We start from the raw sequence: 115343 nt of genomic DNA on the forward strand, positions 1-115343 counted from the left end.
GCAGTAGCGGCATGCCCTGCGCCAATATTCCCCACTTCCTTGAGAACGTCCATCTGGAAATCAGCTAAATCATTAAACAGTTCCACGTTATTCCTCAATTCTTTCTAACTGTTGAATTTCTTGACGGTCGAGTACTTGCTCCAAGTTAAGCAGTACAAGCAGTCTTTGTTCACCAACACGCGCGATACCATCCAAATATTTGGCTTTAATTCCACCTACAATTTCAGGAGGATTATCGATGTTATCTGTATCAATATCAATAACATCATTCGCGGAATCAACAATCAACCCCACTTCAAATTCTCCGGCAGATACGATGATGATCCGAGTAGCATCCGAATAATCTTGTTGTTCCAGCCCGAATCTGGAACGAAGATCAATGATCGGAATCACTACGCCGCGAAGATTAATAACGCCTTTGATGAATGCAGGTGCTTTGGGCACGCGAGTCATAGGCTGCATTCTTTCTATCGTTCTTACTTTTTCAACTTCTACACCGTACTCTTCCGTTCCAAGTGCGAATACGATTACCTTTTTTTCTTCTCCCATTGTGAAACCCTCCTTAGAGTTTTGCTTGCAAAACTTGCTTCGCAAGCGTTGCTGCTGTTTATTTGATCAATGCGTTAGGATCAATAATTAGAGCTACTTGTCCGTCGCCCAGAATTGTCGCTCCTGAGATTGCAAATAGGCCGGATAAATACTTGCCTAATGTTTTCAATACAATTTCTTGCTGGCCTATGAATTCGTCAACCATGAGTGCAACCTGTTTGTCCCCTTTGCGGACGACGACGATTTCGGTTTCGTCTTCTTGATCTTCATCGAATTCAGAAACATCAAACAAATGGCTGAGCGAGACGAGCGGAATAACAGAATTCCGGTAATCAACCATTTTATTGCCATGAATATTGCGAATCTGTGATTTCTGAATAGCTGAAGTTTCCACAATAGAAGATAGAGGGATTGCATATTTCTCGCTGCCAAGTCGGACAAGCATTGCAGAAATGATCGATAATGTCAGTGGAAGCTGTACCGAGAATTTACTGCCAAGGCCAGGTCTGGAATCAACCTGCACATGCCCGCCAAGCATTTGAATTTTCGTTTTTACAACATCCAAACCTACACCGCGTCCGGAAATGTCCGAAATTTTATCAGCAGTACTAAAGCCGGATTCAAAAAGGAGATTATAAACTTCCTTATCGCTGAGCTTAGCTGCTTGCTCTTGTGTTACGAGACCATTCTTGAGAGCGGTTTTGAGCACCTTTTCCCGATGGATGCCTCTCCCGTCTTCTTCAATCTCGATAAATACATGGTTGCCGCTATGGAAAGCGCGAAGCTGGATCGTACCGTGCTCGCTCTTGCCAGCTGCCAGACGGTCGCTGATCGATTCAATACCGTGGTCTACCGCATTGCGCAGCAAGTGAACAAGCGGATCGCCGATTTCATCGATGACAGTGCGATCTAGCTCTGTTTCAGCGCCTGTAATAACCAAATCTACTTTCTTATCAAGTGATTTAGCTAAGTCGCGAATCATCCGCGGGAAACGGTTAAAGACAGAGTCCACTGGAACCATGCGCAATTTAAGAACAATATTTTGCAAATCGCTGCTAACTCTAGACATATGCTCTACGGTCTCGGTAAGATCGTTACGCTTCACTTCGCTGGCCAATTGTTCCAAACGAACGCGATCAATCAGCAGTTCGCTGAACAAATTCATCAAAGCATCCAGACGCTCGATATCTACACGAATCGTGCGATTGGCGACCGGTGCTCCGCCTGTTCCGGCAGCCGCCGGTTTTGCAGCCGCTGGTTCAGCTTTAGGAATTGCAACTTCAGGAGCAGTTGTCGCCGTTGCTGCAGCAACCGCAGCTGCGATTTCTTGTGCAGCCGCTTCAACTTCCGTTCTCGGACGAGACATCTCTGCAAGCGATTCGGTATCAACCGTAATGATAACAGCTGATTCTATTTCTGAAACATTCAGGATCTCCTTTTCAAGAGTAGCCTGATCAACTTTCGAAATAAAATAAAGTGAGAACGTTCGATCAAACTTCTCTTGTTCGATTTCTTGAACAGACGGGGTCGATTTAACGATCTCACCCATTCTTTCGAGGGCATCGAATACCATGTATGCACGAGCTGCTTTCAGTACGCAATTCTCTTGAATGCCTACTTCTACATAAAATACTAGGAAGCCAGAATCAATAGATTGTTGGAGAATTGAATATTGGTATTCGTCTACTTCAATTCCTCTAGAAGGTTCCTTAACAGCAGCAGTTGCCGTAACTTGGGGAAGGTTATAGTCGCCAGTTACAATCGATCGCAGAGCGGCAACGATTTGTGTGACATCCGCCTTACCGGTACCTCCTTGAATAATGTCTTCTACCATCGACTCTAGCGAATCAAGACTTTTAAAAATGCAGTCAAAGATGAAAGGATTCATTTCCAGCTTGCTATTGCGCACCAAATCCAAAACATTCTCCATCTCATGTGTCAGCGAGGCGATATCCTCAAAACCCATCGTAGCGGACATCCCTTTCAACGTATGGGCAGAGCGGAAAATGTTGTGAACAATGCTAATGTCCTTAGGACTGCTCTCCAGACTGAGCAGGTTCTCATTCATGGCTTGCAAATGTTCTTTCGATTCATCGATAAACATGGATAGATATTGACTAAGTTCCAAAACCACACACCTCCGATAAGGATCATTATGTAACCTTCTTGTTTACGGTTTCATTCAAGTAAGTATGGCTTGGGATAGTTTAGATGCAATATCCTGCTGTGGCAGTACGTGCATCGCTGCTTTTAATTCAACAGCTGCTCTGGGCATCCCATAGACCACACATGTCTCTTCTGATTCGGCAATTGTAGTCGCGGCACCGGATTGCTTGAGTGAAAGCATTCCTTTGGCGCCGTCGCTCCCCATACCTGTCATGAGAACGGCGTGTCTTTTTAATTCTCCCATAGAAAGCAACGACTCAAACATGACATCCACCGAGGGGCGGTGGCCAGAACGAGGATCATCTTTGGTTAAGCGAATTTTATACACTTTGGAAGAATCTTTATATGCTGTCATATGCCAACCGCCAGGGGCTACATAAGCAGTTGCTGTATGAAGGATATCACCATCTTGAGCTTCTACAACTCGAATTTGAGATATATCATTTAGCCGCTGAGCCAAAGACTTCGTAAAATTAGGCGGCATATGTTGAACGATAAGTATAGGAGCCGGGAAGCCTGCTGGAATTTGTGAAACTACCTGGTGCAAAGCTCGTGGCCCCCCTGTTGACGTCCCAATAGCGACTAGATGATCAAATTGAGTACCGCCATTTCTGCTTGTTGCAGTTTGGTAGTCGGGAGGCTTCATCATACTTATATTGCTCTTAGCCGCTAAAGGTTGGATGACCTTAAATGGCGCTACCTGTTGAACCGATTTTGGTTTGGCTCTCACCGCGATTTGCAGCTTCTCGTGCAGCAGTTGCTTCACTTTGTACAAGTCTAGTGAAATGGAACCGGACGGTTTTCGAATAAAGTCAACGGCACCTAGTTCTAGAGCTCTTATCGTCTCGGTTGCTCCATCTTGCGTCAATGAACTAAGCATAATAACGGGCGTAGGCTGTTCAGCCATAATTCGCTCTAATGCTTCCAAACCGTTCATCACCGGCATTTCGACGTCCATCGTAACAGCATCAGGCTTTAATAGCTTAACCTGCTCAATGGCTTCTTTGCCATTCTTCGCAGTTCCCACAATTTTAAATTGCGGGTTTTCTGTAATAAGATCGCTTATGATTTTGCGCATAAAGACGGAGTCATCTACGACAAGTATATGATAAGGCGCCATGCTGTTTCCCTCCCTTTATGGTCGATTGACGACGATGCAATCGAAACTTATTTCAAGAGCTTCATCATTCTGTTCAAAAATCCTTTAACCCCCGATGTAGGCGCTTCAATTAATTGATACCCGGCAATGTAACGATCCACCAACGTTTGCAAGCTCCGTGCAGCTGCCGAATTCGGAAAAGCCACCGTGAAAGGGACCTGCTTTTTAACCGCTTTGGAAACAGAATTGTCATCATCAACAAAACCTAAAGTTGGAATGTCGAGATTCAAAAATTGTTTGGCTACCAGACTAATCTTATCCGCGGTATGCTTACCTTCCTTGAAATCCGTGACGCGATTGATCACCAGTTTAAAGGAGACGTTGTGTCCCATCGTATTCACCATCTTAATGATGGCGTAAGCATCCGTGATTGAAGTAGGTTCAGGCGTCGTAACGACGATTGTTTCTTCGGCAGCCAGAATAAATTTCAGTGTTTCTTTGGACAATCCCGCGCCGGTGTCAAAAATAATAAAATCGACATATCCATTCAGCTGAGCTACTTGTTCGGCAAAGTAGTCCAATTCTTCTTCCGTCAAACGAAGTAAATCATTAAAACCCGATCCTCCTGCTATGAATTCGAGTCCGCCAATACCTTTTTGAATAATCTCCCAGATGCTTTTTTCTTTTTTCAGCAAGTGGTACAAGCTATATTTTGAAGAAACACCCATAAGCACATCGATATTGGCTAGACCGATATCCGCATCAAAGACAAGCACTTTATAACCTTGAGACTGAAGCGTCAGAGCGAAGTTGAGCGTAAAGTTTGATTTACCTACGCCTCCCTTTCCGCTAGTCACGGTAATAATCCTGGTTGTCTTCGTGCTTTTCTCATTCTGAAATTGGACCAGGTTCCGTAACCCTTGGGCTTGATCAGTCATGACTGAGGTTCCTCCAGTAACAGATCAATGATTTGTTGTTCATCGATTTCTTGAATATCATCAGGGACACTTTGACCGTTGGTCACATAGGAAAGCTGCAGTGAAAACTCATGAACCAGATTGACAATGGCGCCGTAGGAGTCGGTTTCATCCATTTTCGTAAATAGCACTTTATCTAATTTAAATTTGTTAAAATTGTTCGTGATTGCCCGCATGTCCCGATACTTCGTTGTCAAGCTTAGAACCAGGATGGTCTCACTGTTCCCTTGTGATTTAAGCAGCGCATTCAACTCTGAGACATACATTTCATTCCGGAAGTTTCGACCGGCCGTATCCATAAAGATCATGTCGCAGCCCTCGAGATTGTGAAAAGCTTTGGCCAGATCTTGTGGTGAGAATACAACCTCCAAAGGAACATTTAAGATCGTGGCATAAGTCTTCAACTGCTCGATGGCAGCAATCCGGTACGTATCGGATGTAATAAAGCCGACCTTGCGCTGATATTTCAAAACCTGTTCCGCAGCTAGTTTGGCGATGGTCGTCGTCTTCCCCACTCCCGTAGGACCCACAAAATGAACGACACGCGTTTGGGGTAGAATACGTTTGCTCGAATGATTACCGAAAACCTCGTTTAGTTTCCTGCGAACGGAATGGTGGGCCGATTCATCGGTAACCGTCTCTTGTGCTTCCTCATGTTCAACTGCTATTTCATCTATGAGTTGCCCAACATAAGTTGCATCTACTTCTTGATCAAGCAATCTTTGTTCTAGCTTTTTAAGCGGTTCCGGAAGTTCGGTCTGAACCGAAGAAACGGATAGTTTACGCATCATTTCTTTCATTTGCTTGAGCTCCTCCAAGAGCAGCTCTTCCTTCGGAATCGACTTCGCAGGTGCAGCGACCGATTGCCCAGCGTAAACTTGATGAGGCGAATAAGCAGGAACAGCCTCCGCTGCGGACGGCACGGCCACTAGTTCTTTCTTTACTGGAACTGGAGCCGCCAGAACATCAGGTACTTCCGGAAAATCGGAACGGTGAAGCTGTTCTCTAACCGGTGTCGCAGGGGCAACGGATGCTTGGCTGCGCTGAATTTGTTGAGGAGATACTCGAGAAGCTCCTGCATTCCCCACATTAGAGCTGGCATCGATAGCAGCAATGACTTCAATCTTCTTCTTGCCAAACATCCCAAGAAAACCGCCTGTCCGAATTTCTTTCGTATTCAGAATGACGGCATCCTTGCCTAAGTCGGTGCGAATTTTTTGCAGCGCTTCAGGCATGGAATCAACAACATATCTTTTTACTCTCATAAATTGACTACCCCCATGCTCTGAATTTCTACGCTTGGTTCTAATTCGCTATAAGACAGAACCGGAATATCCTGCAGCGTTCTTTCTAGAAGCTGTCTTAGATACATGCGAATCGTTGGCGAAGTTAAAATAATGGGCTGCTGACCGGATTGTATCAATTTGGATACTTGTTCGCTCACGCGATGATAAATGATTTGAGAGGATGATGGATCAAGCGCCAAATAACTTCCTTGATCGGACTGCTGAACGGAATCAGCAATTTTCTTTTCAACCGATGGTCCGACTGTAATGACTTTTAACGAATCACCTGTAGAAGTAAACTGCTGCGTAATCTGTCTGGATAATGCTTGTCTGACATATTCCGTTAATATTTCAGGATCTTTCGTATAGGAGCCATAATCAGCAAGTGTCTCCAATATGGTAACCAAATCGCGTACAGATATTTTCTCACGAAGCAGCTTGGCCAGTACCTTCTGAATATCTCCTATGGAAAGAACGGATGGAATCAGATCGTCCACAAGGGCAGGGTAGCTTTCGCGAACATTGTCGATGAGCGCTTTTGTTTCTTGACGACCCAGAAGTTCGTGCGTGTGCTTTTTAATGATCTCCGTCAAGTGAGTCGCTACTACGGAAGGTGGATCAACTACGGTATAACCGGAAAGCTCTGCACGTTCTTTCGTCACCTCATCAATCCAGATCGCAGGCAATCCGAACGCCGGCTCTGTCGTTTCGATACCGGAAATAGAATCATCGTCGATCCCAGGACTCATGGCTAAGTAGTGATTAAGGAGTAGTTCGCCACGTGCAACCGTATTGCCTTTAATTTTGATGATATACTCGTTAGGACGAAGTTGAATATTATCCCGGATACGAATAACAGGAACAACGACACCTAATTCGAGTGCGCATTGTCTGCGGATCAGGATGATTCGGTCTAATAAATCTCCGCCTTGCTGCGTATCAGCTAGTGGAATCAGCCCATATCCAAACTCAAATTCAATAGGATCAACTTGCAGCAAAGAAATAACACTCTCGGGACTGCGAACCTCTTCGATTTGCTGCTCCTCGACCAATTGTTCTTCCTTGATCGCTTGTCGTTCCAAGTTTTTTTGCATCTTGTAAGCAGCAAAAATTAATAATCCGGCAATCGGATAAGTTGTAAACCAATGTATCGGCGTAAAAGTGCCTAATAAAATAAGCGTTCCAGCCACAATATACAGAAGCTTCGGCTGTGCGGTAATTTGCGATGTGATATCGTGACCCAAGTTTCCTTCTGAAGACGCACGTGTGACAATAATACCTGCCGCAGTCGAAATCAGCAGCGCTGGAATTTGACTGATCAGTCCGTCACCAATCGTTAAAATCGAGAAAGTTTCCAGAGCTTCGCTAAATGACATGCCTTTCTGGGTCATCCCGATGATAAAACCGCCGATAAGGTTAATCACAAGAATAATGATACCTGCAATGGCATCCCCTTTTACGAATTTACTCGCACCGTCCATTGCTCCGTAGAAATCGGCTTCACGTTCAATCTTCTGTCTGCGTTCCCGGGCCCCAGTCTCATTAATTAACCCGGCATTCAAATCAGCATCAATACTCATTTGCTTACCTGGCATCGCATCGAGCGTAAATCTCGCTGCGACCTCGGCAACCCGCTCAGAACCTTTGGTAATAACAATGAATTGAACCAGGACAAGAATAAGGAATACGACGAATCCTACAACGATATTGCCTCCGGCCACAAAAGAACCAAAAGTTTTGACCACGTTACCTGCTTCTGCATGCGACAAAATGTTCCGGGTTGTTGAGACGTTGAGCGCCAACCGGAACAATGTTGTGATTAATAGTAATGAAGGAAAAATAGAAAATTGAAGAGCTTCCTTCGTATTCATAGCGACGAGGATGATCATCAAAGCGACCGAAATATTAATGATCAACAAAAAATCTAATAAAAGGATAGGTACCGGTACAATCATCATTAATACAATACCGATAATGCCCACCAGAACTACTAAATCCTTCATTTTCATCTGATTGTACCTCCCTCCTTACAATTCATCAGCAGACCCAATCAGTTGGTTCTGCCTTTCACTTTATATACGTACGCCAACACTTCAGCGACTGCTTGGAACAGCTCGGCAGGTATCGCTTCACCGATCTCTACCTGTGCATAAATCGCACGTGCTAACGGCTTATTTTCCATCGTCATAACACCATTTTGCTTGGCAATTTCTTTGATTTTTAGAGCCATGTAATCGGTTCCTTTCGCAATTACAGTCGGCGCTTGCATGTTCTGCGCATCATATTTCAAGGCAACAGCAAAGTGAGTCGGGTTGGTAATAATAACATCCGCTTTAGGAACCTCTTGCATCATCCGCTGCATCGCCATCTGACGCTGCTTCGCGCGAATTTTACCTTTAATGTGCGGATCCCCTTCACTTTTCTTATACTCATCCTTAATGTCCTGTTTCGACATCTTGATGCTCTTCTCAAATTCATATTTTTGATAGATAAAATCAAAGACTGCCAGAATAACTAAAATAGCGCCAATCTTAATGCCAAGCTTTAAAGTGATAGTTGCAACTAATGATAATGTACTTTCAAGCGGAGCATGCCCCAGGCCAAAAAGTTTCGCCTTTTCGGCCATTAACGTGGTATAGACCACATAGCCGATAATACTCATTTTCAGTGTAGATTTAAGAAACTCCATGACGGTCTGCATGGAAAAAATCCGTTTGAAACCGGATATCGGATTGATCTTGTTAAATTTCATCATCAATGGCTCGCCAATTAACATGAATCCGATTTGACCATAATTACCGAGAATGGCAATAATCACTACAAGTATAAAAAGTGGAGCTAAGATGAAAAATCCTTGTATCACCAGATCGGAAAATAAAACATGGACGTTCCCTGCAGTAACATCCATTGTGAGCTGGGTTTCAAAAACGTTTCGAAATATATTCAATATTTTCTCTTTCATGTAGCCGCCAAACATGATGAACGACAAGAAGGAGAACAATAAAATGAAAGCAGCAGGCAAGTCCATGCTTTTGGCAACTTGACCTTTTTTACGCGCCTCCTGCCTTTTTTTCGGTGTGGCTGGTTCCGTTTTTTCCCCAGCAAACCATTGCAAGTCCAGCTGCAAGCGAAAATGTTGGGACACGGCCTACTTCCTCCTGTGCTTAAGGAGATGTTGGTTGAGCGCCGCTAATGAGCTGCAGCAGCTTTTCCATTGAATTGAACATGGTTACAAACAAGCTTTGGAATTGCGAAATCAGTTCCGGGAACAAGAAAATCAGCAGAACGAATCCCAGGATCTTTTCAGGGGCGCACCAATGACGAAAATATTGAACTGCGGGGCAACCCGCGTCAAAAGTCCTAACCCTAAGTCTGCTAAAAAAAGTGCGGCAACCACCGGAGCGGCTAATTGAAAAGATAAGTAAAACATTTTGGAGAACGATTGAAAAAGAAAGTCCGATATTTGACCATTGTAGATCCGATCAAATAGCTGATTATTCAAAGGGATCCACTGATAGCTGTCAATAATCGCCCTGATAAAGTAATGGTGTCCATCGAACGTTAGAAAGAGCAGCACCGCAACCATGTACTTCAGATTCCCCAACATGGGGGTTGATACGCCGGTTAACGGGTCAATGACATTTGCCATACTAAAACCAATCTGCATATCCATAATAGCGCCTGCTGTTTGTACGACTGTGAAAAAAATGTAAGCAAGAAACCCAAGTACAATCCCAACCAGCATTTCACGTAAGATTAACAATACGTACTGCCCATCAATCAGCACGGGTTCATTTATACTGAGCGTCGTAAAAGCAATTAAAGAAATAAAGATGGATAAGCCGATCTTGAACATCGTTGGAACATTTCTTGAAGACAACACAGGAACGACGACAAAAAATGATGTGATTCGACAAAAGATAAGCAAAAAACTAGGTAGAACTTTAAAAAAGAGTTCCATCTCCCTCACAACCTAACCAACGAATTTGTAAAGGTTGTTCAGCAAATTATAAGTAAAATCGACCAATGTGTTCATGATCCATGGCCCAAAAATCAATATGGACAGGAGCACGGCCACGATTTTTGGAACAAAGGCTAGCGTTTGCTCCTGAATTTGCGTAGTTGCTTGAAAGATACTAATGATTAAGCCTACTACTAAGCCAATGATCAGCATCGGGGCACTAGCTTTGAGTACCGTATAAACAGCTTCACCGGCGATACGAATAACGAATTCAGAACCCATAGGAGACCTCCGTAATCATGATCATGTGCTGTAGCTAAGCAGCAATGACTTCACAACGAGATACCAACCATCAACTAGAATGAACAGAAGGATCTTGAAAGGCAGTGAAATCATAACGGGCGGCAGCATCATCATCCCCATCGCCATCAGGGTACTGGAAACAACCATATCAATAACCAAGAACGGAATGAAAATCATGAAACCCATTTGAAAAGCTGACTTGAGTTCACTAATTGCATATGCCGGCACGAGTGCTGTAATCGGAATATCTTCTACACCAGTAGGCGCTTGTGCTTTCGTATAGTCTAGAAACAACTTCAAGTCTTTTTGGCGCGTATGCTTAAACATGAATTCTTTCATCGGAACTGCGGCTTTCTGAAATGCTTGCGTTTGATTGATCTCGCCTTTCAGATAGGGCTGCAAAGCGGTTTGATTAACCTGTCCCAAAGTTGGAGACATGATAAAAAAGGTTAAAAACAGAGCGAGTCCGATTAAAACCTGATTAGGCGGCATCTGCTGGGTTCCGAGTGATGTACGAACGAAACCAAGCACAATTACAATACGCGTAAAGCTTGTCATTAAGATGAGAAATGAAGGCGCTAGACTTAATACGGTTAATAATAGCAAAAGCGTAACTGTATTCGATGATCCTGCAGTACCGCTTGATCCAATATTGACATTTAATCCGGGAATTGGATTGCTCGGATCGGTCTCCGCGGCAGATGCTGTGAGCGATAAAACGAAAATCGATATGACCAGCAATAAAACCAATACTACTAACTTGTTTCTTTTCATTCGCCATTCAACCGATCTTTTTGTTTTTGATCCGAGAGCCATTCTTCTACGTTCTTGTTACGATTTGTAACCCGCTGCAGCTTATCGTGGAACACTTGTTGGAATGATGAAGTAATTTCTACATCCTCCTCGATTTCCTTCTTCCTAATAGGGAGCTTGCTCAACCATTTACTTAATGAGTCAAAGCCAGCACGTTGATCCTGCGTAGAAGAAAGTAGTTCAGTGATATAGGTCACTTCATCGGCGTCATTGATTTTATCCAGCAATTGAATATTGTCACCGACGCCAACTACGAAGAGTGAATGACCGATTTCAACAATTTGTATCGATTTGTTTTGACCAAGCGGTACTCCGCCTAGAGAACGAACCGAGTTGCCAAAGAAGGAACCTTTATTTTTCTTGGCAATATATTTAATAAGAACTAAAAACAAGAGAATAATGAAGATAAGAAAGAAAATGACTTTGCCTATCATAGCAACAGAATCAAATGAATCCGTTGTCGTGAACTCGGAACCAGGAAGATTTTGTCCTGGTTCAGATTCAGCGGCGAAGCATACGGTCTGTGCAAAAAGGAAAATGACCAGGCTATAAGCAGCAATTAACAGTTGTTTGGATTGGAGTCTTCTCATAGCCACATCCCTTTCGGATTATGTAAGACTCAATCGATCATGAACGGTTATCCCAGAGTCTTTTTAATTGCTTCGATAACACGGTCCGCTTGGAAAGGCTTCACGATGAAATCTTTAGCCCCTGCTTGGATCGCGTCAATAACCATTGCTTGTTGGCCCATAGCGGAACACATAATAACCTTAGCGTTTGGCTCTAACTTCTTAATTTCTTTCAGCGCTTGAATACCATCCATCTCAGGCATTGTGATATCCATAGTAACTAGGTCCGGTTTCAACTCTTTATACTTCTCAATTGCTTGCGCGCCATCATTGGCTTCGCCACAAACTTCATAACCATTTTTCGACAAAATATCACGAATCATCATTCTCATAAAAGCTGCATCATCCACGATAAGAATACGGTTTGCCATTAGTAAATAGTCCCCCTAATAATTAAGTTATTGTAACTTTTGGATTCGTTCCCACTGATTCACAATATCAGTGACACGAACCCCGAAGTTTTCATCGATAACGACGACTTCGCCTTTGGCAATCAGCTTATTGTTAACCAAGATATCTACCGGTTCACCTGCAAGTTTATCCAATTCGATGATCGATCCCTGGGACAGTTCCAAGATGTCTTTTATCACCTTGTGTGTTCTCCCCAATTCTACAGTCACCTTAAGCGGTATATCCAGTAGTAAATTAAGGTTCGTATCATCTGCATGCGCCATTGATCCTGATTGCAAATTGCCAAATTGTACCGGTTGAACATTCACATTCCGATTGGGCACACCACTGTAAGCCGCTGGCGGTTGCTGATACATTGGCTGCTGAGGCGTGTACATCGGCGGATACATCGGTTGTCCCATCGGCGGCTGCTGATACATCGGTTGTTCATATACCGGCTGCTGGTGCATCGGCTGCTCGTACGTTGGTTGGGCCGCAGCAGGAGGCGGTGTATGAACTTCTTGCCTTGGAGCTGGAGTTGGAGTTGGCGTTGCTGCTGGTGCTTGCGCAGCAGGGGCCGCTTCCATAGCAGCATCTGAATCTCCTCCCATGAGAATCGAAACCATTTCTTTGGCAAAAGGAACAGGAAGCAGCTGCATGATGTTGGAATCAATGAGATCGCCAATCGTCAGTCGGAACGATATTTTAATAAATACGTCCTCATCAGGCAATTTTCCTTCTCCTTTCGACAAATTTAATATGTCGATTCCTGGAGGAGAGATATTGACAAATCGATTAAAAATAGTAGACATAGAAGTCGCCGATGATCCCATCATTTGATTCATGGCTTCCTGGACAGCGCTGACATGAATTTCACTGAGGTTCTCATCCCCGCCTGTGCCATCTCCACCCATCATCAGGTCGGCTATTACCTGAGCATCGCGCGTTTTAATGACGAGCAGGTTGATACCGTCAAAGCCATCAACATAGTTCACATGAACGGCTACATGAGGCTTCGGAAACTGCTCTTCTAATTCTTCCTTTGCAATAACGGAAACCTTCGGTGTCGTAATATCGACTTTTTTGCCCAGTAATGTCGAAAGAGCTGTGGCAGCACTACCGAACGTGATGTTGCCAATTTCACCAAGCGCATCTTGTTCCAGAGAAGACAGGAAATCCTCTACTTTCGGATGCCCATGAAAGGAAGAGTCTGAGCTTGAGCTATCATCCGATGTCTGTTTTAACAAGGCATCGATCTCTTCCTGAGACAAATAATCTCTGTTATTACCCGTCATTATCTTCTTCTCCTTCATGTACGATATCAGTAATTTGTACAGCCATCTTCCCTTTTACGCTACCAGGGTTTCCAAGATATTTTAGCTTCTCGCCAACTTTGACTTGAAGCGAATCTTCGACGGGTTTACGCAGCGGGATGACATCGCCTACAGATAAGCTCAAAAATTCGCGTATCGAGATCTCAGATGTTCCCAGTTCTGCGATGAGAGGCAACTTGGCTTTTTCCAAGCGTGATTGAAGTGCATCCACTTCTTCCGGTGCCCTCGTCTTTTTCTGTGAAACAAACCAATGATGCACAGATAGCCGAGGCATAATCGGTTCGATAACGACGTGGGGAATACATAAGTTAATCATTCCGGTCGTATCACCAATTTTAGTACTTAATGATATAAGCGCAATCGTTTCATTCGGCGATACAATTTGCATAAATTGCGGATTCGTTTCCAGAGCTTCTAAACGAGGCTGAATATCCACAACAGTCTTCCATGCCTCCTGCAAGCTATCAAATGCTCTGCTGAAAATTCGTTCCATTACGATTGTTTCGATTTCGGTTAAAGCATTGATTTTGGTAGGCGTTGTACCCGCACCACCTAACAAACGGTCCAACATGGCAAAAGCAACATTGGGGTGAACCTCAAGCACCATTCGACCCTCTAAAGGCTCTGCTTCAAAGATGTTCAAAATGGTCATTTTCGGGATCGAGCGAATAAACTCGTCATAGGGAAGTTGTTCGACTTGAACGACGTTGATCTGAACGAATGTACGAAGCTGCGCGGAAAAATAAGTCGTCAAATATCGTGCAAAGTTCTCGTGAATCCGAGTTAAACTTCGAATATGATCTTTAGAGAAGCGTACAGCTCGCTTAAAGTCATAGGCCCGTACTTTTTTCTGCGTCTCCTCTTTCTTAAGCTCATCAGCATCCATTTCACCTGAGGACAAAGCAGCGAGCAAGGCATCGATCTCATTTTGCGACAACACATCAACCATAAGAGTCACCTCCTTAAAGCAAGTTCAGCGAGCTATTGAAGCACTTTATCAGTTATCCAAATTTGCTTGATTTTACCGTCGTGTAATAATGGGTTCAATTTGTTCATTAACGTTGAAGTTAGGCTGTCCGAGCCTTTGCTGCCTTCGATTTGTTCCTTCGTCATGTCACCAAGCGTTTGAACAATCATTCCTTTTACAGCTGAGTCTAGCAAGCTATCAAATTCTGCCTTGCCTTTACTGTTTTCTAATTCAAAAGCGAAGCTGATTTTAATAAAATTTTGACTGCCGGATAAATTGGTCAAAATATCTTTAATGATTGCCGTGTTCGCTTTGACGGTTTCAGCTGACGGCGGTTTCGTCGGCTTCACGCTGGCAACAGCATCTTGAGCTTGTCCTGCCGGATCTTTGGATTGATTACTTTTCTCCATAAAGTTCCATAATACAAACGCAGCTGTCAAAATCAGTGTAATCGCGATCAAAATAGAAACAATGAGTATAAAAATTTTGTTCTTAAACACCTACGAGCCCTCCGCATCCCTGGACTTTATAGTAGCTCGGATCGAGCCGATTTCCTGCATGTAGGTTCGCACTAAGCTTACCACAACATCAGCTTTCTCTAGTACCGTGATTTTCTTTCCTGTTGTCAATGTAATCATGGTGTCAGGAGTCTCTTCGATCATTTCAATTAAGATCGCATTCAGAAAAATCGTCTTACCGTTTAATCGAGTGAGAGAAATCATCATTTCCTCCTGCATCTAGTCGGGGGAGGTTAACTCCCCCTCTAAATATTCTTAATTATTAACGCTTAAGGTTAACTACTTCTTGCAGAACTTCATCAGAAGTAGTGATGATACGTGAGTTTGCTTGGAATCCGCGCTGGGCAACAATCATTTCCGTAAATTCACCGGTCAAGTCAACGTTAGACATTTCCAACTGGCCAGAAATAATTGTTCCTGTCCCCGTTTCCGGATTGCCTGCAGCGCCGACTTCAATTGCTCCTTCCGGGTTCGCATTCGCTGTCATCCGATACAGATTTCCACCGATTTTCTCAAGTCCCGAAGGATTGACAACTTTGACGACTCCGACTCGTAGTCCGATTGACGCCGAAGCTCCGGTTTCATCAATACCGATAATATCACCGTTCTGGGCAATGGAGAAGGAAACGATATTATCAGGAATAACAATCGGACCGCCGCCCTCTGCCGCCATGACTTTCAAGCCTTCGGCATTAACAAGGTTACGGCTGGCATCCAATGTGAAATTGCCGGATCTCGTTAAATATGGCGCTTCTGTTTGTTCAGTCGTACCTACTGCAAAAAAACCGTCTCCGTTAATACGCAGATCCGTTACGACGTTAGTCGTCATCGCGCTACCGGCTGTATGAACAGTATCAATCGCAGCCATGCTGACTCCGAGTCCAACCTGTTGAGCGTTCACGCCACCACGGTTCTCGTCGGCTGCGCTGACACCGGAAACGGTTTGACTCAGAATGTCTTTGAACATAACGCGGCTTCCTTTAAATCCGATCGTATTAACGTTTGCGATGTTATTTCCAATGACATCCAATTTCGTTTGAAAACCGCGCATACCTGAAACGCCTGAGTACAAAGATCTTAACATGTAAGATGCCTCCTATAGGTGTTCTAAATAAATTGAGCTGCTTCATTCGTTCCACAGCTCCAGGCTTCCTTGATCGGTCCAGCCTGATGGTTAAGAAATAATAACGGCACTATCAATCTGCGTGAAAACATGTTCATTCATCGACTTTCCATCTAGCGCTGTCACTACAGTGCGATTAGGGACATTGACGATAAGCGCATTGCCATTCAAAAGCATCAAAGCATCTTTTGCTCCTTTAGCAGCCGCCTTGTCAATGGCAGAACTAATTTTATCCAGTTGCTCCGGCTGTAATTGGATGCCTCTTTCTTGTAGCCTAACCTCTGCATGATGACTGAAACGAACATATTGATCCTGAAGAAGTTTATGAAATGTAGGTTTACCGGAGTTAGATACCGGTTGCTGAACAGGTTGTGTTCGTCTCGTGGACGCTGGAGGAACCGCATTCGGATAAAGCTGCCCAATGGATATTCGCTCCGTCATTTGGTTTCTCCGGGGTTCTCAATTTTCTTGAGTTTATCCAGAGAAATTTCCTCTCCTTTCACGTTGGCATATTGATTGCCATCTTTAAATGTAATGGAATCAACAATGCCCGACTTCTCAATGGACGCTCCTGAGGAATCCGTAGCGGTCCATGTAATCGATTTGCCGATCATCCCGGAAACAAACCCCAAAGATTGACGCATTAATTTCATTTCACTTGCCATGTTCGTCAATTGCTCAACCGATGTAAATTGAGCCATCTGTGCAATAAACTCTTTGTCTTGCAAAGGCTGAGTAGGATCTTGATTTTGCAGTTGAGTAATCAGGATTTTAAGGAAATCGTCTTTACCTAACGCGTTTCCGTCCTTTTCCTTTGTTTTCGCATTTTTCCCGGTATTTATCATATCCGTCACATTGCCAACGATTGGATCTGTAGCCATAGTTTCACCTCCAGATTCCTGCCATCTCTTCATTCATTAAGCAATCACGTCGAAAGAATTACCATATACACCTGAACGTGGCTGTACGACGTTTTCAATTCCCTGATTAAAATCTGACGAGTCAGCATCATAATCTACAGAACGATTTTTGTTCTGACGCTGCGATTGATTAGAAAACTGACCCTGACGCTGATCCTGGAACATGCTGGATTGCATGTTTGCACTTTGTGTTACCTCCAGCTTCTCAACTTGCAAACCTTGCGTTTGCAATGATTGCCTTAACTGCGAGAGTTGGCTTTCAAGCATCTGTTTGCCGGCAAGGGTATCTGCAGCAAATTGAGCTACAAGTTGCCCTTCGTGCATCGTGATTTTTACGTCAATGTGGCCTAAGTTTTTAGGGAATAAAGATATTTTGGCTTCTGAGATACCATCTGCCAGTGTGATCTTCATACTTTTCAAAACATGCTCGGTCATCTCTTCTGAGAAGTTAGAAGCATTCATCGTTTGTGCGACTGGTTTTTCCAGCGGTGTAGAAGCCAGCTGTGCTTTTTGCAAATCGGTAAGCGTAGTCATCGGATTTGAAATTCCAGAAACTTCCGTAGGAAGTGCTTGATCCGGCTCTATAGGAACTTCAGTACTCATAATGGATTGAATTGCTGGTACATTCATGGCATTTTTGACCGCAAGCATTTCAAGCTTAGACAGAGTAGGCTGTATCACCGTTGCGCTATTCGAAGTTTGCATCTGCTCAGCAGCCGGCTCGTATGTACGTTTGTGAAGAGTACGCAAGCTAGCAGGGTGAACCTCACTTAAACCGGCCTCTTCGGAGCCTGCTGATTCTTGCGAAACTTTAGCTGTTTGTTCTTTCACAGCTATTGAAGCGTTCGAACCTGCCTTTAATTGTGGAAGCAAAGGTTCAATCGCATTTTGCAAATCCTGATTTAAATATTGCAAAATAGGATTATCCGGTTGCTGTTTGGTTAACGAAGCAAGTGTCAACAATGTATTCTGCGCCTGTAAATTCATCGTATGTGCAGGTTGAAGACTAGATCCCCTTATCAATGAAAAAGCAGGGGTCGACTGGCTGTCGCTAAGAGAACTCAACAATTGCTCCGCTTGTTCAAACCATTGTTTCATTCTTGGATCTTGTAATAATTGCTCTGCCAAACCAGCATTCGTGTTCATCACCTGCAGCAGCATTTCCGGAAGAGTTTGCGTTTCAGACGATTCATCCGTGTTCAATGGCTCATTCTGAAGTGCACTTTGCATCGGCATGGTTAAACTTTGAAGCATTTGAAGCAGCGCCGCCAAAGAAGCAGCTTCGTCAGAAGTATCAGCAGCGTCTGTCGATGTTTGCCCAAGCTGACCGCTTAATAATTGATTAAATGAATCCTGAGTTTCAACAGTGGCCTTAGCTTTACCCGTTACTGTTGAAGTCGAAGCAGTTCCGGAAGGAGATTGCGTACTTGATGATGGCCCAATTGGCAATTGTACATCCATTTTTTCACCTCCCTTCATAAAGTAAGAAGCTGTTAATTGGCTAACTTTGCAGTTATAGAAGCTGCTATTTCTTTGTTGGCATCTGACAAAGAAGACATGACTTTCGAACGAGAAGCGTTGTCCATACCACTTAGAATCGCAAGAACCTTATCCGGGTTTGACTTATTCATTTCTAACAGTACATTTGACGCACTTTTCGGCGTCATGTTAGCAAACGTTTGTCCCAAATCTTCCTTACTCACGGAAGTCGAAGCTTTGCTTGTGTCTTTAACGCCATTCAAGGCGAGTCTTTCTTGAAGTGCTGCGATTTCTTTATCCCGTACGGGAACGACATCTTTTAAACCGATCGAAGCTTCAGCTGCCTTTTTGGCATCCATTTTTTCTAAGATGGCTCCTCGACTTTCGGTTTTCATCATGGAAAATACAAGCACCATTTCTTTAGGCGTTAAATTCTCGATGATAGGAGCCGCTTTGCTTGGCGTCATTTTCGCATATAAGTTAGCGAGCTGTGTAATTTGATTGTTGTACTCTTCTTCAGTTTGCGTCTTATCTTTCAGCTTCTCTTCAAGTTCTGCCGTTTTTACTTGTGCATCCTTTAAAGATTGATCTTTTTGTTCAGCCGTGCCTTCCGACTTTGTGAGCGCAGCTTCCAATTCAGCAACTCTAGCGCTCAGCTTAGCAATCACTTCATCCTTGCCCTTGAGACTCTCTTCATCTGTCGGAGTTTTTCCTGTACTAGCAACGACAGTTTTCTCCTTTGGCGCTGGTACAATACTGCCTATCACAGGCGTATTGTGAAGCGCCTTCTGAATGCTGCTCTTAATATCGTAGTCGAAGATTGACAGCAAAACGAAGAGCAATACCGCCGTAAATACAAATGGGATGACAAACCATATCAAGAATCGCTCTAATGCACTATAAGATGTACCTTCCATGCTCGTATCGGCCATTCCCTGTTCCCTCCTTCACGTTTCAATACGATAAACGCTTGAATCGGTTCGTGGCCATCTCATCCAGAGCTTCCTGCTCCTTCTTCGCGACAAAAGATTGAAACTGATGGTAGGCCTTCTCTCTGGCTTTCGTCCATACTTTCTCATCGATCATTCTTTCGGACAGATGCTCCTGCTTCTTTTCCACAACATGCTGTGCCTTTTGAATATCTTGGTGTTTGCGCATGATTTGCTGATCCAGATGATTCATATAATTTTGTAAAAGCAACATTTCTGATATCATCACTGAATTCCCGGAAGCATCTGCCATCTGATTATGAAGTTTAGCTTTCTCTTCGCATAAACCGTGAAGATTGGTTTCTTCATTCCGCAATTGACCGATGGCTTCAGAGAGGATCCATTCGGCCTGAGTTCTTTCATTATTTTTGAGATCCACAATTTGCTGGAAAGAATAGCGAAATTTCATTCAGGCCCCTCATCCCCTGTAAAATTCATGAATCAAGCGTTCCTGCGCTTCATCAAACGTTAATTTTTCACTCGTTCTTTGCTTCGTGTAATTCCAAATTGCTTCTATATTTTCGATCGCAGTATCGATATTTGGATTCGAACCTTTTTGATACGCCCCGATATTAATGAGGTCTTCCGAATCTTTATATATGGAAAGAAGTCGCTTCAGTTGATCAGCTGCTTCCATATGTTCATGAGGGACAATTTCCTTCATTACGCGGCTCACGCTGGATAATACATCCACAGCCGGATAATGTCCTTTGTTCGCTATGCTGCGATTCAATACAATATGGCCGTCCAAAATACCGCGCACAGCATCAGCGATCGGCTCATTCATATCGTCACCATCTACCAGAACCGTATAGAACGCTGTAATGGACCCTTTGGGCCCTGTTCCTGATCGTTCCAACAATCGCGGCAGCATTGCAAAGACGGAAGGAGTATAACCGCGAGTAGCCGGCGGTTCTCCTACGGCTAAGCCAACTTCCCGCTGGGCCATTGCAAATCGTGTCACAGAATCCATCATCATCATGACATTGAGTCCACGATCACGGAAATATTCAGCAATGCTTGTAGCGATCATCGCGCCTTTGATACGGATTAACGCTGGTTGATCGGAGGTTGCAACGATAACAACCGATCTGGCAAGACCCTCTGGGCCTAAGTCTCTTTCAATAAAATCAAGCACCTCTCTGCCCCGCTCACCGATGAGCGCGATGACATTGACATCAGCAGATGTGTTACGAGCGATCATGCCCATTAGCGTACTTTTGCCGACACCGGATCCTGCGAAAATACCAACACGCTGACCTTTGCCGATCGTGAGCAAGCCGTCAATGCAACGAACGCCTACCGAAATCGGATGAAGAACACGTGGACGGGTTAAAGGATTGCTAGGCGCGTTATTCGTTGAATATTGAGCCATTCTGGATGGCAAAAACGAACCATCGAGCGGCTGTCCTAATCCATCAAGCACCTTGCCAAGAAGCTCATGACCTACCTGTACGGTTAACGGCTTTCCCGTTCCTACAACGTCGCATCCAGGTCCTATGGCATCTAATTCGCCTAAGGGCATTAAAACGACCTTATTGCTGCGAAAACCAACAACTTCCGCTTTCAAAGGCTTATTTGATTTATGCGGATAAATGTAGCAGAGATCACCGATACTTACATCCGGGCCTTCGGATTCTACAGTTAAACCAATGACTTGAGTCACTTTTCCATTGACGCTGACAGGATCAATTGAATTTAGAAGCTCTTTGTATTTATCTGCCGACGGCACGGAGTAGCTCATCATTCAGTCCCCTCACTTTGTATGGCGATTTGCCGCAGGGCTGATTTAATTTCTTTAAGCTGCGTATCGACTCTGGCATCAATACTGCCATAAGAAGATCGAATGACACATCCATGATCTTGTACAGAGGAATCAGGAATGATCTCAAGTTCTGCTTGCGAATCAATCGATGTTAGTAATTCCTCACGGGCATCCTGTATATAAGCAAATTGAGACGGCATCACGCACAAAGTAATAATTCCTTTTTCACGCCGGCGCGAAAGAACCTTTTGAACGAGTTCCAGAACCCAATCCGGATTTAAGCTCAATTGGCGACCAATCACTTTCTCAGCGATGGAAGTGCTTAATTCAATGAGAAAAGGTTCGGACTCTTGAATAATTTGCTGCTTAAGCGTATAGGCTTGTTCCAATATGGTACGGGCTTCGGATAGCATTTCATTATATTCTTGTCGAAGTATACTTTCAGCTTGTTCAATCCCTTGCTGATACCCTTCTTCAAAACCGGCCTGCCTCGCTTGCGAAACATGCTCTTCATCTAGCGCTCGGCGTTGTTCCCACCATGAGTTGATCTCTACATCCACTTGCTCCCGAAGCGCAGCACACTCCTGCATCGCAAGATGGATTTGCTCATTGGCAAAAACTTCGGCATCTTGCAGGATTTGATCCTTCATACTTGTTGCCTCTACCAGCTCTAGCTGCTGTTCCGGAGTCAATTGGTTTCTCGCAGCCTCTTCGTCTTCAAGCAGTCCGGCACGGTATAATTGCTGCGGGGTTAGAGCTTCGACAAGTTTTGTATCCTCTAGTGGAATATAGGCAAATGATTTAATGACATTAGACAATAATATCATCTCCTCCACCGCGTGCGATGATGATCTCACCTGATTCTTCCAGGCGACGAATGGTAGCAACGATACGTGTCTGCGCTTCTTCTACGTCACGCAAACGCACAGGACCCATGAACTCCATTTCTTCCTTAAAGGTTTCCGCCATCCGTTTAGACATATTTTTAAACAGCGCATCCCGCACTTCTTCACTTGCCACTTTAAGCGCAAGCTGCAAGTCGGCATTTTCGATATCACGAATAATACGTTGAATCGAACGATTGTCGATATTGACGATATCCTCGAATACGAACATCCGTTTTTTGATTTCTTCGGCAAGTTCCGGATCTTGAATCTCAAGAGAATCGAGAATCGTACGTTCCGTACCGCGGTCAACCCCGTTAAGAATTTGTACGATCGCAGTAATACCGCCGGCATTCGTATAATCTTGAGTTACGGTTGCAGAAAGCTTCTGCTCAAGTACACGCTCAACCTGACTGATAACTTCCGGTGAAGTACTGTCCATTAAGGCAATCCGCTTAGCAACGTCAGCTTGCTTTTCTTGTGGTAGTGAAGACAAAATAATGGATGCCTGATCCGCTTGCAAATAAGACAAGACTAATGCGATGGTTTGAGAATTTTCATTTTGAATAAAGTTAAGGATTTGAGCCGGATCCGCTTTTCTGGCAAAATCAAACGGTCTTACCTGTAAAGTTGCGGTCAATCGATTGATAATATCCAGCGCTTTTTGAGAACCGAGTGCTTTCTCCAAAATATCTTTTGCGTAAGCAATACCGCCTTGAGAGATAAATTCCTGCGCTAAGCAGATTTGATGGAATTCCGCGAGAATGGATTCCTTCTCCAAGGAATCCACTTTTCTGACATTGGCAATTTCAAGCGTTAACTGCTCAATCTCCTCTTCCCGCAAATGTTTAAAAATTTGAGCAGACACCTCAGGGCCTAAACTGATCAAAAGAATCGCGGCCTTTTGTCGTCCGGTTAACCCTTGCAGAGCAGCTTTAGCCATACATCTGCACCTCTATTCATCTACTAACCAAGTACGAAGCAGATTGACAAAATCTTCAGGTCGCTTTTTCGCAAGAGTTTCCAATTGTTTGCGCACTTGATTGTCATTGGTCACATTTTCGATATCGATCGTCGGAAGCTCTGCCTTCGCAGCCGGCATATTAAGTTCTTCTTCCAACTGTTGAGCAGCTTTTTTACGTTTTCTAAGAATTAAGCCGCCAATTACTCCTAAAACTAGCGCCGCAAGCGCTAATCCGCCATAAGTCAAGTATGTTGCCGTCTTTGTAGCCGCTGCATCTGCCGGTCGGACAAATGAATGTGCAAACACTGTAACTTTTTGCTGCAATTCTGCGTCTGTATAAGTAACCTTATTGTCAGCAAGAGCGGTTCTGACGATATTAACCAGGGCGGCCTGAACTGCTGCCTTCGTTTCAGCAGTCAAGGAGTTTGGATCGTCCTTAAGCGGAGGTTCAATCCCTACATTGATGCTTAAATCCTTAACTACATAAGGTGTAGAGATAATATCGTTAGTAATGCGATTTACTTCATAGTTCACGGTCTTGCTATTCTTTTCGGAATTCGATTGACCGGAGCCGGATGATCCCGGATATCCCGGCACATCTGTTGTACCCGTTCCAGGAACTCCCCCGTTCGTCGCTCCGTCATTCTGATACGACTCGGTTGCTTCCTGCAGAGAGATTTCCAACCCTCTTTGATCCACCTGATTTGGAGCACTAACCAGTTGCTCTTTGCTTTTCTTCTGATCAAAGTTCATTGTTGAGAATACACTCACGATGACTTTATCGCGACCAAGCATGGTCCCCAGCATACTGCTAATATTCTTTTGTAAATCGTTACGGAATTGATTATTGATTTCCGCTTGACTTGTCACCAGATTTGCTGCAGTTTGTCCGCCTGTCTTGGAGGAGTTCAAGCTCTCTCCGTATTGGTCGGAGATGGTGATATTCTCCAAAGGGAGATTTTTGACACTGTGTGATACTAAATTATAGATCGTATCGATTTTCGGCTGATCCATCGTGTAGCCCGGTTTTAGTTGAAGCACAACGGATGCAGTCGCTTGTTCTTGTTGCTGCTTTAAAAACGGACCATCTTCCGGAAGTGTGATTAGCACCTTGGAGCTGCTGATCCCCTGATTTGAGTTGATCAGTTGTTGAAGTTCACCCTGTACAGCGTTAAGATATTTAACTTTAAACTCGTTATCTGTGATGCCAAATGAACTATTGCCGCTAAAAGCACCGAAACCCAATGAACCATTCTTGTTCAACCCTTGAGATTCAACGGCTAGTTTCACATTGGCAACTTCACTCGTAGGAACTTCGATACTTTTACCATCGCCACTCAGATGATATGGAATCTTAGCCGTATCCAAATAATTTTTGATCGATGCAGCATCGCTTGGCTGCAAATCCGTAAAGGCTAACGAATACTCAGTCTTGGATAGATTAAAGCTGATAATTGCTGCAGTAAGAACCAATAGAAAAACCGTAGCTATGAATGTGATTTTCGTCGTTCTACTGTATCGATTCCAATATTGTTTCACCTTTTCCCAATATTGGAGCAGGTTCTCATTCACGGTGTCACCTCATTGACCAAAGTTTAGCAGCACAAAATGAAATCATAGCTGCATTCTCATCATTTCTTGATAAGCTTCCAGAACCTTATTTCTAACCTGTACGGTCAATTCCAGTCCTAATGAAGCTTTCTCAGAAGCGATGGTCAGTTGATGAACATCAGAAAGCTCACCTTTAATAAAACTCTGATTCAACTGATCGACTTGCTGTTGCTGTGCATTCAAATTATTCATCGCATCATTCAAGAATGATCCGAATTTTTTCCCCAAATCCGCCGCACCTTCGCCTGAGTTATCTTTAGGCTGAACGGAGCTCATAATATTTATCGGACTGTAGCTGATCTTGTCAAACATGATGAGCCTCCTTTAATAGTTATCTGCCAATTTCCAAAGCTTTTGTTATCATCGATTTACTAGCGTTAAGCGCAGTGACATTGGCTTCATAAGATCTTGTTGCCGAAATCATGTCAACCATTTCCTTAAGCACATCAACGTTAGGCATATATACAAATCCATTAGTATCCGCATCAGGATGAGCTGGATTGTAAACTTGTTTGAGCGGTGATGTATCATCAATAATTTTATTTACTCTTACGCCCTCGCCAGTCCCATCAGCCATTGCCGTTTGCAATGTTTGAGCAAAGCTTGGTTGTGATTTCGTTTCAAACGATACTAACTTTCTTTGATACGGCACCCATTTCCCATCAACTAATTTGGCCCGGGTCGTGTCAGCGTTTGCGATGTTGGACGATATTACATCCATTCTCAAACGTTGAGCGGTAAGCGCGGACGAACTAATATCAAATCCGTTCGTAAGTCTCATCGTTTATTACTTCCCTCCCAAGACAGTATGCATCTTTTTGAACTCACTGTTCATTTGTTGAATTAAAGCATTATACTTGAGCTGATTTTTGGCCATCAATGACATCTCATAGTCCATATCGACGTTATTCATATTGTTATTGATCGCAGTTTTTTCATCCGCTTTAATTTCCGGAGCGATCACACTCGGAGATTTTCCAATGTAAAAATGCCTGCGATCTGTCCGATAACCTTCTATTGAACGCGTTGATGAACCCATTTGCCCTTGTAAGAGCTCTTCAAACATGACATCTGAACGTTTGAAAAACGGTGTATCAACATTAGCGACATTATTCGCTACTACTTTTTGTCTTAGGGACGACGCATCAAGCGTACGCTCCATCAAATTCCAACTGGGCTTGTCTAAAAGAGACATTTAAAAATACCCACTTTCTATAGATTGGTTGAGTAATAATTCAACACTAACCCTATTGATTCCTTCTTAATTCGACATTATATTCATAAAATAAAAAAAGATATGTTGCCAAATTGTAGAAATATGTAGAACATTTTGTTACATTTCTTATCATCTAAGATATTAACCTAACTTACAATAAGAAAAAAGCCCTATCTTTTTTACCAGACAGGGCTTTGCTATCGTTGTCAACATATGATGAAAGCTACAGTTTCGTCTTCAATTGATCGATGCTTAAAATTAATTGTTCATTTAGAATACGGATATAAGTACCTTTCATTCCAAGCGAACGCGTTTCAATAACTCCGGCACTTTCTAATTTACGAAGAGCATTTACGATGACTGAGCGCGTGATGCCTACCCGATCGGCAATTTTACTTGCGACTAAAAGTCCTTCCTTGCCATCCAACTCTTCAAAAATATGTTCCACAGCTTCCATCTCGCTGAAGGACAAGGAACCAATCGCAACTTGAACGACCGCTTTGCTTCTTGCCTCTTCCTCGATTTCTTCAGCACGCTCTCTTAAAATTTCCATGGCTACGACCGTTGACCCGTATTCCGCCAAAATCAAGTCGTCATCGACAAAGGGCGCATCGTTTCGGCTTAAAACCAATGTGCCAAGACGATCACCGCCACCGATTACAGGAACGATAGTCGTATACGTATATGGAAACATATCTTTCATTTGATCCGTGTAGTAATAATAAGGGCTATCCGGCTCCACATTAGAAGATGTTTCTTCAATTTTCATTAAAAGATTGTTCGATTCCGCCGGAAACCTTCTATCCACCAAGATCGTTTGATTCATTTCTGGTGAAATGGGATCGTTCGTTAATGCATATCCAAGGATCTTACCCTTGCGGCTTACCACATAAATATTGGCGATCACGATATCGCGCAATACTTCAGCCATATCCATAAAGCTGACCGCATTACCTGCTTCTTTTTGAAGCAAACGATTCAGCCTTCTTGTCTTGTTTAATAAACTCATGTAACTGCCTCCTACTTACTTAACCTTACATATTTACTACAAAATATACTGGCTCAAATCGCGATTTTGGACAATATCACTCAACTTCTCGCGAACATACTCCGGATTAATGACGATGTGTTCCAATGTAAGCTCTGGCGCTTCAAAGGACAAATCCTCCAATAACTTCTCCAAAATCGTATGTAAACGGCGAGCCCCGATGTTTTCGGTGTTTTGGTTCACTTCAACGGCAATGCGGGCTATTTCATCCACAGCTGCATCGGCAAATTCAACGGTAATCCCTTCGGTTTGCAGAAGGGCTGTGTATTGCTTGGTTAATGCGTTTTTGGGTTCTTTCAAAATGGAAACGAAATCTTCATGCGTTAAGTTGCTGAGTTCTACGCGAATTGGGAAGCGTCCCTGCAGCTCTGGAATGAGATCAGAGGGCTTGGCGATATGGAAAGCGCCTGCACCGATAAACAGAACGTAGTCCGTCTTCACCGGACCGTATTTAGTCACAACCGTTGAGCCTTCTACAATAGGCAAAATATCGCGTTGAACGCCTTCCCGCGAGACGTCAGGCCCGCCTCCGCCGCGGCTGCTGCTTGCAATCTTATCAATTTCATCAATAAAAATAATGCCGGATTGCTCGGCGCGGCTGATCGACTCTTGAATCACCTCATCCATGTCAATCAATCGCTGCGCTTCTTCCTGGGTCAGAACTTTACGTGCTTCTTTCACGGATAGCTTGCGCTTCTTCAATTTCTTCGGCATTAGGCTGCCGAACATCTCTTGCATGTTCATGCCCATTTGTTCATTGCCCTGACCTGCAAGCATATCCATCATCGATGGCGATGAGTCCTCGACTTCGATTTCTACCGTTTCCTGCTCGAGCTTTCCTTGTGCTAATTGTTCTGCAATTTGCGAACGCTTCGCAGCAAGAGAAGGATCCGGAGCCGGTTCTTCTTGAGCAGGTTGATTCTGACCGCCAAACAGCATTTCCAGTGGATTGCGCTGTGTTTTCGCGCGAGTTGGATTCGGGACGAACAGGTTAACTAGACGCTCATTCGCGAGCTTCTCAGCACGATCCTTGACTTTTTCCGTACGTTCAGCTTTTACCATTCGAATAGACGTTTCAATCAAATCACGTACCATGGACTCAACATCGCGTCCTACGTAGCCAACTTCCGTGAATTTCGTTGCCTCAACTTTAATGAAAGGCGCTCCTACAAGCTTGGCTAATCTGCGAGCAATTTCCGTTTTACCAACACCCGTCGGCCCGATCATCAAAATATTTTTGGGGACGATTTCATCTCGAAGCGTCTCATCGAGCAAGCTTCTCCGATAGCGGTTACGCAAAGCAATCGCTACCGATTTTTTCGCTTTCTTCTGACCAACAATATATCGATCTAGTTCTTGCACTATTTGTTTAGGTGTAAGGGAGCTGTTTTTCAATGAAGGTACCCTCCTTAGAGTTTTGCGTTAGCAAAACTTACTTCGTAAGCGTAATCTAAAAGCTTTCCATAGGAAAGCTTGCATCGTAAGCATTTGCTGAGCTTTCCATAGGAAAGCTTGCATCGTAAGCATTTGCTGAGCTTTCCATAGGAAAGCTTGCATCGTAAGCATTCGCTGAGTTTTTTCGCAAGAAAAACCGGCCTCGTAAGCGTATACTGAGCTTGCATCGGTTGAATTTCAATAAAGCATGATGTCAAGATTTCCAAAATAAAAGAAAGACCTACTCAATCTCTTCAACGATAATATTATGATTGGTGAAAACGCAAATTTCAGCCGCAGTCGTCAAAGCCGCATGGGCGATTTCTTTAGCGCTTAGCCCTGGAGCGTGTCGATGAAGCGCTCTACCGGCCGCTAACGCAAAACTGCCGCCTGATCCAATCGCCAGAATGCCGTCATCAGGTTCAATAATTTCGCCATTTCCAGAAAGCAACAGCAACCCTGAAGCATCCATGACAATCATCATCGCTTCTAATCTGCGTAAAACGCGATCCTGACGCCAATCTTTGGTCAATTCTACCGCGGCGCGCTGCAAGTTGCCATGATGCTCCTCCAATTTGCCCTCAAACTTCTCGAAAAGCGTAATTGCATCCGCTACCGATCCTGCAAAGCCGGCTACGACTTTCCCTCTATATAAACGCCTTACTTTCTTGGCGCTCCCCTTCATAATCATGCTGTTGCCAAATGTCACTTGTCCATCCCCGGCAATAGCTCCTTTGCCCTGATGACGAATCGCAAATATCGTTGTCGCATGAAAAGATGCGTTCTTCGGATCCATCGGTTTCACCTCTTCGGAATCATAATCATTATTTGTAAACAAATGATTCTGTCTTATAAATGAGATAAACCTCTAGCGAGGTCTTTCAAAAATGAGCGACCGCGTCTAGAGGTGTTTTATTGCATCCATGAAAATGCTACAAAGCATAATTATAGTAACATAGGGATAGCTTTACTTACAAGCTCACGCGTATTCCTTTTCCGAAAAATTCTGAATACTTTCCAGCGCGCGATGAGCCAGTTTTTCGTATTTTTCCTTTTTGTTACGAATTCGCTCTGGGAGAGGCGGAAGCAGACCGAAATTAGCGTTCATCGGTTGGAAATGCTTGAAGTCTGCCGTAGTAATATAGTTCGCCATGCTGCCTAAAGTCGTTTCATGAGGAAAAACTAAACAGGAATCTCCTTTGGCAAAACGTCCCGCATTCATTCCAGCAATAAGACCCGAAGCGGCCGACTCTACATAACCTTCAACGCCTGTCATCTGTCCTGCAAAGAACAGATTCTCGCGACGCTTAAACTGGTAAGTCGGTTCAAGCAGCTTGGGAGAGTTAATGAACGTATTGCGGTGCATGACGCCATAACGGACGAACTCCGCATTTTCCAAGCCCGGAATCAAGGAAAGCACTCGCTTTTGTTCGCCCCATTTCAAATGGGTTTGGAACCCGACGAGATTATACAGAGTTCCCGCAGCATTGTCCTGCCGAAGCTGGACAACAGCGTGCGGTAATTTGCCTGTATGAGGATTGATTAAGCCGACAGGCTTCATCGGACCAAAAAGTACCGTTTGTTTCCCACGCTTCGCCATCACTTCAAGCGGCATACAACCCTCAAAATAAATCTCTTTCTCGAATTCCTTGAGTTCAGCGACCTCTGCTGAAATTAACGCATCATAGAATACGTTAAATTCCTCTTCCGTCATCGGACAATTGAGATAAGCCGCATCGCCTTTGTCATAACGAGAGGCAAGATACACTTTGCTCATATCGATGGAGTCTTTCTCCACAATCGGAGCAGCCGCATCGTAGAAGTATAAGTACTCCTCACCCATCAGCTCTTTCAACTCACCGGAGAGAGCCGGCGAGGTTAACGGTCCTGAAGCTACGACCGTAATCCCATCGGGTAAAGTTGGCATTTCTTCGTTGCGCACTTCGATAAGCGGATGATTGCGCAGCGTTGATGTTACGGCTTGGGAGAAACCATCACGGTCTACCGCTAAAGCGCCGCCTGCTGGAACAGCATGCCGGTCAGCACAGGAAAGAATGAGCGAATCCATGCGTCTCATTTCTTCTTTCAATACGCCTACCGCATTCGTTAAACCATTCGCCCTAAGCGAATTACTGCAAACCAGTTCAGCGAACTGGTCCGTAATATGTGCCGGAGTTTTGCGCACGGGGCGCATTTCGTATAACGTCACTGGCACGCCTTGACGGGCAATCTGCCAGGCTGCTTCACTTCCCGCCAATCCTGCGCCGATGACAGTTACTCTTGGATATTCTGGCAAAATCGGGACACCTCTAATCTTTCACTTCATCTTGATTCTCTTCATTGACTTCTTCTTTATAATCACACTGGATACATTGGATGTTGATGCCGTTCTTGCTCCGCTTTTCAATCAGAAGCGAACCGCAGGAAGGGCACGGCTTGCTAACCGGCTTATCCCACGAGACAAAATCGCAATCCGGATAGCGGTCACATCCGAAGAATACCCGGCCTTTTTTACTTCTTCGCTCAACGATTTTGCCTTGATGGCAATTCGGACATGTCACGCCGATATCTTTGACGATCGGCTTTGTGTTCCGACAGTCCGGGAAACCGGAACAAGCAAGGAATTTGCCGAAGCGGCCCATTTTATAAACCAGATGTTTACCGCATTTCTCACAAATCTCATCGGACACTTCGTCCTGGATCTCGATCTCTTTCATTTCTTCTTCAGCAACTTCCAGTCGCTTCTCGAAAGAAGTATAGAAGGAATCCAGAACCTTCACCCAATCCTCTTTGCCCTCTTCGACAAAGTCCAACTCTTCTTCCATATGTGCGGTAAACTCGACATCGAGAATTTCCGGGAAAAATTCTTGCATCAGTTGAATGACGAGTTCCCCAAGCTCGGTCGGAACGAACTTCTTCTCTTCGATCGCAACGTAACCGCGCTTCTGAATCGTCTCCAGCGTAGGCGCATACGTACTTGGTCGTCCGATGCCCATTTCTTCCAACGCTCGCACCAAACGTGCTTCCGTGTACCTGGGAGGCGGTTGAGTGAAGTGCTGCTTCGGATCAACGCTTTGCTTTTGCAAAGAATCCCCTTGAGTCAAAGCAGGTAAAAGTTTATCTTCCTCCGTAGTTCCATCGTCATTGCTTTCAACATATACCTTCATGAAGCCAGCGAATTTCATTTTGGAACCTGCTGCACGGAATATCGTTTCACCCGCAGCCAAATCGACGGTCATCGTATCCAAAATCGCCGATGCCATCTGACTTGCCACAAAACGCTCCCAAATGAGCTTGTACAGGCGATATTGATCCTTGCTCAGGAACTCCTTGAGCTGATCAGGTTCGCGCAACACGGAAGTAGGGCGGATCCCTTCGTGAGCATCTTGCGCATTCGCATTTTTCTTGATGTATTGACGCGGTGTTTCCGGATAGAAGGAAGCACCGTACTTGCCGGTAATGAATTCTTTGGCCTCTTCTTGAGCTACCGGAGAAATCCGCGTGGAGTCCGTACGCATGTAAGTAATTAACCCTACGGTACCTTCCTTCCCGAGGTCAATTCCTTCATACAGCTGCTGAGCAACGGACATCGTCTTGGAAGCACGGAAATTTAATTTTCTTGCAGCTTCCTGCTGCAGGGAGCTTGTAATAAAAGGAGGAGAAGGATTACGCTGACGCTCTTTCTCTTTGACCTCTTGTACGGTAAATGTTCCGTTACCCATTGCGGCAAGAATCTCATTGACATCTTCCTGAGAATGCAATTCTTTTTTCTCGCCTCTAATACTATGATACTTGGCTTCAAATACGCTTTTGCCAGCTTCAAGAATAACGGTGATCGACCAGTACTCTTCCGGTTCAAAAGCTTTGATTTCATTTTCGCGATCTTGAATCAGCTTAACGGCTACCGACTGAACGCGGCCGGCCGACAGTCCCTTCTTCACTTTTTTCCAAAGCAAAGGGCTGATCTTATAACCCACAAGCCGATCAAGGATACGTCTGGCCTGCTGCGCATTTACGAGATCCTGATTAATACGTCGCGGCGTCTTAAAGGCATCCTTGACCGCATCCTTCGTGATTTCATTAAATACAACGCGACAAGCTTCTTCTTGCCCCACATCTAAGTAATGGGCCAAATGCCATGCAATCGCTTCCCCTTCACGATCAGGGTCAGCCGCCAGATATATTTTTTTAACTTTCTTGCTTGCATCTTTCAGCTCTTTAAGGATAGAGCCTTTGCCGCGAATCGTAATGTATTTAGGCTCAAAGTTTCGATCTACTTCTACACCAATTTGGCTTTTCGGAAGGTCGCGAATATGACCCATCGAGGCTTTTACGATGTATTTGCTGCCTAGATATTTTCCGATGGTTTTGGCTTTTGCTGGTGACTCAACGATGACTAAAGAATCCGCCATGGATCGTCCTTCCTCCCCTCGTAGGTCAAGGTAAAAGTCTATTGGCGAGAAGAAAAGCTTCGTGAATTGCTTATGCTAAAATATATGTAGATCCTGGAAGCTGTTTAATCGCCTTTTTCAATAGTAAAGATAACAGAACTGCATGCAAATGTCCAAACGTAAATTGACTGGTCTCTAATAAAGCATCAATACTTATTGGTTCATTAGACATTATTGCCATAATTTTGCGTTCTTCATCACTCAGTTCAATGACTCTTGAAGACATCTGCAAAGCCCCTTGTTCAGCGGGTTTCAACAAATATTGATAATCTTCCAGAATGTCTTCAACTCGGGTGACAAGTTTGGCTCCCTGCTTGAGAAGTTTATGGACACCGCTGCTTTGGTTAGAATGAATGGGGCCGGGGACAGCGAAAACATCCCTAGACTCATCTAACGCAAAATCAACTGTAATCAATGAACCGCTATCCTCTGCTGCTTCTACGACAGTAACCCCGAGCGACAATCCGGCAATGATGCGATTCCGTTGCGGAAACATGCCTGGATGCATCCCTGTGCCAATAGGGTACTCTGAGATAATGACGCCCTCACGCTCAATATTCCGGTATAAAAGGGCATTTTCCCGCGGATAGACCTGATTTATGGCACAGCCCAAAACGCCCACAGTCTTGCCTTTACCCATCAATGCTCCAATATGAGCCTTGCTATCGATCCCGCGAGCCAAACCGCTCACGATGCCAAATCCTGCGCGGGAAAGATCAGCCACCAGCTCCTCGGCAATTTTTTTGCCATAAAGGGTAGGTGTTCTCGTACCTACTATGCCCAAGAGCTTTTGATTCAGATACGAGTGATCTCCTTTTACATACAAAATCCAAGGGGGTTGGGCAATTTCTTTCAAAATAAGAGGATAGTCTTCGTCTAACAACGTGAGAAAATGAATGGATTGCTTCGCGTAAAGCTGAAGCCTTTGCTCGATAAATGACGGAGATAACCGTTTGACAATCTGTTCCGCAATTGAACTTTTAATGCCTAAAGAAGCCATATCTCCTGCTGAAAGCTCAAACAGTTCTTGGGGTTCCGGGAAGCGGCTTAAAAGCTGAAGAATCGTTTTCCATCCAACGCCTTCCAGCTCATGAAGACCAAAAATAATGAGTCGATTATCCATAAGTATATACACTCCTTCTCATTCTTACAAATGTTTTACAGGTAGAGAAAACAAAAAACCTTCCAAATCCCTCAAAAGAGGGACATGGAAGGTTGCTTACCTTCATTAGAAAGGATTATTTTTTTGTGATGACTTTGTCTAGCAAGCCTTTTTCTTCGAGGACTGCTACCAGTGTAGAGCCCATCTCAGAAGGAGTGGCAGCTACCCGGATTCCGCATCTTTCCATCGTTGCTACTTTCTCGGCAGCTGTACCTTTACCGCCGGAAATAATGGCGCCGGCATGGCCCATACGTTTTCCTGGAGGCGCAGTTTTACCGCCGATAAAGCCTACTACAGGTTTAGTCATGTTAGCCTGAACCCATTCAGCAGCTTCTTCTTCAGCCGTTCCGCCGATTTCGCCGATCATGATAACCGCATAAGTATCCGGATCTTCGTTGAAGCGTTTAAGGATATCGATGAACTCGGAGCCTTTAACAGGGTCTCCGCCGATACCTACCGCCGAGGATTGTCCGATTCCGCGAGTCGTCAATTGATGAACCGCTTCATAAGTCAATGTTCCGGAACGGGAAACAACGCCTACGTGACCTGGAGTATGAATATAACCTGGCATAATACCGATTTTGCACTCGCCTGGTGTGATAACGCCTGGGCAGTTCGGTCCGATCAGAACAGTTCTTTTGCCTTCCATGTAACGTTTTACGTTAACCATGTCAAGGACTGGGATACCCTCTGTAATACAGATAACCAGATCCAGATCCGCGTCTACCGCTTCAATGATCGATTCTGCTGCAAAAGCAGGTGGTACGTAAATAACGGATGCAGTTGCACCAGTTGCGTTTTTCGCATCAATCACAGTGTTGAAAACAGGAAGCTGAACAACCTCACCGTTTTCCAGGGTGATATCGACTTTTGTGCCGCCTTTACCTGGGGTTACGCCACCAACCATTTGTGTGCCGTAGTCAAGACCGCCTTTGGTATGAAACAAGCCCGTAGCGCCGGTAATCCCTTGAGTAATGACTTTTGTATGTTTATTGACCAAAATACTCATGATCTTTTGTTCACATCCCACTCTATTATTTGAAACCTAATATAGGGATCTTTGGTCGGAGACCAAAGTCTCTCCTCTTTAGGGATCTTTGGTCGGAGACCAAAGTCTTTCCTCTTTCTTATTTCACAAGTGCAACGATTTTTTGAGCGCCGTCAGCCATGGAATCAGCTGCAACTATGTTCAGGCCGGATTCGTTAAGAATCTTTTTGCCCAGCTCAACGTTAGTACCTTCCAGACGGACAACGAGCGGACGGGAAAGTCCAAGCTCTCTGGCTGCTGCCACAACGCCGTCAGCGATAACGTCACAACGCATGATGCCGCCGAAGATGTTGACGAAAATACCTTTAACTTGCTCATCGGAAAGGATGATTTTGAATGCTTCGGTAACTTTCTCTTTCGTAGCACCGCCCCCTACGTCAAGGAAGTTGGCAGGGTCTCCGCCGTAGTGCTTTATGATGTCCATAGTAGCCATCGCTAGACCAGCGCCGTTAACCATACAACCGATATTACCGTCAAGCGCGATGTAGCTCAAATCATACTTGGATGCTTGGATTTCCTTATCATCTTCCTCTTCAAGGTCACGAAGCTCAACGATATCTTTGTGACGGAAAAGAGCATTGGAGTCGAAGTTCAGCTTGGCATCCAAAGCCATTACGTCTCCGTCGCCTGTTACAACCAGAGGGTTGATTTCAGCAATAGAGCAATCTTTTTCCACGAAAGCTTTATAAAGAGCAAGCATGAATTTAACGGCTTTGTTAACAAGCTCATTAGGGATGTTAATGTTGTAAGCCAATCTGCGTGCTTGGAAAGCTTGAAGACCGATAGCCGGGTCAACAACTTCTTTGAAAATTTTCTCCGGAGAATGTTCAGCAACCTCTTCGATCTCGGTACCGCCTTCTTCGGAAGCCATCATAACAACGCTGCCCGTTGCACGGTCAACAACAACGCCAACATAATATTCTTTCTTAATGTCACAACCTTGCTCGATCAGAAGGCGTTTCACTTCTTTGCCTTCAGGGCCTGTTTGGTGTGTAACGAGAACTTTTCCAAGGATTTCACTTGCATATGTACGTACTTCATCGAGGTTTTTGGCTACTTTTACGCCGCCCGCTTTACCGCGTCCTCCGGCATGAATTTGCGCCTTCACGACAACAACGGATGTTCCAAGCTCTTGTGCCGCTTGAACCGCTTCGTCAACGGTAAAAGCTACTTTGCCTTTAGGAACGCTGACTCCGTACTGTCTCAGGACTTCTTTGCCTTGGTACTCATGGATATTCATTTCCTAAAATCCTCCTATCAGTATGGACTTTCTATACGTGCTATACAGGGGAAAAAGTGCGATTCCCTATTAACACTGTGCACGAAATCAATCTTGCTGCCGGAATTAGTATCACACTTCTTCACAAGCCCTAACCATTGTATCACTTTTTTTCGACACTTTCCTTATTTTTTTCGTGAATCCAGTAGAAGTTTCCTTTCACGCTGAAAAACTTTAGCTATCACTCCGGACAAAAAGAAAGACGCATTTTCCAGAGGATGAAAAATACGTCCGGCTTGCAAATTCAATAAAATGTTGTCGTCGTCGTGTTCATTCTCGGCTCTCGCTCTGCTTGTTTAATAAAACGTAATTCATTGCCGGTGAAGCTGCAAACTAAGCATTGAATGGTCGGTTCCGGTTCAGCAATCGCATCGGGCTCCTTGAACTCTGTGATGTTTCCGGATAGGGCATCTTTCACAAATGATTGGGAATAGCTCGTAATGACGCTGAACTTGACACGATTGGAACGGCAATTGGGACAAAAATACGGTTTTTCCTGCATGTTCATCACCTCTAGTTCCAGTATGTGCATGTTTTGGACTTTTAAACCGCGAACTTTCAGTCTGGCAATTGCGTAATTTTACCCTCATCGTGTACAATAAAAGAAAAAACGGATCAATAAGGAAGCACCTTTTATCCCATTGATGATCAGCCTATGAAGCTGTGAGACTCTATGGAATGGAAGGTGTTTCTGATGTACGGAAAAGTAATTAGCGCATGTTTGCAAGGTATAGAAGGACAAACGATCGAAGTCGAAGTAGACATTTCAAGCGGTCTTCCGCAGATCAATCTGGTTGGGCTGCCAGACTCAGCAGTACGTGAGTCCTTAGAAAGAGTACGTTCAGCCATCAAAAATAGCGGTTTTACATTCCCTATGGACCGCATCACCGTTAATCTTGCCCCCGCCGATTTGCGCAAGGAAGGCTCCTCCTTTGACCTTGCCATTGCACTCGGAATTCTAATTACGACGGCTCAAGTCCCTGCCGACATGATTCAACAAACACTTTTGATAGGCGAACTCGCTTTGGATGGGTCTTTAAGACCTGTGCCCGGCGTTTTATCCATGGTCCATGCCGCCAAGAGAATCGGTTTCAAAAGAGTCTGCTTGCCTGCAGCAAATGCCTCGGAAGCTGCCCTAATTGAAGGCATCGAGGTTTTTGCAATAACGAACTTAGCTGAGTTTAAACGCTGGAACGATATTTCCAGCTCTGATTTTTTATTTGATGACGTTAACTATATCCAGGATGAAAAATCGATAAATTTAATAGGAGGCCAGCTATACCAGGATGATTACGCCGATGTGAGCGGCCAGCATCAAGTCAAGCGAGCTATGATGATTGCAGCTGCCGGTATGCATAATATTCTTCTCATCGGCCCGCCAGGAACGGGTAAAACGATGCTGGTGAAACGCATGCCCTCCATCCTGCCTCCCATGTCCGACAAAGAATCGATTGAAGTTACCAAAATATACAGTGCCTCGGGAAAACTGCCGAACCGTACCTCCCTCATGCGCAGACGTCCCTTCCGAGCCCCTCATCATACGATATCGGCTGCCGGGCTTGTCGGTGGCGGAACGATACCTAAACCGGGAGAAGTCAGTCTGGCGCATAGGGGGATTCTATTCCTTGACGAGCTGCCGGAGTTCACACGCAATGCCCTCGAGGTGTTAAGACAGCCCCTTGAGGATCGTAGTGTCACGATTGGCAGGGCGCGTGCTGTCTATACGTTCCCCTCTCAATTCATTTTAGCCGCTGCAATGAATCCTTGTCCGTGCGGGTACTGGGGGGTCGAAACAGAAACAAATGCTTGCACATGCAGCCCGTTAAAAGTTGCTCACTATCGTTCTAAAATTTCCGGTCCTCTGCTCGATCGCATTGACCTTCATATTGAGGTGCCGAAACCAAACTATGCTCAATTAAAAGAACGAACCGGTCAGTTATCTTCGAGTGAAATGCTGGTACGAGTCATGCAAGCACATCGAAGGCAACAGCAGCGTTATGCCGGAAAGGGCATTCAGCACAATAATGAATTGAGTGGTAAGCTGCTTCGGCAGACATGCAAACTGACGCCCGAAGGGGACCAATTGTTGAGCGCTTCTTTCGAAGCGCTCGGTCTAAGCGCTAGAGCTCATGATCGCATTCTCCGCCTGGCACTTACCATCGCCGATTTGGAGCAAAGTGACATTATTCTTCCCCAACACGTTGCAGAAGCCATTCAATATAGAAACTTGGATAAAAAACAATCCGTTCAAGAGATTTCTTGAAATGAAAAACAAATATAAAAAGAGCCTTTTGACCAAAGTCTGAATCGACTATCGATGGATCAAAAGGCTCCAATCATATGTTCAATGAGGGGTGTGCCGGCATTCTCCGGCAAACCGTCCCCTGGGAACTCTACAGCTATAACATCAAGTCTGACTCGCTGCTCATGTTTTTTATATCGATGCAGGTAGAACTGGGCTGTTTCTCTTACCTTTAACTGCTTCCTGTAATCAATGGATTCCTTCGCTAGCCCGAAGCTGGTTGATGATCTTCGCGTTCTTACCTCTACAAACACCAATATCCCGTCAACCTGGGCAATGATATCAATCTCCCCCGTTCGGCAGCGCCAGTTCCGTTCGATGATCGCATAGCCTCGTTCCCGGAGGAAAGCCTCTGCAAGCTCTTCACCAAGCCTTCCCAGTTGCTTCCGATTGTCTTTACGTAAGCCTGTCATGAAAGATTCCTCGCCTGTTTCATCTTGTTATCCGAGCGATAAATAAAACTAAGCACCTCAGCTACTAATTGGTAAAGCTCCGGGGGAATCTCTTGGTCCAGATCAAGCTTGGAAAGCACTTCCACCAATGAGGAATCTTCCTGGATTGGAACACCATTTTCCTTCGCTTTTTGCAAAATGGTGTCCGCCATATGGCCCTTTCCTTTGGCAACGATGGTTGGCGCTCTCTGGGCTTCCGGCGCGTACCGAAGGGCTACAGCCTTCTTGATCGGAGTCGGCTTCTGCGCTGAACGCCCCTCCCGCTCTTTGTTCATGCGCGAAAATCCACTCCTTTGTAGGGTTTCGGTTGATATAGCGATCGAAGATCCGCTCTGACACCATCGTTTGATCCTTGTCCTTGTTTGGGAGCATCGCTTTCTTTGATTGCCGGAAGCGTCGGATAAGGGGAACATTTTAAGGAAAAGAATTGGTAGCCCGCATTATTCATGGCTGCTGTAATTTCTTCTCTGGAATTTTCCATTAATAGCGCTACGGCAGGATGGTCATTATGAATATTCAGACTTACTATTTTGTTGACCACATGTACATCAACTAATGTATTCCCCATCGATTTCATTTGCAGGTCAAACAGGAGCCGACAATTGCTTGCATCCACTTCCCCTCGCTTTCCTTTTTGCGACTGAATGTGAACTGCCGCAGATTGCTGACCTGTTCCGTCCATAAACGGGATGAACAGAGTAATATGGGCGAACATAGAGCTTTTATCTCCAGTCAGCATGAGCTGCTGACCTGTAATCTGGTGGATCGCTTGCTGCGCCGCCTCTTTGAGCGGCGCCGGCGTATCGTCAGAGGCTGCCAGCTGCAGCAGCAGACTCTTCAGGTTGTCGGCTGCAGGCTTGGCAGCGTCGTCCTGCGCGTCGGTTTGGACGATCGCGCTTTGCAGCAGATCGTCTGCTCCAGCCCGTGGGCGCAGCGGCGCTTCCATACGCTCATCCAGCCTCGCTACATGAGCCTCATGCTCTACACCCACGGCTTTGAGCATCTTGCTGATCCAGTTTGGCTCCGGATCAGCCGCTTCGATCGGCTCAGTGCTACGCATCTGAGCTTGCTGCGTCTCCGCCGCCTTCGGCTTCGCCGGCGGCGGCTCGGGTGCGGGCGAACCCGCCTCGGGCGGTTCGCCTTGGATAGAAGGCTCAGCGCTGCGCGCCTGAGCCAGGAGCGGCTCGGCCGCCACCGCAGGGCGGGCGGCCGCTTGCGGCGCCGCCGGGCCGGCGGCAGTCCCCTCCGCATGCGAAGCAGCGGAGGCTGGGCTTGCAAAGCCTGCTGGCGAAGCAGCAGGCGCAGTCGGGGCAGCGGGCGCAGCCTCGCTGCCTGTGGATACCGGCGGCGCCCCTGCGGGAGCCGCCGCAGCAATGCCGCCTGCCTGCGGAGCAGCAGGCGCTGGCCCAGGCGCGGCCGGCGCCTCGGGCGGCCGCGAAAATCCTGCAGCTGCGGCGGAAGCCCGCAGCTCCTTCAATAGCGATACCACCTGCTTGGCGGTATCGGCAGCGGGATGTGCCGGTTGCTCCTTAAGCAGCGCTGATGCCTGCTGCTCCAGCCGCTCCAGCACTTGTCCGACAGCAGGCCCTGTTGTTGCCTGCCGCATTGCAGCTATAGCCTCCTGCGTTAGCGGCAAGCCCTTTTTAACCACAAGAGCAGCCGCTTGCAACCATTCATCCTTGTGAACGCCCTCAGGAACGTTACCAAGTAAAGCGGCAAACGATTGCACCGTTTCCTTTGTCAACGGAACACCTTCGCGCTGCATGGTCTGAACCATCTGACGATTACTTGCATTGTCTTTTAACGAGAACGCCTTGAGAAGCTCAGTAAGCGAATCATCCGCAATCTGAACATCGGAAGATTCGAGCGGTTTGAGCATGATCTGACCGCCGCTGGACTCAGGCTGAACTTGAAGCATGGTCACATCCCCTTGCTTCAGCGGGGTCTCCAGCTTGGCGCGCACCTGAACGCCGCCTATATTCAATAACGCATCTTGGTCGCTTAACAACTGAAGAACGACGCCTTTCACGATTTGTCCAACTTTGAGCTCTAATACTTTGGTATCAGCCGCTGTTAAATCTCCGACCAAACTGCGTATAAGTCCGCTAATATTCATGCCGATTCACCTCAAGTCAACGTTATGTATAATATCGGCATTGTTCAGCATTTTCTTTACATATCCGCAAATAATGCCAGTTCCATCTGCTCAGCCTGCTGCCCGGTAAGCTCCCCTTGAGCCATGATTTTCCGAATAAATAATTTGCGGTGCAACGGTGTTGGACCGTATCGCAGAAGCATTTCTCTATGGTGTTTTGTCGCATATCCTTTATGTACAGCAATTCCATACTCTGGGTACTGCTCATCCCAGTCCATGCACATCCGGTCTCTTGTTACTTTCGCAATAATGGAAGCCGCAGCAATGGATTGACTAAGGGCATCTCCGTGAATAATAGCCTCTTGCTCCATATCCACATCAACAAGCTCAGCATCCACGAGCAAAAAGTCCGGTATGACTTGAAGCTGTTCCACAGCTTGTTTCATGGCCAATCTGGCAGCCTGCTTAATATTAATCGCCTCGATCGTAACTACATCAACAATGCCTATTCCAATAGCTATCGCTTCGTTCATGATCTGCTCGTAAAGCGCATCCCGCTTCTTTTCGGACAGCTTTTTGGAATCGTTAACCTCTTCCAGCACGAACCCTGCAGGCAATATCACAGCTGCGGCCACGACATCCCCGAACAAGCATCCTCTGCCGACCTCATCAATACCTGCAATATGGACAAGGCCCTGTTCCCAAAGACGTTTTTCAAACTCCAGCAATGGCTTTCGCCCCTTTCCATCTCTTCATTATAAAGGAAGACGGCTACAGCGAGCCATACCAAAAATTTCTGTACGACAAGACCAATTACTGGGAGCGTGCTGCACTTTTCAAACATTAGCTTGAAATTCTGGAGCTAATTTCGAACTCGAACCCCGAAAATCCAACTTAATCCCCTTGAAACCAGCGAATTAGAGGGAGCTTTTCCCTTTATACTTGGTTACATCCAACTAAAAAAGACCGCGCACATAACAGCCTAAACGGCTGCTACGTAACGTGGTCTTGTCTCAATTTCCTTAAAATTCAGCCGGCGTTTCCAAGCTGATACGCCCCATCTTGCCCGCTCTAAGATCGCGGATGATGATCAGCGAGGCTTTATCCAAATCCACCTTGCCTCCGCTAACGATGGCTCCGCGCTTGCGTCCGACCGCTTCCATCACCTTTACCACTTCATTCGGATCGTCCAAATCTTCCGGAAGCTCCTCGATACCAAAACGCTCCTTCAGCCCAGCCGCATAATGGCGAACCATATACTTGATCACAAAAAATGCGATGTCATCCATATGGAGCAGCTCTTCTTTGATCGCACCTGTTGCCGCGAGTCTCAGACCGACCATCTGGTCTTCGAATTTCGGCCAAAGAATACCGGGCGTATCCAGCAAATCCATCTCGGTTCCGACTTTAATCCATTGCTGTCCCTTTGTTACACCTGGCTTATCGCCCGTTGCGGCGATTTTTTTGCCGGCCAGTTGGTTAATCAGCGTCGATTTGCCGACGTTCGGAATCCCTACAATCAAGGCTCTGACCGCGCGCGGATTAATCCCTTTACGAAGTTGGCTCTCGATTTTGTGCGCCCATAACGCCTTGGCTCTCGGTAAAATTTCTTTCACCTGCGTACCTGAGGCAGCATCGATCGGCAGTGCTTGAAGGCCTTGATCGGCAAAATAACGCACCCATTCCGCCGTTACCCCGGGATCAGCCAGATCGTGCTTATTCAGCAGCACCATTCTAGGCTTACCCTTTAATATTTCATCTACCATCGGGTTCCGGCTGGAGAGCGGAATGCGGGCATCCAGAAGCTCAATGACGACATCAATCAGCTTAAGCTTGTCTTCAATCTGTCTTCGAGCTTTGGTCATGTGGCCGGGGAACCATTGAATGGTCATAATTTCACCTCAAAAATCTCTCTATAAATGTATAAAACTGATTCGGTTCAAGGGCCAGAAAATCACTTCTGCGCGACCGACAACTTTATCATACGGCACAAATCCTACGCGTTGATCCCGGCTGTCTTTACTGTTCGAGCGGTTGTCGCCCATAGCAAAGATTTCGTTATCCGGAACTTTAGTTTCTTTAAAATTAGCTAATCTGTTGTAGGCATGACCTTCGTTCACTGCTTGCTCAATAGCTTCCTTAATGTAAGGCTCATCTATTTGCTGACCGTTGATAAACACCTTATCGCCTTCCACTTTTACAGTCTCACCAGGAAGAGCAATAACGCGCTTGATATAGTCTTTACCTTCTGGAGCATGAAATACAATAACTTCACCGCGCTTCGGCGCTCGGACATCATAAAGTATTTTGTTCACGATCAACCGTTCACCCGTAATAAAATTTGGACGCATCGAGTCGCCATCCACGATAAATGGCGAAAACAGGAACCAGCGAATGATAATGACTAGTACGCCTGCTATAACTAGCGCTTTAATCCATTCCCATGTTTCGCTTTTGGCCGTTTTGGCGGGAGCAGCGGCGGCTCCATGGTTAGTTGATGCGGGTTCTATGTAAGGCTGCTCTTGGTTTTTCTGTTCCATCACTGATTGCCTCTTTTCCAGTTTTGGTTATATGTACACTGCTTTGAATGCCTATAGAAACGAAAAGGAGACTTGCCTAAACAAGCCCCCCGGTTTCTTATCGAATTTCTTTAATTCTTGCTGCTTTACCGCGAAGACCACGCAGATAGTAGAGTTTCGCACGACGAACTTTACCACGGCGAGCCACTTCAATCTTGTCGATCCGCGGAGAATGGAATGGGAATGTTCTCTCCACACCAACACCGTAAGAAATTTTACGAACGGTAAACGTTTCGCTAATTCCACCGCCGCGGCGTTTGATTACAACACCTTCGAACAGCTGAATACGCTCACGGGAACCCTCGATAACTTTTACGTGTACTTTCAGTGTGTCGCCTGGACGGAAATTAGGGATATCCGTACGCAGTTGTTCCTTCGTAATCTCTTGAATCAGATTCATAGTTGACTTCCTCCTTCCACACAGGTGTTCATTCCGCTTATCTGCGATGCTATAACGAAGCTGTTACGCGTAGAGGACCACCAGACTCAAACAATAAAAATTCACAACAGAATCTATATTACCACAGAGGAAATAGAAATTCAATAGAGAAGTTTTCGGGGGGCTACTCCTGCTTCTGGCGTTTCCATTCCTCCAGCCATGCTTGTTCCTTCTTGGATAATTCCCGACCTTCGAGCAAGTCAGGACGTCGCTCCAACGTTCGATACAGCGATTGCTGCAAACGCCAATTCTTCACGTTTTCGTGATGACCCGAAAGCAGAATTTCCGGCACTTCCCAATCCCTGAATTTAACAGGTCTCGTGTAATGCGGGTATTCCAGCAATCCTGTGCTGAATGAATCCGTAACGGCTGACATCTCATTGCCCAGCACCCCTGGCAGAAGCCTTACTACGCTGTCTATAACGACCATAGCGGGCAGTTCCCCGCCGGTTAATACATAATCCCCTACCGACAGCTCGTCCGTCACCAGGTACTGCCTAATGCGCTCATCGTACCCTTCATAATGGCCGCATATAAAAACAAGATGCTGCTCGGCAGAAAGTTCCTCAGCTTTACTTTGCGTAAATGTTTCGCCTTGCGGGCACATCAGGATCACTCTAGGCTTCACAGCTGCTGTCGGTTCATCATCAGAAGATCGAGAAGTTCGATGAACGGGTAAATCCTCTACAGCGGCAAAGATCGGCTCCGGCTTGAGCACCATCCCGCCGCCACCGCCATAGGGGTAGTCATCCACCGTGTTGTGCTTATTGTTCGAATACTCGCGAAAATTGACCGTGTTCAGAGAGACAATTCCTTTATCTCTAGCTTTTCCTAAAATGCTGGAAGAAAATACGCCATCGAACATTTCCGGAAAAAGAGTCAACACATCGATTCTCATTCCAGCAGCCCTTCCATCAGATGAATGCGAATCGTCTTATTCACTACGTCCACGTTCAATACAACATCGTCGATAACAGGCAGCAGCAGTTGTTTGCCTTTCGGCAAAGAAACCACCCATACATCGTTAGCTCCAGGTGTCAGTACTTCCGTAACCTCCCCTAACTCCTCGCCTTCTTCCGTCACCACTTTGCAGCCAATGATTTCGTGATAGTAGTATTCTCCCTCTTCCAAAGCTTGCTGGTATTTCCCTTCGACTTTAAGCAGGGAGCCTTTGAACTTCTCAACTTCATTGATATTGGCGAATTGTGCGAACTGCACGATGTACATGTTTTTATGTAAGCGGGAGGCTTGCACCGTCACCGGCGTTTGCTTATTTTGAGGGTCGACAATGACCAATTCACTGCCTTTTTCAAAGCGCTCGGGAAAATCCGTTTCCGAAACGATTTTCAACTCGCCGCGAACACCATGGGTGTTAACGATTTTACCTATCGTAAAAAGCTTCTCACTCATACTTCGTATGCGACCTCCACAAATTAATCCCAGCGTATCCCCGGTTAGTAATACAAGAAAAAGGTTAGGAACGTTCTCCTAACCCCTCTCCCCTATGAGACAATCTCAACAGCTACACGTTTGGTTTCTTTCACTGCTGCGGACGTGACTACCGTGCGGAGCGACTTCGCAATCTTGCCCTGCTTGCCGATCACTTTCCCGACATCGTCGGGGTGAACGGAAAGCCTGTACTCAATCTTGTCGTCCTTCTCCACAACCGTAACACGCACTTCTTCCGGATGATCAACAAGAGCCTTAGCAATAACCGTGATAAGATCCTTCATGAACATTCCCTCCGAAAGTTAACAGATTACTTCTGTTGTTTCAGCTCGTGAAATTTAGTCATCAGACCTGCTTTGCTGAACAGACTGCGAACTGTATCGGATGGTTGCGCACCAGTTTGAAGCCATTTCAGAGCTTTCTCTTCATCAAGAGTTACAGCTGCCGGTTGAGCTACTGGATTGTAAGTACCGATTTCTTCGATAAAACGACCATCACGCGGGGAACGGGAATCCGATACCACCACACGGTAAAAAGGAGCTTTGTGAGCGCCCATACGTTTAAGACGAATACGTACTGCCATTATAAATCACCTCCAACATAGGATAAAAGCTTGCTTTTATTTAGAAAGGGAATTTAAACCCTTTGCCTAACTTTTTCATGCCTTTGGCACCTTTAGGTCCCATCATGCCAGAGAATTGCTTCATCATTTTGCGCATATCCTCGAACTGCTTAATAAAACGATTGACCTCTTGTACCGAGTTGCCGCTTCCTATTGCAATCCGCTTGCGGCGGCTGGCATTAAGCAATTCCGGCTTGCGCTTTTCTTCCTTTGTCATCGACTTCACAATGGCTTCTACGCGTGCCAGCTGCTTATCGTCGACCTTCAAATCCTTCATACCCTTGATCTTGTTAGCGCCTGGGAGCATATCAAGTATCTGATCCAACGGGCCAAGTTTCTTTACCTGTTCCATTTGCTCCACAAAATCTTCGAAGGTGAATTCGGCGTTGCGCATTTTGCGCTCCATCTCTTTCGCCTTATCCATGTCGATGCCGGCTTGCGCTTTCTCAATCAGCGTAAGCATATCGCCCATGCCTAGAATCCGCGATGCCATTCGATCCGGGAAGAAAGGCTCCAGGGCATCCATCTTCTCGCCGCTAGCCGCAAACTTGATCGGACACCCCGTAACGGCTTTAACGGAAAGCGCCGCGCCACCGCGGGTATCGCCGTCAAGCTTAGTCAGGACAACGCCTGTCAGCTCAAGCTGCTGGTGGAAGCTTTCTGCTACGTTGACTGCATCTTGACCCGTCATAGCATCCACTACGAGCAGAATTTCATCGGGCCCAACCGCAGTACGCACATTTTTCAGCTCGTCCATCAAGTTCTCGTCAATGTGCAAACGACCGGCGGTATCGATAATGACATAGTCGTTGCCGTTATCTTTGGCATGCTGGAGACCTGCCTTCGCAATGTCAACCGGATTGACCTGATCCCCCATCGAGAATACCGGCACTTTTAACTGCTCGCCGAGCACCTGCAGCTGCTTAATCGCAGCAGGACGGTAAATATCGCAAGCAACAAGCAGTGGCCTATGATTTTGCTTTTGCAGCAGTTTGGCCAGTTTACCGGAGGACGTCGTTTTACCGGCCCCTTGCAGACCTGCCATCATAATGACCGTCGGCGGTCGATTCGAGCGTGCCAGCTTGCTCTGCGTACCGCCCATCAGCGCGGTCAATTCTTTGTTTACGATATCGATGACGACCATACCCGGTGTAAAAGATTTCATGACTTCTTGCCCGATAGCTTGTTCTTTCACCTTGGCAATAAAGTCTTTGACTACTTTAAAGTTAACGTCCGCTTCAAGCAGCGCTAATCGAACCTCGCGAAGCGCTTCGCCTACATCTTCTTCCGACAGCTTACCTTTGCTTCTCAGCTTGCCGAATACGTTCTGCAATCGGTTTGCCAATCCTTCAAATGCCATGCGCTTCACCCCCTTAGAGTTTTGCGGAGCAAAACTAACTTCGTAAGCATCCGCTAATAGTTTTCGTAGAAAACTTGCTTCCCAGCATCAATCGATCCCTATCATTGTATCAAAAAGCTCGCTGGTTTTCCTCTTTAGCTCCGGCTCGCATGCTTCCAGCATCTGGTCCAGCTCTTTGCGGATTATCATACGCTGTTCATGCTTATGTAAAAGCTTCAATTTATTCTCATATTCCTGCAGCGTTTGTTCCGCTCTCTTGATATGCTCATATACCGCCTGGCGGCTAATTTCGAAATTCTCGGCTATTTCTCCGAGCGAATAATCATCATGGAAATACAATTCAAGAAACGTTCGCTGCTTCTCGGTCAATAATGGTTCATAAAAATCAAACAGCAGGTTAATCCGATTCGTTTTCTCCAGCATTTGATCGACAGGCACCATAGCCACCTCCGTAAAGGTTGAACCCTTGACAGCAGCACAACAGAACCTATCATACTGAATTCCCGGACTAATGTCAAGCATTTGACCTTGTCACTTAAGGAAGAAAAAAATCCTTGCTATCCCGTTATCGGGTAACAAGGATTATGATTGGAGTTAAGAGGAATTTAACCTTGCACTTCTTCCTTTTGCTCATTGATCCACTTGCCGAAAAGCGCATGTACGAATTGCTCGGAATCAAACGGCTGAAGATCATCCATTTTCTCGCCGAGACCGACGAACTTCACCGGTAGCGCCAACTCCTGGCGAATCGCGACAACGATACCGCCTTTCGCTGTACCATCAAGCTTGGACAATACAAGACCTGTCAAACCTGTCTTATCGCCAAAAAGCTTCGCTTGACTGAGCGCATTTTGTCCGGTCGTCGCATCCAGAACGAGTATGACCTCGTGAGGCGCATCAGGTACTTCGCGTTGAATGACGCGATAAATTTTGTTCAGCTCTTCCATCAGGTTTACTTTATTCTGTAAACGACCTGCAGTATCACAAAGCAAAATGTCGACACCGCGCGTCTTAGCAGCTTGTACGGCATCAAACATTACCGCGGCAGGATCTGCGCCTGATTGCTGTTTGATTACATCGACACCTACACGCTGTCCCCATGTCTCGAGCTGCTCAATCGCACCGGCACGGAACGTGTCGCCTGCAGCCATGAGCACCTTTTTCCCTTGGGACTTGAACATGTGGGCCATCTTCCCGATCGTCGTCGTTTTGCCGACGCCATTCACGCCTACGAACAGAATGACGGATAATCCATTAGGATTCAGATTGAGTCCGGTGCCTGCGTCGCCTTTAAGCAGCTCAATCAGCTTCTCGGAGAGAATCGGCTGAAGTTCGCCCGGATTTTCGATTTTACGCTTTTTGACTTCGGCGCGAAGCTCGTCGATCAGCTTCAGCACCGTGTTCACGCCTACGTCCGCGCCAATCAGAATTTCTTCGAGTTCTTCATAGAATTCCTCATCAATTTTTTTGCGGCGGCTGAACAAATCGTCTACGCGATCCACGAAAGCGTCTCTCGTCTTCGTAAGACCTTCTCTGAACTTATTCGTCACCGCTTCTGCCTTGCTGGAAATACTTTCTTTCAAACGTTTAAAAAAGCTCATGGTTCCTCCTAAGTGTTTCGGGAATTCATACTATGTCTATGCCGAGACGACGGCTTCCTCGTCCTCTAATCGAACGGATACCAGCTTGGATACGCCGCCTTCCTGCATCGTAACCCCATAAAGCACGTCCGCTTCCTCCATCGTACCTTTGCGGTGCGTCACAACGATGAACTGCGTGACCTCCGAGAACTCGCGCAGGTACTCCGCAAAACGCGCTACGTTCGCCTCATCCAACGCCGCCTCGACCTCGTCGAGCACACAGAACGGCACCGGCTTCACGTGGATGATTGAGAATAGCAGCGCGATCGCGGTGAGAGCACGTTCCCCGCCGGAGAGGAGCTGCAGGTTCTGCAACTTTTTGCCCGGCGGCTGAGCCACGATCTCGATGCCCGTATCAAGCAGGTTATCCGGCTCGGACAAGATCAGATCCGCGCGCCCGCCGCCAAACAGCTTGGCGAACACGACGACGAAATGCGAGCGAATCGCATCGAATGTTGTCTTGAAGCGCTTGGACATCTCTTGATCCATCTCGCGAATGACTTGGTACAGCGTCGTTTTCGCTTCGATCAAGTCATTTTTCTGTGCGCTGAGGAATTCATAGCGCTCCGAGACACGCGCAAATTCTTCGATTGCACCGAGGTTAACCTCACCAAGCGAAGAGATTTCCCGCTTTAGCTCGCGAACCAGGCTCTGCGTCCCGGCAACATCCTCCGGAACAGGGTAGCGCAGCTTCGCAAGCTCATAGCTGAGCTCATATTCTTCGGCCAGCTTCTTCAGCAAGTTCTCGAGCTCTACATCAAGTCGATTCACACGAACCTCTGTTTGATGCAGATTCTCTTCCACCTGCTTGAGTTGAATGCGCTGATTGCGCGTTTCATTCTCTTCCTGCTCCAGCTTCTGCAGCCACTCTGCCCGCTCAGCGCGCTTGAAATCGATTTGCTCAGCGCACTGCTGCTTCTTGAGCTTGAGATCATTCAGCAGCTCGATCTGCAGCACCGTTTCTTGCTCGAGCGCTTCCATATCTTGCTCCAACTGTCCAAGCAGCTGACGATTCGTCTCCATCTCGCGGTCCGAATCCGCCAGATCCTGCTGCAAGCGGCGCTGCTGATCCTGCAGCGACTGTTTCTCTTGCGAGATTGACGCCACCTTCACCTTCAAATCGGTGAGTTGGCTCTGCAGCTCTTCCTTCTTCGATTCACTCGCTTTACGCGAGTTCTCGGCATCGCGAATCGCCTGCTGCAAGGAGGCCTCTTCCTGCTGAAGCTCGGCTAGCGTCTGCTCAGACTCCAATTTCTTCCGCGCATAATCCTCCTGCTCTGCAATGAATGATTCGCGATCTTGACTATCGAGCGTGAGCTGCTGCTCCACCGTACGGTTCTCGGACTCCAAAGGACCGAGCTCGGCGCGAACTTGCTGCTCTTGGATACGCTTTTGCTCGCTGAGCTGGCGAAGCTGCTCGATGTTCATCATATCGTCGGTGATTTCACGCTTCATCACCGCCGTTTTGTCCCGAAGACCACTCAATTGCTGCTGGGAGGTTTTAATTTCCTGATCAAGTTCCTCAATTTGACGCTGACGCCCCAACAAATTGGTCGTTTTCTTCGCCATGCTTCCACCCGTCATAGAACCGCCCGGGTTAACCACATCGCCTTCAAGAGTGACAACACGGTAGCGATACTGCGCTTTGGCGGCAATATGGTTAGCATCCTCCAGACTTTGCGCGACAACGACATTGCCCAGCAAACTGGAGAGAATGTTTTGATAAGTCGAGTCAAACTCAATGAGATCGACGGCGATGCCCACAAAACCCTTCGCGGCTTTCAGAGCGCCAATCTCATGGTCCGAAATGGATCGGCCGCGGATGACGTTCATCGGCAGGAATGTGGCTCGTCCCATTTGACGGCGCTTCAAGAAAGCGATCGCCTCGCGCCCGTCCGCTTCCGTCTCGACGACGATATTTTGCAGCGCTGCGCCAAGTGCCGTTTCAATAGCGATCTCAACGTCTGCCGGAACCTTCACAAGCTCGGCGACAGCCCCGCGAATACCTCGCAAATCTTTGCGGCTTTTCGCTTTCAGCACTTCTTTTACGCCCTGCATAAAGCCGTCGTAGTCACTTGCCATCTCTTTCATCGTATCGCGACGGGACGTCAAAGCGTCGAGCTTCTGCTCCCACTTTCGCACCATACCCTGCGCTTCATCCAATAGGCCTTGCTTCCCTTTCAAATTCTGGGTTAGCTCCGCATAGCGATGGCGAATTTCATCAATCTCTTTGACAGTCTCTTCCAGCTTGGCCGCAAGCTCTTCTTTTCGAATCGCGATCTTTTCCCGCTGCTCCGACCACTTATGGCGTTCTTCATCCAGTCTTTCCAATCTGCGGCCTATACTTTCCGTTTGCTGCTCCGCATATCGGATTTCATTGCGCGCTTGCGCCATCCGGTTGAGCGTTTCAAGAAGTTCGCCTTTAAGCTGATCCTCGGGTGCAGAGCTAATCCCGCCATTTACGCCGAGCAAGCGCTGTTCTTCTGCATTTAATTTCGCCTGAAATTCAAACAATTGAGCACCGATTTGGATAATCTTTTCACGCTGTTCCGCAAGCTCTGCCTCTTTATCAGCTCTTCGTTGTTCCTGCAAAGCAATTGTACCGGTCAACTGCTGACGATTAGCAACGTAATTCTTCTTTCGCTCTTTGAGCACCTCGCCGTGCCCTTCGCTTTTCTCGAACTCTTCGCTTAACTGGAGCAAGCTCTCTTGAAGCTTTTCCAGTTCCTCTTCAAGACGTCGTGTCTCCCAACGGTGCTTCTCTAGATGGGCATCATGCTGATTGACGACGGTCGCAAGTTCAGTTTGCTCTTTTTGGAGCCTCTCCAGCTTCTGCGTCGCTTCGTTCCAATTGATGTAAATCTGGTCAATCTGATGAACATACATGGAGATTTCGCTGCTTTTTAGCTTTTCGCGCAAATCTTTATAACGGATCGCCTTCTCCGACTGCTCGCGCAGCGGCTCGATTTGATCTTCGAGTTCAGAGACCAGATCATGAATCCGCAGCAAATTTTGCTCGGTATCGTTCAGCTTCTTCTCCGCTTCACGTTTCCGCGATTTATATTTGACAATCCCCGAAGCCTCTTCAAAAATGCCCCGGCGATCTTCCGATTTCGTACTTAAAATTTCTTCAATTCGGCCTTGCCCGATAATGGAATAAGCCTCTTTACCGATCCCTGTATCCATGAACAGTTCGGTGATGTCTTTCAGGCGGCAGGGCTGCTTATTAATTAAGTATTCACTTTCCCCGCTGCGATGCACCCTGCGCGTAACCGTCACCTCATTAAAATCAAGAGGGAGTGATTGCGAACTATTGTCAAGCGTCAAAGATACTTCCCCATAATTAACCGCTCTGCGGGCATCACTGCCTGCAAAAATAACATCCTCCATTTTACCGCCGCGGAGTGATTTCGCGCTCTGCTCCCCGAGCACCCAGCGTATGCCGTCGGAAATGTTACTTTTGCCGCTGCCGTTAGGACCTACGACCGCGGTAATCCCGCGTACAAATTCCAGCTCCGTCCGGTCCGCGAAAGACTTAAATCCGGATAATTCAATCCGTTTTAAAAACATGGTCTCACCTCGAAAATTATTGTAACATATCCCATATAAAAAAGAGATAAAAAGTGCGACCAGAGCGCATTAATAAAGAAACATTAACAGCAGAGACCTTGATTAAAGCTTATTTCCAAAACAACAAAAAAGGCAGCCTCAGCCGCCTCTTTTGCCAACCTCTAATTACCGCTCTACAGCAACATTCAGCTTCGATAGCGCCTGAGCGGCAGCCTGCTGCTCAGCTTCCTTCTTGGAACGGCCTGCGCCAGTCCCGAGAAGCGATGCATCCATGTATACCTCTGCTACGAACTCGCGCTCATGAGCTGGACCTCGCTCATTCACGATCCGGTATTCGACGGAACCCATGCTGTGATGCTGGGTATGCTCTTGCAGTTGCGTCTTGTAGTCGATGACCAGCAGCTTGCCTTCGCTGGAAATTTTCGGGAAAACATGGCGTTTTAGGAACGTCTTCACGCTCTCTAATCCTTGATCCAAGTAGAGCGCTCCGATAAAGGATTCGAAGACGTCGGCGAGCAAAGCCGGACGTGTCCTTCCTCCAGTCAATTCCTCACCTTTGCCTAAAAGCACAAAAGCGCCAAACTCCAGATTCTCGGCAAACGTAACGAGTGACGGCTCACAAACGATAGAAGCCCTAAGCTTCGTCAATTCGCCTTCCGAACGTCCTGGATAAGTATCATATAAAAATTCCGAAACCGTCAATTCCAGCACGGCATCTCCTAGAAATTCCAATCGCTCGTTATCTTTATGTCCAGCGATACGATGTTCATTAACATAGGAAGAATGTGTAAAAGCCTGCCTCAGCAGCTCCGCTTTGCGAAAGGTGATGCCGATACGCTGCTGCAGCTCTTTAATATCACGGTGCATTGCCTGACTCACCACCCAGAGAGAATGATATTTCGTTATCTTTCTTCGTAGGAAGGCAATTTATGCTTCAAACCGCTTCATGATGATCGTTGCGTTATGACCGCCAAAACCGAAGGAATTCGACATCGCGACATCAACTTTCGCTTCTCGCGCAGTGTTCGGTACATAATCCAGATCACATTCAGGGTCTTGATTGTCAATGTTGATGGTTGGAGCAATGACGCTGTTGGAGATCGTTAATCCGCAGATGACAGCTTCCACGCCACCTGCTGCTCCGAGCAAGTGCCCGGTCATCGACTTCGTGGAGCTCACTGCTACTTTGTACGCATGCTCGCCCAGCGCTTTCTTAATCGCTATCGTTTCCGACTTGTCCCCAACAGGTGTTGAAGTACCATGCGCATTGATGTAAGAAATAGCAACAGGCTCAATACCCGCATCCTTTATCGCTTTCGCCATGCAGCGTGCAGCGCCGTCCGGATCCGGATCCGTCATATGATACGCGTCACCGCTCATGCCATAACCGATCACTTCCGCATAAATACGTGCGCCACGCTTTTGAGCGTGCTCCAGAGACTCCAGAATGAGTACGCCGGCGCCTTCGCCCATGACGAAACCGTCACGATCCACATCGAACGGGCGGCTCGCTTTGTGCGGCTCTTCGTTACGCGTCGACATTGCGCGAAGCGCACAAAAGCCAGCTACGCCAATTGGTGTTATCGTCGCTTCAGCACCACCGCAAATCATCACGTCGGCATCGCCGCGTTGAATCATTTTGAACGAATCGCCGATCGAATGCGTCCCTGTGGCACAAGCAGTAACCGCCGTGCTGTTGGGTCCCTTCGCTCCGGTAATCATCGAGATTTGGCCGGATGCCATATTCGCGATCATCATCGGAATGAAGAATGGGGAGACACGCTTAGGCCCTTTTTCCAAAAGGGTGCGATGCTGCTCCTCCCAAGTGTTTAGGCCACCGATACCGGAACCGACAGACACACCTACGCGTTCAGGGTCAGTATCTTCTTTCACATTCAAATTCGCGTCTTTGAGAGCGTTTAGCGAGCCTGCTACGGCAAACTGCACGAAACGGTCCATGCGGCGCGCTTCTTTGCGATCCACATATTGCTCAATATCGAAATCCTTTACTTCAGCGGCTATACGTGTCGGGTATTCGCTTACATCGAAGTTCTCAATCAGGCTGACTCCGGATTTACCTGAGGTCAGGTTTCCCCAGAACGTTTCTAAATCTTGACCAAGGGCAGTAACTACGCCCATACCTGTAATTACGACTCTGTTCATTTGATCCACCTCTATGTTAGGAAAGCATCATTTTAATATGAAAATGGAGAGAAGTCCCGTCTTGAGACAAAACGGGACTTGGTAGACTTTTACGTATGAGATTTTATGTAATTCACAACTTCTCCCACAGTAGTAATCTTCTCGGCATCTTCGTCGGAAATTTCTAAATCGAATTCATCTTCTAGTTCCATTACTAATTCTACTACATCGAGAGAATCAGCACCTAAATCTTCTTTGAAAGATGCTTCGAGGGAGACTTCAGCTTCATCAACCCCTAGACGATCGACAACAATTCGTTTCACACGATCCAATACGTCGGACATCCGGTTCACCTCCTCATTTGGTATTATACGAGAATCTTGGACAGATTGCCAGTAGGCAAATTCGCAAACCGTTTTTCTGGAAATCTTACATGTACATGCCACCGTCCACATGAAGTGTTTGCCCTGTCATGTAGGCCGCGTCGTCTGAAGCCAGGAAACGAACAACCTTTGCGATCTCATCAGGCTGTCCGAGGCGCTCCAGCGGAATTTGCTTCAGCATGTGGTCACGCATTTCGGCCGACAGTTTGTCGGTCATGTCGGTTTCAATGAATCCCGGCGCCACCGCGTTCACGGTAATGCCTCTCGAAGAAAGTTCTCGCGCAGTCGCTTTGGTCAGACCAATGACGCCTGCTTTTGCTGCTACATAGTTAGCTTGTCCCGGATTGCCAAGAACGCCGACTACGGAAGATATATTAATAATTCGACCTGAACGCTGCTTCATCATCGGGCGGGTAACAGCTTTCACGCAATTAAATACGCCCTTCAGATTCGTTGCGATTACTTGATCGAATTCTTCTTCCTTCATTCGCATGATTAAATTGTCTCTTGTTATGCCGGCATTATTCACAAGAATATCAATTTTACCCAAAATTTCAAGCGTTTGCTTCACTAACTCTTCCGATTCCTGGTAACTGCTTACGTCAGCGCGAAGCTTAACGGCTTTGCGTCCCATCGCTTCAATCAGCTCTACAACTTCCTGAGCAGCGCCTTCACTGCCCGCATAATTGACGACCACGTCAGCGCCAGACTCCGCCAAATGCAGAGCGATCGCACGGCCAATGCCTCGGGATGCTCCAGTTACAAGTGCTACTTTACCCGTTAGCATATTGCTGCACCTCCTGCAAATACTTCTCCAAAGCTTCCAGACTTCCGATGGACACCGTCTTCACGGTTTTGTCCACCTTCTTGATCAGTCCGGCGAGAACGGTTCCCGAGCCCAGCTCGATGAACGTATCGACGCCTTGGCCGATCAAGTAAGCCACCGTGTCCTCCCATAGAACCGGAGAGTACACTTGCTCGACCAGCAGTCCGCGGATATCGCCGGGCTGCGTCACCGGCCGTGCCGTTACGTTAGCTATAACGGGGACGGACGCTTCGCCCATGGCCACGGACGCGAGCACCTCTGCGAGGCGCTCCGAGGCCGGTTTCATGAGCGAAGAGTGGAAGGGCCCGCTCACTTCGAGCGGAATGGCACGCTTCGCGCCCGCTTCCTTGCAGCGCTCCACGACCGCTGCAACGCCTTCCTTACTGCCCGAGACGACGATCTGTCCCGGGCAGTTCACATTGGCGAGCTCCACGACGGAGCCGCCGCTCGTGATGGCCGTGCAAAGCTCTGCAAGCGCTTCGCGCTCGGCTCCGAGCACGGCCGCCATGGCCCCCAGGCCGCCCGGGACGGCCTGTTCCATGAACTCGCCGCGGGCCCGCACGGTGCGGACCGCGTCTTCGAACGCGAGCACGCCGACTGCGACGAGCGCGCTGTATTCGCCGAGACTATGTCCGGCGACATAGTCCGGGGCGATGCCCGCAGCCTTGAACGCTTCGAGACAAGCGATGCTTGTCGTCAACAGCGCAGGCTGCGTGTGGTACGTGATTTTCAATTGGTCCTCGGGTCCATTGAAAATCAGCTCCGAGAGCGAAAAACCGAGCGCTTGGTCAGCGCGGTCGTAATATTCTTTGGCTGCAGGATGATTCTGGTACAAATCATGTCCCATCCCTACTGCTTGCGAGCCTTGACCCGGGAAAACGAAAGCAATTTTACCCATAAGAGAAAAGGTTCCCCTTTCAACACAAAATTAATAACTTAATATCTATGTACGATGGCAGATATTAGAATTTAACCAGAATAATAACGGAACAAATGTCAGTTACGGAAACCTACCAGACAAGCGCGGATGCTCCCCAAGTCAGACCGCCGCCAAAGCCGACAAGTACTAATCGGTCACCTTCGCGTAGTCTGCCCTGCTCTTCAGCTTCGGCTAACGCTACCGGAATGGAAGCCGCTGACATGTTCCCGTACCTATCCAAATTGATCATGCATTTATCCTCGGTCATTTCGAGACGATTAAGTGACGCTTGAATGATTCTCATATTCGCCTGGTGAGGGACAAGCAGGTCGATGTCGCCTTTATCCCATCCGGCTTTGCGCAGCGCTTCGTCCGCGGCATTGCCCATGATGCGAACAGCGAATTTGAATACTTCCGCGCCGGCCATATATATGTAATGCATACGCTGGTCAATGGACGACTGCGAAGCCGGATTGCGGGATCCGCCGCCTTCGATTTTCAAGAGCGGACCGCCCGTACCGTCGGCGCCCAATTCGAATGACTTGAATCCTCTGCCTTCCGGCACCTCGCCGATAACGACAGCTCCTGCACCGTCGCCGAAAAGAATGCAAGTATTGCGATCCGTATAATCCGTAATTTTGGACAAACAGTCGGCTCCGATAACGAGCGCATATTTATAAGTACCTGTAGCAATGAAGTTGGCTGCATTTGCCAATCCATATACGAATCCCGAGCAAGCTGCCGACAAATCAAATGCAGCGGATTGTTTGGCGCCAAGCTTTTCCTGAAGTACGCAAGCTGTCGATGGGAAGGCCATATCCGGTGTAATCGTCGCCACGATAATCAAATCTAATTGTTCTGCTGTAATTCCGGCATTTGCTAATGCGATCTGAGCCGCTTCATAGCAAAGATCCGAGGTAGCTTGTCCTTCCGCCACGATTCTTCTCTCGCGAATGCCCGTTCTCGTCACGATCCATTCATCGTTCGTGTCCACCATTGTTTCCAGCTCTTGATTCGTCAAAATGCGATCAGGCACATATTTGCCTGTTCCGAGTACCCCAACCGGTATAAGGTTCATGTTGTTCTCTCACTTCCCGTGATTGATTTCCGCAGATATTGCGCCGACCAGATCGTTCTGGATGGCGATTCTCGCTTGGCGAACTGCATTTTTAATGGCATTGGCGTCGGACGAGCCATGGCACTTCAAGACTAAACCCTGAATGCCCAGCAGAGGTCCCGCGCCGTGCTCTTTATAATCGAATTGTTTGCGAAATTTCATAATACCCGGCTTTAGTATTGCCGCAGCCAGTTTGGAATACCACGTTTTCGTAAATTCCGTCTTCAAAACGGAGAAAAATACGGATGCCGCGCCTTCGAGCGACTTCAGCATGATATTTCCTGCAAATCCATCGCAAACGATGACATCGCACCCCGCGCGGAGCACGTCCCGGGATTCGACGTTACCGATGAATTCGACCGGGGCTTGTTCCAATAAAGGATATGCGGCCTTGGTCAATTCATTCCCTTTCATCGCTTCCGTCCCGACATTGAGAAGTCCTACTCGCGGATTAGCGATGCCATGCACTTTGTTGCGGTAAATGCTTCCCATAATCGCATACTGGGTCAAATGCTCAGCCGTAGCGTCCATATTGGCCCCCAAATCGAGAGCAAGTACGCCATTGCCGTCAATGGTCGGAAGCATGGGAGCTAGCGCCGGGCGTTCGATTCCTGGGATCCGTCCCACGACAAGCAACCCCGTCGTCATTAATGCGCCAGTATTACCGGCGGAGATCATCGCTTCCGCTTCTTTCTCTCTTACGAGTTTGCCTGCAACGACCATGGAAGCATCTTTTTTGCGGCGTACCGCTTTTACCGGTTCATCATCAGCCTCAATCACTTCCTCCGTATGCCGGATGGTAAGATTGGCCGGTCTTTCTCCCAAATGCGCTTCAATGGCTGCCGTATTGCCGACTAGAATAATTTCTACATCGGTCCACTCTTTGGCGGCTGCCAAGGCCCCTTCTACTACGACCTTAGGTGCATGGTCGCCGCCCATTGCGTCAATCGCGATCCGCATGCAGCTTGTCCTCCCTATCATGATGTTGCTCTTTCTTGGAATGAAAGATCACAAAGTTGCCACGAAACACGACTTCATCGCCGACATACGAAAACACTTCTACTCTGGCTTTTCCTTTGGACAAGGAACGCACATAGGCCTTGGCAATACACTTCTCTCCGAGCTTTACTGAACGAATAAAACGGATATCGGCCGAAGCTGTCAAGGCAATCGGATCGTCGATGACGGCTACAGCCAGGGAGTTCGCCTGCGAGAATATGTGATGTCCTCTAGCAATTTTCGTTCTTGAAAATACGTGTTCCTCTTTAATTTCAAATATCGAGATACCGCTTTGGTCCAGCTGTAAATCGATGACTTCACCAATCACTTCATCAATCGGCAGCGAGCGCACCTGGTCATACGTTTTGACGGCCATATGCTTCATCCGCTCCCGAAGCTCGGGGATACCAAGCTCCAGCCGATCCAGTCGCACAGTCTGTATACTAACCTGAAACGTCCGCATGAGCTCTTCATCGGTCATGAAAGGATTCGCTTCAATCGCTTGAAGCAGCTGCTGCTGCCGCTGTCGTTTTGGAAGCCGTTCGATGGCGAGCACCACCTTATCTTGTGAGATACGATCTCATCTTATTACCAGATACTAAACTGTAGTATATAAAATTTGCGATCAAAAAGAAAGCAAAAAAAATAGCACCTCACACTAGGATGAAGTACTATATCTAAAATTATGCTTTTACGATCTCTCTGCCTTTGTAAGATCCGCAAGTTTTGCACACGTGATGTGCCAACTTCAGCTCTCCGCATTGCTCGCATTTCACCATGCCTGGAACTTCCAATTTAAAGTGAGTACGGCGCTTGTCGCGACGGGTTTTGGACGTTCTTCTCTGAGGTACTGCCATATTCAAAACACCTCCTTAATCGAATTTCGGGCTGCTTATTCTTTGTTAAAAAAGTCCGCGAGACCTGCAAGCCGTGGATCAATCTTCTCCTGCTTGCAGCCGCAATCGCGTTGATTGCGGTTCTCTCCGCACACGGGACAGAGACCTTTGCACGCTTCGTCACATAGTGGTATATAAGGCAAGCCTACCACCACATATTCCGCGACATACGACTCCAAATCGACTTTATCTTCAGTCACTAGATGAATATCCTCGTTGTTCTCGGATTCCTCGTCCAGCTTCTGCGTGAAAACTTCCTCAAAAGGAAGCTCGATTGTTTGCTTGACGTGCGATAAGCATCGTGAACAGCTTAACTCCAAATCTAGCGTTAACGTACCGTTAACTTTAGCTGCTCCTTCTTCATGCCGAGCATGAAGATCGACATGTATGGGACTGTAACCTAGAATGTCTTGGCGTCCTTCAAAAGGAGCTGTCAAGTTCATATCTTCGGTCATATGTACCGGTTGTCCTTTAAGAGCAAGATCTTTCAAGTGAATCTGCATGTTATCACCCCGAACAAACAAAGATTATTATATCCAGTACAAACGCCTTTTGTCAACCAATCAGCATCAACTTCTTGATCTTGACACACAATTATTTTGGCGGCAATGCTTCCAAAAACTTGATAGCATCATCCATGGTGCCGATCTCGACGATTTTCATTTTCGACTTAATCTGGTTCGCTCTGGCAACCGCATCGGAATAGTTCTGAATTTTCGTTCCATCTTGGTAAGTCATATCTTTAGGCGCAAAAAAATATTCCGCCCCCTCTTTATCCGCAGCGATAATCTTATGCTGGATGCCGCCGATCGGTCCGACCGTACCGTCCGTCTCGATGGTTCCCGTACCAGCGATTCGGTAACCTTTGGAAATATCCTCCGGGAGAAGCTGATCATAGATTTCAAGCGAGAACATCAGGCCTGCCGAAGGTCCGCCGATTTCGCCGGCTTTGATTGAAACTTGCTGATCGGCTTGATCGGCCTTAACCGATCGCATGTCCGCCGGTACGACGCCGATGCCTGCTCTCTGCCGGCTCGTATCGCCTTCCTGTCCGGGCAATAAACCTAGAGTCAATGTAGCCTTTTGCTCGGTTTTATTTCTGCTGAACGTAATCTCTACAGCTTCGCCGGCTTTTTTTTCTTTGAGAGAATCCAATAGATCCTGTGCGACTTTGATCTCTTTTTCGCCGGCTTTCAGCAGCACATCTCCGGGCTTCAGCACCTTTTCGCCGGCTAATCCAGGTAATGTTTGGAGTACCATAACACCCTCATGATTGATGTGAAAAGGAATTTTCGCCTTTGTATAGGCTGCTTGAATCGCGCTTGCTTGGGAGGTAAGCATAACATATTCCTGACGCTGTGAATACTCCTGCTCCGACTCCCCTTTTCGCAACACGCTCGTTTTGGGCTGAATTTCCTCATAAGGATGAACGAGACCGATTAGATAATTGACGACATTCGCATCGGCAACTCTAACCGTAGTAAGCATAAAAGCGCCTTTTTCAGAGTCGGAACTTTTTGGAATGGTTACCATCGGTTTAATGACTTCAGCAGTTCCCGGCATGAAAATAAAATAGGGAAGCCGAACAAAGAAAAGCATATAAACGATGGCAATGCCGACTAAAAACGAAATTAAATAGCGTCTCGTAGACGTACTCTTGGGGTGTCGGTATGAATCGCTTGACCACGTGCGGATAGTACTATCTTCATTATCGTCCATACAGGTTCCCCTCCTGTGCTGCCTGCATATAGGCCACCCATGTCACCAGACCAAGTGAAAGCTTGGTCTAAACCTGCTCCTAGATGCGTACAAATGTAGCATATTTAATAGAATGAGGTGGATTCCATGCAGCGTATGCATTCTAAATCCGGCAGTAAACTCACCACGCTGCTGCTGGGGTCTTTAGCTGCCATTGTAGTGGTATCAGTCATTTTATTCCCTGATCAAGCCTTTCAATCGTCACTTGAGGGGCTTACGATCTGGTGGAAGCTGGTCTTTCCGGCGCTGCTGCCTTTCTTCATTCTGACCGAGCTATTGATCGGTTTTGGCGTCATACAAGGTGCAGGTACATTATTGGAGCCGCTAATGCGCGTTCTGTTTCGCCTTCCCGGGGTTAGCGGTTGGGCGCTGGCTTCCGGTTTAATTATAGGATTTCCTACCGGGGCCAAAATTACCGCAAGCTTACGCGAAAAAGGCCTGATATCCCGGGTAGAATCCGAGCGATTAACGGCATTATCCCATCTTTGCAGCCCTTTATTCATGATTATGGTCGTTGGTGTGGGCTTTTTGCACAGCGCACGGCTCGGAGTTGTACTTGCCATCATCCACTATTTGTCTGCAATCTTGACTGGATTCTTAACAAGAAATAAAAAAGACAGAGAAATTGCTGGCGGAACACTTCAAGTTCAACCACAAGGATTAACTGTAACCAAAAAATTCGAAACGGCTTCCCTATGGAAGCGCGCACTATATACGATGCGAAACGCTTATTTGCATGATGGCCGCGCGTTTGGCAGAATGCTGGGCGACGCTGTCTCATCTTCCATTCAAGCCCTGATGCTGATCGGAGGTTATATGATGATTTTCTCCGTGATCATCAATGTCATAAATATTACGAATTTGACAGAAGGACTCCGTTTCATAGCAGATTCATTACCGGGCTTCATGCATATTGGCATTGATACTTCGCCCCAATGGGTAAAGGGCATGCTTGAGGTACATCTTGGCGCCTACGCCTTCAGCTCTGCAGATAACATCCCGCTCCTGCCGCAAATGGCGCTGCTTAGCGCATTCCTCGGTTGGGGCGGCTTATCCGCCCATGCTCAAGTGACCGGATTTCATCAGAAAACAGACGCGCGCTATGGACCATTCTTGTTAGCTCGCGCTTTGCATGCCGGACTTGCTTTTGTGCTTACTGTTCTGCTTTGGAAACCGCTCGAGTTCATGCTAAAAGACTCACAGCCCAGCTTCCTCTGGTTAGACTCAGCTGTAACCGAACAAACAAGAACCGTGTTCCCGCTGTACGGCGAATCGGCATGGGTCCTATGGGGACCAATGCTTTCGCAGCTGCTGCTGCTGTTAGGTGCGATGCTTTTGATTTCTGTATTGTTACAAAAATTCATGAGCAATAAAACTCAATGATACTTATGCTGGTACTTTCTTAGTTCGTTACCGGGAATTTCTTCTTCAGCGCCTCTTCCACCTCTGGAGGAACAAGATCACCGACAGGACCATGAAATTTGGCAATTTCCTTCACGATGCTTGAGCTTAAGTATGAATACTTGGGCTTCGAAGTCATAAAGAAGGTTTCCACGTCTGAATTGAGTTTATGATTCGTTGAAGCCATCTGCAGCTCATACTCAAAATCCGAGACTGCGCGAAGCCCGCGAACGATCAAGCGTACATTTTTGGCTTTCATATAATTGACCATCAAATCGCGGAAGCCGTCCACCTCTACGTTCGGTAAATCGCGAGTTACTTTTTTGAGGAGATCCATCCGCTCTTCCAGCGTAAATAACGGATTCTTAGTTGTATTATTAAGAACCGCTACAATCAGTTTATCGAACACCTTGGCCGCTCTGTGTATAATGTCCAGATGTCCATGCGTCACGGGGTCAAAACTACCAGGGTAAACGGCTATCGTAATGCCGTGCTCTTGCCTCATCATGTTGCTCATCTCCTTAGAGTTTTCGTTAGAAAACTTTCTTCGTAAGCATAACCTTGAGTTTTCGTTAGAAAACTGGCTTCGTATGCGTTCGCTTAAGTTAATTGCGTGAAGCGCCTATAAATTGTAACTGCAGTATCGCCATACTCCGCTCTACGCTGCTGCTCTAAACCACCAATAGCTTCTATGAGTACGTCCTGAGCATCATGCTCAACGACGATGACGACCTGTTCATCGAGCAGTCCTTGTTCTTCCATTGCCGTGATGAGTTCAGCGGTCACTTTCATTTTGTAGGGAGGATCCAGAAAAACAAGCTCGAACTTCTCGCCGCGTTTCGCCAACGCTTTGAGCGCCCTCGCGGCATCGTTGCGATAAATCTCAGCTTGCTCCACAAGACCTGCGGCCCGCAAATTATGCTGGATCGTATCGATGCTTTTTTTCTCGATGTCAATGAACACGGCCTTTTTCATCCCGCGGCTAAGCGCCTCAATACCGAGACCGCCCGTGCCGGCGAAGAGATCCAAGACCTGCCCTCCATCAAAATAAGGACCGATCATACTGAAGATCGCTTCCTTCACTTTATCCGTTGTCGGTCGTGTGCTCATGCCGGGTACAGCCTTTAACGACCTGCCTTTGGCACTGCCTGAAATCACTCTCATGCTTTATGTATTCCCTTCTAGCTGGCTCATTTACGATGCTATCGTACCACAAGCTCTAATTGTACACAAAAATTTTGTCTCTGGCATGTATAATTTTCCTTTAAAACGGTCATCCTTGAACTATCGACATCAGAGAATGTCGTAGACAACCGCGGAGAAGACTTACGTTTCCCCATAAGCTCTTCGTCCGGTTTCTCCTCTCCCATGAGGCGGCTGCGCAAGCAGTCGCCGTTATTATTTTAGGGGACAATTTGTCAAATATTCACTCCAAACCCATCACACTACTAAAGTCTGATAGTTTCATCCATGGTAGAATACGCATATAGCACAGTAAACTACCATAAATGGAATAAGGAGTGTTACATAATGAAAAAAATAATTGCTATTTCCGCTATTGCATTGTCCCTCTTTAGTTCAACTGCAGCACTACCAGCCAAACCGGCTTCAGCAGCAGAAATCTACGCCACGAATGGTCATATCCCGGTTGATATCGCAAAATCCTATATTGGAAAAGTAAGATATGAATTCGGTACCAGGGACCCGCAGAATCTCGTTTTTGACTGCTCGGCTTTCACGCAATTCGTCTTCAAGAAAAGCGGTCGCGTTATTCCTTGGGGATCCTCCGCACAAACATCTTATGGCACACGGGTCCCTTCTAAATCGCAGTTAAGTATCGGTGATCTGGTCATGTTCAGTACGAGTACGCCAGGCCGCATTAACCACGTAGGCATATACATAGGAAATGGTAAATTCATAAGCAATACAAGGTCTTCCGGCGTTGTTATCTCTGATATAAATACGGGCTACTGGGGTTCCAGATACATTACGGGACGTCATTATTAGGCAAAAAAAGACCCGCCTTTCGGCGGGTTTCAACATGTATATATATGAAAAGGGGGGTCTGGCTTTAATATATACCGCGAAGATTAATCTAAGCTGAAAATTTCATTACATTTATATAACAAAATATGCCTATTTGATTAAATCGAAAAAATAGAGGCCATCCCATTCGTAGATTCTGCTACGCTTGGGATAGCCTCTTTACTTTTACTTACCTTTTTTTCTCGTGTAGTACAGAACGCCTAAATAATGAGCACCCGTGAATAAGGTGAGAATGCCGAAAAACAAGAGAAAACCGCCTTGGGCATCGCGAAAGAACAATTGGAGGACAAAAAGCGCCAGCGAAATTTCCGTCCAAAGCAGCGTTCTTTTTTTGAGCTGCGTTAAATCGGCCGTGGTTTTGCTAATCTTGCGAAGATTCATGAATGTAAGTCCGCCAAGCAAGAAAACCCCAATAACGATAACAAGAATGTAACCCGAATTACCTGACATGCGAATCCCCCAGTTTCCTATATAATGATTCATATTATATCTAAGATACATGGATTGTTGCGATATGTCTAATGAGAAAACCTCTATCGAGGCCATTCATTGATGAGCGACCGCGTTTAGAGGAAGGTTTTATCGCCAATAAGAAAGCGGTTTTCGTAACCGAAAAAACTTGTACTTTCTTATGTGGAAGGAAAAAGGAGTTCGTCCCCAACTGTTGAATAATTTTTAGAAGTAGTACCCAATATCATCCAGCGAGGTGCAAGTACATGATCCAGGAAATTCAATTCAGAGACTTAGAAGAAGCCGATATTCCGTTACTGATGGACATTTATAATCATTTTGTCATGCATACTACAGTTTCTTTTCATACGGAACCGGTAACGTTAGACGAGTTTACGGATAGTGTGGTTCATCCGAATCCGCGTTATAAAACCTTTGTCATCATGTTGGACGGAAGCCTGCAAGGCTATGTGCAAGTCATGCCGCATAAGAAAAAGCAGGCCTATGCGACTTCCGGCGAGGTAACGATCTATTTGCATCCCGAATGTGTCGGCAAAGGTATTGGCACGGCCGCTCTCCAGCACATCGAGGCTTTTGCAAAGGAAAATGGGTATCACGTACTTGTCTCAACGATTTGCTCCGAGAACAGTCCCAGTATTCGATCTTTCACGAAGAATGGTTATTTCCAATGCGCTCATTTCCGAGAAGTCGGCTTGAAGTGGGGGAAATTTCTCGATATTGTGACATACCAGAAAATCATTTAAAAGATGTTCAGGACGAGAGCATGCTCCAATTCATTCCCCCATTTGTCGTTTGCCAAAGACCGTTCGCTCCCTGTATCCAGCCAGTTTGCGAGGAAATAAAGTTCATTTGCGTATTGAAATCCATCGGGTGCAGAGTTTGTGGAAATGAATGCCGGCTCCAAGATGACCCTCCATCCTCAGTCCGAAGCAGCCACCATCTTGGCTCGAGCTGTTCCTCCTTATTATGCAAGAGCAGCCAGCCATTACGCGGGCTTGAAAATGATATGGCTTGGGGTACGGCTTTCTCAGGCAGTTTGCCTGCCTCCAGCCATATCTCCCCATCGGACATCCGGTAGAGGATTGCCTCTCCCTTGTTATCTGAACTTGCGAACCACCCTTCGTTCGGCGATACAAATGTAAGCACGCCAGCGGCTGCTTGAGGCAACTGGATACGACTTGATGCTGACCAGGTCAATCCACCGTCCTCTGTTCGCAGCATTACCATGTCATTGGTTTTTTGGATGGCAATCAGTCCGTTTTGACGATCAAAGAATCGAAAAAACGGGGTTTTCGCCAAAGTACCGAATCCAGGTAAATTCCTAGCAATAATTTCCCACGATTGCCCGCCATCAGAGGTAAGACGCAGCTCCGACTTCCTGTTGATCGATTCACCGGTAAGCAGCCAGCCTGTCTGGTCATTAAGAAAAGAAATCACGGGCAGATTGGTCGAATGCGCAAGACTGCTAATCGTAACCCAAGATTCCCCTCCATCCTTAGTTTCCAGAATAGAAAGGTCATCTAAGCCCGGAACAAGACCAAACCCATGAAGCTCATCCACAAATTGGGCAGTTTGTATCGGCTTTAATGAAGGGACCGCCCGTACGCCTCGCTCTCCTCCGCGGGATCTCCATTCAGATTCGTCCATTTCGATCGCGGCGCCGGAGGCAACTGTGATTGTTTCCGTGTATTTGGGTTTAGGAATCGCTGTTTTAAGTGGTGCTGCGCGCGAATCTTCATGATGCATACAACCCGTACATAAAATAAAGAAGAGAATGAGCAACAGATATTTTTCACTCATTTTAGCCATGTCTGCTCTCTCTCCTTCTAATTAATTGTTCTGATTTTGGTATAAGTAATGACGGTCCGATCTCAAAATTAGTTCAAGTAGGAGTTAGCAAATTATTTCCACTGGATAGGATGCCCCGACATAACAAAACCTAGAGAGGATTTTAGCGTTCGGGGGGATTGTCATGATCAAGTGGCTATGGTTCTTTGCCATAGTATGTATTTTAGTGTCAGGCTGCGGAATTTCCCAAAAAAAGCCTGATCACGATCGACGCTACACTCAAGATTCGGATGGGCACGAGCTAGAGCTGAAAAATGAACAGAAAGCGGCTTCTTCAAATTTAGAGAACGGCCCTCGCTCCGATAATACGCCTTCAACAACTTCGATTCTTGAGTCCAAACCGGCCTCTCCAGAACCTTCGGCCTCGCCTGCGGACCAGCCGGAACCGACTCCGACTTCCGCAACTCCAGTTCCGAGTCCTATCCGTAAAGGGAACGCAAGAAAAGCCATGCCTCAACCGGAAGCAGCCAAAAAACCGGCTGTGCCTGTCCAGCAAGTTCAAGGGCAAAAGCAAAGTTCCGGAAGAAAGCTGACCCTCTCTCAGTTAGTCGTGAAGTATCCGGATACGTTCAAGCTTCGGGGTTCATCACAGGAGAAAAAAGTAGCGCTCACATTTGACGATGGACCCGATACCCGATTTACGCCGAAAGTGCTGGATGCGCTTAAGGCCAATCAGGTGAAGGCGACTTTTTTCCTGCTTGGCGCCAAAGCAAGTGCGCATCCGGACATCGTCAAACGGATTGTCAGAGAAGGGCATGTCATCGGCAATCATACCTACAGCCATGCTAATCTGCCTGGGCTCACGGTCGACAAGTTCCAAAAACAAATCGAAAGCGCAGAAAACGTGCTGCAAAGCATGATCGGCTACGCTCCGAAGCTCATTCGCCCGCCTTACGGCGCAATTAATGAGGAGCAGGTCAAGTGGGTGGCGGATCACCACTATTTAATCGTGAATTGGAATGTCGATTCGCTGGACTGGAAATCATTAAAGTCAGAGCAGGTACTGCAAAATATTATGCAGCAGGCAAAGCCCGGCTCTATCATCCTTCAGCATTCCGGCGGAGCAGACAGCCAGGATCTATCCGGGACGGTTCTGGCCATAAGCCCTCTTGTGAGCAAGCTGAAAGCGGCAGGCTACACTTTCGTTACCGTGCCGGAGCTGTTGCACGTAACCAAAAGCAAATAAGCCGGAAGCGCATCTGAAGGATGCGCACCCGGCTTATTCTCATTCCAGCTCAGCGAGCCTCGACTTGATGTCTCGGATCTGCTGAAGCTGTTCTTGGGCGATCTCGGGCTGCCAAGCTCCCTCGCTCATCAACTGCGCCAACGTTAATTCCAACTGTCGCTTTTCATTGGCTCTCGCTAAGAGCTCCGGAGAGCCCTCCTGCTCCTTCATTCGCTTCGCTTCCGCGTATTCGTCATAAGTACCCGCAAATGAGATCGGGCCTCGCTCACCGCCAAGCCAAAGCAGCTTCTGCGCCAGCTTTCGGATAAAATAGCGGTCATGCGAAACGATCACCATCGCCCCAGGATAATGAAGCAGCGCCTGCTCGATACGTTCACGGGTATCGATGTCCAAGTAATTCGTGGGCTCATCGAGCACCAGCAAATTTGCGCCGCTGAAATAGAGCTTCAGGAAGGCGACTCTGCACCGCTCGCCCATGCTCAAATCCCCGATGCGCTTGCGCACATCTTCACCTGAGAAGAGGAAGCAGCCGAGAATCGTGCGTGCCTGCGTTTGCGTCATGGCAGGCAGCGCCAACAGACTGTCCAGCAGTGTCACTCCTTCGTCGAGGTGTTCGAGCTCCTGCGATAAGTAACCGATCGACGTCTGCGGATGCTGCCGCACGATCCCGGCAGCAGGCTCAAGCTCTCCGACGAGCAGCTTCAACAGCGTCGTTTTGCCCGAGCCGTTCGGGCCCAGCACGGCCAGACGGTCGCCGCGTTCCACGCTGAGGCTCAAATCAGCGAACAGCTGGCGGCCGCCGCCGTAACCGAAGGAGGCCCGCTCCACCCGTACGAGCGTATGAGATGCAAACTCGCTCGCGCCAAGTTTGACCTTGAGGTGCGCCGCTTCCCGCGGCTTCTCCACGCGGTCCGCCTCCAGGCGCTCCAGCTCTTTCATCTTCGCGTTCATCCGCGAGACGTGCGTGCCGGCTCGCGCCTGGAAGTATCCCCGCTGTATCGGCACCTCGGCCATCCGGGCGTTCTTCTCGCCCTGATGGAACCACTGCCGATACGTGCGGATGCTCTCCTCCAGCTGCTCGCGCAGCTGCTGCTGCTTGCAGTAGAGCTGCTCCTGCGTACGCAGCTCGAGCTCCTTCTGGCGGGTGTAGTCACTGTACCCGCCTTTGTATCGCCGGCTGCCTGTCGGCGTCAGCTCGACCAGGCAAGTCGCCACACGATCCATGAAATGGCGATCGTGGGAAACGAAGACGACGGTGCCGGGATAGGCACGAAGCCAAGCTTCGAGCCAGTCGAGCGACTCCGCGTCGAGGTGGTTGGTCGGCTCGTCGAGCAGCAGCAGCTGCGGCTCGCGCACCATGAGACGCGCCAACTGGGCGCGCGTCTTCTGCCCGCCACTCAGCTTTCCGAGCGGCAGTTCCCACAGCTCACGGCCGAGCCCGAGCTGCAGCAGCTTGCGCTCCACTTGGCTTTCCCAGTGGTAGCCGTCAAGCGCCATGTATCGCTCCGCCGCCTCCTGATAGTCGGCGAGCACGCGTTCCATGTCTGCTGCATCCCGCATCTTCGCCTCCAGCAAATTCAAATGCTGCTTGGCTTCGAAGTGCTCCGGACTGCCAAGCTCCACGTAGGCATACGTTGATAACGCCTCGTCGGCCTCCGTCTGCTGCCCCATCCAGCCCCACTCCTCTAATGGAAGTCTACGTTCGACGGTGCCCCGATCAGGCTGCAGCGTGCCTGCCAATAAACGCAGCAGCGTCGTCTTTCCGATGCCGTTGCGGCCGTAAATGGCAATTCGTTCACCGGCATTTGCCTCCAGATCCACCTTTTCAAATATCGGTTTCCCCGCAAATTCCTTCATCAAATTCATCGCTTTTATAAGTAAAGTCATAGGCTCGTATCCTCCTTGAGTTCAAATGCAAAAAACCGTCAGGCCAGCGCCTACGGTCAGGAAGAACGAAATATAGGAAATAACATATGCAAAAACTGCGGCTCCTGAAGGAGTCGGTCCCTTTAGACATACGTATCCCACTCGCTCTACCTGCAAAACGTAGAGTCTGCTCATCACGATAAATTCGTTTAGCAGAAATGAGTTAGGCTACATACTCCATCGGTCTAAAGTACCTCCGAGTTCTTCAAGATGGCTTCATTGTAGCATATGTGCGGCAGCTTTCAAGGGAAAGAATCGTTATAATCATCAAATCTTGCAGAACCCCACCGTTTACGATACAATTTTATCCGTAATAATTACTAACTTTTTTGGATGGAAAGGAGATTTTCCGTGTCCAAAGTTCCCGTTATCGTACTGAGTGGTTTTCTAGGCAGCGGCAAAACAACGCTTCTCCTCCGCATGCTGCAGGAAGCCGCTTCTTTTGGGCTCAGTCCCGCCGTGCTAATGAATGAACTCGGGAAGCAGGATGTCGATGGCCATCTGCTGCAAGCTTCCTCTCCTGGAATCAACGTTGAAAAGCTATTAGACGGCTGCATGTGCTGCAGCAAAAAGAGTGAAATCAGCGACTCAGTCAAACATTTGCTCGGCCGTAAGCCCGACGTCATCCTTATCGAGCTGACCGGAGTAGCCAATCCGGAGGAAATTGTCGATGCCCTGACTGAACCTGCGCTGCTCCCCTACGTAAAGCTGAAAACTGTGATTACTGTCCTTGATGCCGAACACGTGCTCGAGTACAACAGCATCTTCGCTTCCGATCGCGAGCTGGTACATACCCTTCGCAGGCAGATGGAAGTTGCCGACCTGCTGCTTTTGAACAAAATAGATCTCGTGAACGATAAACAACGTCAAACGATCGAGAAAACCGTTCGCAAATGGAATGAACGCTCCTTATTGCTGCCAACCGCTTATAGCCGATTCGATTTAAATCTCATTTTCGGCCCTTTGCAAGCACAAGAGCTATCTCCAGCGTCTTCACCGACGTTTAACCGGAAACTTCAAGTTGTCAAAAGTGTGCGGTCAAAGAGCCAATCATCCGGACATACCATGTCCTATTCCCGCATTCAAACAGTCACGCTTTCCGCGGATTTTCCGCATTTCGTTACACAGCGTACTGTGGAACGTTTTTTAACGAAACGAGGGTCTATGCTGCTTCGCGCCAAAGGCTATTTCAAGCTCGGATCCGGCGGCGAATCCTATTTAATGCAGTTCTCCGGCAAACGCACCAATTGGCAGCATGCATCCTTTGAAGGGAAGCCATATCTTGTGCTTATCGGCATGGACTTGGATGCGGAGACTCTGGAGCAGGAGTGGCATCAGCATATGACGGAATCGTCCTTTTAACCTGCTATATACCAAATAAAGCAGCCTGCCCGTAACCCGGGGCAGGCTGTTTCATTTATGCAATAACGGATTGGATATGAATTTCTCGATCCTTGCTCAGATCGATAAATTCATCGCCTACTTTTACCAGCGGATTTCCCGCATCATGGGGATTAATATAAACCACTTCGCCTTGGCGGCCGTCGGAGAGAACAACCTGGTTGCCGACTAAATGCCGGGTAATATTGTTCAAGAAAACGGAGACAATTTCAGGATCGAATTCACCGAACTTTCCATTTTGCATTTCGCCTAAAACTTCATGGAAGGGCTTCGGTTCATGATATGGCCTTTTGGAAGTCATCGCATGAAAAACATCGGCAACCGCCACAATTTTGCTGTACATGTCGATGTCGCCATTTTTCAAACCGTTCGGATATCCCGTACCGTCCTCTCTCTCGTGATGCTGTAAAGCTACAGCAGCCACTCTCGGTCCTACGCCTACCGTATCTTTGAGCATTTCATAGCCATAAAGGCTGTGACGCTTTATGATTTCGTATTCTTCTCTCGACAGCTTGCCCGGCTTATTCAAAATCTCTGACGGAATTCTCAATTTCCCAACATCGTGCAGTGTTGCGGCAAGACTTAGCGTCGTCAATTCTTTGGCACTCAGATTCATCCATTTGCCTATTAATGTGGCTAGCACGCCTACGCCGATATTATGCTGGTGCGTGTAATCGTCCTTCGCTCTCACAGCTTCAAAGAGCTGAAAGACATTCGGATTTTCTGTCATTTGTTGTACTGCGGGGATCACTTCTTCACGAATTTCGAGCAGGGGAATTTTTTTGGTTAGTTGAATCGAGTGAAATAACGCCTTCGTATTCTGTACGACTTGCTGCATTTGAGTTTCGCTTGAAACTTTGGCCGGCTCCGCCGCCACATCGAAAATAATGGTAAACAGATCGATACGATGCATCTGCAACAACTCAAGTTCTTCGCTGCCTATGACGGACTGGGCAGGAAGAAGGACGAGCCCGTATGAATTAACAACGTCCTGCTTAACTCTTCTCCCTAAAAATCTCTTCATATGGCGCTAATCTCCTAAGCACATGTGATCATCCCAAATTGTAAACTATACTTTACAAAAGATATATTCAACTTTCATAAAATTTTAATAAAGTTTTGATTAAGCTTTTGAAACAAGCATCCGATCCTGTCAAAGCTTTGAAAAATTGTCCTATATCCCTTTTATGTTTCATACGATATAATAGTAATTATTATTATTAAGGAGCTTATCATCATGCCATCGACTATTTTTCGAGTAAGCATGCATGCCATCACTGCAATCTGCTTCCTCCTTATTGTGTTAATTATTATGAATCGGGATATTCCCCAGCTTTCCCTTCTGACAGCAGATCATATTCAGTCTTTCAAAACGATGTTCATCAGCATTTTATTGGAAGCAATCCCCTTTATTTTGTTAGGTGTGCTGCTTTCAGCCTTGCTTCAAAACTTTGTCTCTGAACAAACGATCCGCCGCTGGATTCCAACAAATCCGGTTCTTGGTATTTTATTCGCCTGCGTATTAGGCATTCTATTTCCCATGTGTGAATGCGGCATGATCCCTGTCGTCAGGCGGCTTATCATGAAAGGAATGCCCGTATATATCGCCGTCGTTTTCATCCTCACGGGCCCGATTATCAATCCGATTGTGTTCGCCGCCACATTTATGGCTTTTCGTAATCATCCTTATATGGCCTATTCTCGAATGGGACTAGCATTTATGGTCGCTGCCGTCATTGGCGTGCTGCTTTACCGGTTTGTTAAAAGCAATCCTTTGCGAATTAGCAGAACCCACTTTTCCAGCCAAGAATCAGTGGAAGGACATCAGCATCAAGGCAGCAGATTCACTTCATTTTTTGTGCATGCGTCGGATGAGTTTTTTGAAATGGGTAAATATCTGGTCTTCGGTTCACTGCTCACTGCTCTTATACAAACCTTTATGCAGCGGGAAAGCCTGGTTGCTATCGGACAAGGACCTGTAAGTTCCCATTTGTTTATGATGGGCTTTGCGTATGTATTGTCGTTATGTTCCACATCAGACGCGTTCGTGGCTTCGTCTTTTCAGACGACGTTCACGTCCGGCTCGCTGCTTACATTCCTTGTACTCGGTCCGATGTTAGATTTCAAAAGCACATTGATGCTGCTATCCGTTTTTAAAACAAAATTTGTGTTCGTTCTGTCGGTGCTGGTCGCGATGACCGTACTGTCTATATCGATGTTGTGGGAGGTTCTCTCATGAATGATAACCGGTCGGTTAGCTTTCACTATTTGCTGCGCACCATAATTTTACTTGGCTTCTCGAGTTATATCGTCTATTTAGCCAAGTCTGATTCGCTCCAATATTACATAGCGCCACGCATGATGATTTATGTCAAATGCGCTGCAGTTGCCCTGTATATCATCGCCTGTTTTCAAGGCTATTCCGCTCTACGCGCTTATTGGGGCAAACAAATCGCTTGCGATTGCGAACAACCGGTTTCCCGCTCAGCATTCCGCAATTTTGTTTCTTACGGGCTTCTTGTTCTGCCTTTGCTAGTCGGCTTCCTGCTGCCCGACACTGCGCTTGGCAGTGCGATGGCTGCTGCAAAAGGGATGAATCTCTCAGCCGCGAAATCGGCGGTCTCCAAACAAAGCGCTGAAATCGTGACGAACAATGGCGTACCTGCAGCTACACCAAGCCCGACGGTGAGCCCCAGTCCAAAGGCTGAAACCGTATCCCCTGCTCCAGCTGCTTCAGGCAATGATAAAACCGATGCAGAGCTCCAGCAATTATTCCATGTCGACAGTGAATGGGATGAGGACTTTGCCAAGATCGGTATGCTACTCTATAAAAAGGACACGATCGTCGTCAAACCCTCCATTTACATGGAGATCTTGTCGTCAATCGACTTATTTAAAGATAATTTTATCGGTAAAAAAATAGAGCTAACCGGATTCGTTTACCGGGAAGATAACATGAAAAGCAATCAGTTTGTCGTCGGCCGGTTCGCGGTAAGCTGCTGTTCCGCAGACGCCACTCCTTATGGGGTTATGATCGACTTTCCGACAGCCCAGAACTACACCAAAGACACGTGGGTGAAAGTGACAGGAACCATCCAAACCGGGACCTACAACGGTAACGATATTTTCACGATTAAAGCAACCCAGATCGAGAAGATTACGGCTCCGGATTCACCCTACATTTACCCTAACTTTGAACCGCTCAAGGAATTGGATTCATAATAAAAAACCGTCGAAGAACCTTTGCATTAAGGTCTTTGACGGTTTTTTTGTACATTTGAACCTCATCTATTCGTTTGCAGATTCCAGTCTAAGCAGTGCGCTTCTTACCGCTTCTTTGGAAAAATTTTCGCCGATGAATACGGCGACGTCAGGCACCTCGCCTTGCGGCGTAATTTTGACGAAATCCATCTCGCGATAGGCGAATTGGAACAAGAAGCGGCTTGCCGTATCCGAGAAGCTGAGAATCCCCTTTGCGCGGTACACCTCTTTAGGCAGCTTGCTGACAAATTCTTCGAACGCATTGCTGTCAACTGCACGTTCAAAAAAGTGCGTATAAGCCATCACGTGACTGTGGGTATGATGGTGATGTCTGGCATGCGTATGCTCATGATCATGGTGATGTTTATGGCTTTCGTGCTCATGGGTAATCTTAACCTCAGCGCGGGCGTGCTGGCCAGCATCGCCTTCCGTAAGCGCTTCGATCAACTGCATATCGATTTGACTGAATACCGTGAAATGGACGGATGCATACGGATTCCATTCACGAACCAGAGCGTCTACCTCCTGCAGCGCTGATTGCGGCAGCAGGTCCGTTTTATTCAATAGCAACAGATTCGCACAGCGGATTTGCTCTTCCATGAGCCGGTACGTCTTGCCACGGCTCGTCCGGCTCAGCTCCAATAGCTGAGGAGCATCGACAACCGTGATGACAGCCTTGAGCTCGACGGGAAAAACGAGCGACGCGTCCGTCACTTCATCGATGATTTCAATCGGGTTCGCAATCCCCGTCGATTCTATAAAAATAAGATCCGGCTGCTCATTCGTCACAAGCTCCTTCAGCGCTGCAGCCAAGTCGCCTCTGCTGGAGCAGCAGATGCAGCCTCCCAACAGCTCTGACATCGGCACTTCTTCGGCAACTAACTGTCCGTCCAAATTGACTTCGCCAATCTCATTCATAATTACTGCCGGTTTTCGTCCCGCTTCCGTGAAATGATCAATCGCTTTGGTTAATAAAGTCGTTTTCCCGCTCCCCAGAAAGCCGGACAAAACGAAAACGGTAATTCGTTTATGCGCAATCACAACCACCCACCTCCGGTTTCGTTATTCTGATTGAATCGTGAATTTGGCTTGCAAAATGGGCCATTTCCCCACATGCCCTGCGAGAAAAGGGAACAGTTTCGCCCACAGCATGCTCTTGTCCGGATCCGCAGGTTTCAGCGGCAACTCCAAGCGCTTATACAAGATACTTGCTGCTTCTTCCACTAACGCTAAGGCGAGGTCTGCAGGATCCTCTCCGTTGACGGCTTCAAATTTCGGCAAATATTGTTCGTTGATCGGCGCGGATAATTGATGGCTGACCAAATTTTCAGATGCCATAACCTCGTTCATTCCTGAAAGAACAATACTAGCAGTTTCTTTATCAAAAGCATGAGGAATACAGTAGATTTCCAGCGCTAAAGCAGCGATGTATATCTCGCGAAGGAGCTCGTCCTCTTTGGCTTGCGATAGTGCAGGCTCCGTTAAAAAGGCGGTGAAGACCGGCCGGATCGTTTCCCAGCCGTTCTCTATGCTTTTCATTGTAAACTGCATCATGGCGGCAGCTGCTTCCACGGGTGTGATTTGTTTCTTTTCAATTTCTTGCATAACGTGAATCCTCTCTTCCCTCAGGTTGCTAATAACCCTTAACTGGTAAAATGTACGGTTAAATCGATAATTTCCGAACGGCTGCCAAGACGGATCGGCGGTCCCCACGTGCCGAAGCCGGAAGACACGATCGCATGAAGGTTTCCTTTGCGCAGATAGCCCCAGTCGAGCTCAAACAGCTTCCTTGTAATCAGATGATTCGGTACGATCTGACCTCTGTGGGTATGACCGGAAAGCATAACATCCGCGCCTGCTTCCGCCGCTTTGTCGAGATGGTAAGGCTGATGATCCATTACAATAATAGGCTGCTCGGCATTAACATCTTCCAGCAGTGAGCTTAAGGGCTTGCGTCCCTCGGCCATTCTCTCTGCTGCCTTGTCTTTTCTGCCGACAAGATATAATCGCTCTGCGATATGCACGGTTTCATCCATGAGCACACGAATGCCGATCCCCTTCATTTGTTCCACAAAGGCAGGTATATGACCGCCGATATATTCATGGTTGCCAAGTACGGCATAGACGCCGAGCGGGGCACGCAGCTCCCCCATCACCCGCCCCATGTTATAACGGATAAAAGGCTTAATGTCATCGTCTATAACATCCCCTGGCAGAAGAATCAAATCCGGCTGCATGGCATTGACGCGATCAACGAGCTTGCGCAGGTGGCGATTACCGACGATGGAGCCCAGGTGAATATCGGATGCTACAGCGATGCGGAGCTGCTTCCAGTCTCCTGCTGCTTTCGGAATTGTGATTTCATATTTGCGTATGACTGGACTCTTTGCATTGTAAATACCACGAACCAAGATGATGCCAAAGATCAAAATATTAAGCCATCCTAGCATGGAAATGTAGATGCTGGAGGGTACTCCTGCGAAGTTGAGTATGACTGCTGCCAAATCTGTAACCGGCAGCAGCAAAATGCCATACTGCATAACGGCAAACCAATACGAACCGATGACTTTTAAGGCGCGTGAAACATTGGCATGCAAGATGCGCGAAGCAAGCCACGATAGTAAGTACGACAAAGCGACAATCCAGAAGCAAACCCAATAAATACTGCTTTGAAACCAGGTGCCTAGCAAGTCAACCAGAAAAACTTGCAGGTGCCAGCCGATAAAGCTGTTAACTACGAGCACAATCAACATAAAGATTGCAATACTTGCTGCCATGCGTGTTTTCATCGTATGCAACTCTCCTATTTCTTTCACTTCGTTCTATTTTCTATAGCAGCAGGCTTAACTCTTCTATACACGACTCATCGTCATTGCGTACATTGCCAACCCTGCCCGATACGGGATAAGCGATCATTTCCTCCGCCGGATATGGCTTCAGCATCGGTCTCAGTACTTCTGTGTTCGTGATGCGGCGGTCCAGCCAAGCTGCTTCTGCTTCGCGCGGCAAAATGACCGGCATCCGGTCGTGAATGTCCGCTACCAGCTCATTAGGTGCCGTCGTAACTACCGTGCAGGTCGAGATTTTCGCGCCATCCGGCGAAACCCAAGTATCATATAGCCCGGCCATACTGAAGATACCCTTGCTTTTAAGCATAATCCGCATCGGCTGCTTCTGCTTGCCTGTACCTTTCCACTCATAGAAAGAGTCGGCTGGAATAAGGCATCGTTTGCGCTGAAACGGCGTGCGGAAGGCCGGTTTGTCTGAAAGTGTTTCAGATCTCGCGTTAAGCGTTTGGTACGCGATCTTCTCATCATTTGCCCACTCCGGGATGAGCCCCCATCGCAACTCCCCAAGCCTGTTCTTCTCCCCGTCATGGACAATAGCCATCACCATCTGTCCAGGCGCAACATTATATTTAGGACTATACTTTGATGGATATTTGTAATAGATATCATACCGAAGCAGCAGTTCTTCCAACATCACGGTAATCGTATAGCGTCCGCACACCGGTGAACACCCTTTCTTTTGTTTCCAACCGGCTAGCTCGCCACTTGGAAGTATAACTAAGATTCTACTTCCTCCATTATGAGAAAAACGACTATCCACGTCAAATCGTAAGAAGCCCGAGGCTAATTTCCCTCGGGCTTCTTCTTTGGGGTTCTGGGCTCACTCTTATTATTACACTTTACGAGGAATGTCAAAACTCCAGAAATCCTTGGCGATATGGCTGTTCGGATGAATGCTTTGCGCTTCCTGCAGCAGCAGATTCGTTTCCTCGCCTTGATAGCGCGAGCTAATATGCGTCATGATCAGCGTATCAACGCCCGCTTCCTCCGCAGTTCGCGCCGCATCGACGGAGGTCGCATGGTCGAACGCATAAGCCAGCTCCTGCTTGTCCATAGCGAATGTCGCCTCATGTATAAGCACGTCTGCGCCTTGAGCCAAATGCACGGCTCCGCTGCAATAGCGCGTATCGCCTAAAACAACGACTTTGCGCCCCGGAACCGGCGCCCCGACAAAGTCGGCTCCTTGAAGCACGCGACCGTCCTCGAGCTGCACGGTTTGACCCTGCTTCAGCTTGCCATAGATCGGTCCTGCAGGCACGCCGAGCTCGGAAAGCTTGTCCAGCATCAGCTTCCCCGCCAGATCCTTTTCGATAATCCTGTAACCGAAGCATTCGATACGGTGCTCAAGGCGAGCCGTCTCCACGCGAAAGGTTTCATCTTCGAACAAAAGACCCTCTTCCTGAATTTCAACGACTTTCAGCGTATAACTTAAATGTGCGCCGCTCACGCCCAACGCAGTATCGATAAAACTTTTTACGCCTACAGGCCCGTAAACGGTTAGTGGCGTATCACCGCCCAAATAAGATCGGCTGGTAAGCATCCCAGGTATGCCGTACAAATGATCACCGTGCAGATGCGTAATAAACAGTTTTTCCGTTCGCCCCAGCTTCACAGGAGAGTGCAAAATTTGATGCTGTGTGCCTTCGCCGCAATCGAATAACCAATATGTGCCTCGCTCGTCCAGCAAATTCAGCGCGATCGAGGTGACATTGCGTTGTTTGGAGGGCATTCCCGCCCCCGTACCTAAGAAATATAATTCCACTGCTAAACTCCTAACTATGTATAAATCCTATTTCATAAGTCGTCTTTTCACAAAATGCTAATCCAATTCCGTTCAGAAGTCAAACAGTGAAAAGAATCAAGTCTTACGTGTATGTAAATGGTACTAAAGTAAAATCTATAGAAATATCAACCAGCTTAGGAGGAACATATGAAAGCGACTACGTATCAAGGACCAAAGAACGTTCAAGTGAAAGAAGTCAAAGACCCGGTTATAGAGAATAAAGATGACATCATCGTCCGCATTACGTCAACGGCCATTTGTGGTTCCGACCTCCACCTGATACATGGACTCATGCCAAATATGCCAACTGACTACATAATCGGCCATGAACCAATGGGCATTGTCGACGAGATTGGTCCTGAGGTAACGAAGGTAAAAAAAGGAGACAGAGTTATCATTCCCTTCAATGTATCTTGCGGGCATTGTTATTACTGTCAGCATCAAATGGAAAGCCAATGCGACAATTCGAACCCGCATCGCGATGCGGGAGGCTATCTCGGCTACTCCGATACGTACGGCGGTTACGCTGGAGGTCAGGCAGAACTGCTGCGCGTACCTTACGCGAACTTCGGACCTTTCGTCATTCCCAAAAGCTGTGAACTGGAAGACGAGAAACTTCTATTTCTTTCCGACATCATTCCGACAGCGTACTGGGGTGTTGATTACGGCGGCGTGAAGCAAGGCGATACAGTCATCGTACTCGGTTGTGGTCCGGTTGGCCTGCTGGCGCAAAAATTCGCCTGGTTTAAAGGCGCTAAACGCGTCATTGCGGTTGACTATATCGGGTACAGATTGGATCACGCAAAGAGGGTCAATCGCGTAGAAGCGTTCAATTTCGAAGATACAGACAACATTGGAGCGCACCTCAAAGAAATTACGGGAGGAGGCGCGGATGTCGTTATCGACTGCGTCGGTTTGGATGGCAAGAAGACGTTCATCGAAAAGATTGAAACTGCTCTTATGCTGCATGGAGGAGCAATGGGTGCAATTAATATCGCTGCTCAGTGCGTCCGCAAATTCGGAACCGTCATGATGGTTGGCGTGTATGGCTTGCGCTATAACGCCTTTCCACTGGGTGACTTTTTCTCCCGCAACATCACGCTGAAAATGGGGCAAGCTCCAGTCGTCCATTACATACCGGATCTTTTCAAAATGATCGTAGAGGAGAAGATTGATCCGACTGACATCATTACTCATCGCCTTCCATTAAGTGAAGCCTCTCACGGATATGAAGTGTTTGATGAGAAAAAAGACAACTGCATCAAAGTTGTTCTGAAGCCGTAAGACAAGCAAAAAGCGAGGTATGCGCATGCCGAACCGTGAAGTTCGAACATGCCGCCTCGCTTTTTCTAATCTGTAATACTATAAAGCACACTGACTGCAAATCTAACCGACATTGAAATATCGAGCTTCCGGGTGCGCAAACACGATGGCGGATACGGAAGCCTCAGGCTCCATCATGAACGATTCCGTCAGCTCTACACCAATATCTTCCGGTTTCAGCAGGGCGAACAGTTTCGCCTGATCATCGAGACTCGGGCAAGCCGGATATCCGAAGGAGAATCGTTGTCCGGTATATTTCGCACCAAAGCGCTCCTGCATCGTCATCTCAGCACGATCAGGAATGCCCCACACATCGCGCATGATGTGATGGATTCGCTCCGCAAACCCCTCAGCCACTTCAAGCGCAGTAGCCTGCAGTGCGTGGGACTTCAGATAGTCTCCTTTGTCGCGCCACTCTTTGGCAAGCTCGTTGATGCCATGACCTGCTGTTACTAGCAGGAAACCCACATAATCCATTTGCCCGCTTTCCACCGATTTCAGATAGTCAGCTAAACAAAGGAACGGTTCTTTATCCTGTCGCGGGAAGGTGAAAGTTTCCAGCACTTTGCTGTGATCCTGCGGATCGTATACAATCACATCATCGCCATTCGACTGAGCCGGGAAAAAGCGGTACATCCCATGAGCCTTAATGATATGATCTTTCTGCGCTGAATAAAGTATGGAATCCACAGTATCTTTCAACTGCATCGCTTTTGCGTCTTTATCGCCAAGAAGCTGCTCCACTTTGCCTTTCAAGCCAAGATGATGACCCAGCAGCATCTGCATGTTCACATAAGGCATCAGATGGCTGATTGGATAATCCCGCAGCACATGACGTTCCAAATCCTGCGGTAACTGCACAGGAACGTCCTTGGAAACCTCAGAAGATTTGACGCGCGTCAGCTTCGGCATCTGCTCTTCCTTCTTGCCGGCGTCCATCACATCGGACTCCTTGCTCTCTCTTAGCTCCTGAATCAGCCGCTTGCGCTGTTCAGGATCGCTCAGACGGTTGGCGATATCCAGGCCGTCCATCGCATCCTTCGCATACAGCACGACACCTTCATATTCCGGCTGAATCCGCGTCTTCGTGAATTTGCGGGTTAGTGCGGCGCCTCCGACGAGAATCGGCACGTCTACGCCCGCATTGCGCAAATCCTGCGCGGTGACAACCATCTGCTGCGCTGATTTAACGAGCAGACCCGATAACCCGATCGCATCGGGCTTCTCTTTGCGATACGCCTCAATGAGCTGCTCCGGCGGCACTTTAATGCCGAGGTTGACGATATGATAGCCATTGTTAGAGAGAATGATCTCCACCAGATTTTTACCGATGTCATGTACATCGCCCTTAACCGTTGCCAGGATGATCTTCCCTTTGACGGCAGACTCCGACTTCTCCATGAATGGCTCCAAATAAGAAACCGACGCCTTCATGACCTCGGCGCTTTGCAGCACTTCCGCCACGATCAGCTCGTTGTTATTAAAGAGCCGGCCGACCTCTTCCATTCCCTTCATCAGCGGTCCGTTAATGACCTCAAGCGGCGAATATTTCTGCAAGGAAATTTCCAAGTCGGGAATTAGCCCTTCCTTCGTGCCCTCTACGACATAAGAACCCAGTCTTTCTTCCAACGTAAGGTTCGAAATTTTCTCTTTCTTCTCTACCTTCTTCTCGCGGAAATGGGCGACGAACTGCGCCAACGTCTCATCGTTGGTATTATAAATCAATTCTTCGGCAAGCTTGCGTTCTTCCTCCGGAATGGAAGCATAGCGCTCCAGTTTCTCGGTATTCACGATTGCATAGTCAAGCCCGGCTTTCGTACAGTGGTACAAATAGACGGAGTTCAGAACTTCACGACCCGCGTCCGGCAGCCCGAAGGAAATATTACTTAACCCGAGAATTGTTTTTGCAGCAGGATATTTTTCTTTAATCATGCGAATGCCTTCAATCGTCTCTACTGCAGAACCGATATACTGCGGATCGCCGGAGCCAACCGGGAACATATTCGGGTCAAAAATAATATCTTCCGGATTCATCCCGTACTTCTGCGTTAAAAGCTCGTAAGAACGCGTAGCCACTTCCATCTTCGCTTCGCGAGAGACCGCTTGACCACGCTCATCGATGAGGATACAAACGACTGCCGCCCCATACTTGTGAATAAGCGGAAGAATACCTTGAAACTTCGTCTCTCCATCCTCTAAGTTAATGGAGTTAATAAGGGCTTTACCTTGAGAATATTTCAATCCAAGCTCAATGATATGATCGTAAGTAGAATCAATCATGAGTGGAACTTTGACTTTTTTCACGACTTGCTTAAGAAACTCCTCCATCGCATAAGCTTCATCAATATCCGTATCCTGAAGGTTAATATCAATGACGTGCGCGCCGTTTTTCACCTGATTACGGGCAATTTCGGAGCCTTCTTCAAATTTGCCTTCCTTAATGAGGCGTTTGAATTTTCGCGAACCGGAAATGTTCGTCCGTTCCCCAACCATGATCGGGCGATTCTCCGGCTCAATATATACGGTTTCAATACCGGATACTGCAGGCGGATGTGTTCCATACTCCGTTCTTGGCTTATATCTCCCAAGCGTCTCTGCCATGGCGCGAATATGGTCAGGCGTCGTACCGCAGCAACCGCCTGCGATGTTTAGCCACCCCTGCTCGGCAAATCCTGCCATTTTCCTGGCGAGTGAGTCCGGCGATTCGTGGTAATGCCCGTTCTCATCCGGCAAGCCGGCATTCGGGTAACAACTGATCGCTGTCGTTGCAATGTCAGAAAGCGTACGGATATGGTCACGCATGAACTCAGGACCAGTCGCACAGTTAAGACCAATCGAGATAGGTTGTAAATGTTCCAAGGAAATATAAAAGGATTCAATATTTTGTCCGGCCAACGTAGTGCCCATCGGCTCGATCGTTCCCGAAATCATAATCGGCAGCTTCACGCCAAGTGTCTCATACGCTCTGCGAATACCGATGCTGCCGGCTTTCACGTTCAATGTATCCTGTGACGTCTCAAGCAACAGCGCATCCACACCTGCTTCAATCAGTGCTAATGCTTGCTCGTAATAGCTGTCCTCGAGCTGCTCGAAGGTGACGCCTCCCGTAACAGACAACGTTTTGGTCGTTGGGCCCATGGCACCAATGACATAACGAGGCCATTCCGGCGTCGAATATTTATTTGCCGCTTCGATAGCAAGCTTGGCCGCAGTCATATTCAGCTCACGGTGGCGATCCTGCAAATCGTACTCCGCTAATACTACGCTCGTTGATCCGAACGTATTCGTTTCTATCATATCGGCGCCAGCCGCGAAGTAAGCCTCATGAATCTTCTGAATGACATCCGGTCTTGTAACGCAAAGAATCTCATTACACCCGTCGAGCTCATCCCCTCCGAAATCAGCCGCGGTTAGATTCTCCTGTTGAATCATCGTTCCCATAGCGCCGTCGAGGATCATAATTTTTTTCTTTAGCTGCTCTTGAATTGGCGGTTTACTCATAGCCTGACTCCCTTTCAACTTGGCGTGAAACATTAACTTATAAAAAGAATCGACAATTTTTGTTATGCTTTAGTGTAACAGAATACCGCTTTTAAGAAAAGATTTTGAATTATCAATATTTCCTATGGGTTATCTCGGATTAACTTATCCGACTCATCGACAGACTGCTCCCTTTCCTCTATAATACAATTATATTTGTATAGAAAGAGGGATGTAACATGGCTCAAATACGAATCCGCAACACGAATGAGCGCATTGAAGGACAAGAACAGGTCAAAGCCTTCTTGGATAGTCAACAAGTGGTATACGAACATTGGGACATTGCAAAGCTCCCAGATTCTCTACGCGAGAAATTCACTCTGAGTGATCAAGAAAAAGCTCAAATCTTGAGCACCTACGACGCAGAAATTCGCGATCTTGCTGCTAGACGCGGCTATGAGATCTGGGATGTCATTTCCCTATCTGATGCGACACCTAACATTGAAGAACTGCTGAAGAAATTCGAGCAGGTGCACACGCATACCGAAGATGAAATCCGCGCGATTGTAGCGGGTAAAGGGATCTTCATCATTAAATCCGAAGAGCTCGGATATTTTGACGTTGAACTTGAGCCGGGAGATGTGATCTCCGTTCCTGAAAACACAAACCATTTCTTCACATTGATGGACAATCGTCAAATCGTAGCGGTTCGCCTCTTTATCGAAAAAGACGGTTGGATCGCTTATAATGTTGATGATCCTGAGTTTGTCAAGGCCTAATTCTAAATGATAAACATGAAAGCCCAACGGTACAGGGAATACTCCCATGAACCGTTGGGCTTTTTACTGCGAAGAATTAGAGAGTCGCAATAATCGGTAGAATCTCTTGTAGTCTGGAAACCTCATAAGCAGGTGTAATTTCGTCGCCTTGAGGCAGACCGTGATGATTAATCCAGATGTTACGCATGCCGACGCGACTGGAACCAAGAATATCCGTTGTCAGCTTATCTCCAATCATAATGCCTTCGTGAGCTTCAATACCGAGGAGCCCCATCGCGTGATGGAAAATCGACGTTGCCGGTTTCCCTTCACCGAATTCACCTGAAATAACAATGTGATCAAAATAAGTCTGAATCTCGGGTACGCCTGCAAGCTTTTCCTTTTGCAGATCAGGGGAGCCGTTCGTTAAAAGCAGGAGTGTAAAATTGCTTTTCAGACTATCCAGCACTCGGAATGTCTCCTCGTAGACGAGTGGACGTCGACGGCGTTCAGCAGGAAAAAGTTCGCCCAGTTTGTAGCCAAGTTCGCGATCTTCGATGCCTAATGCTTGCAGTCCCCGAGTCCAAGATGCTGTACGATATTCAGGGGCGAGCTTCTCCAGCTTGCGGAAATTCTCATTCTCGCCTTGGGTGAAATTCGCCCAAAGTCCTTCGAATGGATTGATTCCAATCATTTTCGTGAACGGATACGTTTCATAGGATTCGTATAAAGCGCGAGCTTCTTGGCGGACAGCCGCTTCCAATGCTTCCGGATGCACATTCACATGCTTGGCAGCTTCGGAGCAAGTAGCCTCGAAAGCTTCCTTAACGCTGCGATCGTCCCACAAGAGCGTATCGTCCAAATCAAACAGTACGGCTTTCAATGTCATCATTCATTTCCCCCTTGAATGTTGTTTCTATATATATAACCTATTTCTCTTCGTCTGTGAACTTGATGGAATCAAGTTGAACTTTGAGAGAACTTCGAAACGCCTGAATGTACTTCTTTCTCAACTCGTTGCGTTCCTCAATCTCCTCGTCCGTTAAGCCAACGCCTTTCGCTTTACGGGCAAGCTCATTGATCCGCTCGATATTCTGATCCATGTTGTCGCTCATGATTGTCCCCCCTGGCAAATTTCAGTATGACTACTACTTTGCCATCCGGATAAAGGATTGTCAAGGAGGCAAACGAAGAGACCCGGGAGCAATCCCGGGTCTCTAATAAATAAGTTCAACTATATAACGGAACGATCAGCCTACATTAAGGCAACAGCAGAACTTGGCCCTCTTGAAGAGAACTCGAGCTAAGATGATTAAGGGCGTATAATCGATCGATATAAGAACGAATGTTCTCGCCTTTGTCCAAATGGGAGGAAGCGATCTTCCAAAGCGTATCTCCACGTTGAACAACAACCTTCTCATGTGGAATGACCTTCACAGAAGTACCTGTCTTCACAGCAGCTGAAGACTCCCCATCACCCGCGTAAGCTTGAACGATCGCACCAAAGGAGAAAACAGTGCCGAGAATTACAACTAACAAAATAAGGCTAAACAGCTTCTTTGCAAGCTTAGCACTTGCTTTAATCTGTTTGGATACGTGATGTGATCTGTGAAGTGGTTGAGTTGTGTTCGTATGTGAATATGCAATGTACATGAATAATCATCCCCCAAACATTTGTTCTGTTATTAGATTAACACGAACACATGTTTGAGTCAATACATTTCTCGAACTTATGTTTGTACGAACTCCGGTTCTGTGTTATACTTTGGGTAATGATTCCCATAATTGGAGTGATAACTATTGAGTAAAATTTCGCAGCGACAACAGGCTATATTGGAATTCATTAAGAATGAAGTGAAAGATAAAGGCTACCCGCCTTCAGTCAGAGAAATCGGAGAAGCGGTTGGACTGGCTTCCAGTTCTACGGTTCACGGACATTTGGAGCGCTTGGAGAAGAAAGGTTTAATTCGTCGCGATCCTACGAAGCCCCGTGCGATTGAAATCTTGGGTCTCGATGGAAGCGAAAGCAATTTTGCTCACTCGGTTGCAAGAGTTCCTTTGGTCGGTAAAGTAACTGCAGGGGTACCGATTACGGCAACGGAGAATATCGAGGACTATTTCCCTCTTCCATCCCATATCGTTGGCGATAACAATGTATTTATGCTTAGCATCATGGGCGATAGTATGATTGAAGCAGGCATCCATAATGGCGATTATGTCATCGTGAAACAACAGCAAACAGCTAATAATGGAGACATTGTCGTAGCGATGACCGAAGATGATGAAGCTACCGTGAAACGTTTTTACAAAGAACGCGACCATATTCGTCTGCAACCGGAGAATTCCGCCATGCAGCCGATACTACTCAAGCACGTTACCATTCTTGGACGCGTTATTGGTTTGTTCCGCGATATGTAAACAACAAGTGCATAAGTGCAACAAAAGACCGTAAGCCTGTGGCCTACGGTCTTTTGTTCGTTTATTGTTCGCCTCTAAAATTGAAGAGCCCAGTTTCCTTTGCGGAATACGGCTTCAACAGTCCCGTCGCTAAGCACGCCATCAATATCAAGATCCGCCGAACCCATCATAAAATCAACGTGGATCAGCGAGGTGTTTCCTCCGCGTTCACTCAATTCTTCTTTGGACAGCTTCGCCCCGTTCGTAAGATTAATCGGGTAGCAGCTGCCTAGAGCAAGATGGCAGGATGCATTTTCATCAATCCCAGTGTTATAAAAAATACGATTCAAGTTAGAGATTGGAGAGTCAAAGGGCACAAGTGCGACCTCGCCTAAATATCGGCTTCCTTCATCCATGTTCATCAGACTGTCCAAATGTTCATATCCGACCTCTGCCGCATAGTCGACGATCTGTCCGTCCTCAAATCGGAAAGAGAATTTATCCACGATCGCCCCGTTTACGTTCAACGGCTTCGTGCTCGTAACCGTCCCGTTCACGCCGGTTCGCTTCGGCATCGTAAACACTTCCTCTGTCGGCATATTCGCTACGAAGCGAACGCCCGTTTCGTTGCCTTTATCACCGCCCAGCCAAATATGGCCTTCCGGGAGCTCAACGCGAAGATCTGTTCCGGGTGCTCTGTACTGGAGAGCGGCATATTTCTTCTCATTGAGCACCTGACGCATCCGTTGAAGCTGTTTGATATGCTCGCGCCAGGCAGCGACAGGGTTCTCCTTATAAACCCGATTCATATGGAAAATTGCATCCCACATGGCTTCTACACGCTGCTCTTCGGGAAGATCCGCAAAGACCTTGGACGCCCAAGCTTGTGTCGGAGCCTTAATCAGGCACCAGCTGAACTTACTTGTTCGAACATATTGCTGATAAGTTGCGCGCGCCGTAGAAGCTGCTTTGGAAGCTCTTGCGACTAACTCTGCATCAATGCCTTTATAAAGATCCGGATCAGGCACTTTAATGTGCAATAAAGCCCCCCCGTTCTGGGCGAACCGCTCCAGCATGCTCGCATACCATTCCGGATAGTAGTCAATCGCTTCATCGCTTGCATTCATAAAACGACTTCTGGTAATGAAGTCGTCCTGCCAATGCACTTGCACAAAATTAGCTCCCGCTTCATAAGCTTTCTTCACGATAAGGCGCGTTAAGTCCAGGGACTCCATCGGGGATTCGATCAACAAGTCCTGGCCTTTTTGAAGATTAACGCCAATCTGAATGACTAGTTCCGCGTATTTTTCCAAATTGACATAAAAATTGTCCATGAGTTCAATCTCCTCGCATGAAAAAGCCCATCAGCGCAGGAGGCATGCTCCTGAACAGCTAACGGGCTTCTTTTAGTATTGGTACTTTCCAATTAATAAAGCGATAGATACTGGTCTCTTTCCCATTGGTGAACTTGCGTACGGTACATGTCATACTCGATCTCTTTGAGTTCGTAGAAATGTGCCAGTGCATGCTCGCCCAAAGCGTCACAGATCACATCATTGCGGATCAGTTCGTCGAGCGCTTGTTTCAGGTTCAAAGGCAAGCTAGGAATCCCCTGCTCTTCTCTTTCTTCTTCGCTCATCACGTAGATGTTGCGGTCTGTTGGCGGAGGAAGCTGCATTTTGTTCTTAATGCCGTCGAGACCTGCTGCAAGCATGACGGCAAGCGCCAAATAAGGATTCGCTGCCGGATCCGGATTGCGCACCTCAATGCGTGTGCTGAGCCCTCGGGAAGCCGGGATACGAATCATCGGACTGCGGTTGCTCGCTGACCACGCTACGTAACATGGCGCCTCGTAACCAGGCACTAGACGTTTATACGAGTTGACAGTAGGATTCGTAATAGCCGCAAAAGAGCGAGCATGACGAAGGACACCTGCCATATAATGTCTGGCTGCTTGACTTAAACCTAACTTATCGTTTTCGTCATAAAATGCGTTCACGTCGCCTTTGAACAGCGATTGGTGGCAGTGCATACCGGAACCGTTCACGCCGAACAGCGGCTTAGGCATAAATGTTGCATGAAGACCATGCTGTCTGGCAACCGTTTTGACGACCAGCTTAAACGTTTGGATCTGGTCAGCCGCTTTCAGGGCGTCTGCGTATTTGAAGTCAATTTCGTGTTGGCCTGGCGCAACTTCGTGGTGAGAAGCCTCGATTTCGAAGCCCATCTCTTCCAGTGTCAAGACGATGTCACGGCGGCAGTTTTCACCCAGATCCATAGGCGCCAAGTCAAAATAACCGCCTTGATCATTGAGTTCTGTAGTCGGATTGCCCTTATCATCGGTTTTGAACAAGAAAAACTCCGGCTCCGGACCTACATTCATGGCTGTGTAGCCCATTTCCCCGGCTTGCTTCAGCGCATTTTTCAAAATGCCGCGCGGATCTCCAGGGAAAGGTCTGCCGTCCGGCAGATAGATATCGCAAATCAAACGAGCCACTTTGCCCTCTGTTACCCAAGGGAAGATAACCCAAGTGCTTAAATCAGGGTACAAATACATATCGGATTCTTCGATACGGACGTAGCCTTCGATCGAGGAGCCGTCGAACATCATCTTGTTGTCAAGCGCTTTCTCCAATTGGCTGAAAGGGATTTCAACGTTTTTGACGCTTCCCATTAAATCCGTGAATTGCAAGCGGATGAAACGAACATTTTCTTCTTTGGCAATGCGCAGAATGTCTTCTTTGCTATAGTTATTATTGTAACCCACGAACATTCTCCTCTCTAATTATAAACGCTTACTTGCGAAAGAATCGCGATAACTCGCCTTGGATCAAGGAAACCTGGCCAGGACGCTTACCGCCGCCGATCAATTGCTGCTTGAGCATCTTGTGCAGCTGTGAATCGGAAAGCTCCTTGCGTTTAACCTCAGTATGCTCATTAATGATGGTAGCATCTTCCGAGTCCTTGTCAACCGGTAAGAGCACCTGCTTAATGCCTGCGATATTCACGCCTTTTTCAATCAAATCTTTGATTTCGAGCAGTCTCTCCACGTCATTGAACGAGTATAGTCTCTGATTACCTGACGTTCTTGCCGGTATAATGAGTTCGTGTTGTTCATAATAGCGAATTTGTCTCGCTGTTAAATCCGTCAGCTTCATGACAATACCGATCGGGAATAACGCCATATTTCTACGTATTTCATCACTCATGCTAATCACTCCTGGTCAGTAAGTACATCATCCTTATTGTACCTTCGTAACAAAAACGTGTCAAGGAGTGTTAGGTTTGTTCACAGTTCGTTTTTTCATATTAATCCCTTGTCCACCATATGTTGGATGGCTGTCAGTACCCCTAACTTGCAGTGGGAGTAGGTTAATCCGCCCTGCATGTAAGCGATGTAGGGCTCACGGATCGGCGCGTCGGCGGACAGCTCGAGACTGCCGCCTTGGATGAACGTGCCGGCCGCCATAATGACCGGGTGCTCGTAACCGGGCATATCCCAAGGCTCCGGCACGACATGTGAGTCCACTGCGGCAGCCTTCTGGATGCCCTGTACGAACGTGATCAGGTGCTCCGCGGACGTGAAGCGGATCGCCTGGATCAGATCCGTCCGCGAGTCTTGCCAGCGCGGATGGCTCTCGAAGCCAAGGTCTTCGAACACGCTAGCCGCGAAGACCGAGCCCTTGACCGCTTGCCCCACCAGGTGCGGGGCAAGGAACAGCCCTTGATACATGCTGCGCGTCGCGCCGAGCATGGCTCCGACCTCGCCCCCGATGCCGGGGGCGGTCAACCGGTAGGCGGCGAGCTCCACGAGGTCGCGCCGCCCGGCAATATAGCCCCCGGACGGGGCGATGCCGCCGCCGGGGTTTTTGATGAGCGAGCCTGCCATCAAATCGACGCCGACCTGCGTCGGCTCCTCCGGCTCGGTGAACTCCCCGTAGCAGTTATCGACGAAGACGATAACTGACGGGTTCACTTCCTTGACAAATCGGACCATCTCGCCGATTTGTCCGATCGTAAACGACGGCCGCCACGAGTAGCCGCGCGAGCGCTGAATGCCGATCACCTTCGTGTTCGGCTGAATCGCCGCCGCGATGGCTTGCCAGTCCGGCACGCCGTCCTCTGTCAGGGCAACCTCGCTGTAAGCGATGCCCCAATCCTGCAGCGAGCCGGTGCCGTCGCCGGGCTTGCCGATGACTTTATGCAGGGTATCATAAGGCTTACCCGTTATGTAAAGAAGATGTTCGCCTGGGCGCAACACGCCGAACAGCGCAGTGCCGATCGTATGCGTCCCCGAGACGAAGTGGGGACGCACAAGCGCCGCCTCAGCCCCCATCGCATCCGCATAAACGAGATCGAGCACCTCTCTGCCGCGGTCATTGTAACCATAGCCAGTGGAAGAGGCGAAATGGTAATCGCTCACCTTGTGCTTCTGGAAAGCGCCGATCACTTTCCATTGGTTGATGTCAATTGTCTTTTCGATCTGTCGAAAAGCGCTTTCTGCTTTGCGTTCGGCGCTTTCCATCAGCGCCATCACTTTTTCCCCGAATTGCATAATCAGTAAATCTCTCCCCTGCCGTCCAGTCCTTCTTGCTGAGCTCGCTGCTGATCGTAAGCGGCAAGCAAATATCCCATTTTCTCATAATCATCCTTATTTACGCGGACCTGAAACAACATATCTTCGCCGTCCACTTCATTCGTAAGCACATCGCCTATCCGGTAGACGAGAGATATCATATCGCCTTTCTCAGCCGGAATGCGGAACAGCTTATTCTCTCCCATCAGCTTCTCTTGAACAGCAATCCGCAGTCGCTCTAAATCCTCTTGCGTGTAGGCGCTGATTTTCAGGAAATCACCTTCGGTTGAAAGCATTTCTTTCTCCTGCTGCGTGCAAAGATCAATTTTGTTAAAGACCGTAAGCTGCTCCTTCTGATGAGCGCCAAGCTCCTCCAGCACCTCAGCCACGACCCGCATCTGTTCGTTCCGCATATCTGTCGAACTATCGACGACATGCAGAATCAGATCGGCTTCATTGGCTTCCTCCAACGTAGCACGGAAAGAAGCGACCAGATCATGCGGCAGGTTCTGAATGAAACCTACGGTGTCCGTCAGAACGATTTCCTTGCCGCTTGGCAGCTCCATCGTCCGGGAAGTCGGATCCAGCGTAGCGAATAGCTGGTTCTCCACGTAAACGTCAGCTTGCGTCAGCTGCTTGAGCAGCGTTGACTTTCCTGCGTTCGTATAGCCCACGAGCGCGACTTGAAAAACACCCGTTTTCTTACGGCGTTCACGGTGCAGGTTGCGATGACGCACGACTTCCTCCAATTGCGCTTTCAGCTCGTCAATTCGGCCGCGAATGTGCCTGCGATCGGTTTCCAGCTTTGATTCACCTGGCCCCCTCGTACCGATACCGCCTCCAAGACGCGACAAGTTTTTGCCTTGTCCTGAAAGACGTGGCAGCAAATAGCTAAGCTGGGCCAGCTCTACCTGAATAATCCCTTCACGCGTCTTTGCGCGCTGCGCGAAGATATCCAAGATTAACTGCGTACGATCTATAATTTTGACATCGAGTGCCGTCTCCAGATTGCGTACCTGCGCACCAGAAAGTTCTTGGTCGAAGATCGCGGTGTTGGCACCCAGCTCTTCGATTCTCGCCTTCAGTTCCTCTACCTTTCCTTTACCGATAAACCAACGGGTATCAGCGGTTTCCTTGTTCTGCGTCATGGTTTCAAGTACAAGCACGCCGGCCGTTTCGGCTAATTTGACCAGTTCCTGAAGGGAATACGCTGCCAGCTCTTCATTCTTTTTCTGCTTTTGAGTAACCAGGCTGACGAGCACAGCCCTATCTTGAATTTCACTGTCTACGATATGTGAAGTTTGTTTCATATGATTTCTCCTTAGCGTTTTTCGCCAAATAAGTCGGCATCGTGAGCATAGCTTGGTGGCGCCATCCAGAATTGGACATAACCCACCATCATTGTGGAGGAAAAGGAAGGGAAAGTCAATTTGACCGGCTGGACCGTTCGTGAGGCATTAAAGAACTTCAACATTGGAAAATGTACAACAGAATCGTTCTCCACAAGTGTATGGATGACCTCTCATTGGATTTTATCCAGCAGAATTGCCCTGAATTCTAGTTGCGGATCTGTTTTGTAGTGATTTCATTGTACAAAATCCAATCCTCGCCTGTAAAACTTCACGACTCGCGCCAAAACACCGTACGATTTCCAATGGAATAAGCCTTGTACCCTGCATCGATCCTAAACAGCACAAAAAAACTGTCCAACACCTAAGTCGAACAGCCTGCTTCAATTATTTAATTTTCAGGTCTTCAGGACGTATGGACATCAATTCTGCCTTGGACGGTGGGTTGATATACTGGCTAAGAAGGCGGACAGCCTGGTGCCGCATCGATTTTTCCAAAATATTGCGAACATACCTTGCGTTGCTGAACGCTCTCCATGTCATGGCCTTCTCCTCTGTCAAATGCTGCCTTAACTTTACGATCGTTTGCGGGAGCAGCACATATTCACGTTCCTTCGCCATGAGCTCCGTAATTTGGATGAGCTGATCAATGTGATAATCTTCGAAATCGACCTGTATCGGAAAACGGGATGGCAGACCGGGATTCGTGGCCAGGAATTGCTCCATTTCCTCACTGTAACCGGCCAATATTAAAATAAAGTCGTTCTTTTTATCCTCCATCCCTTTCACCAGCGCGTCGATCGATTCCTTGCCGAAGTCCTTGTCGCCGCCTCGCGCCAAGCTGTAAGCTTCATCAATAAATAATATGCCGCCCATTGCTTTTTTCATGAGTTCACGCGTTTTGAGAGCAGTATGTCCAATATACTCTCCGACGAGATCCGCGCGTTCCACTTCAATAAAGTGCCCTTTGCTCAGCACGCCCATCGCATGAAACATGCGCCCCATAAGCCGTGCCACTGTCGTTTTCCCCGTACCCGGACTTCCTTTGAAAATCATATGATAGACGTGAGAGTTACTTACCAGACCAGCCTCTGCGCGAAATTGAGAAATTTGCAGCAACGCATAGATTTCATGAACCAATTCTTTCACATTATCGAGACCTATCATTTGATTCAGCTCTTTGAAAATTTCAGACAGCGGGCCTTCTTGCGGCGTTCGCTTTCCGATCAGCTGTGGCTCGGCTTCAGCCATTTGCGAGGCGTGAGGCTCCGGTTGCCGCAATACGATGTTGATTTGTCTCGATGGCAGGCTTCGACCACTCATGAGGATCACCTCGTTTAATTGTTGGTGGACACATCGTTCATAGAAGTACCCATTAATCCATCTTACGCGTATAGGCAACTCTTTATGATTTCTTAGCAGACGCGAGTTACAACTTATCCCAAATGCTGCTGAATAAACGTATTCACTATTGCCGCATGACCCCGCACGGTTTCATGACCCAAAAAAGGATTGATTTGGAGCTCCTTTTCTTTGGAGACTATCGCTTGATAAGCGGCAAAAACGGTCTCCGGCAAACATACCGTATCCTTGAGACCTACCGACATCCAGACTGGCATCTTGATACGGTCGGCCAGATTCACAATATCAAAATAGCTAAGCGTCGACAGCACACTGTCCAAGCGCCCCTGAGCATGGCTGACGAACTGTGCGATCTCGGTTAGCGAGCCGGTCGAGTTGAACAAGCCAAAGTCCATGTGACACATGTTCGGAATAGCGGCTACCACCATACGAACACTCGTTTCCAATGCCCCGGTAAGCAGTGCCAAGCCTCCTCCCTGCGAGACGCCCATGGCAATGATGCGGCCGCTATCAACCTCCGGCTGCTGCTTAGCGCAGTGAATGGCCCGGATCGCATCGATGGCCAGAGCTTTATAGTAGCAGCTTTGCGGATCGAGAATGCCCTGGGTTATCCAGCCCTTGGTCATGCCATATGTTTGTGGCAGGCTGTTGCCCGTCTCTCCGCTTTGACCGCGTATATCGATCGCCAGCACGGCGTAACCCATCAGCAGCCAAGCCGCGTAGTCTTCAGGCTCACCTTTGGAGCCTGTATAGCCGTGAAACATAACGATGCATGGCAAAGGCTGATTCGCACCTACTTCCGGAACTAGATACCAGCTGTGTATAGGTGTCTGCGCATATCCTTCATAAATGAGTTTGTAGGCGCGAACAAGGTTCATCGCCGTATTCACAGGAAGAAGTTCCATTAGCAACGGCTTTTCTTCTTCTGCCAGCACTTTCTCCCAGTAGCTGGATAAATCAGCTGGTTTCTGTAAGCTTGGGACATATCGATACAGTTCTTCGATTCTTTTTTGAATAGCGTTCAATTCCGCTCTCCCCCTAATCACGGCCAATTCCATTGGCTGCTCCTGTAATAACGGCAACTTTGCCTTTATAACCTTGCATCTTCTTAAGCCTCATTTCATCGCATTTCTTGTCAATTCCTGCGCTTTCCCGGGAAATCAGGATTTTTGTTAGAATCCGAATGCATCCTCATTTCGAAAATGCGATGTATCCCCATGAAGCACGATTCGCTGATTGCCATCTTTCCACTCGACCATACTTAAGCATGTAGGATGAAAATATGGCGGATTCCATAATTCGGCGAGCTCTCTTTGCTCGAAATGAGCCATGATCACTTTCAATGTAACGGAATGTGAAACGAGACAAATCGTTTTACCTGCATGTTCAACCAGCAACCGCTCCAGCGCGGGCAGAACTCTCGCTAGCAAGTCCTGGTAGGACTCACCTGATGCAGGCATATACCGGTGCGGCTCGTTCCAGAATGCGTGGAAATTGTCCTTATCTTCCTGCTTGATTTCTTCCGCAATGCGGCCTTCCCAGGCACCAAGATTCATCTCCATCCAATCATCGGATGAGATAATCGGCAGCGCGCGCCTGCCTTTAACGATAGTTGCCGTTTGGAGGGTGCGACCGCTGCTGCTTGCGCAAATCACATCGAATGGCACATCTTCAAGCGCTTCCGAGAGCCACAACGCCTGCATTCTCCCTAGTGGCGACAGCGGCGAATCCGAATGTCCTTGCAATCTGTGCTCTATATTCCATTCCGTTTCCCCGTGCCTGATCAAATACAACTTCGTCATCGGTACTTCCCCCGCTCCTTAGTTAAGTGAATAGCAGCAAAGCCACAAAAGCTTTCGGATCCAGCGCTCCAAAGTAACGGCGAAGCTCGATTCCGGCTAAACGTTCACGAATAGCAAACTCTTCATATCGCGCACCTCGAAGCTTGGCAACTCTGCTGCGAATGGATTTAATGCCTTTGGACTGAATTTTATCGGCATTAACCTTTAATGCCATTACAACATTCTCAATCTCGGAGTTAAAGCCCTTGCTCGGACGGCTCGTTGATATGAGAAAAACGTCTATCGATGTCCTTTCGAAGATGAGCGACCGCGTTTAGCGAAAGTTTTTATCGCCAATAGGAAAGTTTGTTAAGCACTTTAGTGCTTTAACGAAGTTAAACTTTCTTATGTGGTAGAAGAGCAAATAGCTCTCATTCATAGGCAGCCGCCTAAGTGCGTACTCTTCAATAGCCAAATTCACTCTAGGGTCTGTAATGCCTTCGTTATGTATAAACAGCATGCTTGTACTCTCCTTCATTATGATTATATTGGGATCGTCATCGTTCGGTTTAAAGTAGACATCCCTAAAGATTGATAAAAGGCGATTGCACGACTATTAAATTCCCAAACGTTCAACTCCAAAGATGAAGCTTGACGATTCTTCGCCCATTGCAAGGAAGCCGCATACAGCATAGTGCCGATGCCTTGCCTTTGATAAGCGGGATCGACAGCCAGTTCGTTCATGTACGCATAAGTGCGTGGTACTAGGGCTTCGTAAGGCGGGCTCTTTTTCAGCTCCAGCATGGCGACTCCAACGATTCTCGTCTCGTACTCGGCAACAAGAATGACTTTAGTGTTCTGGTCCGAGTAGCTGCGGAACCACCCCATAGCAACAACGCGATCCAACTTAGCGAACACATGCGGGAGTGCATCGGCATGCTCTTCCTGACCGAACCGGATGATTGCATTCACAGCATCGTAATCTTCTGCTTTTGCCGTACGTATACTAATTTCCAAAGTTATGTCCCTCCCGCAATCACTTGCATCAATGGTAATCACAGCTTACAATAAAGTGCAATTTTTTTCCACTTTTACAACGTGAAATGATTGTATTTTTATTCATAAATATGTATATTTATTTATATTATTTACTTTCATAGAGGGGAAGAAGATGACATGAACCTAAACCGCACCCATTTTGTTGAGATGGATGAGATAGCCGCGCGTACTTGGCCCGCTGAATCAACCGACGCTCTGGATAACTGGCTGTTACGCGAATCTCAAGGGGTGACCAAACGGGCAAACAGTGTGCTCGCCATCGGCGAATACCCTAAGGACCCCGCATGGCCGCAGAAAGCAGAAAAGTATTATAAGGAACGTGGCTTACCGTCCATTTTTCATGTTAGCGGCGCTTCACCTGACGGGTTGGATAAATTCCTTGCCGATAACGGGTATATAGCAGACACTCCCTGCCTCTTCATGACTGCGAACAGTCAGGAAGTTCGAGAGAAGGCGCTGCAAGCTGCGCTGCTCAAGGGTCCTGCGTCAGTTGATACAGTCTGGACGCAACAAGCTGATGCTGCTTGGATCGAAGCATTTCTGCAACTGGAACAATTCCCAGAGACGCGATTATCATTTTATACCGGTTTGTTTGAAAGGATGCCGGAACCCAAAGGATTTGTTCGACTTTTGCAGGACGGAGAAACGGTGGCTGCAGCCACTGCTATTCTAGAGGATGGCTGGGCAGGTTTTGTCAACGTCGTCGTAAGCGAGGCTTGCCGCGGACAAGGTCTTGGTTACTCGCTGATGCATGCGCTCACCGCTTGGAGTCTGGAACAAGGGGCAACGAAGCAATATCTGCAAGTCATTGCCGACAATAAGCCCGCAGTGAATTTATATGAAAAACTGGGCTACCAGGCGCTTTATGGCTATCATTACCGTATTAAGTATGATTTGTAGGTTCTTGCATCATCCTAACAGGGAATCTTTTAGGATGAAAGGAGCTTTTTCCCATGGCAACAGCTACACCAACGAAGCCGGTCTTCCCGGCCCAGCAGCAGAACCAGCAGCCAGGCATTGAGTCGCAAATGAATCCGCGACCGGTTTTTGAAGATGCGCAGTACAAAGCGGCCGGCAAGCTAAAAGATAAAGTCGCGCTCATCACCGGAGGTGACAGCGGTATCGGCCGTGCGGTTGCGATTGCATATGCCAAAGAAGGCGCGGATGTCGTTCTCGTGTACTTGAACGAACACGGCGATGCGGAAGAGACGCATCGCCAGGTGGAAGCAGAAGGCCGTAAATGCCTGCATGCGGCTGGCGATATCGGCGATGAGAGCTTCTGCAAGCAGATTATCGATCAAGCCGTGAAACAGTTCGGCAAGCTGGATATTTTGGTGAACAATGCAGCCGAGCAGCACCCGCAGGCCAGCATAGAGAACATTACAGCGGAACAGTTGGAGCGAACTTTCCGTACGAATCTGTTCTCCTTCTTTTATTTGACAAAAGCCGCGCTTCCGCATCTGAAGCCGGGAAGCGCCATTATTAATACAGCTTCCATCACCGCATATCACGGCCATGAGCAGCTAATCGACTACGCCTCCACCAAAGGTGCTATTGTTGCGTTCACCCGCTCGCTGTCGCTACAGCTTAACCCGCGAGGCATTCGCGTCAACGGTGTGGCGCCAGGTCCGATCTGGACACCACTCATCCCTTCTACGTTCACGGCGGAGGAAGTTGCCGTATTCGGCTCGGATACGCCGATGAAACGAGCGGGACAGCCGAAGGAGCTGGCCCCGAGCTATGTCTTCCTCGCCTGCGAGGACTCGTCGTACATGGCTGGCCAGATCCTGCACGTGAACGGCGGCACGATCGTAAACGGATAGCAGTATGTAACTATGCCAACAAGGAAAACAAATGGGACTGTCTCATTAGGTCTGAAAAGACCTGAGGGACAGCCCCATTTGTTTATCAATCAACCATTCGTTTTCTCATAAACCTGCTTTCAACAGCATCTTCGTCCATTCCCACTTCGTATACGCGAGCGTTTCTCGCGCTTCATGGTAAGGCATGAACAGTACTTCCGATTTTGTGGACGACACGATCGGCTCCTTTAAACCGATGGTTTCCGCTATGTCCAGGGAGCGTGAACCATGGAATTGATGCGTCACGATGATCGAGCTGACAAGCCCGTGCTCGTCCATGATTTGCTTGCTATAAAGCAAATTCTCATACGTGCTTGTAGCCCGAGGCTCGAGCAATATCCGATTTTGCGGGATTCCTTTTTTGACCAGATAATTGCGCATCCCTTCTGCTTCCGTCAATTTGGACCCGTTATGGTCCAGACCGCCGGAGACGATGACGCGCTGAAATTTCCCCTGCCCGTAAAGCTTTACCGCCAGATCGAGACGTTCCTGCAGCCCAGGACTCGGTATATCCTTGCGCAGGGATGCTCCCAATACGATACCCACATCTACCTGCTTTGGAAGAACTTGATCAGGGGCTCGCTGCACTTTCCACTGGATATAAACAATCCACCCGATACCTATTACGAAAACGACGAGCAGCAGTTGGAACAAGCGACGTAAGAAACTCAAAATCCGGTTAATTTTACCGGAACGAGCGCGATTTCTCGGCTTACGGGAGATGTGACGTTGATTCGGATTCAGCTGCGTTTTCATTGTCCTTCTCCCTTTACTCCTCTTCCAGGAATGTACTCACATGTTCAAATAAAGTCTCTGCATCTTCACTATGGCATATGAGATGCTTGGACTTTGGATACCAATACAACTCCCTATAGCCTCCCAGCTTTCTATAAATGTACCTTGCGCTTTGCGGATGGATGACTTGGTCTCTCTCCGCTTGAGCGATTAGTGTAGGCACTGTTACTTTACCTATTTCAGGCTTCAGATGCCGTACTAACCTTGTGAACTGCCACGTGGCTCTTAACGGGGTTGATTTCGCCTTTTGCAAATAATCCTGATCTTGATTTTTCCAGTCCTCTCGAATGACATGCAGCAGACGTGCCGGGCTAATATAGATGACCGCTGTATTCAACAGCACAAGCTTGCGCACCGGGTAACGGACAGCCAAATAGGCGGCCAACAGACCGCCCATGGAAAAGCCGACTAAATCAAAAGAACCGTATTGCTGCGTCATTCGGTCTGCGTGTTGCTCTGCAGCTACAACCCAATCTTCCCAACGTGAAGTCTTCAACGCTTGATCGTCTTCACCGTGCCACGGCAATCGGGGCAGATCGCAAGGCTGCCCTCGCTCCTGCAAATGCTGCGCCAGCGGTTCCACCTCAAAGGGACCGCCGGTAAACCCGTGGAACAATAAACAAGGCTGTTTCATGCAGGCGTCCTTCCTAATATGGAATAAAGCTTCTATTTTTCTTTAATCGTAATTGAATTGATGGTTACTTTCTCTTTCGGCATACTTGGAGACGAATCTCCGCCATTAGGATTCATTTGCACAGGCGTATCCGCGATTTTAGCGATCGTCGCCATGCCTTCGTCAGTAACTTTGCCGAAAATCGTGTAATGCGGAATTTGGTTCAGATTAGCGCAATCCCCACCCGAACAGATGAAAAATTGGCTGCCATTCGTGTTCTTGCCGGAATTCGCCATCGCTACGATGCCCGGTTCATATTTGTGCGACGTTTTGAGCTCATCTTCAAATTTATAACCGGGACCGCCCCTCCCCGTTCCAAGCGGGTCACCGGTTTGAATCATGAATGTTTTGATAATCCGGTGGAACGTGACATTGTTGTAAAAGCCCTCTTTGGACAAGAACACAAAGTTATTTACCGTCTTTGGGGCTTCCTTCGCAAAAAGGTCAATCGTAAAGGTACCCTTAGACGTCGTAACCTCGGCTTGATACGATTTGTTCGGGTCAATCGACATGTCAGGCGCCTTGCTCCATTGTTTAGGCGCATTTGGCGAAGCCGCAGCAGCAGGTTCAGCGCCACTCTTGGGCGAAGCCGTGCCGCCGGCAATTTCGGCCGGTTTATTGCCGCAGGCAGAGATGAGTACGGTCATTGCAAGTAAAGTAAGGGGAAGCAGCTTCGAATATTTCCGATTCATAATAAATTTCATCCTCCGTAGCAGGTGTGTTGATATGTAGTCCCCACCGCGTATGAGCGGTAAGGTGATCTTTATTGGATCTTAGGAATCGTTGTTATGATTCCGTCTTGAATGTTGTCTTGCGTACTGCCCTGATTTGTCTTATTCGCATTGCCTTGAGCAGGATTATTCGCCGGTGACGGACTTGGACTTGGACTAGGACTTGGGCTTACCCCCGAGCCGCCTTTGCCATCGTTAGGTTTCCCGCTATTCGTCGGCGATGTCGTCGGTTTTGAACCCGGTGGCGGCGATGGTGAAGGTGAAGTTTGATCCTTGCCATTGCCCGGAGATGGCGAAGGCGACACGGAAGGCGACGGTGATGGAGATAGCTGCGCTTCGTCCTTAGGGATCTCAATGTTCACCATATTCGATTGAGCACCTTCTAAATTAGACTCCAGGTTAACAGGTGTCACATAGTACTGATAGGTTTCGCCACTATTTACAGTTGTATCGTTGACTTCCGCATTTGGCGCTTGAATAAGCAGTTTGGCCTCAGTCTCCTTCGAGCTTTTGCGGTACAACTTATAGGCGATTTTATCGCCTTGAGATGTCCATGTCAGTTTGACCGACTTGGTCTCAGGCACATACGCAGCCGCCAAATCGGAGATACCTTTAGGCGGTTCGGTCAGATCGGGCACATTATCCGGCTTCACAAAATTCGTGACCGGCCTTCCTTCAAGCGCTTTGGACATGACGTTCATGAAAATCGCGGACGGGCTGCCGCTGCCGATCGTTACATAGTGCTTGGAATCGACCTTGTCGAAACCCTCCCATACGGCCGCCGTCCACTCCGGTGTATAACCGACAAACCAGACGTCCCTGTCGTATTTTTCAAGGCCTTTGATATCAAGTCCCGTCGTTCCCGTTTTGCCGGCTACCGGGCGATTGAATTTCGCTTTCGTCCCCGTACCTCCCGGCTCGACGACGCCTTGCAGCAGCAGTGTCATATAATAGGCCGTTTTAGGCGAAATGGCTTGCTTCTTCTCTGGTTTATACGCATGAATTTCTTTCCCCTGTGCATCTACGATCCTTAGAATCGCGTGCGCTTTATTGAGCATACCTTGGTTGGCGAATGCGCTGTAGGCCGTAGCCATCTCCAAAGGAGATACCCCGTCGGTTAGACCGCCCAAGGCGATGGCTAGGTTGCGGTCTTTTTGCGCATTCAGTTTGATGCCTAATTTATCGGCAAACTCCATGCCGGCCTTTGCACCCATTTGATCCAATAGCCAAACTGGCGCCAAGTTGTAAGACTTTTTCACAGCTTCGAACATGGTTACCTGACCGTGAGTAGTCCTATCGTAGTTGCGAGGCGCATAAGTACCGTTGCCGAATGTTGTTTGCGTATCATCCATCATGGAATAAGGCGTATATTTGCCGCTTTCCAGAGCCGGACCATATGCAGCAATCGGCTTAAACGCCGAGCCTGGCTGCCTTTTGGCATATACGCGGCTAAAGCCTTTAGGCTGATAATCCCGGCCCCCGATCATCGCAACCAATCCGCCGGTTTTATTATCGACAATAACCATGGAACTCTGGATTTTTTGACCATCCGACGCGTCCTTTTGGAACAAGCTTGCATTGGCATAGGTTTGCTCCATGATCTGCTGAGCTTTCGGATTCATCGTTGTGTAGATTCGATAGCCTTTAGTGAGCAATTCGTCTTCGTTAATGCCATACATATCCTCAGCTTCATTGGTCACGTAATCAACGAACGTTGCGTATTCTTTGCTGCCTTGGCTGGCCGATGCAGGCGGAACATAATCAACTGCTGCCGCTTCAGCGCGCTCGGCTTCCGTAATATACCCCTGATCCGTCATTAATCGAAGCACAACGCCTCTTCGCTCTTTAGATAGATCCGGATTTTTTAACGGTGAGTATCGCGAAGGCGCTTTTGGCAACGCGGCTAGCGTGGCCATCTCCCAAAGCTTCAAATCACTCAGATTCGATTTGCCAAAATAGACTTTGGCGGCAGCTTTTATGCCGTAGGCATTGCTTCCGAAGAAAATACGGTTTAAATATTTTTCTAAAATCTCACCCTTGGTAAACCGTTGGTCCAAGGCAAATGCGATCGACATTTCCGTACCTTTACGGAATATCGTCTTTTCAGAGCTTAAGAATACGTTTTTGGCTAACTGCTGCGTAATCGTACTTCCGCCCTCTACCGCGCTCATATGCATGACGTCCTTCACCAACGCGCGGCCAATAGCCCAAAAGTCGACTCCTGCATGCTGCTCAAACCGGCGGTCCTCAGTGGCAATGAACGCTTGCTGCAAACGCTCTGGAACGTCTTTAATACTTACGCTTTCGCGGTTTTCACCGCCTTTGTAGAGTTTGGCAATCTCGATTGGCGGCAGGTCTTTACCATTCTTATCCTTGCCTTCTTCTTGGGCATATATGAGTGTTGATTCGGCCGTCGTATTGATCTTGTCGATATTTTGATCCAAAATGCTAAACCCGCTCATAATAACGATAATATAAATGCCCATTGCACAAATGATAGCCAGAATCGTGGCGATGATCGAGCCAAAGATTAATTTGCGAAAATTCAATCGTTTCTTCTTTGAACCTTTGCTGCTGCCTTGCGGCTTCGTATTCGCCTGTTTCCCCAAGTTCACCGACTCCCTCGCAGTTCATTCTCTATGTCTTACCAACAAAAGAACAACCTTATATGCAAGGTTGCTCCATTCGTTTCTATTCGGTTAGACGGTTTGACAAACTAAAAAGTTGCAAAAACATCCAGCGAACGGATTATTCCGATGCTTCTGCTGCCGCCATAAGCGACACGGATCTTTGCGGTGTAAACGTGGAAATCGCGTGTTTGTACACCATTTGCTGACGGCCTTCACTGTCAATAATGATCGTGAAGTTATCGAAAGCGCGAATAAGACCTCTGATTTGAAACCCATTAGTTAAGTATACGGTTACGGGAATGCTTTCTTTGCGAAGTTGATTAAGAAAATTGTCTTGGATATTAATGGATTTGTTCATCAGTAGGTCCCCCTTAATGGAATGAAACGTTCGCCGCACGGCGCTATTTTCAATGATCATTGTTGTTGATTATATTCAATTTTATGTACAAACTTTCCTGCTATTATATCACTAATCATTTGGAAATGGGCAGAAAAATTTGCTGAATCCGTTACATCCACCCAATAAATGTCTTTCATATGCCGGAACCAGGATAGCTGGCGCTTGGCAAATCGCCTTGTATCGCGCTTTAGCAGCGTGACAGCCTCTTCCAATGAGAGCTCTCCATCTAAATAGCGGACGATTTCTTTGTAGCCCAGCGCTTGCATGGAAATCGCGTTCTTGGGGCATCCCGAGTCGAGAACTGACTTCACTTCCTCGATTAGCCCTTCCTCCATCATCGCGTCGATCCGCTCTTCAATGCGCTGGTAAAGCAGCGCCCGATCCATCGTTAGTCCTATTATACATAGTTCGTAAGGCGACTCTTTTTTCTGGGCGGCCAAATGCTCTGAAAATGTTTGCCCGGATACACGGAAAACCTCAAGTGCCCGAATCACGCGACGGCGGTCATTCGCATGAAGCCGGTCCGCACTTTCCGGATCGATGTCGCGCAGCTTAAGGTGCAGCGCTTCATCCCCATGCTGGATCGCATAAGCCTCCTGCTCATTGCGGAACGCTTCATCCATGCCGACGTCGGTAAATTGATAATTGTAACAGACCGATTCGATATAAAGTCCTGTTCCTCCCACAATAAAAGGCAGCTTTCCCCGCGCATGAATATCTGTAATGAGATTCCGCACGCGCTCTTGAAACTCGGCAGCAGAGAACGGATAGGAAGGATCATGAATATCGATCAAATGATGCGGTACGAGTTCCTGCTCCGCTTTGCTCGCCTTGGCCGTTCCGATATCCATGCCGCGATAAACCTGCATGGAATCGCCGGAAATAATTTCACATTGAAACTGCTGAGCGATATCCAGACTCAGCTTTGTTTTACCAACAGCTGTAGGACCGAGAAGTACGAGTAATTTCGGCTTGGCCAACGCTTCTAACACAATCGAATCACTCCATAGGTTGTTTTCGTAGTTGAACGAAGGACATGTTCGAACCCCAGGCGGTCGAACTCCTTGCTATCCCTGTGCTCCTTGAGCACAATGCTCTTGCGTGCAACGCGCCTAGCCTCAGCGATCGCCTCTAGGCTGACGGCTTCAGCATTCGCATTTTGCCTGAGCGGAGAAATCGAGCTGGATTCCTCGATCGGATGCCGGAACATCGGATCGAAGTACACGATGTCCACGCTTTTCGTCTCCAGCTGCTGCAAATAATCGGTATGACGGATCTGCCTGACCGCAATGCGCCTCATCGCCTCATTAAGCTCAGGGATCTCCGATTCGTAGACAGACAAGCCTTCCCGGATCAGCATCGCGGGAACTTTCTCACTTTCAAGTGCAGTGACGCTCCCGGCTGCACCTACTGCAAACGAGAAAACAATCGCATCCGACGCCAGTCCCGCCGTACAATCAACGACGACATCTCCCCTCGCTGCACCGGAAACGTCGATCAGCAGGTCCGATTCGCCTCTCAGCATACGTTTGATGCGAACGAGCGCCATGCTCGGATGGAAAAAATGCGCAGGGATATCTCCTTCATAGTACCTGATCTCTTCCTTCGTCACAAGCAGAAGCGAATCTCCTGTAAATTTTTTCCTGATTTGCTGCAATGAATCTCTTCGTCGGGGAACCATTCTCCCCCCATAGTCGGCTGCAAGACGACTTGCTTTGTCCACCAGCTCCGGGGACGGGCTATAAGATGTTGTGACTAACACGGAATTACATCACTCGCTTAAACATTTTTTCCAGCTCATAGGTAGTGAAACTGACAACAATCGGACGGCCATGCGGGCACGTGTAAGGATTGCGGCAGCTCGCAAGCCGGTCGATCAGAGTTTCCATCTCAAGGATGCTGAGGCCTTGGTTGGCCTTGATGGAAGCTTTGCAGGAACACATTATAGCCGCTTTCTCTCTCAGCTTGGCGATGTCGACGGTCTTCTTCTCGCCGAGCACCCACTCGCACATTTCTTCGACGATTCCTTTTTCTTCACCGCCCGGGAACCAGTGGGGATGAGCGCGAACGATAAACGTATTGCCGCCAAATGCTTCCATATATACGCCTGCTTGCTCGAACAGAGACAGCTTATCTGCGATAAGGCCTGCTTCGGCGGGCGTAAACTCCAGCGTAATCGGCACAAGCAATTCTTGGCTTGCCTCAGCAGGATTGCCAAATCTTTCGTAATAATATTCATAGTTAATCCGCTCATGAGCGGCATGCTGATCAATCAGATACAATCCTGCTTCATTTTGCGCGACTAGATAGGTGCCGTGCATCTGGCCGATAGGGTCTAATCTCGGAAAAGACGGAAGCTTCGGCGCATCGCTGTCTTCACTTGCAGGCAAGAGTTCCATGAAAGCTTCGTTTGCTTTGCGCTGCTGCTGCATCGATACGCTTCTTAAGCCGTTGGAAGCATATACATTCGTCTGCGGCACAGGCGATGAACGCGACGAAGAATATGAAGCCGGTTGGGAGCTGCGCTGACTATCTCGCTCAGCTTCTCTTACCGTATACGCAGGCAGGGCTTCTTTTACGTGCAAGTTCATGCTCTGCGATCCCGGCGATGGTGGAGGAGCAGCGACCGGCGAAGAAGCAGGCTCAGAGAACGCCGTCCGGTTTGACATGGCCGCTTGCGATGCAGTTGCCCCGCGTTCCGGCTGTATAGATGCAGAATCTACGGCGCGTGTGAGTTCCATCTGTTCCTGTACGTAAGCGCCTTTGGGAGATGCAAGCTTATTCCCTTGGGGGATCAATACCTGCTTACCCAGGAAACGCTTCACTTCGGATTCAATCAATGCTGTAAGCTCGGCCTCTTTGCTGAAACGAACTTCCAGCTTCGCGGGATGCACATTCACGTCGACCAATGAGGGGTCCATGACAATTTGCAGCACGGCCACCGGAAAGCGATTGATCGGCAGCAGCGTATGGTAGCCCTGCAGCAGGGCTTGATTCAGCGCGAAATTGCGCACATAACGTCCGTTGACTATAGTCGAGATCGCGCTCCGATTCGCGCGGGTCATCTCGGGCTTCGCGATGAAGCCCGAAATCGCATAATCCAAGCTTTCCGCCTGGATCGGCAGCATTTGCTTGCCGACCGCCGTCCCATAGATGCCGGCGATGACTTGAAGCAAATCTCCGTTGCCGAGCGTCTGCAGTAGCAGATTGCCGTTATGCTTGAGCGAGAAGGCGATGCCTGGGTGGGCCAAAGCCAATCTGTACAAATAATCGGAGATGTGACCGAGCTCCGTCTGGATCGTTTTCATATATTTCAGGCGGGCCGGCGTATTGAAAAAAAGCTCCCGAACGGTCACTTCCGTCCCTCGTGAAGCGGCGGTTTCCTCGACTGTGCGAATCGTTCCGCCTTCTATGGCAATCTTGCGGCCAAGTCCGTCATTTACGGAGCTTGTGACACACTCCAAACGGGAGACCGACGCAATACTGGGAAGCGCCTCTCCGCGAAAACCCAATGTACGAATCGAGAACAGATCCTTGCTCGTCGATATTTTGCTTGTCGCATGTCGTTGAAAAGCCAGCTCGCAATCCGCAGGCTCCATCCCGGAGCCATTATCCGTCACACGTATGAGCTGCAAACCGCCCTCTTCAATGGTCACGTCAATCCGTGTGCTTCCCGCATCTACGGAGTTCTCGACAAGCTCTTTCACAACGGAGGAAGGGCGTTCCACCACTTCCCCTGCCGCGATCTGGTTGGCGATATGCTCGCTTAAGAGCTGTATTTTACCCATCTCTTAGTTCCCCTTTACAGCTCGAATGGAAACATTCTCTCCCTGATCATTCACTTTCAGCTGCGGGAAGAGGTCATCAAAAACATCCACATTCACGTAGCTTGTTCCGTTATCGATGATGAGCTTGTCCGATTCAACCGGAATTGCCTGTGTACCCTTTGCATCGGTAATATCAACCGTACGGTCGGTATCATTCCAAGTGATATTAGCGCCCACCAGGGCTGCTAAAGCACGTGTATTCGCGTACAAATGCCCATTTTCACGGAAAGTGCCCAGGACGCTGCCCATTTCGACGCCGTTATACTTGATTGCGTGTTTGGATATTTCTACATGGATATCGGAGATTCCCGACATATGAAGCGCAGTAATGAGCTGAGCCGCCGAGCCGTCCACCTTAACGTCAGGCGTAATGCCCACTTTATTCACTTTGCGCATTTTTGGCGTCAAATACTCTTCAATGGTAACTTTGAGCGCAGAACCGCCATCCAGCTGATAGAGCTGCTGAACGCTGCCTTTACCATAAGTTTGCATCCCGATTACCTTGCCCGCGTTATAATCCTGCAGGGCGCCGGATAATACCTCCGAAGCGCTTGCGCTGTACTCATTGGCTAAAATATATACTGGAACGGATAGTTCCGATCCGCCTGTAATAGGAACGGCCTCATCGATGCCGTTACGGTCTTTCGTATGAATCAAAACGCCTTCTTTAACAAAATGACTCGCAATGTTACGCGCTGTGTCCACGAGTCCGCCCGGATTATTGCGAACATCCAGAATTAATGCCTTAAGTCCTTTAGTTTTCAAATCCGAAAGCTGCTTATCGAAATCTTCGTCTGCATCGCTGGAAAAGTCCGTGATTTGAATGTAGCCGACGCCATTCGTAAAGCTTTTGCCGTAAACTTCAGGCACATTCACGGCTTTACGGATAAGTTCCACAGTCAGTTCTTTACCGCCGCGCAGTACGGTGACTTTCGTCTTGGTGCCGGCTTCTCCGATAATTTTGCTTCTGGCGGAATCGGTTGATTTAGGGTCAACAGCCGTACCGTCAACAGCAACAATGTAATCGTCCCGCTGCAATCCAGCGCTTTCAGCTGCCGATCCCGCGAATACCTCGCTTATATAGACACCTTTGTCATCCAGACCGATGCGAGCGCCCATTCCTACATAATTATTTTCCAAAGTACTGCTAAATTGGCTGTATTCCTCTTCGCTGAAAAAGACGGTATAAGGATCCTTGAGTCCATCCACCATCTGCTTAATCGATTGGTTAGCCAAGGCTTCTTCGGACACACCGCTTACATGCAGCTTGCCGATAATTTCTCTGACTTGCTGCGTTTGCAAATCTTCCTGCGCCATGGCGCTGACTGGAAGCACGGTCATAAGAGCTGAGGCAAGCGCTAATGTAACTTTCATTGTTTTCATTTTGGGTTGTTGGTTCATGCTTGTCTCTCCTTAGAGTTTTCTTTAGAAAACCAGCTTCGTAAACTGATAGTGCCGCCTATTGCAGCTTTTGTTTCCATTCGTATACCAAATTAAGCGCCTGGAGAGGCGTCATGTTGATCAAATCGATGCCCTTCAGCTGGTCGAGCACCAGCTGAGATTTGCCGTCAAGTTTCTTCTTGACGGCATGGGCAGGACTGTCCTCCTCGAAGAGGGACAGCTGCCGGATCTCAGCTGCCGGCTCAATCGCGGCAGCTGCGGCTACGGCCGGCTGGGACACGCGCGGCCGCTCGGCGGTGGCGGCGATTTGCGCAGCTCCCGCCGCCCGCTCTTCAAACCCGTTCAGCAGCTCATAGGAGCGCTGAATGATCGTCTCGGGCAGCCCGGCGATCTCGGCACAATAGATGCCGTAGCTCGTACTCGCTGCCCCGCGGATCAGCTTGCGCAGGAAGGTGACCTGCCTGCCGCTTTCTTTGACTGCCATGCAGTGGTTGCGCAGATGTGCGAGGCTTTCTTCCAGATGCGCAAGTTCGTGAAAATGCGTAGAGACAAGCGTTTTACAGCCGATCCGGTCATGAAGGAACTCAATGACCGCCTGCGCGATCGCCATGCCCTCGCCGGTCGAGGTGCCGCGGCCCAATTCATCGATGATGACGAGACTTTTGCTAGTCGCTTTCTCGGTCATCACCTGAATGTCCATCATCTCGACCATGAACGTGCTCTGCCCGCCGATCAGGTCATCGGCCGCACCGATCCGCGTGAAAATCCGATCGATGATCGGGATACGCGCGGACCTGGCAGGCACAAAGCAGCCTATCTGCGCCATCAGGCAGATCACGGCTACCTGCCGCATATAAGTAGATTTACCGGCCATATTCGGCCCGGTAATGAGTAGAATGCGGCCCTGCGCGTCTTCCAGGCTCGTTTCGTTCGCGATGAACGAGCCGTCCTGAATGACCGCCTCGACGACCGGATGGCGGCCTTCTTCGATGTGGAGATCGAAGCCTTCGCCGATCTCCGGCTTGCGGTAGTGCTGGGCGGCGCTGACAGCGGCCATCGACTGGTACACATCGGCGGTAGCGATCACTTCCGCCAGCTTCTGCAATCTGGAAATATGCCGGGAAATCCGGTCGCGCAGCTCGGTAAACAGCTCATATTCCAAATCGACCATTTTATCCTGCGCTTCAAGAATGAGCGCTTCTTTTTCTTTGAGCTCCGGCGTCACGTAGCGCTCCGCGTTCGCAAGGGTTTGCTTGCGCTCGTAGCGGCCCTCCGGAAGCGAAGCCATGTTCGCTTTGGTCACCTCAATAAAGTAGCCGAACACTTTGTTGTAGCCGATTTTCAGCGACTTGATGCCTGTCGCTTCCCGCTCTTGCCGCTCCAGCTCGGCAATCCACTGCTTGCCGTTGGTACTCGCCTCACGAAGCTGATCGAGGTAAGGCTGGTAGCCTTCCCGGATCATGCCGCCGTCTCGAATCGAGACCGGAGGCTCGTCCACGATGGAGCTCGCAATCCATGACATCACATCTTCGCAAGCGTCCATACCCTGAACCAGCTTGCGGAGCGTCTCCGAACCGGAGGCAGCGCACACTTCCTGCAGCAAGGGCACTTGCTGCAAGGAATGCTTTAATGCAACCATATCGCGGGCATTGGCGTTCCCGTACGAGATTCGGGCAACCAGACGTTCAAGGTCGTACACTTCCTTGAGCGCTTGTTTCACATCCTCACGGACGATCAACTGGTTATAGAGCAGATCCACGGCTTCCTGTCGCTCCTGGATGCGGGATACGCTCATTAGCGGCTTTTCAATCCAGCGGCGCAGCATGCGCGCGCCCATCGCGGTTACGGTTTTATCGAGCAGCCAGAGCAGCGAACCTTTTTTCGCGCGTTCGCGAACCGTTTCCGTAAGCTCCAGATTTCTGCGCGTGAAAGGATCCATCGTCATAAATTGATCGGGCTGGTACACCCGGATATGCTTGACGTGAGTCAAGGCTCTTTTTTGTGTTTCTTTCAGATAAGCCAACAGGAGCGCGACCCCTTGGCGGTTTAAGCCGGATAGGGCAGGCAGCGCTTCATCTTCGGCAAAATGCTCCGCCAGCAGTTTTTCGTCCGCCTGCGTCCACTCGGTCATCACCGTATTGCGGCTCCAGGTCGGGCTGCTCTCCCGAATCGTAGCCAAAAGCTGCTTGTCCGTAATAATTTCGGATGGGCTGTACACATTCAGCTCATCCATGACAAGCTCCCATGAATCCGGGAGAAGCGTCGTATACAACTCCCCGGTAGAAATGTCACACGCCGTGAACGCATAGCCTTCTTCCTTATTCACGAGCGAAACGATATAGTTGTTGCTAGTTTCACCCAGCAGCTTACTGTCCATGACCGTGCCCGGCGTCACAATGCGGACGATTTCGCGGCGCACAACGCCTTTAGCTTCGGATGGATCCTCGACTTGCTCGCAGATCGCGACCTTATATCCTTTTTCAATCAACCGGGACATGTAATTTTCAGCGGAATGGTAAGGCACCCCGCACATGGGGATGCGTTCTTCCGCGCCGCCCTCCCGGCCGGTTAATGTAATCTCGAGCTCTCGCGACGCGTTAATCGCATCCTCGAAAAACATTTCATAGAAATCACCCAGACGGAAAAACAAAAAAGCATCCGGGACTTGCGCCTTCACGGCCAAGTATTGCTGAATCATCGGCGTGTATTGGGCCATAATCCTGTTCGTTCCTCCAACCACATATAGTTATGTACGAATCTATCAATCTATCTTTCTCTTGTACGCAAAAAGAAACTGCCATGGCCAAGCTCGGGGCACGGGTAAAGTGTGTTAACACTGTCTTCCAGCGTTAATGGTCGAGCACAAGACTTACCGTGCAAGTTAACGCTGAAAAACAGGCTTAATCCAACATTTCCAGTCGGAAACGATGAAGTTTAACTGGAAAACCTCCATCTAATTCGGCAGTTTTAAGAGGAGTTCGTCATTTAGCTGGAAATTCTACAGGTAATTTAATGAATATAGTTAAAAAATCTATGTTCCCACTATTTTAGCGGGAGGTTTTCCAAGTAAATAGGCCCGTACGGGCTTCGAGTTCGAAATTAGCTCCAGTTTTTCCCGTTAACGTTTGAACATTGCAGTTGTGCATGCTGTGATTGGATTTGTTATAGCGACTATCCGTAGTATGCTCTCTATTATAACATGAATTGCGGTTCAATAGCTTCCTTGCGGTGATAGGGTGCAATTTTCCATGCTTTGCGGATATCTTCGCGTTCGTTCCAAGGTTCCATGGTCTCGATACGCGCCCGCAGACGGTCCAGCATGGACGCATATAAGCCGTAGGCTTTAAGCTGCGAAAGCTCGTGCCAGAGCCTCGCGACTACCGGCTTCAGCGCCTGCTTATCCCCCCGATAATAGGCTGATTGCACATCCGGCTCCTGCAAAGGACGCCATGGCAGCAGCCAGTAGTTATCGGCAATCAACGAGGCGAGCGCGAAGACGCCGCGCGTGATGTCCGGCGACTGCATCCAGCTCGGGAGCGGGCGGTATTCGAAGCCGCCGTACGACTTGCGCCGGAAGTCGCCGAGATAGCCGTACCGGGGGCGGCGGTCGCGCGTCGTATCGCCCTCGATCAAGATCAAAGGCAGCGCGAGGTAGTTATCGAGCGCGCGCAGCAAATGCCCATTCAGCCAGCAGCGGCTGAAGTGGATATGTCCGCCGAGCGGGTACCCGCGCACCGGCATGCCGCCCGAGAGCCACGCGAGGCTCTCGTCGGGAATCGCCCGCGCGGCGAGCTGCATCGTATGATGCAGGTTTCTCGCCAGTTCGCGCGGGTCTGCGCTCGGCTGCGGCCGCAGCTCCGCCAGCGGCAGGATCAGGCGATGCCCGCTGAGCACGATGGCATCGCAGCCGACGGCGCCGTCCCGCGTCAGGAAGCGGTCGGCGTAGACGACTTTGCCCTGCGGGCTGAGCAGCAGAAACTCCGGGTCGCTGCCGAGCATCGCACGCTCCTTGCGGAGCAGCTCCTTTGTGAGCGCTGCGTCGTAACGGTCTATCGCCTCCGCGAACAGCTGTGTCAGTCTCCCGTTCAGCTTCGGAACGGGATCCACATCCAGTACAAGCGTATGCCCCGACGGGATAACGCCAACCGTCACAAGCCCATAATCCAGTCCAAGCGCATAGATCGCTTTAACGGCTTCGCGGCTGGCTCTGCGCACGTGAAAGCTGGCGAGCTCGGGAGCAACTTCCCGATAGGCGGAATCACGATGCTTATTTTTCTGATTCAAGATTGTCGGCTCCGCCACCAACAACGGCTCTTTCTTTTCGTAGACGGCCAGTGCCTGCAAATGGAAAACTGCGACTTTGAACTTATGCGTAAAAGTAGGCCGCACTTCCCGCTCCGTATGCGAGATCATCGTCTTGATGCCATGAAGACGGAGCAGTTCTTCGCGTCTAGTCCGCTTCTGAGCTCTCACAACAGCTTTGAGCGGCTGCAGCGAGGGTACCCCCGGCAGTTCATCATGCGCCGCCCCCCAATGAATAACAACACGGCCCATCCATTCATCCGGAAGCATCGTTCCGCTCGGGATTCGAATGAGTCCTGCGAGCTCCAGCGCTTCTTTTTCCTGTGCGTGCAGCAAGAAAGCTTCCATGAGAATGGCTCCTTCACGCCCAAATTATCAATATAAACAAAAAAGAGGGCGAATGCCCTCTGCCGAACCAAAAACTCCAGCATAGACTGGAGTATAAGGTTCCTTAATCCAATTCATCTTCGAGAAGCTCGGCGTCCAGATCCTCGAAATCTCCATCGCCGCTGTCATCGAAGTCCACATGCTTGTCATCGAAATCATTGGGTC

General features: G+C 47.9%; 114 protein-coding genes and 1 pseudogene (2 of these 115 running past the window's edge). 13 read left to right on the plus strand and 102 right to left on the minus strand.

What is annotated here, in order from left to right; all coding sequences use genetic code 11:
- The 39 genes from ICC18_RS09400 to ICC18_RS09590 all read right to left on the minus strand — a co-directional run.
- Positions 1-86, minus strand: partial view of a chemotaxis protein CheC gene (locus ICC18_RS09400; protein WP_188174145.1) — the 5' end (the start) only. It extends 535 nt beyond the left edge of the window; only the first 86 of its 621 coding nucleotides appear in the window; it begins with the start codon at positions 84-86; the stop codon falls past the left edge of the window.
- Position 87: 1 nt separating this feature from the next.
- A complete protein-coding gene (locus ICC18_RS09405; RefSeq protein WP_188174146.1) occupies positions 88-549 on the minus strand; it encodes a chemotaxis protein CheW in 462 nt (153 codons plus the stop codon).
- Positions 550-607: 58 nt separating this feature from the next.
- Positions 608-2677, minus strand: coding sequence for a chemotaxis protein CheA (locus tag ICC18_RS09410; protein ID WP_188174147.1), 2070 nt, complete (start codon positions 2675-2677; stop codon positions 608-610).
- A 54-nt stretch (positions 2678-2731) separates the two neighbouring features.
- On the minus strand, positions 2732-3835 hold the full coding sequence (locus ICC18_RS09415; protein WP_188174148.1) for a protein-glutamate methylesterase/protein-glutamine glutaminase: 1104 nt from the start codon (positions 3833-3835) through the stop codon (positions 2732-2734).
- A gap of 47 nt (positions 3836-3882) precedes the next feature.
- Positions 3883-4752 (minus strand): MinD/ParA family protein, encoded by an 870-nt coding sequence (locus ICC18_RS09420; protein WP_188174149.1) that lies wholly within the window; start codon positions 4750-4752, stop codon positions 3883-3885.
- Complete coding sequence (gene flhF, locus ICC18_RS09425) at positions 4749-6056, minus strand: flagellar biosynthesis GTPase FlhF (RefSeq protein ID WP_188174150.1); 1308 nt, start codon at positions 6054-6056, stop codon at positions 4749-4751. Before flhF ends, ICC18_RS09420 begins: the two co-directional genes overlap by 4 nt.
- Positions 6053-8086 (minus strand): flagellar biosynthesis protein FlhA, encoded by a 2034-nt coding sequence (gene flhA / locus ICC18_RS09430; protein ID WP_188174151.1) that lies wholly within the window; start codon positions 8084-8086, stop codon positions 6053-6055. The genes flhF and flhA overlap by 4 nt, the downstream gene beginning before the upstream one ends.
- A 41-nt stretch (positions 8087-8127) precedes the next feature.
- Positions 8128-9222, minus strand: a complete 1095-nt coding sequence (gene flhB, locus ICC18_RS09435; protein WP_188174152.1) for a flagellar biosynthesis protein FlhB — start codon at positions 9220-9222, stop codon at positions 8128-8130.
- 132 nt (positions 9223-9354) lie between these two features.
- Positions 9355-10038 (minus strand): flagellar biosynthetic protein FliR, encoded by a 684-nt coding sequence (fliR, locus tag ICC18_RS09440; protein WP_312029505.1) that lies wholly within the window; start codon positions 10036-10038, stop codon positions 9355-9357.
- 12 nt (positions 10039-10050) lie between these two features.
- Positions 10051-10320: a flagellar biosynthesis protein FliQ gene (gene fliQ, locus ICC18_RS09445; protein ID WP_188174153.1), complete on the minus strand. Its 270-nt coding sequence runs from the start codon at positions 10318-10320 to the stop codon at positions 10051-10053.
- 21 nt (positions 10321-10341) lie between these two features.
- A complete protein-coding gene (fliP, locus tag ICC18_RS09450) occupies positions 10342-11115 on the minus strand; it encodes a flagellar type III secretion system pore protein FliP (RefSeq protein ID WP_188174154.1) in 774 nt (257 codons plus the stop codon).
- Positions 11112-11744, minus strand: coding sequence for a flagellar biosynthetic protein FliO (locus tag ICC18_RS09455; protein WP_188174155.1), 633 nt, complete (start codon positions 11742-11744; stop codon positions 11112-11114). The genes fliP and ICC18_RS09455 overlap by 4 nt, the downstream gene beginning before the upstream one ends.
- A 47-nt stretch (positions 11745-11791) precedes the next feature.
- A complete protein-coding gene (locus ICC18_RS09460; RefSeq protein WP_188174156.1) occupies positions 11792-12154 on the minus strand; it encodes a response regulator in 363 nt (120 codons plus the stop codon).
- A 27-nt stretch (positions 12155-12181) separates the two neighbouring features.
- Positions 12182-13468: a flagellar motor switch phosphatase FliY gene (fliY, locus tag ICC18_RS09465; protein ID WP_188174157.1), complete on the minus strand. Its 1287-nt coding sequence runs from the start codon at positions 13466-13468 to the stop codon at positions 12182-12184.
- Positions 13458-14456, minus strand: coding sequence for a flagellar motor switch protein FliM (gene fliM / locus ICC18_RS09470; protein ID WP_188174158.1), 999 nt, complete (start codon positions 14454-14456; stop codon positions 13458-13460). The genes fliY and fliM overlap by 11 nt, the downstream gene beginning before the upstream one ends.
- Positions 14457-14488: 32 nt before the next feature.
- A complete protein-coding gene (locus ICC18_RS09475) occupies positions 14489-14974 on the minus strand; it encodes a flagellar basal body-associated FliL family protein (RefSeq protein WP_188174159.1) in 486 nt (161 codons plus the stop codon).
- Positions 14975-15196 (minus strand): flagellar FlbD family protein, encoded by a 222-nt coding sequence (locus ICC18_RS09480; RefSeq protein WP_188174734.1) that lies wholly within the window; start codon positions 15194-15196, stop codon positions 14975-14977.
- A gap of 58 nt (positions 15197-15254) precedes the next feature.
- Positions 15255-16076 (minus strand): flagellar basal body rod protein FlgG, encoded by an 822-nt coding sequence (flgG, locus tag ICC18_RS09485; RefSeq protein WP_188174160.1) that lies wholly within the window; start codon positions 16074-16076, stop codon positions 15255-15257.
- A gap of 90 nt (positions 16077-16166) precedes the next feature.
- Positions 16167-16556, minus strand: a complete 390-nt coding sequence (locus ICC18_RS09490) for a TIGR02530 family flagellar biosynthesis protein (protein ID WP_188174161.1) — start codon at positions 16554-16556, stop codon at positions 16167-16169.
- Complete coding sequence (locus tag ICC18_RS09495; RefSeq protein ID WP_376745616.1) at positions 16553-16996, minus strand: flagellar hook capping FlgD N-terminal domain-containing protein; 444 nt, start codon at positions 16994-16996, stop codon at positions 16553-16555. Before ICC18_RS09495 ends, ICC18_RS09490 begins: the two co-directional genes overlap by 4 nt.
- A gap of 36 nt (positions 16997-17032) precedes the next feature.
- On the minus strand, positions 17033-18496 hold the full coding sequence (locus tag ICC18_RS09500) for a flagellar hook-length control protein FliK (RefSeq protein ID WP_188174162.1): 1464 nt from the start codon (positions 18494-18496) through the stop codon (positions 17033-17035).
- Between the two features lie 32 nt (positions 18497-18528).
- On the minus strand, positions 18529-19431 hold the full coding sequence (locus tag ICC18_RS09505) for a MotE family protein (RefSeq protein ID WP_223192461.1): 903 nt from the start codon (positions 19429-19431) through the stop codon (positions 18529-18531).
- A 37-nt stretch (positions 19432-19468) separates the two neighbouring features.
- Positions 19469-19912, minus strand: coding sequence for a flagellar export protein FliJ (gene fliJ / locus ICC18_RS09510; RefSeq protein ID WP_188174164.1), 444 nt, complete (start codon positions 19910-19912; stop codon positions 19469-19471).
- Positions 19913-19921: 9 nt separating this feature from the next.
- The gene (gene fliI / locus ICC18_RS09515; RefSeq protein WP_188174736.1) at positions 19922-21247 is read right to left on the minus strand and encodes a flagellar protein export ATPase FliI; all 1326 of its coding nucleotides are present in this window, start codon (positions 21245-21247) and stop codon (positions 19922-19924) included.
- Positions 21247-22095, minus strand: coding sequence for a FliH/SctL family protein (locus tag ICC18_RS09520; RefSeq protein WP_312029522.1), 849 nt, complete (start codon positions 22093-22095; stop codon positions 21247-21249). Before ICC18_RS09520 ends, fliI begins: the two co-directional genes overlap by 1 nt.
- Complete coding sequence (fliG, locus tag ICC18_RS09525; RefSeq protein WP_188174166.1) at positions 22079-23095, minus strand: flagellar motor switch protein FliG; 1017 nt, start codon at positions 23093-23095, stop codon at positions 22079-22081. Before fliG ends, ICC18_RS09520 begins: the two co-directional genes overlap by 17 nt.
- A 12-nt stretch (positions 23096-23107) precedes the next feature.
- Positions 23108-24688, minus strand: a complete 1581-nt coding sequence (gene fliF / locus ICC18_RS09530) for a flagellar basal-body MS-ring/collar protein FliF (RefSeq protein ID WP_188174167.1) — start codon at positions 24686-24688, stop codon at positions 23108-23110.
- 42 nt (positions 24689-24730) lie between these two features.
- Entirely contained in the window at positions 24731-25003 is a 273-nt protein-coding gene (gene fliE / locus ICC18_RS09535; protein ID WP_512699397.1) for a flagellar hook-basal body complex protein FliE, read from the minus strand.
- 55 nt (positions 25004-25058) lie between these two features.
- A complete protein-coding gene (gene flgC / locus ICC18_RS09540; protein WP_188174169.1) occupies positions 25059-25508 on the minus strand; it encodes a flagellar basal body rod protein FlgC in 450 nt (149 codons plus the stop codon).
- 6 nt (positions 25509-25514) lie between these two features.
- The gene (gene flgB, locus ICC18_RS09545) at positions 25515-25922 is read right to left on the minus strand and encodes a flagellar basal body rod protein FlgB (protein WP_188174170.1); all 408 of its coding nucleotides are present in this window, start codon (positions 25920-25922) and stop codon (positions 25515-25517) included.
- Between the two features lie 244 nt (positions 25923-26166).
- Positions 26167-26952 carry a GTP-sensing pleiotropic transcriptional regulator CodY gene (gene codY, locus ICC18_RS09550; RefSeq protein ID WP_188174171.1) on the minus strand — a complete coding sequence of 262 codons (786 nt, stop codon included), beginning with the start codon at positions 26950-26952 and terminating at the stop codon, positions 26167-26169.
- Positions 26953-26988: 36 nt separating this feature from the next.
- Positions 26989-28386 carry an ATP-dependent protease ATPase subunit HslU gene (gene hslU, locus ICC18_RS09555; RefSeq protein ID WP_188174172.1) on the minus strand — a complete coding sequence of 466 codons (1398 nt, stop codon included), beginning with the start codon at positions 28384-28386 and terminating at the stop codon, positions 26989-26991.
- 280 nt (positions 28387-28666) lie between these two features.
- Positions 28667-29221, minus strand: coding sequence for an ATP-dependent protease subunit HslV (gene hslV / locus ICC18_RS09560; protein ID WP_188174173.1), 555 nt, complete (start codon positions 29219-29221; stop codon positions 28667-28669).
- 183 nt (positions 29222-29404) lie between these two features.
- Positions 29405-30721, minus strand: coding sequence for an FADH(2)-oxidizing methylenetetrahydrofolate--tRNA-(uracil(54)-C(5))-methyltransferase TrmFO (gene trmFO / locus ICC18_RS09565; RefSeq protein WP_188174174.1), 1317 nt, complete (start codon positions 30719-30721; stop codon positions 29405-29407).
- Positions 30722-30734: 13 nt separating this feature from the next.
- A complete protein-coding gene (gene topA, locus ICC18_RS09570; protein WP_188174175.1) occupies positions 30735-32837 on the minus strand; it encodes a type I DNA topoisomerase in 2103 nt (700 codons plus the stop codon).
- Between the two features lie 70 nt (positions 32838-32907).
- Positions 32908-33999: a DNA-processing protein DprA gene (gene dprA, locus ICC18_RS09575; RefSeq protein ID WP_188174176.1), complete on the minus strand. Its 1092-nt coding sequence runs from the start codon at positions 33997-33999 to the stop codon at positions 32908-32910.
- A gap of 115 nt (positions 34000-34114) precedes the next feature.
- Entirely contained in the window at positions 34115-35047 is a 933-nt protein-coding gene (sucD, locus tag ICC18_RS09580; protein WP_188174177.1) for a succinate--CoA ligase subunit alpha, read from the minus strand.
- Positions 35048-35165: 118 nt separating this feature from the next.
- Positions 35166-36326 (minus strand): ADP-forming succinate--CoA ligase subunit beta, encoded by a 1161-nt coding sequence (gene sucC / locus ICC18_RS09585; RefSeq protein WP_188174178.1) that lies wholly within the window; start codon positions 36324-36326, stop codon positions 35166-35168.
- A gap of 283 nt (positions 36327-36609) precedes the next feature.
- On the minus strand, positions 36610-36867 hold the full coding sequence (locus tag ICC18_RS09590; protein ID WP_188174179.1) for a hypothetical protein: 258 nt from the start codon (positions 36865-36867) through the stop codon (positions 36610-36612).
- 192 nt (positions 36868-37059) lie between these two features.
- On the opposite strand from ICC18_RS09590, the gene ICC18_RS09595 reads away from it, so the two are divergent.
- Positions 37060-38628: a YifB family Mg chelatase-like AAA ATPase gene (locus ICC18_RS09595; RefSeq protein ID WP_188174180.1), complete on the plus strand. Its 1569-nt coding sequence runs from the start codon at positions 37060-37062 to the stop codon at positions 38626-38628.
- Positions 38629-38687: 59 nt separating this feature from the next.
- On the opposite strand, the gene ICC18_RS09600 is transcribed toward ICC18_RS09595, so the two are convergent.
- The 26 genes from ICC18_RS09600 to ICC18_RS09725 all read right to left on the minus strand — a co-directional run bounded on the left by ICC18_RS09600 (position 38688) and on the right by ICC18_RS09725 (position 61874).
- Positions 38688-39080 (minus strand): YraN family protein, encoded by a 393-nt coding sequence (locus ICC18_RS09600; RefSeq protein WP_188174181.1) that lies wholly within the window; start codon positions 39078-39080, stop codon positions 38688-38690.
- Entirely contained in the window at positions 39077-39394 is a 318-nt protein-coding gene (locus tag ICC18_RS09605; RefSeq protein WP_188174182.1) for an EscU/YscU/HrcU family type III secretion system export apparatus switch protein, read from the minus strand. Before ICC18_RS09605 ends, ICC18_RS09600 begins: the two co-directional genes overlap by 4 nt.
- The gene (locus tag ICC18_RS09610) at positions 39391-41235 is read right to left on the minus strand and encodes a TP0910 N-terminal domain-containing protein (RefSeq protein WP_188174183.1); all 1845 of its coding nucleotides are present in this window, start codon (positions 41233-41235) and stop codon (positions 39391-39393) included. Before ICC18_RS09610 ends, ICC18_RS09605 begins: the two co-directional genes overlap by 4 nt.
- A gap of 56 nt (positions 41236-41291) precedes the next feature.
- Complete coding sequence (gene rnhB, locus ICC18_RS09615) at positions 41292-41942, minus strand: ribonuclease HII (protein ID WP_188174184.1); 651 nt, start codon at positions 41940-41942, stop codon at positions 41292-41294.
- A 294-nt stretch (positions 41943-42236) separates the two neighbouring features.
- Complete coding sequence (gene ylqF / locus ICC18_RS09620) at positions 42237-43106, minus strand: ribosome biogenesis GTPase YlqF (protein WP_188174185.1); 870 nt, start codon at positions 43104-43106, stop codon at positions 42237-42239.
- A gap of 21 nt (positions 43107-43127) precedes the next feature.
- Positions 43128-43754: a signal peptidase I gene (gene lepB, locus ICC18_RS09625; protein WP_188174186.1), complete on the minus strand. Its 627-nt coding sequence runs from the start codon at positions 43752-43754 to the stop codon at positions 43128-43130.
- 97 nt (positions 43755-43851) lie between these two features.
- A complete protein-coding gene (gene rplS, locus ICC18_RS09630) occupies positions 43852-44193 on the minus strand; it encodes a 50S ribosomal protein L19 (RefSeq protein ID WP_188174187.1) in 342 nt (113 codons plus the stop codon).
- A 163-nt stretch (positions 44194-44356) separates the two neighbouring features.
- Positions 44357-45130 carry a tRNA (guanosine(37)-N1)-methyltransferase TrmD gene (gene trmD, locus ICC18_RS09635; protein WP_188174188.1) on the minus strand — a complete coding sequence of 258 codons (774 nt, stop codon included), beginning with the start codon at positions 45128-45130 and terminating at the stop codon, positions 44357-44359.
- A complete protein-coding gene (rimM, locus tag ICC18_RS09640) occupies positions 45127-45642 on the minus strand; it encodes a ribosome maturation factor RimM (RefSeq protein WP_188174189.1) in 516 nt (171 codons plus the stop codon). Before rimM ends, trmD begins: the two co-directional genes overlap by 4 nt.
- 92 nt (positions 45643-45734) lie before the next feature.
- The gene (locus ICC18_RS09645; protein WP_163942413.1) at positions 45735-45965 is read right to left on the minus strand and encodes a KH domain-containing protein; all 231 of its coding nucleotides are present in this window, start codon (positions 45963-45965) and stop codon (positions 45735-45737) included.
- Between the two features lie 26 nt (positions 45966-45991).
- A complete protein-coding gene (gene rpsP, locus ICC18_RS09650; RefSeq protein ID WP_188174190.1) occupies positions 45992-46264 on the minus strand; it encodes a 30S ribosomal protein S16 in 273 nt (90 codons plus the stop codon).
- 40 nt (positions 46265-46304) lie between these two features.
- On the minus strand, positions 46305-47663 hold the full coding sequence (gene ffh, locus ICC18_RS09655; protein WP_188174191.1) for a signal recognition particle protein: 1359 nt from the start codon (positions 47661-47663) through the stop codon (positions 46305-46307).
- 87 nt (positions 47664-47750) lie between these two features.
- Positions 47751-48086 carry a putative DNA-binding protein gene (locus ICC18_RS09660; RefSeq protein ID WP_188174737.1) on the minus strand — a complete coding sequence of 112 codons (336 nt, stop codon included), beginning with the start codon at positions 48084-48086 and terminating at the stop codon, positions 47751-47753.
- A gap of 182 nt (positions 48087-48268) precedes the next feature.
- Positions 48269-49264: a signal recognition particle-docking protein FtsY gene (gene ftsY / locus ICC18_RS09665; protein ID WP_188174192.1), complete on the minus strand. Its 996-nt coding sequence runs from the start codon at positions 49262-49264 to the stop codon at positions 48269-48271.
- Between the two features lie 36 nt (positions 49265-49300).
- Entirely contained in the window at positions 49301-52873 is a 3573-nt protein-coding gene (gene smc / locus ICC18_RS09670) for a chromosome segregation protein SMC (protein ID WP_188174193.1), read from the minus strand.
- 165 nt (positions 52874-53038) lie between these two features.
- A complete protein-coding gene (gene rnc / locus ICC18_RS09675; protein WP_188174194.1) occupies positions 53039-53740 on the minus strand; it encodes a ribonuclease III in 702 nt (233 codons plus the stop codon).
- A 60-nt stretch (positions 53741-53800) separates the two neighbouring features.
- Positions 53801-55036 carry a beta-ketoacyl-ACP synthase II gene (gene fabF / locus ICC18_RS09680; protein ID WP_188174195.1) on the minus strand — a complete coding sequence of 412 codons (1236 nt, stop codon included), beginning with the start codon at positions 55034-55036 and terminating at the stop codon, positions 53801-53803.
- An 89-nt stretch (positions 55037-55125) separates the two neighbouring features.
- Positions 55126-55359 carry an acyl carrier protein gene (gene acpP / locus ICC18_RS09685; protein ID WP_188174196.1) on the minus strand — a complete coding sequence of 78 codons (234 nt, stop codon included), beginning with the start codon at positions 55357-55359 and terminating at the stop codon, positions 55126-55128.
- Positions 55360-55444: 85 nt separating this feature from the next.
- A complete protein-coding gene (gene fabG / locus ICC18_RS09690) occupies positions 55445-56185 on the minus strand; it encodes a 3-oxoacyl-[acyl-carrier-protein] reductase (protein WP_188174197.1) in 741 nt (246 codons plus the stop codon).
- Positions 56172-57122, minus strand: coding sequence for an ACP S-malonyltransferase (fabD, locus tag ICC18_RS09695; protein WP_188174198.1), 951 nt, complete (start codon positions 57120-57122; stop codon positions 56172-56174). Before fabD ends, fabG begins: the two co-directional genes overlap by 14 nt.
- Positions 57123-57234: 112 nt before the next feature.
- A complete protein-coding gene (locus tag ICC18_RS09700) occupies positions 57235-58221 on the minus strand; it encodes a beta-ketoacyl-ACP synthase III (protein ID WP_223192462.1) in 987 nt (328 codons plus the stop codon).
- Positions 58222-58230: 9 nt separating this feature from the next.
- Complete coding sequence (gene plsX, locus ICC18_RS09705; protein ID WP_188174199.1) at positions 58231-59220, minus strand: phosphate acyltransferase PlsX; 990 nt, start codon at positions 59218-59220, stop codon at positions 58231-58233.
- Complete coding sequence (fapR, locus tag ICC18_RS09710; protein WP_188174200.1) at positions 59204-59818, minus strand: transcription factor FapR; 615 nt, start codon at positions 59816-59818, stop codon at positions 59204-59206. Before fapR ends, plsX begins: the two co-directional genes overlap by 17 nt.
- A 124-nt stretch (positions 59819-59942) precedes the next feature.
- Positions 59943-60116, minus strand: a complete 174-nt coding sequence (rpmF, locus tag ICC18_RS09715) for a 50S ribosomal protein L32 (protein ID WP_188174201.1) — start codon at positions 60114-60116, stop codon at positions 59943-59945.
- 35 nt (positions 60117-60151) lie between these two features.
- Positions 60152-60658, minus strand: a complete 507-nt coding sequence (locus ICC18_RS09720; protein ID WP_188174202.1) for a YceD family protein — start codon at positions 60656-60658, stop codon at positions 60152-60154.
- 91 nt (positions 60659-60749) lie between these two features.
- Complete coding sequence (locus tag ICC18_RS09725) at positions 60750-61874, minus strand: SepM family pheromone-processing serine protease (protein WP_188174203.1); 1125 nt, start codon at positions 61872-61874, stop codon at positions 60750-60752.
- 126 nt (positions 61875-62000) lie between these two features.
- On the opposite strand from ICC18_RS09725, the gene ICC18_RS09730 reads away from it, so the two are divergent.
- Complete coding sequence (locus ICC18_RS09730) at positions 62001-63296, plus strand: nucleoside recognition domain-containing protein (protein WP_188174204.1); 1296 nt, start codon at positions 62001-62003, stop codon at positions 63294-63296.
- A gap of 19 nt (positions 63297-63315) precedes the next feature.
- On the opposite strand, the gene coaD is transcribed toward ICC18_RS09730, so the two are convergent.
- Both coaD and rsmD read right to left on the minus strand, forming a co-directional pair.
- Complete coding sequence (gene coaD / locus ICC18_RS09735) at positions 63316-63831, minus strand: pantetheine-phosphate adenylyltransferase (RefSeq protein WP_376745617.1); 516 nt, start codon at positions 63829-63831, stop codon at positions 63316-63318.
- An 83-nt stretch (positions 63832-63914) separates the two neighbouring features.
- Positions 63915-64478 carry a 16S rRNA (guanine(966)-N(2))-methyltransferase RsmD gene (gene rsmD, locus ICC18_RS09740; protein WP_188174206.1) on the minus strand — a complete coding sequence of 188 codons (564 nt, stop codon included), beginning with the start codon at positions 64476-64478 and terminating at the stop codon, positions 63915-63917.
- Between the two features lie 366 nt (positions 64479-64844).
- On the opposite strand from rsmD, the gene ICC18_RS09745 reads away from it, so the two are divergent.
- The gene (locus tag ICC18_RS09745) at positions 64845-65321 is read left to right on the plus strand and encodes a C40 family peptidase (protein ID WP_188174207.1); all 477 of its coding nucleotides are present in this window, start codon (positions 64845-64847) and stop codon (positions 65319-65321) included.
- 204 nt (positions 65322-65525) lie between these two features.
- Here ICC18_RS09745 and ICC18_RS09750 read toward each other — a convergent pair whose 3' ends face one another.
- Positions 65526-65810 (minus strand): hypothetical protein, encoded by a 285-nt coding sequence (locus ICC18_RS09750; protein ID WP_188174208.1) that lies wholly within the window; start codon positions 65808-65810, stop codon positions 65526-65528.
- A 266-nt stretch (positions 65811-66076) separates the two neighbouring features.
- On the opposite strand from ICC18_RS09750, the gene ICC18_RS09755 reads away from it, so the two are divergent.
- The gene (locus ICC18_RS09755; RefSeq protein ID WP_188174209.1) at positions 66077-66574 is read left to right on the plus strand and encodes a GNAT family N-acetyltransferase; all 498 of its coding nucleotides are present in this window, start codon (positions 66077-66079) and stop codon (positions 66572-66574) included.
- A 7-nt stretch (positions 66575-66581) separates the two neighbouring features.
- Here ICC18_RS09755 and ICC18_RS09760 read toward each other — a convergent pair whose 3' ends face one another.
- Entirely contained in the window at positions 66582-67640 is a 1059-nt protein-coding gene (locus ICC18_RS09760; RefSeq protein ID WP_188174210.1) for a WD40/YVTN/BNR-like repeat-containing protein, read from the minus strand.
- 163 nt (positions 67641-67803) lie between these two features.
- Between ICC18_RS09760 and ICC18_RS09765 the strand changes: the two genes are divergently transcribed.
- Positions 67804-68865, plus strand: coding sequence for a polysaccharide deacetylase family protein (locus ICC18_RS09765; protein ID WP_188174211.1), 1062 nt, complete (start codon positions 67804-67806; stop codon positions 68863-68865).
- A 39-nt stretch (positions 68866-68904) separates the two neighbouring features.
- Here ICC18_RS09765 and abc-f read toward each other — a convergent pair whose 3' ends face one another.
- Positions 68905-70752, minus strand: a complete 1848-nt coding sequence (gene abc-f / locus ICC18_RS09770; protein WP_188174212.1) for a ribosomal protection-like ABC-F family protein — start codon at positions 70750-70752, stop codon at positions 68905-68907.
- A 390-nt stretch (positions 70753-71142) separates the two neighbouring features.
- Here abc-f and ICC18_RS09775 point away from each other — a divergent pair, with 390 nt between their 5' ends.
- Positions 71143-72153 (plus strand): CobW family GTP-binding protein, encoded by a 1011-nt coding sequence (locus ICC18_RS09775; protein ID WP_312029506.1) that lies wholly within the window; start codon positions 71143-71145, stop codon positions 72151-72153.
- Positions 72154-72208: 55 nt separating this feature from the next.
- On the opposite strand, the gene ICC18_RS09780 is transcribed toward ICC18_RS09775, so the two are convergent.
- A complete protein-coding gene (locus ICC18_RS09780; RefSeq protein WP_188174214.1) occupies positions 72209-73216 on the minus strand; it encodes an HD-GYP domain-containing protein in 1008 nt (335 codons plus the stop codon).
- Positions 73217-73429: 213 nt separating this feature from the next.
- On the opposite strand from ICC18_RS09780, the gene ICC18_RS09785 reads away from it, so the two are divergent.
- On the plus strand, positions 73430-74431 hold the full coding sequence (locus ICC18_RS09785) for a permease (RefSeq protein ID WP_188174215.1): 1002 nt from the start codon (positions 73430-73432) through the stop codon (positions 74429-74431).
- Positions 74428-75414, plus strand: a complete 987-nt coding sequence (locus ICC18_RS09790) for a TIGR03943 family putative permease subunit (protein WP_188174216.1) — start codon at positions 74428-74430, stop codon at positions 75412-75414. The genes ICC18_RS09785 and ICC18_RS09790 overlap by 4 nt, the downstream gene beginning before the upstream one ends.
- Before the next feature lie 66 nt (positions 75415-75480).
- Here ICC18_RS09790 and ICC18_RS09795 read toward each other — a convergent pair whose 3' ends face one another.
- The 5 genes from ICC18_RS09795 to rnz form a co-directional block, all read right to left on the minus strand.
- Positions 75481-76494, minus strand: coding sequence for a CobW family GTP-binding protein (locus ICC18_RS09795; protein ID WP_312029507.1), 1014 nt, complete (start codon positions 76492-76494; stop codon positions 75481-75483).
- Positions 76495-76515: 21 nt separating this feature from the next.
- Positions 76516-77058, minus strand: coding sequence for a hypothetical protein (locus ICC18_RS09800; RefSeq protein ID WP_188174217.1), 543 nt, complete (start codon positions 77056-77058; stop codon positions 76516-76518).
- Between the two features lie 38 nt (positions 77059-77096).
- Complete coding sequence (locus ICC18_RS09805; protein ID WP_188174218.1) at positions 77097-78242, minus strand: metallophosphoesterase; 1146 nt, start codon at positions 78240-78242, stop codon at positions 77097-77099.
- Between the two features lie 40 nt (positions 78243-78282).
- On the minus strand, positions 78283-78963 hold the full coding sequence (locus ICC18_RS09810; protein ID WP_188174219.1) for an SOS response-associated peptidase: 681 nt from the start codon (positions 78961-78963) through the stop codon (positions 78283-78285).
- 171 nt (positions 78964-79134) lie between these two features.
- Positions 79135-80064, minus strand: coding sequence for a ribonuclease Z (gene rnz, locus ICC18_RS09815; RefSeq protein WP_188174220.1), 930 nt, complete (start codon positions 80062-80064; stop codon positions 79135-79137).
- 168 nt (positions 80065-80232) lie between these two features.
- Between rnz and ICC18_RS09820 the strand changes: the two genes are divergently transcribed.
- Positions 80233-81369 carry a zinc-dependent alcohol dehydrogenase gene (locus ICC18_RS09820; RefSeq protein ID WP_188174221.1) on the plus strand — a complete coding sequence of 379 codons (1137 nt, stop codon included), beginning with the start codon at positions 80233-80235 and terminating at the stop codon, positions 81367-81369.
- A 102-nt stretch (positions 81370-81471) separates the two neighbouring features.
- Here the strand turns inward: ICC18_RS09820 and metH are convergent, their stop codons facing one another.
- Positions 81472-84909: a methionine synthase gene (metH, locus tag ICC18_RS09825; protein ID WP_188174222.1), complete on the minus strand. Its 3438-nt coding sequence runs from the start codon at positions 84907-84909 to the stop codon at positions 81472-81474.
- A gap of 218 nt (positions 84910-85127) precedes the next feature.
- Between metH and mtnD the strand changes: the two genes are divergently transcribed.
- Positions 85128-85667: an acireductone dioxygenase gene (mtnD, locus tag ICC18_RS09830; RefSeq protein WP_188174223.1), complete on the plus strand. Its 540-nt coding sequence runs from the start codon at positions 85128-85130 to the stop codon at positions 85665-85667.
- Between the two features lie 76 nt (positions 85668-85743).
- Here the strand turns inward: mtnD and ICC18_RS09835 are convergent, their stop codons facing one another.
- The 3 genes from ICC18_RS09835 to ICC18_RS09845 form a co-directional block, all read right to left on the minus strand.
- Positions 85744-86535: an HAD family hydrolase gene (locus ICC18_RS09835; RefSeq protein ID WP_188174740.1), complete on the minus strand. Its 792-nt coding sequence runs from the start codon at positions 86533-86535 to the stop codon at positions 85744-85746.
- A gap of 40 nt (positions 86536-86575) precedes the next feature.
- Positions 86576-86761: a DUF896 domain-containing protein gene (locus ICC18_RS09840; protein WP_188174224.1), complete on the minus strand. Its 186-nt coding sequence runs from the start codon at positions 86759-86761 to the stop codon at positions 86576-86578.
- A 145-nt stretch (positions 86762-86906) separates the two neighbouring features.
- Positions 86907-87299 carry a LysM peptidoglycan-binding domain-containing protein gene (locus ICC18_RS09845; RefSeq protein ID WP_188174225.1) on the minus strand — a complete coding sequence of 131 codons (393 nt, stop codon included), beginning with the start codon at positions 87297-87299 and terminating at the stop codon, positions 86907-86909.
- Between the two features lie 147 nt (positions 87300-87446).
- On the opposite strand from ICC18_RS09845, the gene lexA reads away from it, so the two are divergent.
- Positions 87447-88064, plus strand: a complete 618-nt coding sequence (gene lexA / locus ICC18_RS09850; protein ID WP_188174226.1) for a transcriptional repressor LexA — start codon at positions 87447-87449, stop codon at positions 88062-88064.
- A gap of 74 nt (positions 88065-88138) precedes the next feature.
- Here lexA and ICC18_RS09855 read toward each other — a convergent pair whose 3' ends face one another.
- The 10 genes and pseudogenes from ICC18_RS09855 to ICC18_RS09900 all read right to left on the minus strand — a co-directional run bounded on the left by ICC18_RS09855 (position 88139) and on the right by ICC18_RS09900 (position 98128).
- On the minus strand, positions 88139-89377 hold the full coding sequence (locus tag ICC18_RS09855) for an aminopeptidase (protein ID WP_188174227.1): 1239 nt from the start codon (positions 89375-89377) through the stop codon (positions 88139-88141).
- A gap of 92 nt (positions 89378-89469) precedes the next feature.
- Positions 89470-90810: a type I glutamate--ammonia ligase gene (glnA, locus tag ICC18_RS09860; protein ID WP_312029508.1), complete on the minus strand. Its 1341-nt coding sequence runs from the start codon at positions 90808-90810 to the stop codon at positions 89470-89472.
- A gap of 28 nt (positions 90811-90838) precedes the next feature.
- Complete coding sequence (locus tag ICC18_RS09865; protein WP_188174229.1) at positions 90839-91252, minus strand: MerR family transcriptional regulator; 414 nt, start codon at positions 91250-91252, stop codon at positions 90839-90841.
- 95 nt (positions 91253-91347) lie between these two features.
- Complete coding sequence (locus ICC18_RS09870; RefSeq protein ID WP_188174230.1) at positions 91348-92598, minus strand: methionine gamma-lyase family protein; 1251 nt, start codon at positions 92596-92598, stop codon at positions 91348-91350.
- A gap of 2 nt (positions 92599-92600) precedes the next feature.
- Positions 92601-93929, minus strand: coding sequence for a GTPase HflX (gene hflX / locus ICC18_RS09875; protein ID WP_188174231.1), 1329 nt, complete (start codon positions 93927-93929; stop codon positions 92601-92603).
- A gap of 426 nt (positions 93930-94355) precedes the next feature.
- Positions 94356-95291, minus strand: coding sequence for an AAA family ATPase (locus ICC18_RS09880; protein ID WP_188174232.1), 936 nt, complete (start codon positions 95289-95291; stop codon positions 94356-94358).
- 113 nt (positions 95292-95404) lie between these two features.
- A complete protein-coding gene (locus ICC18_RS09885) occupies positions 95405-96355 on the minus strand; it encodes an acetylxylan esterase (protein ID WP_188174233.1) in 951 nt (316 codons plus the stop codon).
- A gap of 147 nt (positions 96356-96502) precedes the next feature.
- Complete coding sequence (locus ICC18_RS09890) at positions 96503-97132, minus strand: histidine phosphatase family protein (protein ID WP_188174234.1); 630 nt, start codon at positions 97130-97132, stop codon at positions 96503-96505.
- A gap of 22 nt (positions 97133-97154) precedes the next feature.
- Positions 97155-97373 (minus strand): annotated as a pseudogene (locus tag ICC18_RS09895) (lipoate protein ligase C-terminal domain-containing protein); the annotation flags it as partial.
- Positions 97374-97654: 281 nt separating this feature from the next.
- Positions 97655-98128 carry a GNAT family N-acetyltransferase gene (locus ICC18_RS09900; protein WP_188174236.1) on the minus strand — a complete coding sequence of 158 codons (474 nt, stop codon included), beginning with the start codon at positions 98126-98128 and terminating at the stop codon, positions 97655-97657.
- A gap of 159 nt (positions 98129-98287) precedes the next feature.
- On the opposite strand from ICC18_RS09900, the gene ICC18_RS09905 reads away from it, so the two are divergent.
- Positions 98288-99070 (plus strand): GNAT family N-acetyltransferase, encoded by a 783-nt coding sequence (locus ICC18_RS09905; protein WP_188174237.1) that lies wholly within the window; start codon positions 98288-98290, stop codon positions 99068-99070.
- Positions 99071-99123: 53 nt separating this feature from the next.
- Positions 99124-99993, plus strand: a complete 870-nt coding sequence (locus tag ICC18_RS09910; RefSeq protein ID WP_188174238.1) for an SDR family oxidoreductase — start codon at positions 99124-99126, stop codon at positions 99991-99993.
- A gap of 105 nt (positions 99994-100098) precedes the next feature.
- On the opposite strand, the gene ICC18_RS09915 is transcribed toward ICC18_RS09910, so the two are convergent.
- From ICC18_RS09915 to ICC18_RS09970, 12 genes are all read right to left on the minus strand, one after another.
- A complete protein-coding gene (locus ICC18_RS09915; protein WP_188174239.1) occupies positions 100099-100788 on the minus strand; it encodes a YdcF family protein in 690 nt (229 codons plus the stop codon).
- Positions 100789-100801: 13 nt separating this feature from the next.
- Positions 100802-101461 (minus strand): alpha/beta hydrolase, encoded by a 660-nt coding sequence (locus tag ICC18_RS09920; RefSeq protein ID WP_188174240.1) that lies wholly within the window; start codon positions 101459-101461, stop codon positions 100802-100804.
- A 32-nt stretch (positions 101462-101493) separates the two neighbouring features.
- Positions 101494-102192 carry a peptidylprolyl isomerase gene (locus tag ICC18_RS09925; protein WP_188174241.1) on the minus strand — a complete coding sequence of 233 codons (699 nt, stop codon included), beginning with the start codon at positions 102190-102192 and terminating at the stop codon, positions 101494-101496.
- A gap of 71 nt (positions 102193-102263) precedes the next feature.
- Positions 102264-104840, minus strand: a complete 2577-nt coding sequence (locus ICC18_RS09930) for a transglycosylase domain-containing protein (RefSeq protein ID WP_188174242.1) — start codon at positions 104838-104840, stop codon at positions 102264-102266.
- A 139-nt stretch (positions 104841-104979) separates the two neighbouring features.
- Positions 104980-105219, minus strand: coding sequence for an RNA chaperone Hfq (gene hfq, locus ICC18_RS09935; protein ID WP_163945453.1), 240 nt, complete (start codon positions 105217-105219; stop codon positions 104980-104982).
- Between the two features lie 56 nt (positions 105220-105275).
- On the minus strand, positions 105276-106253 hold the full coding sequence (miaA, locus tag ICC18_RS09940; RefSeq protein ID WP_188174243.1) for a tRNA (adenosine(37)-N6)-dimethylallyltransferase MiaA: 978 nt from the start codon (positions 106251-106253) through the stop codon (positions 105276-105278).
- The gene (locus ICC18_RS09945; RefSeq protein ID WP_188174244.1) at positions 106247-107023 is read right to left on the minus strand and encodes a class I SAM-dependent methyltransferase; all 777 of its coding nucleotides are present in this window, start codon (positions 107021-107023) and stop codon (positions 106247-106249) included. The genes miaA and ICC18_RS09945 overlap by 7 nt, the downstream gene beginning before the upstream one ends.
- 4 nt (positions 107024-107027) lie before the next feature.
- The gene (gene mutL, locus ICC18_RS09950) at positions 107028-109049 is read right to left on the minus strand and encodes a DNA mismatch repair endonuclease MutL (RefSeq protein WP_188174245.1); all 2022 of its coding nucleotides are present in this window, start codon (positions 109047-109049) and stop codon (positions 107028-107030) included.
- A gap of 3 nt (positions 109050-109052) precedes the next feature.
- Entirely contained in the window at positions 109053-110489 is a 1437-nt protein-coding gene (locus ICC18_RS09955) for a S41 family peptidase (protein ID WP_188174246.1), read from the minus strand.
- Between the two features lie 58 nt (positions 110490-110547).
- A complete protein-coding gene (mutS, locus tag ICC18_RS09960) occupies positions 110548-113205 on the minus strand; it encodes a DNA mismatch repair protein MutS (protein WP_188174247.1) in 2658 nt (885 codons plus the stop codon).
- A 476-nt stretch (positions 113206-113681) separates the two neighbouring features.
- Entirely contained in the window at positions 113682-115139 is a 1458-nt protein-coding gene (locus ICC18_RS09965; protein WP_188174248.1) for a putative amidoligase domain-containing protein, read from the minus strand.
- 103 nt (positions 115140-115242) lie between these two features.
- Positions 115243-115343: the 3' end of an outer spore coat protein CotE gene (locus tag ICC18_RS09970; RefSeq protein WP_188174249.1), read on the minus strand. 466 nt of this gene lie beyond the right edge of the window; 101 of the gene's 567 nt are visible here — the last part of the coding sequence; its start codon lies off the right edge, out of view; it ends in the stop codon at positions 115243-115245.

The organism is Paenibacillus sedimenti (assembly GCF_014534655.1).
GTDB classification, from domain to species: Bacteria; Bacillota; Bacilli; order Paenibacillales; family NBRC-103111; genus Paenibacillus_E; species Paenibacillus_E sedimenti.

Bases quoted from the DNA above. Each gene is read 5' to 3' on its own strand.
- ICC18_RS09405 (WP_188174146.1), bottom strand. From the start codon at position 549: ATGGGAGAAGAAAAAAAGGTAATCGTATTCGCACTTGGAACGGAAGAG.
- ICC18_RS09415 (WP_188174148.1), bottom strand. From the start codon at position 3,835: ATGGCGCCTTATCATATACTTGTCGTAGATGACTCCGTCTTTATGCGC.
- ICC18_RS09420 (WP_188174149.1), bottom strand. From the start codon at position 4,752: ATGACTGATCAAGCCCAAGGGTTACGGAACCTGGTCCAATTTCAGAAT.
- flhF (WP_188174150.1), bottom strand. From the start codon at position 6,056: ATGAGAGTAAAAAGATATGTTGTTGATTCCATGCCTGAAGCGCTGCAA.
- flhA (WP_188174151.1), bottom strand. From the start codon at position 8,086: ATGAAAATGAAGGATTTAGTAGTTCTGGTGGGCATTATCGGTATTGTA.
- fliR (WP_312029505.1), bottom strand. From the start codon at position 10,038: ATGGAACTCTTTTTTAAAGTTCTACCTAGTTTTTTGCTTATCTTTTGT.
- fliQ (WP_188174153.1), bottom strand. From the start codon at position 10,320: ATGGGTTCTGAATTCGTTATTCGTATCGCCGGTGAAGCTGTTTATACG.
- fliP (WP_188174154.1), bottom strand. From the start codon at position 11,115: ATGAAAAGAAACAAGTTAGTAGTATTGGTTTTATTGCTGGTCATATCG.
- ICC18_RS09455 (WP_188174155.1), bottom strand. From the start codon at position 11,744: ATGAGAAGACTCCAATCCAAACAACTGTTAATTGCTGCTTATAGCCTG.
- ICC18_RS09460 (WP_188174156.1), bottom strand. From the start codon at position 12,154: ATGGCAAACCGTATTCTTATCGTGGATGATGCAGCTTTTATGAGAATG.
- fliY (WP_188174157.1), bottom strand. From the start codon at position 13,468: ATGACGGGTAATAACAGAGATTATTTGTCTCAGGAAGAGATCGATGCC.
- fliM (WP_188174158.1), bottom strand. From the start codon at position 14,456: ATGGTTGATGTGTTGTCGCAAAATGAGATCGATGCCTTGCTCGCTGCT.
- ICC18_RS09480 (WP_188174734.1), bottom strand. From the start codon at position 15,196: ATGATTTCTCTCACTCGATTAAACGGTAAGACGATTTTTCTGAATGCG.
- flgG (WP_188174160.1), bottom strand. From the start codon at position 16,076: ATGTTAAGATCTTTGTACTCAGGCGTTTCAGGTATGCGCGGTTTTCAA.
- ICC18_RS09490 (WP_188174161.1), bottom strand. From the start codon at position 16,556: ATGACGGAGCGAATATCCATTGGGCAGCTTTATCCGAATGCGGTTCCT.
- ICC18_RS09495 (WP_376745616.1), bottom strand. From the start codon at position 16,996: ATGGCTACAGATCCAATCGTTGGCAATGTGACGGATATGATAAATACC.
- ICC18_RS09500 (WP_188174162.1), bottom strand. From the start codon at position 18,496: ATGGATGTACAATTGCCAATTGGGCCATCATCAAGTACGCAATCTCCT.
- ICC18_RS09505 (WP_223192461.1), bottom strand. From the start codon at position 19,431: ATGGAAGGTACATCTTATAGTGCATTAGAGCGATTCTTGATATGGTTT.
- fliJ (WP_188174164.1), bottom strand. From the start codon at position 19,912: ATGAAATTTCGCTATTCTTTCCAGCAAATTGTGGATCTCAAAAATAAT.
- fliI (WP_188174736.1), bottom strand. From the start codon at position 21,247: ATGAGCTACTCCGTGCCGTCGGCAGATAAATACAAAGAGCTTCTAAAT.
- ICC18_RS09520 (WP_312029522.1), bottom strand. From the start codon at position 22,095: ATGATATTATTGTCTAATGTCATTAAATCATTTGCCTATATTCCACTA.
- fliG (WP_188174166.1), bottom strand. From the start codon at position 23,095: ATGGCTAAAGCTGCTCTGCAAGGGTTAACCGGACGACAAAAGGCCGCG.
- fliE (WP_512699397.1), bottom strand. From the start codon at position 25,003: ATGAGCTCCGTTCAGCCTAAAGATAACTCAGGCGAAGGTGCGGCGGAT.
- flgC (WP_188174169.1), bottom strand. From the start codon at position 25,508: ATGAGACTTACGAACGGATTTGATATTAGTTCGTCCGCGCTTACCGCT.
- flgB (WP_188174170.1), bottom strand. From the start codon at position 25,922: ATGTCTCTTTTAGACAAGCCCAGTTGGAATTTGATGGAGCGTACGCTT.
- codY (WP_188174171.1), bottom strand. From the start codon at position 26,952: ATGAGTTTATTAAACAAGACAAGAAGGCTGAATCGTTTGCTTCAAAAA.
- hslV (WP_188174173.1), bottom strand. From the start codon at position 29,221: ATGGATCCGAAGAACGCATCTTTTCATGCGACAACGATATTTGCGATT.
- topA (WP_188174175.1), bottom strand. From the start codon at position 32,837: ATGGCGGATTCTTTAGTCATCGTTGAGTCACCAGCAAAAGCCAAAACC.
- dprA (WP_188174176.1), bottom strand. From the start codon at position 33,999: ATGGATAATCGACTCATTATTTTTGGTCTTCATGAGCTGGAAGGCGTT.
- sucD (WP_188174177.1), bottom strand. From the start codon at position 35,047: ATGAGTATTTTGGTCAATAAACATACAAAAGTCATTACTCAAGGGATT.
- sucC (WP_188174178.1), bottom strand. From the start codon at position 36,326: ATGAATATCCATGAGTACCAAGGCAAAGAAGTCCTGAGACAGTACGGA.
- ICC18_RS09590 (WP_188174179.1), bottom strand. From the start codon at position 36,867: ATGCAGGAAAAACCGTATTTTTGTCCCAATTGCCGTTCCAATCGTGTC.
- ICC18_RS09595 (WP_188174180.1), top strand. From the start codon at position 37,060: ATGTACGGAAAAGTAATTAGCGCATGTTTGCAAGGTATAGAAGGACAA.
- ICC18_RS09600 (WP_188174181.1), bottom strand. From the start codon at position 39,080: ATGACAGGCTTACGTAAAGACAATCGGAAGCAACTGGGAAGGCTTGGT.
- ICC18_RS09605 (WP_188174182.1), bottom strand. From the start codon at position 39,394: ATGAACAAAGAGCGGGAGGGGCGTTCAGCGCAGAAGCCGACTCCGATC.
- ICC18_RS09610 (WP_188174183.1), bottom strand. From the start codon at position 41,235: ATGAATATTAGCGGACTTATACGCAGTTTGGTCGGAGATTTAACAGCG.
- ylqF (WP_188174185.1), bottom strand. From the start codon at position 43,106: ATGACCATTCAATGGTTCCCCGGCCACATGACCAAAGCTCGAAGACAG.
- lepB (WP_188174186.1), bottom strand. From the start codon at position 43,754: ATGGAACAGAAAAACCAAGAGCAGCCTTACATAGAACCCGCATCAACT.
- rplS (WP_188174187.1), bottom strand. From the start codon at position 44,193: ATGAATCTGATTCAAGAGATTACGAAGGAACAACTGCGTACGGATATC.
- trmD (WP_188174188.1), bottom strand. From the start codon at position 45,130: ATGAGAATCGATGTGTTGACTCTTTTTCCGGAAATGTTCGATGGCGTA.
- rimM (WP_188174189.1), bottom strand. From the start codon at position 45,642: ATGAGTGAGAAGCTTTTTACGATAGGTAAAATCGTTAACACCCATGGT.
- ICC18_RS09645 (WP_163942413.1), bottom strand. From the start codon at position 45,965: ATGAAGGATCTTATCACGGTTATTGCTAAGGCTCTTGTTGATCATCCG.
- rpsP (WP_188174190.1), bottom strand. From the start codon at position 46,264: ATGGCAGTACGTATTCGTCTTAAACGTATGGGCGCTCACAAAGCTCCT.
- ffh (WP_188174191.1), bottom strand. From the start codon at position 47,663: ATGGCATTTGAAGGATTGGCAAACCGATTGCAGAACGTATTCGGCAAG.
- ICC18_RS09660 (WP_188174737.1), bottom strand. From the start codon at position 48,086: ATGCTGGAGAAAACGAATCGGATTAACCTGCTGTTTGATTTTTATGAA.
- ftsY (WP_188174192.1), bottom strand. From the start codon at position 49,264: ATGAGCTTTTTTAAACGTTTGAAAGAAAGTATTTCCAGCAAGGCAGAA.
- smc (WP_188174193.1), bottom strand. From the start codon at position 52,873: ATGTTTTTAAAACGGATTGAATTATCCGGATTTAAGTCTTTCGCGGAC.
- rnc (WP_188174194.1), bottom strand. From the start codon at position 53,740: ATGCACCGTGATATTAAAGAGCTGCAGCAGCGTATCGGCATCACCTTT.
- fabF (WP_188174195.1), bottom strand. From the start codon at position 55,036: ATGAACAGAGTCGTAATTACAGGTATGGGCGTAGTTACTGCCCTTGGT.
- acpP (WP_188174196.1), bottom strand. From the start codon at position 55,359: ATGTCCGACGTATTGGATCGTGTGAAACGAATTGTTGTCGATCGTCTA.
- fabG (WP_188174197.1), bottom strand. From the start codon at position 56,185: ATGCTAACGGGTAAAGTAGCACTTGTAACTGGAGCATCCCGAGGCATT.
- fabD (WP_188174198.1), bottom strand. From the start codon at position 57,122: ATGGGTAAAATTGCTTTCGTTTTCCCGGGTCAAGGCTCGCAAGCAGTA.
- ICC18_RS09700 (WP_223192462.1), bottom strand. From the start codon at position 58,221: ATGAACCTTATACCGGTTGGGGTACTCGGAACAGGCAAATATGTGCCT.
- plsX (WP_188174199.1), bottom strand. From the start codon at position 59,220: ATGCGGATCGCGATTGACGCAATGGGCGGCGACCATGCACCTAAGGTC.
- rpmF (WP_188174201.1), bottom strand. From the start codon at position 60,116: ATGGCAGTACCTCAGAGAAGAACGTCCAAAACCCGTCGCGACAAGCGC.
- ICC18_RS09720 (WP_188174202.1), bottom strand. From the start codon at position 60,658: ATGCAGATTCACTTGAAAGATCTTGCTCTTAAAGGACAACCGGTACAT.
- ICC18_RS09725 (WP_188174203.1), bottom strand. From the start codon at position 61,874: ATGGACGATAATGAAGATAGTACTATCCGCACGTGGTCAAGCGATTCA.
- ICC18_RS09730 (WP_188174204.1), top strand. From the start codon at position 62,001: ATGCAGCGTATGCATTCTAAATCCGGCAGTAAACTCACCACGCTGCTG.
- coaD (WP_376745617.1), bottom strand. From the start codon at position 63,831: ATGAGCAACATGATGAGGCAAGAGCACGGCATTACGATAGCCGTTTAC.
- rsmD (WP_188174206.1), bottom strand. From the start codon at position 64,478: ATGAGAGTGATTTCAGGCAGTGCCAAAGGCAGGTCGTTAAAGGCTGTA.
- ICC18_RS09745 (WP_188174207.1), top strand. From the start codon at position 64,845: ATGAAAAAAATAATTGCTATTTCCGCTATTGCATTGTCCCTCTTTAGT.
- ICC18_RS09750 (WP_188174208.1), bottom strand. From the start codon at position 65,810: ATGTCAGGTAATTCGGGTTACATTCTTGTTATCGTTATTGGGGTTTTC.
- ICC18_RS09755 (WP_188174209.1), top strand. From the start codon at position 66,077: ATGATCCAGGAAATTCAATTCAGAGACTTAGAAGAAGCCGATATTCCG.
- ICC18_RS09760 (WP_188174210.1), bottom strand. From the start codon at position 67,640: ATGGCTAAAATGAGTGAAAAATATCTGTTGCTCATTCTCTTCTTTATT.
- ICC18_RS09765 (WP_188174211.1), top strand. From the start codon at position 67,804: ATGATCAAGTGGCTATGGTTCTTTGCCATAGTATGTATTTTAGTGTCA.
- abc-f (WP_188174212.1), bottom strand. From the start codon at position 70,752: ATGACTTTACTTATAAAAGCGATGAATTTGATGAAGGAATTTGCGGGG.
- ICC18_RS09780 (WP_188174214.1), bottom strand. From the start codon at position 73,216: ATGAAGAGATTTTTAGGGAGAAGAGTTAAGCAGGACGTTGTTAATTCA.
- ICC18_RS09785 (WP_188174215.1), top strand. From the start codon at position 73,430: ATGCCATCGACTATTTTTCGAGTAAGCATGCATGCCATCACTGCAATC.
- ICC18_RS09790 (WP_188174216.1), top strand. From the start codon at position 74,428: ATGAATGATAACCGGTCGGTTAGCTTTCACTATTTGCTGCGCACCATA.
- ICC18_RS09800 (WP_188174217.1), bottom strand. From the start codon at position 77,058: ATGCAAGAAATTGAAAAGAAACAAATCACACCCGTGGAAGCAGCTGCC.
- ICC18_RS09805 (WP_188174218.1), bottom strand. From the start codon at position 78,242: ATGAAAACACGCATGGCAGCAAGTATTGCAATCTTTATGTTGATTGTG.
- ICC18_RS09820 (WP_188174221.1), top strand. From the start codon at position 80,233: ATGAAAGCGACTACGTATCAAGGACCAAAGAACGTTCAAGTGAAAGAA.
- metH (WP_188174222.1), bottom strand. From the start codon at position 84,909: ATGAGTAAACCGCCAATTCAAGAGCAGCTAAAGAAAAAAATTATGATC.
- mtnD (WP_188174223.1), top strand. From the start codon at position 85,128: ATGGCTCAAATACGAATCCGCAACACGAATGAGCGCATTGAAGGACAA.
- ICC18_RS09835 (WP_188174740.1), bottom strand. From the start codon at position 86,535: ATGACATTGAAAGCCGTACTGTTTGATTTGGACGATACGCTCTTGTGG.
- ICC18_RS09840 (WP_188174224.1), bottom strand. From the start codon at position 86,761: ATGAGCGACAACATGGATCAGAATATCGAGCGGATCAATGAGCTTGCC.
- ICC18_RS09845 (WP_188174225.1), bottom strand. From the start codon at position 87,299: ATGTACATTGCATATTCACATACGAACACAACTCAACCACTTCACAGA.
- ICC18_RS09855 (WP_188174227.1), bottom strand. From the start codon at position 89,377: ATGGACAATTTTTATGTCAATTTGGAAAAATACGCGGAACTAGTCATT.
- ICC18_RS09865 (WP_188174229.1), bottom strand. From the start codon at position 91,252: ATGAGTGATGAAATACGTAGAAATATGGCGTTATTCCCGATCGGTATT.
- ICC18_RS09870 (WP_188174230.1), bottom strand. From the start codon at position 92,598: ATGCAATTCGGGGAAAAAGTGATGGCGCTGATGGAAAGCGCCGAACGC.
- hflX (WP_188174231.1), bottom strand. From the start codon at position 93,929: ATGAAACAAACTTCACATATCGTAGACAGTGAAATTCAAGATAGGGCT.
- ICC18_RS09880 (WP_188174232.1), bottom strand. From the start codon at position 95,291: ATGAGTGGTCGAAGCCTGCCATCGAGACAAATCAACATCGTATTGCGG.
- ICC18_RS09890 (WP_188174234.1), bottom strand. From the start codon at position 97,132: ATGACGAAGTTGTATTTGATCAGGCACGGGGAAACGGAATGGAATATA.
- ICC18_RS09905 (WP_188174237.1), top strand. From the start codon at position 98,288: ATGAACCTAAACCGCACCCATTTTGTTGAGATGGATGAGATAGCCGCG.
- ICC18_RS09910 (WP_188174238.1), top strand. From the start codon at position 99,124: ATGGCAACAGCTACACCAACGAAGCCGGTCTTCCCGGCCCAGCAGCAG.
- ICC18_RS09915 (WP_188174239.1), bottom strand. From the start codon at position 100,788: ATGAAAACGCAGCTGAATCCGAATCAACGTCACATCTCCCGTAAGCCG.
- ICC18_RS09920 (WP_188174240.1), bottom strand. From the start codon at position 101,461: ATGAAACAGCCTTGTTTATTGTTCCACGGGTTTACCGGCGGTCCCTTT.
- ICC18_RS09925 (WP_188174241.1), bottom strand. From the start codon at position 102,192: ATGAATCGGAAATATTCGAAGCTGCTTCCCCTTACTTTACTTGCAATG.
- hfq (WP_163945453.1), bottom strand. From the start codon at position 105,219: ATGAACAAATCCATTAATATCCAAGACAATTTTCTTAATCAACTTCGC.
- mutL (WP_188174245.1), bottom strand. From the start codon at position 109,049: ATGGGTAAAATACAGCTCTTAAGCGAGCATATCGCCAACCAGATCGCG.
- ICC18_RS09955 (WP_188174246.1), bottom strand. From the start codon at position 110,489: ATGAACCAACAACCCAAAATGAAAACAATGAAAGTTACATTAGCGCTT.
- mutS (WP_188174247.1), bottom strand. From the start codon at position 113,205: ATGGCCCAATACACGCCGATGATTCAGCAATACTTGGCCGTGAAGGCG.
- ICC18_RS09965 (WP_188174248.1), bottom strand. From the start codon at position 115,139: ATGGAAGCTTTCTTGCTGCACGCACAGGAAAAAGAAGCGCTGGAGCTC.